105 protein-coding genes and 1 pseudogene (2 of these 106 running past the window's edge) are annotated in these 112867 nt (G+C 74.6%); 51 read left to right on the forward strand and 55 right to left on the reverse strand.

Features of this window, described 5'->3' with window-relative positions; genetic code table 11:
• From ACVCAH_RS07945 to ACVCAH_RS07970, 6 genes are all read right to left on the reverse strand, one after another.
• Positions 1-763, reverse strand: partial view of a LacI family DNA-binding transcriptional regulator gene (locus tag ACVCAH_RS07945; protein ID WP_447135394.1) — the 5' portion only. The gene continues 284 nt to the left of window position 1, outside the view; 763 of the gene's 1047 nt are visible here — the first part of the coding sequence; its start codon is at positions 761-763; its stop codon lies off the left edge, out of view.
• Between the two features lie 82 nt (positions 764-845).
• Positions 846-2279 carry a GH1 family beta-glucosidase gene (locus tag ACVCAH_RS07950; RefSeq protein WP_447135395.1) on the reverse strand — a complete coding sequence of 478 codons (1434 nt, stop codon included), beginning with the start codon at positions 2277-2279 and terminating at the stop codon, positions 846-848.
• Positions 2276-3184 carry a carbohydrate ABC transporter permease gene (locus ACVCAH_RS07955; RefSeq protein ID WP_447135396.1) on the reverse strand — a complete coding sequence of 303 codons (909 nt, stop codon included), beginning with the start codon at positions 3182-3184 and terminating at the stop codon, positions 2276-2278. Before ACVCAH_RS07955 ends, ACVCAH_RS07950 begins: the two co-directional genes overlap by 4 nt.
• Complete coding sequence (locus ACVCAH_RS07960; RefSeq protein WP_447135397.1) at positions 3181-4164, reverse strand: carbohydrate ABC transporter permease; 984 nt, start codon at positions 4162-4164, stop codon at positions 3181-3183. Before ACVCAH_RS07960 ends, ACVCAH_RS07955 begins: the two co-directional genes overlap by 4 nt.
• 114 nt (positions 4165-4278) lie before the next feature.
• Entirely contained in the window at positions 4279-5589 is a 1311-nt protein-coding gene (locus ACVCAH_RS07965) for an extracellular solute-binding protein (protein WP_447135398.1), read from the reverse strand.
• A 285-nt stretch (positions 5590-5874) separates the two neighbouring features.
• On the reverse strand, positions 5875-6420 hold the full coding sequence (locus tag ACVCAH_RS07970) for a plasmid pRiA4b ORF-3 family protein (protein WP_447135399.1): 546 nt from the start codon (positions 6418-6420) through the stop codon (positions 5875-5877).
• Between the two features lie 150 nt (positions 6421-6570).
• On the opposite strand from ACVCAH_RS07970, the gene ACVCAH_RS07975 reads away from it, so the two are divergent.
• The 10 genes from ACVCAH_RS07975 to ACVCAH_RS08020 all read left to right on the forward strand — a co-directional run bounded on the left by ACVCAH_RS07975 (position 6571) and on the right by ACVCAH_RS08020 (position 18753).
• Positions 6571-7317 carry a pyrimidine reductase family protein gene (locus tag ACVCAH_RS07975; RefSeq protein WP_447135400.1) on the forward strand — a complete coding sequence of 249 codons (747 nt, stop codon included), beginning with the start codon at positions 6571-6573 and terminating at the stop codon, positions 7315-7317.
• Positions 7318-7814: 497 nt separating this feature from the next.
• On the forward strand, positions 7815-9566 hold the full coding sequence (locus ACVCAH_RS07980) for an ATP-binding protein (protein WP_447135401.1): 1752 nt from the start codon (positions 7815-7817) through the stop codon (positions 9564-9566).
• Between the two features lie 12 nt (positions 9567-9578).
• Positions 9579-10727, forward strand: coding sequence for an exonuclease SbcCD subunit D (locus tag ACVCAH_RS07985; RefSeq protein WP_447135402.1), 1149 nt, complete (start codon positions 9579-9581; stop codon positions 10725-10727).
• Positions 10727-13201 carry an AAA family ATPase gene (locus tag ACVCAH_RS07990; RefSeq protein ID WP_447135403.1) on the forward strand — a complete coding sequence of 825 codons (2475 nt, stop codon included), beginning with the start codon at positions 10727-10729 and terminating at the stop codon, positions 13199-13201. Before ACVCAH_RS07985 ends, ACVCAH_RS07990 begins: the two co-directional genes overlap by 1 nt.
• A gap of 64 nt (positions 13202-13265) precedes the next feature.
• Entirely contained in the window at positions 13266-14231 is a 966-nt protein-coding gene (locus tag ACVCAH_RS07995; protein WP_447135404.1) for a hypothetical protein, read from the forward strand.
• A gap of 66 nt (positions 14232-14297) precedes the next feature.
• Positions 14298-15155 carry a spermidine synthase gene (locus tag ACVCAH_RS08000; protein ID WP_447135405.1) on the forward strand — a complete coding sequence of 286 codons (858 nt, stop codon included), beginning with the start codon at positions 14298-14300 and terminating at the stop codon, positions 15153-15155.
• 83 nt (positions 15156-15238) lie between these two features.
• Positions 15239-15931, forward strand: coding sequence for a sigma-70 family RNA polymerase sigma factor (locus ACVCAH_RS08005; protein ID WP_447135406.1), 693 nt, complete (start codon positions 15239-15241; stop codon positions 15929-15931).
• Positions 15928-16713 carry an anti-sigma factor family protein gene (locus tag ACVCAH_RS08010; protein WP_447135407.1) on the forward strand — a complete coding sequence of 262 codons (786 nt, stop codon included), beginning with the start codon at positions 15928-15930 and terminating at the stop codon, positions 16711-16713. Before ACVCAH_RS08005 ends, ACVCAH_RS08010 begins: the two co-directional genes overlap by 4 nt.
• Before the next feature lie 209 nt (positions 16714-16922).
• Positions 16923-17573 (forward strand): COG4315 family predicted lipoprotein, encoded by a 651-nt coding sequence (locus ACVCAH_RS08015; protein ID WP_447135408.1) that lies wholly within the window; start codon positions 16923-16925, stop codon positions 17571-17573.
• Between the two features lie 262 nt (positions 17574-17835).
• Positions 17836-18753 carry a DNA-3-methyladenine glycosylase family protein gene (locus tag ACVCAH_RS08020; protein ID WP_447135409.1) on the forward strand — a complete coding sequence of 306 codons (918 nt, stop codon included), beginning with the start codon at positions 17836-17838 and terminating at the stop codon, positions 18751-18753.
• A gap of 54 nt (positions 18754-18807) precedes the next feature.
• Here ACVCAH_RS08020 and ACVCAH_RS08025 read toward each other — a convergent pair whose 3' ends face one another.
• The 3 genes from ACVCAH_RS08025 to ACVCAH_RS08035 form a co-directional block, all read right to left on the reverse strand.
• Positions 18808-19311 carry a DUF1990 family protein gene (locus ACVCAH_RS08025; protein WP_447135410.1) on the reverse strand — a complete coding sequence of 168 codons (504 nt, stop codon included), beginning with the start codon at positions 19309-19311 and terminating at the stop codon, positions 18808-18810.
• 65 nt (positions 19312-19376) lie between these two features.
• Positions 19377-19799 carry an SRPBCC family protein gene (locus ACVCAH_RS08030; protein ID WP_447135411.1) on the reverse strand — a complete coding sequence of 141 codons (423 nt, stop codon included), beginning with the start codon at positions 19797-19799 and terminating at the stop codon, positions 19377-19379.
• Between the two features lie 132 nt (positions 19800-19931).
• Positions 19932-20144, reverse strand: a complete 213-nt coding sequence (locus ACVCAH_RS08035; RefSeq protein ID WP_447135412.1) for a hypothetical protein — start codon at positions 20142-20144, stop codon at positions 19932-19934.
• A 136-nt stretch (positions 20145-20280) separates the two neighbouring features.
• On the opposite strand from ACVCAH_RS08035, the gene ACVCAH_RS08040 reads away from it, so the two are divergent.
• Positions 20281-21393 carry an ATP-dependent DNA ligase gene (locus tag ACVCAH_RS08040; RefSeq protein ID WP_447135413.1) on the forward strand — a complete coding sequence of 371 codons (1113 nt, stop codon included), beginning with the start codon at positions 20281-20283 and terminating at the stop codon, positions 21391-21393.
• A 54-nt stretch (positions 21394-21447) separates the two neighbouring features.
• Positions 21448-23010 carry an alpha/beta hydrolase gene (locus ACVCAH_RS08045; protein ID WP_447135605.1) on the forward strand — a complete coding sequence of 521 codons (1563 nt, stop codon included), beginning with the start codon at positions 21448-21450 and terminating at the stop codon, positions 23008-23010.
• On the opposite strand, the gene ACVCAH_RS08050 is transcribed toward ACVCAH_RS08045, so the two are convergent.
• Complete coding sequence (locus ACVCAH_RS08050) at positions 22937-23449, reverse strand: ion channel (protein WP_447135414.1); 513 nt, start codon at positions 23447-23449, stop codon at positions 22937-22939. The genes ACVCAH_RS08045 and ACVCAH_RS08050 overlap by 74 nt on opposite strands.
• Positions 23450-23523: 74 nt before the next feature.
• Between ACVCAH_RS08050 and ACVCAH_RS08055 the strand changes: the two genes are divergently transcribed.
• Together ACVCAH_RS08055 and ACVCAH_RS08060 are read left to right on the forward strand one after the other, a co-directional pair.
• On the forward strand, positions 23524-23976 hold the full coding sequence (locus ACVCAH_RS08055; protein WP_447135415.1) for an N-acetyltransferase family protein: 453 nt from the start codon (positions 23524-23526) through the stop codon (positions 23974-23976).
• Positions 23977-24115: 139 nt separating this feature from the next.
• The gene (locus tag ACVCAH_RS08060; protein WP_447135416.1) at positions 24116-24652 is read left to right on the forward strand and encodes a hypothetical protein; all 537 of its coding nucleotides are present in this window, start codon (positions 24116-24118) and stop codon (positions 24650-24652) included.
• A 74-nt stretch (positions 24653-24726) separates the two neighbouring features.
• On the opposite strand, the gene ACVCAH_RS08065 is transcribed toward ACVCAH_RS08060, so the two are convergent.
• The 4 genes from ACVCAH_RS08065 to ACVCAH_RS08080 form a co-directional block, all read right to left on the reverse strand.
• Positions 24727-25461 carry an ABC transporter ATP-binding protein gene (locus ACVCAH_RS08065; protein ID WP_447135417.1) on the reverse strand — a complete coding sequence of 245 codons (735 nt, stop codon included), beginning with the start codon at positions 25459-25461 and terminating at the stop codon, positions 24727-24729.
• A gap of 76 nt (positions 25462-25537) precedes the next feature.
• Positions 25538-26533, reverse strand: a complete 996-nt coding sequence (locus tag ACVCAH_RS08070; RefSeq protein WP_447135418.1) for an ABC transporter ATP-binding protein — start codon at positions 26531-26533, stop codon at positions 25538-25540.
• 1 nt (position 26534) lies between these two features.
• Positions 26535-29306, reverse strand: a complete 2772-nt coding sequence (locus tag ACVCAH_RS08075; protein ID WP_447135419.1) for an FtsX-like permease family protein — start codon at positions 29304-29306, stop codon at positions 26535-26537.
• Positions 29307-29349: 43 nt separating this feature from the next.
• Positions 29350-32559: an FtsX-like permease family protein gene (locus ACVCAH_RS08080; protein WP_447135420.1), complete on the reverse strand. Its 3210-nt coding sequence runs from the start codon at positions 32557-32559 to the stop codon at positions 29350-29352.
• Between the two features lie 342 nt (positions 32560-32901).
• Between ACVCAH_RS08080 and ACVCAH_RS08085 the strand changes: the two genes are divergently transcribed.
• Positions 32902-33195 (forward strand): hypothetical protein, encoded by a 294-nt coding sequence (locus tag ACVCAH_RS08085; RefSeq protein WP_447135421.1) that lies wholly within the window; start codon positions 32902-32904, stop codon positions 33193-33195.
• Positions 33196-33201: 6 nt separating this feature from the next.
• On the opposite strand, the gene ACVCAH_RS08090 is transcribed toward ACVCAH_RS08085, so the two are convergent.
• Both ACVCAH_RS08090 and ligD read right to left on the reverse strand, forming a co-directional pair.
• A complete protein-coding gene (locus ACVCAH_RS08090; RefSeq protein WP_447135422.1) occupies positions 33202-33714 on the reverse strand; it encodes a helix-turn-helix transcriptional regulator in 513 nt (170 codons plus the stop codon).
• A 185-nt stretch (positions 33715-33899) separates the two neighbouring features.
• Positions 33900-34925, reverse strand: coding sequence for a non-homologous end-joining DNA ligase (gene ligD / locus ACVCAH_RS08095; protein WP_447135423.1), 1026 nt, complete (start codon positions 34923-34925; stop codon positions 33900-33902).
• 47 nt (positions 34926-34972) lie between these two features.
• On the opposite strand from ligD, the gene msrB reads away from it, so the two are divergent.
• Entirely contained in the window at positions 34973-35377 is a 405-nt protein-coding gene (msrB, locus tag ACVCAH_RS08100; protein ID WP_447135424.1) for a peptide-methionine (R)-S-oxide reductase MsrB, read from the forward strand.
• A 35-nt stretch (positions 35378-35412) separates the two neighbouring features.
• Positions 35413-35787, forward strand: coding sequence for a hypothetical protein (locus ACVCAH_RS08105; RefSeq protein WP_447135425.1), 375 nt, complete (start codon positions 35413-35415; stop codon positions 35785-35787).
• A gap of 288 nt (positions 35788-36075) precedes the next feature.
• On the opposite strand, the gene ACVCAH_RS08110 is transcribed toward ACVCAH_RS08105, so the two are convergent.
• The 3 genes from ACVCAH_RS08110 to ACVCAH_RS08120 all read right to left on the reverse strand — a co-directional run bounded on the left by ACVCAH_RS08110 (position 36076) and on the right by ACVCAH_RS08120 (position 37883).
• Positions 36076-36690: a DUF305 domain-containing protein gene (locus ACVCAH_RS08110; RefSeq protein WP_447135426.1), complete on the reverse strand. Its 615-nt coding sequence runs from the start codon at positions 36688-36690 to the stop codon at positions 36076-36078.
• Between the two features lie 17 nt (positions 36691-36707).
• Positions 36708-37457: a lytic polysaccharide monooxygenase gene (locus tag ACVCAH_RS08115; protein WP_447135427.1), complete on the reverse strand. Its 750-nt coding sequence runs from the start codon at positions 37455-37457 to the stop codon at positions 36708-36710.
• Between the two features lie 150 nt (positions 37458-37607).
• The gene (locus ACVCAH_RS08120) at positions 37608-37883 is read right to left on the reverse strand and encodes an isoamylase early set domain-containing protein (protein WP_447135606.1); all 276 of its coding nucleotides are present in this window, start codon (positions 37881-37883) and stop codon (positions 37608-37610) included.
• 153 nt (positions 37884-38036) lie between these two features.
• Between ACVCAH_RS08120 and ACVCAH_RS08125 the strand changes: the two genes are divergently transcribed.
• The 3 genes from ACVCAH_RS08125 to ACVCAH_RS08135 all read left to right on the forward strand — a co-directional run bounded on the left by ACVCAH_RS08125 (position 38037) and on the right by ACVCAH_RS08135 (position 40221).
• Positions 38037-38297, forward strand: coding sequence for a Prokaryotic metallothionein (locus ACVCAH_RS08125; protein ID WP_447135428.1), 261 nt, complete (start codon positions 38037-38039; stop codon positions 38295-38297).
• A gap of 264 nt (positions 38298-38561) precedes the next feature.
• Positions 38562-39017 carry a GNAT family N-acetyltransferase gene (locus tag ACVCAH_RS08130; RefSeq protein ID WP_447135429.1) on the forward strand — a complete coding sequence of 152 codons (456 nt, stop codon included), beginning with the start codon at positions 38562-38564 and terminating at the stop codon, positions 39015-39017.
• A gap of 112 nt (positions 39018-39129) precedes the next feature.
• Positions 39130-40221: a lytic polysaccharide monooxygenase auxiliary activity family 9 protein gene (locus ACVCAH_RS08135; protein ID WP_447135430.1), complete on the forward strand. Its 1092-nt coding sequence runs from the start codon at positions 39130-39132 to the stop codon at positions 40219-40221.
• Between the two features lie 130 nt (positions 40222-40351).
• On the opposite strand, the gene ACVCAH_RS08140 is transcribed toward ACVCAH_RS08135, so the two are convergent.
• The 4 genes from ACVCAH_RS08140 to hemE form a co-directional block, all read right to left on the reverse strand.
• Entirely contained in the window at positions 40352-41068 is a 717-nt protein-coding gene (locus tag ACVCAH_RS08140) for an HAD family hydrolase (protein ID WP_447135431.1), read from the reverse strand.
• 96 nt (positions 41069-41164) lie between these two features.
• Positions 41165-41866: a hydrogen peroxide-dependent heme synthase gene (gene hemQ / locus ACVCAH_RS08145; protein WP_447135432.1), complete on the reverse strand. Its 702-nt coding sequence runs from the start codon at positions 41864-41866 to the stop codon at positions 41165-41167.
• Positions 41863-43272 carry a protoporphyrinogen oxidase gene (gene hemG, locus ACVCAH_RS08150; protein WP_447135433.1) on the reverse strand — a complete coding sequence of 470 codons (1410 nt, stop codon included), beginning with the start codon at positions 43270-43272 and terminating at the stop codon, positions 41863-41865. Before hemG ends, hemQ begins: the two co-directional genes overlap by 4 nt.
• Before the next feature lie 5 nt (positions 43273-43277).
• Positions 43278-44375 carry a uroporphyrinogen decarboxylase gene (gene hemE, locus ACVCAH_RS08155; protein ID WP_447135434.1) on the reverse strand — a complete coding sequence of 366 codons (1098 nt, stop codon included), beginning with the start codon at positions 44373-44375 and terminating at the stop codon, positions 43278-43280.
• Positions 44376-44519: 144 nt separating this feature from the next.
• Here hemE and ACVCAH_RS08160 point away from each other — a divergent pair, with 144 nt between their 5' ends.
• Positions 44520-45092: a DUF3000 domain-containing protein gene (locus ACVCAH_RS08160; RefSeq protein WP_447135435.1), complete on the forward strand. Its 573-nt coding sequence runs from the start codon at positions 44520-44522 to the stop codon at positions 45090-45092.
• Positions 45093-45184: 92 nt separating this feature from the next.
• Here the strand turns inward: ACVCAH_RS08160 and ACVCAH_RS08165 are convergent, their stop codons facing one another.
• Positions 45185-46000 carry a hypothetical protein gene (locus tag ACVCAH_RS08165; RefSeq protein WP_447135436.1) on the reverse strand — a complete coding sequence of 272 codons (816 nt, stop codon included), beginning with the start codon at positions 45998-46000 and terminating at the stop codon, positions 45185-45187.
• Between the two features lie 83 nt (positions 46001-46083).
• Positions 46084-47406, reverse strand: coding sequence for a trypsin-like peptidase domain-containing protein (locus ACVCAH_RS08170; RefSeq protein WP_447135607.1), 1323 nt, complete (start codon positions 47404-47406; stop codon positions 46084-46086).
• A gap of 209 nt (positions 47407-47615) precedes the next feature.
• On the opposite strand from ACVCAH_RS08170, the gene ACVCAH_RS08175 reads away from it, so the two are divergent.
• From ACVCAH_RS08175 to ACVCAH_RS08190, 4 genes are all read left to right on the forward strand, one after another.
• Positions 47616-48944: a ribonuclease D gene (locus ACVCAH_RS08175; RefSeq protein WP_447135437.1), complete on the forward strand. Its 1329-nt coding sequence runs from the start codon at positions 47616-47618 to the stop codon at positions 48942-48944.
• 272 nt (positions 48945-49216) lie between these two features.
• Positions 49217-50437, forward strand: coding sequence for a thiolase family protein (locus tag ACVCAH_RS08180; RefSeq protein ID WP_447135438.1), 1221 nt, complete (start codon positions 49217-49219; stop codon positions 50435-50437).
• The gene (locus ACVCAH_RS08185) at positions 50434-52503 is read left to right on the forward strand and encodes a 3-hydroxyacyl-CoA dehydrogenase NAD-binding domain-containing protein (protein WP_447135439.1); all 2070 of its coding nucleotides are present in this window, start codon (positions 50434-50436) and stop codon (positions 52501-52503) included. The genes ACVCAH_RS08180 and ACVCAH_RS08185 overlap by 4 nt, the downstream gene beginning before the upstream one ends.
• A 161-nt stretch (positions 52504-52664) precedes the next feature.
• On the forward strand, positions 52665-53489 hold the full coding sequence (locus ACVCAH_RS08190; RefSeq protein WP_447135440.1) for a hypothetical protein: 825 nt from the start codon (positions 52665-52667) through the stop codon (positions 53487-53489).
• A gap of 61 nt (positions 53490-53550) precedes the next feature.
• On the opposite strand, the gene ACVCAH_RS08195 is transcribed toward ACVCAH_RS08190, so the two are convergent.
• The 4 genes from ACVCAH_RS08195 to ACVCAH_RS08210 all read right to left on the reverse strand — a co-directional run bounded on the left by ACVCAH_RS08195 (position 53551) and on the right by ACVCAH_RS08210 (position 56479).
• Positions 53551-53979 (reverse strand): VOC family protein, encoded by a 429-nt coding sequence (locus ACVCAH_RS08195; protein ID WP_447135441.1) that lies wholly within the window; start codon positions 53977-53979, stop codon positions 53551-53553.
• The gene (locus tag ACVCAH_RS08200; RefSeq protein ID WP_447135442.1) at positions 53976-54383 is read right to left on the reverse strand and encodes a VOC family protein; all 408 of its coding nucleotides are present in this window, start codon (positions 54381-54383) and stop codon (positions 53976-53978) included. The genes ACVCAH_RS08195 and ACVCAH_RS08200 overlap by 4 nt, the downstream gene beginning before the upstream one ends.
• A 154-nt stretch (positions 54384-54537) precedes the next feature.
• Positions 54538-55734 carry a sensor histidine kinase gene (locus ACVCAH_RS08205; RefSeq protein WP_447135443.1) on the reverse strand — a complete coding sequence of 399 codons (1197 nt, stop codon included), beginning with the start codon at positions 55732-55734 and terminating at the stop codon, positions 54538-54540.
• 76 nt (positions 55735-55810) lie between these two features.
• Positions 55811-56479 (reverse strand): response regulator transcription factor, encoded by a 669-nt coding sequence (locus ACVCAH_RS08210; RefSeq protein ID WP_447135444.1) that lies wholly within the window; start codon positions 56477-56479, stop codon positions 55811-55813.
• Between the two features lie 813 nt (positions 56480-57292).
• On the opposite strand from ACVCAH_RS08210, the gene ACVCAH_RS08215 reads away from it, so the two are divergent.
• Entirely contained in the window at positions 57293-57886 is a 594-nt protein-coding gene (locus ACVCAH_RS08215) for a peptidase C39 family protein (RefSeq protein ID WP_447135445.1), read from the forward strand.
• A 1-nt stretch (position 57887) separates the two neighbouring features.
• On the opposite strand, the gene ACVCAH_RS08220 is transcribed toward ACVCAH_RS08215, so the two are convergent.
• Together ACVCAH_RS08220 and ACVCAH_RS08225 are read right to left on the reverse strand one after the other, a co-directional pair.
• Positions 57888-59183 (reverse strand): outer membrane protein assembly factor BamB family protein, encoded by a 1296-nt coding sequence (locus ACVCAH_RS08220; RefSeq protein ID WP_447135446.1) that lies wholly within the window; start codon positions 59181-59183, stop codon positions 57888-57890.
• Entirely contained in the window at positions 59180-60487 is a 1308-nt protein-coding gene (locus ACVCAH_RS08225) for an outer membrane protein assembly factor BamB family protein (RefSeq protein WP_447135447.1), read from the reverse strand. The genes ACVCAH_RS08220 and ACVCAH_RS08225 overlap by 4 nt, the downstream gene beginning before the upstream one ends.
• Before the next feature lie 104 nt (positions 60488-60591).
• Here ACVCAH_RS08225 and ACVCAH_RS08230 point away from each other — a divergent pair, with 104 nt between their 5' ends.
• Positions 60592-62430: a hypothetical protein gene (locus ACVCAH_RS08230; RefSeq protein WP_447135608.1), complete on the forward strand. Its 1839-nt coding sequence runs from the start codon at positions 60592-60594 to the stop codon at positions 62428-62430.
• 22 nt (positions 62431-62452) lie between these two features.
• Here ACVCAH_RS08230 and ACVCAH_RS08235 read toward each other — a convergent pair whose 3' ends face one another.
• Entirely contained in the window at positions 62453-63418 is a 966-nt protein-coding gene (locus tag ACVCAH_RS08235) for an SDR family NAD(P)-dependent oxidoreductase (protein WP_447135448.1), read from the reverse strand.
• 83 nt (positions 63419-63501) lie between these two features.
• Between ACVCAH_RS08235 and ACVCAH_RS08240 the strand changes: the two genes are divergently transcribed.
• Positions 63502-64416: an AraC family transcriptional regulator gene (locus ACVCAH_RS08240; protein ID WP_447135449.1), complete on the forward strand. Its 915-nt coding sequence runs from the start codon at positions 63502-63504 to the stop codon at positions 64414-64416.
• 80 nt (positions 64417-64496) lie between these two features.
• On the opposite strand, the gene ACVCAH_RS08245 is transcribed toward ACVCAH_RS08240, so the two are convergent.
• Positions 64497-66299, reverse strand: a complete 1803-nt coding sequence (locus ACVCAH_RS08245; protein WP_447135450.1) for a hypothetical protein — start codon at positions 66297-66299, stop codon at positions 64497-64499.
• Complete coding sequence (locus ACVCAH_RS08250) at positions 66299-68371, reverse strand: hypothetical protein (RefSeq protein WP_447135451.1); 2073 nt, start codon at positions 68369-68371, stop codon at positions 66299-66301. The genes ACVCAH_RS08245 and ACVCAH_RS08250 overlap by 1 nt, the downstream gene beginning before the upstream one ends.
• 181 nt (positions 68372-68552) lie before the next feature.
• Here ACVCAH_RS08250 and ACVCAH_RS08255 point away from each other — a divergent pair, with 181 nt between their 5' ends.
• Complete coding sequence (locus tag ACVCAH_RS08255) at positions 68553-69749, forward strand: hypothetical protein (protein ID WP_447135452.1); 1197 nt, start codon at positions 68553-68555, stop codon at positions 69747-69749.
• A gap of 127 nt (positions 69750-69876) precedes the next feature.
• On the opposite strand, the gene dxs is transcribed toward ACVCAH_RS08255, so the two are convergent.
• The 4 genes from dxs to ACVCAH_RS08275 form a co-directional block, all read right to left on the reverse strand.
• Positions 69877-71832: a 1-deoxy-D-xylulose-5-phosphate synthase gene (gene dxs, locus ACVCAH_RS08260; protein ID WP_447135453.1), complete on the reverse strand. Its 1956-nt coding sequence runs from the start codon at positions 71830-71832 to the stop codon at positions 69877-69879.
• Between the two features lie 11 nt (positions 71833-71843).
• Entirely contained in the window at positions 71844-72218 is a 375-nt protein-coding gene (locus ACVCAH_RS08265; RefSeq protein WP_447135454.1) for an anhydro-N-acetylmuramic acid kinase, read from the reverse strand.
• A 97-nt stretch (positions 72219-72315) separates the two neighbouring features.
• A complete protein-coding gene (locus ACVCAH_RS08270; protein WP_447135455.1) occupies positions 72316-73551 on the reverse strand; it encodes a class I SAM-dependent RNA methyltransferase in 1236 nt (411 codons plus the stop codon).
• Complete coding sequence (locus ACVCAH_RS08275; RefSeq protein ID WP_447135456.1) at positions 73544-75622, reverse strand: APC family permease; 2079 nt, start codon at positions 75620-75622, stop codon at positions 73544-73546. Before ACVCAH_RS08275 ends, ACVCAH_RS08270 begins: the two co-directional genes overlap by 8 nt.
• A gap of 163 nt (positions 75623-75785) precedes the next feature.
• Between ACVCAH_RS08275 and ACVCAH_RS08280 the strand changes: the two genes are divergently transcribed.
• Positions 75786-76451 (forward strand): potassium channel family protein, encoded by a 666-nt coding sequence (locus ACVCAH_RS08280; protein WP_447135457.1) that lies wholly within the window; start codon positions 75786-75788, stop codon positions 76449-76451.
• 2 nt (positions 76452-76453) lie between these two features.
• Positions 76454-77143, forward strand: coding sequence for a potassium channel family protein (locus tag ACVCAH_RS08285; RefSeq protein ID WP_447135458.1), 690 nt, complete (start codon positions 76454-76456; stop codon positions 77141-77143).
• 14 nt (positions 77144-77157) lie between these two features.
• On the opposite strand, the gene ACVCAH_RS08290 is transcribed toward ACVCAH_RS08285, so the two are convergent.
• The 4 genes from ACVCAH_RS08290 to dut form a co-directional block, all read right to left on the reverse strand.
• Positions 77158-77838 (reverse strand): DUF3159 domain-containing protein, encoded by a 681-nt coding sequence (locus ACVCAH_RS08290; RefSeq protein WP_447135459.1) that lies wholly within the window; start codon positions 77836-77838, stop codon positions 77158-77160.
• Positions 77835-78215, reverse strand: coding sequence for an OB-fold nucleic acid binding domain-containing protein (locus tag ACVCAH_RS08295; RefSeq protein ID WP_447135460.1), 381 nt, complete (start codon positions 78213-78215; stop codon positions 77835-77837). Before ACVCAH_RS08295 ends, ACVCAH_RS08290 begins: the two co-directional genes overlap by 4 nt.
• A gap of 125 nt (positions 78216-78340) precedes the next feature.
• Complete coding sequence (locus ACVCAH_RS08300; RefSeq protein WP_447135461.1) at positions 78341-79045, reverse strand: DUF3710 domain-containing protein; 705 nt, start codon at positions 79043-79045, stop codon at positions 78341-78343.
• A gap of 25 nt (positions 79046-79070) precedes the next feature.
• Complete coding sequence (dut, locus tag ACVCAH_RS08305) at positions 79071-79583, reverse strand: dUTP diphosphatase (RefSeq protein ID WP_447135462.1); 513 nt, start codon at positions 79581-79583, stop codon at positions 79071-79073.
• Positions 79584-79674: 91 nt separating this feature from the next.
• On the opposite strand from dut, the gene ACVCAH_RS08310 reads away from it, so the two are divergent.
• Positions 79675-80169 (forward strand): DUF3093 domain-containing protein, encoded by a 495-nt coding sequence (locus tag ACVCAH_RS08310; RefSeq protein ID WP_447135609.1) that lies wholly within the window; start codon positions 79675-79677, stop codon positions 80167-80169.
• 31 nt (positions 80170-80200) lie between these two features.
• Here ACVCAH_RS08310 and ACVCAH_RS08315 read toward each other — a convergent pair whose 3' ends face one another.
• Together ACVCAH_RS08315 and ACVCAH_RS08320 are read right to left on the reverse strand one after the other, a co-directional pair.
• Positions 80201-81010 (reverse strand): hypothetical protein, encoded by an 810-nt coding sequence (locus ACVCAH_RS08315; RefSeq protein WP_447135463.1) that lies wholly within the window; start codon positions 81008-81010, stop codon positions 80201-80203.
• A gap of 138 nt (positions 81011-81148) precedes the next feature.
• Entirely contained in the window at positions 81149-81445 is a 297-nt protein-coding gene (locus ACVCAH_RS08320) for a DUF4193 domain-containing protein (RefSeq protein ID WP_007075406.1), read from the reverse strand.
• A 436-nt stretch (positions 81446-81881) separates the two neighbouring features.
• Here ACVCAH_RS08320 and ACVCAH_RS08325 point away from each other — a divergent pair, with 436 nt between their 5' ends.
• Positions 81882-82397: a LytR C-terminal domain-containing protein gene (locus ACVCAH_RS08325; protein WP_447135610.1), complete on the forward strand. Its 516-nt coding sequence runs from the start codon at positions 81882-81884 to the stop codon at positions 82395-82397.
• A 63-nt stretch (positions 82398-82460) separates the two neighbouring features.
• On the opposite strand, the gene ACVCAH_RS08330 is transcribed toward ACVCAH_RS08325, so the two are convergent.
• Positions 82461-83282, reverse strand: coding sequence for an inositol monophosphatase family protein (locus ACVCAH_RS08330; protein ID WP_447135464.1), 822 nt, complete (start codon positions 83280-83282; stop codon positions 82461-82463).
• Between the two features lie 288 nt (positions 83283-83570).
• Between ACVCAH_RS08330 and ACVCAH_RS08335 the strand changes: the two genes are divergently transcribed.
• The gene (locus ACVCAH_RS08335) at positions 83571-85178 is read left to right on the forward strand and encodes an RNA polymerase sigma factor (protein ID WP_447135465.1); all 1608 of its coding nucleotides are present in this window, start codon (positions 83571-83573) and stop codon (positions 85176-85178) included.
• A 245-nt stretch (positions 85179-85423) separates the two neighbouring features.
• Positions 85424-85657: a DUF7455 domain-containing protein gene (locus tag ACVCAH_RS08340; protein WP_091672175.1), complete on the forward strand. Its 234-nt coding sequence runs from the start codon at positions 85424-85426 to the stop codon at positions 85655-85657.
• Positions 85658-85946: 289 nt separating this feature from the next.
• Here ACVCAH_RS08340 and ACVCAH_RS08345 read toward each other — a convergent pair whose 3' ends face one another.
• The 3 genes from ACVCAH_RS08345 to ACVCAH_RS08355 form a co-directional block, all read right to left on the reverse strand.
• Positions 85947-87680 (reverse strand): DEAD/DEAH box helicase, encoded by a 1734-nt coding sequence (locus ACVCAH_RS08345; RefSeq protein WP_447135466.1) that lies wholly within the window; start codon positions 87678-87680, stop codon positions 85947-85949.
• Positions 87681-87893: 213 nt separating this feature from the next.
• Positions 87894-88538, reverse strand: coding sequence for a trimeric intracellular cation channel family protein (locus ACVCAH_RS08350; protein WP_447135467.1), 645 nt, complete (start codon positions 88536-88538; stop codon positions 87894-87896).
• Positions 88539-88578: 40 nt separating this feature from the next.
• A complete protein-coding gene (locus ACVCAH_RS08355) occupies positions 88579-88797 on the reverse strand; it encodes a DUF3039 domain-containing protein (RefSeq protein ID WP_447135468.1) in 219 nt (72 codons plus the stop codon).
• 88 nt (positions 88798-88885) lie between these two features.
• Between ACVCAH_RS08355 and ACVCAH_RS08360 the strand changes: the two genes are divergently transcribed.
• A complete protein-coding gene (locus ACVCAH_RS08360) occupies positions 88886-89815 on the forward strand; it encodes a pseudouridine-5'-phosphate glycosidase (protein WP_447135469.1) in 930 nt (309 codons plus the stop codon).
• Positions 89812-90708, forward strand: coding sequence for a carbohydrate kinase family protein (locus ACVCAH_RS08365; protein ID WP_447135470.1), 897 nt, complete (start codon positions 89812-89814; stop codon positions 90706-90708). The genes ACVCAH_RS08360 and ACVCAH_RS08365 overlap by 4 nt, the downstream gene beginning before the upstream one ends.
• An 87-nt stretch (positions 90709-90795) precedes the next feature.
• On the opposite strand, the gene ACVCAH_RS08370 is transcribed toward ACVCAH_RS08365, so the two are convergent.
• Positions 90796-91152: a DUF3099 domain-containing protein gene (locus tag ACVCAH_RS08370; protein WP_447135471.1), complete on the reverse strand. Its 357-nt coding sequence runs from the start codon at positions 91150-91152 to the stop codon at positions 90796-90798.
• Positions 91153-91258: 106 nt separating this feature from the next.
• Between ACVCAH_RS08370 and ACVCAH_RS08375 the strand changes: the two genes are divergently transcribed.
• The gene (locus tag ACVCAH_RS08375; RefSeq protein WP_172899378.1) at positions 91259-91570 is read left to right on the forward strand and encodes a hypothetical protein; all 312 of its coding nucleotides are present in this window, start codon (positions 91259-91261) and stop codon (positions 91568-91570) included.
• Entirely contained in the window at positions 91560-91871 is a 312-nt protein-coding gene (locus tag ACVCAH_RS08380) for a hypothetical protein (protein WP_447135611.1), read from the forward strand. Before ACVCAH_RS08375 ends, ACVCAH_RS08380 begins: the two co-directional genes overlap by 11 nt.
• 10 nt (positions 91872-91881) lie before the next feature.
• Here ACVCAH_RS08380 and ACVCAH_RS08385 read toward each other — a convergent pair whose 3' ends face one another.
• Entirely contained in the window at positions 91882-93123 is a 1242-nt protein-coding gene (locus ACVCAH_RS08385) for a low temperature requirement protein A (RefSeq protein ID WP_447135472.1), read from the reverse strand.
• Between the two features lie 52 nt (positions 93124-93175).
• Entirely contained in the window at positions 93176-93766 is a 591-nt protein-coding gene (locus ACVCAH_RS08390; RefSeq protein ID WP_447135473.1) for an HhH-GPD-type base excision DNA repair protein, read from the reverse strand.
• Between the two features lie 149 nt (positions 93767-93915).
• Here ACVCAH_RS08390 and ACVCAH_RS08395 point away from each other — a divergent pair, with 149 nt between their 5' ends.
• The 7 genes and pseudogenes from ACVCAH_RS08395 to ACVCAH_RS08425 all read left to right on the forward strand — a co-directional run bounded on the left by ACVCAH_RS08395 (position 93916) and on the right by ACVCAH_RS08425 (position 104589).
• On the forward strand, positions 93916-94974 hold the full coding sequence (locus ACVCAH_RS08395) for an iron ABC transporter substrate-binding protein (protein ID WP_447135474.1): 1059 nt from the start codon (positions 93916-93918) through the stop codon (positions 94972-94974).
• A gap of 65 nt (positions 94975-95039) precedes the next feature.
• Complete coding sequence (locus tag ACVCAH_RS08400) at positions 95040-96572, forward strand: ABC transporter permease (protein ID WP_447135475.1); 1533 nt, start codon at positions 95040-95042, stop codon at positions 96570-96572.
• A pseudogene (locus ACVCAH_RS08405) lies at positions 96572-97621 on the forward strand (ABC transporter ATP-binding protein); the annotation flags it as partial. The gene ACVCAH_RS08400 and the pseudogene ACVCAH_RS08405, both read left to right, overlap by 1 nt.
• A gap of 173 nt (positions 97622-97794) precedes the next feature.
• Entirely contained in the window at positions 97795-99279 is a 1485-nt protein-coding gene (locus ACVCAH_RS08410) for a DUF7782 domain-containing protein (protein WP_447135476.1), read from the forward strand.
• Positions 99279-99701 (forward strand): D-aminoacyl-tRNA deacylase, encoded by a 423-nt coding sequence (dtd, locus tag ACVCAH_RS08415; protein WP_447135477.1) that lies wholly within the window; start codon positions 99279-99281, stop codon positions 99699-99701. The genes ACVCAH_RS08410 and dtd overlap by 1 nt, the downstream gene beginning before the upstream one ends.
• A gap of 84 nt (positions 99702-99785) precedes the next feature.
• A complete protein-coding gene (locus tag ACVCAH_RS08420) occupies positions 99786-103481 on the forward strand; it encodes a S8 family serine peptidase (RefSeq protein WP_447135478.1) in 3696 nt (1231 codons plus the stop codon).
• Between the two features lie 310 nt (positions 103482-103791).
• Positions 103792-104589 carry a transcriptional regulator TrmB gene (locus tag ACVCAH_RS08425; protein ID WP_447135479.1) on the forward strand — a complete coding sequence of 266 codons (798 nt, stop codon included), beginning with the start codon at positions 103792-103794 and terminating at the stop codon, positions 104587-104589.
• 36 nt (positions 104590-104625) lie between these two features.
• Here ACVCAH_RS08425 and ACVCAH_RS08430 read toward each other — a convergent pair whose 3' ends face one another.
• Positions 104626-105414 (reverse strand): sporulation protein, encoded by a 789-nt coding sequence (locus tag ACVCAH_RS08430; protein WP_447135480.1) that lies wholly within the window; start codon positions 105412-105414, stop codon positions 104626-104628.
• A gap of 245 nt (positions 105415-105659) precedes the next feature.
• Between ACVCAH_RS08430 and sigB the strand changes: the two genes are divergently transcribed.
• From sigB to ACVCAH_RS08450, 4 genes are all read left to right on the forward strand, one after another.
• Positions 105660-106676, forward strand: coding sequence for an RNA polymerase sigma factor SigB (sigB, locus tag ACVCAH_RS08435; RefSeq protein ID WP_447135481.1), 1017 nt, complete (start codon positions 105660-105662; stop codon positions 106674-106676).
• 125 nt (positions 106677-106801) lie between these two features.
• On the forward strand, positions 106802-107170 hold the full coding sequence (locus ACVCAH_RS08440) for an ArsR/SmtB family transcription factor (RefSeq protein WP_447135482.1): 369 nt from the start codon (positions 106802-106804) through the stop codon (positions 107168-107170).
• Positions 107167-107673: an SRPBCC family protein gene (locus ACVCAH_RS08445; protein ID WP_447135483.1), complete on the forward strand. Its 507-nt coding sequence runs from the start codon at positions 107167-107169 to the stop codon at positions 107671-107673. Before ACVCAH_RS08440 ends, ACVCAH_RS08445 begins: the two co-directional genes overlap by 4 nt.
• Positions 107670-108077, forward strand: coding sequence for a VOC family protein (locus ACVCAH_RS08450; RefSeq protein WP_447135484.1), 408 nt, complete (start codon positions 107670-107672; stop codon positions 108075-108077). Before ACVCAH_RS08445 ends, ACVCAH_RS08450 begins: the two co-directional genes overlap by 4 nt.
• A 3-nt stretch (positions 108078-108080) precedes the next feature.
• On the opposite strand, the gene ACVCAH_RS08455 is transcribed toward ACVCAH_RS08450, so the two are convergent.
• The 3 genes from ACVCAH_RS08455 to ACVCAH_RS08465 are packed head-to-tail and all read right to left on the reverse strand — an operon-like array spanning position 108081 to position 112743.
• Complete coding sequence (locus ACVCAH_RS08455; protein WP_447135612.1) at positions 108081-110636, reverse strand: bifunctional acetate--CoA ligase family protein/GNAT family N-acetyltransferase; 2556 nt, start codon at positions 110634-110636, stop codon at positions 108081-108083.
• 19 nt (positions 110637-110655) lie between these two features.
• Positions 110656-111837 carry an acetoin utilization protein AcuC gene (locus ACVCAH_RS08460; RefSeq protein ID WP_447135485.1) on the reverse strand — a complete coding sequence of 394 codons (1182 nt, stop codon included), beginning with the start codon at positions 111835-111837 and terminating at the stop codon, positions 110656-110658.
• A gap of 48 nt (positions 111838-111885) precedes the next feature.
• Entirely contained in the window at positions 111886-112743 is an 858-nt protein-coding gene (locus ACVCAH_RS08465) for a sulfurtransferase (protein ID WP_447135486.1), read from the reverse strand.
• A 101-nt stretch (positions 112744-112844) separates the two neighbouring features.
• Between ACVCAH_RS08465 and ACVCAH_RS08470 the strand changes: the two genes are divergently transcribed.
• A protein-coding gene (locus ACVCAH_RS08470; RefSeq protein WP_447135487.1) for a metal-dependent transcriptional regulator crosses the window boundary here: on the forward strand, positions 112845-112867 show its 5' end (the start). 667 nt of this gene lie beyond the right edge of the window; 23 of the gene's 690 nt are visible here — the first part of the coding sequence; the start codon lies at positions 112845-112847; its stop codon lies beyond the right edge, outside the window.

Genomic DNA, 112867 nt, shown 5'->3' on the forward strand with positions numbered 1-112867 from the left:
GGCAGACCTCCAGCAGCCGCCGCATGGCGGCCGCCCCGCTCTCCTCGCTGAAGTCCCCGTACGCCACCAGGTCCGGGTTGACCCCGCCCCCGGCGGCCTTGACCGCCTCCTTGTAGCCGGTCAACCGGGCCAGGCCGGCGCCCATGTCCTGCGGGCCGGCGATGGTGGCGATCCGCCGCCGCCCCCGGCCGGCGAGGTACTCCACGGCCCGGCGGGCGCCGCCGACGTTGTCCACGTCGACGTACCAGGCCGGCTGGGCGCCCGGTTGCAGCATCCGGGCCGGGCGGCCGCCGAGCACGGTGGGCAGGCCGCGCTCCTCGAGCAGGGTGGGCAGCGGGTCGGCGTCGTGCAGCGACAGCAGCAGCACCCCGTCGACGTGCTGGTTGGTCAGGTGGTGCTCGACCCGCTCCCGCTCCACCGGGGACTGCGCCATGGCCAGCCAGAGCTGCATCGGCGTCTCCAGCAGGCCGGAGCTGATGCCGCGCACGATGGCGGCGAAGAACGGCTCGGTGAACACCCGGTCGCCGGATTCGGAGACGACCAGCGCGACCGAGTCGGTGCGCTGGGTGACCAGGGCGCGGGCGGCTCGGTTCGGCACGTACCCCAGCTCGGCGATGGCCTGCTGCACCGCGGCCCGGGCCTCCGGGCTGACCTGGGGCGAGCCGTTGACCACGCGGGACACCGTCCCGCGGCCGACGCCGGCGCGGGCCGCGACCGCGTCGAGGGTCGGGCGCCCGAGCGACCGGGTGCGCTGCGTTGTCATCGTCTGCTCCTCCGACGTCGGGCGGACCCGGCACACCTGCGCGAGGTGGCGCCGGGACCGCCCGGTACTGGCTGGTCCCCGCCTATTGTGCGGCCAGACCGTTGCGTCGGATCACCTCGGCGTACCACCTGGCGCTGGACTTGGGGATGCGGGTCTGGCTGTCGTAGTCGACGTAGATCATGCCGAACCGCTTGGTGTAACCCCAGGCCCATTCGAAATTATCCATCAGCGACCAGGCGAAGTAGCCGTGCAGGGGCACCCCGGCGCCGATCGCCTCGTGGGCGGCGCGCAGGTGGGCGTCGAAGTAGGCGAGCCGGTCGGCGTCGTCGACCTCCCCGTCGGCCACCGTGTCGACGAAGGCCGACCCGTTCTCGGTGACGTAGAGCGGCAGGTCGGTGTACTCCTCGTGCACCCGGCGCAGCGTCTCCACCAGGCCCGGCGCGTCGATCTCCCAGTCCATGTCGGTCACCGGCACGCCGCGGGTGACGAACCGGACGTCCTCGCTGCCCGGCCAGCACGACGGCGACCGCCAGTACTTCTCCGGCGCGACCCCGTCGACCGGGGCGGCCACCAGGTGCCGGCTGTAGTAGTTGACCCCGACCAGGTCCAGCGGCGTGGAGATCACCGCCAGGTCGCCGTCGCGGACGTGCCCGAAGTCGGTGACCGTGGCCAGGTCGGCCTGCACGTCGGCCGGGTACGACCCGCGCAGGATCGGGTCGAGGAAGAACCGGTTGGCCAGCCCGTCGATCCGCCGAGCGGCGTCGGCGTCGGCGGGCGAGTCGCCGGCCGGCGTGACCGGGTAGAGGTTGACCGTCACCCCGACCTCGGCGTCGGGACGGGCCGCGCGCAGCGCCTGCACGGCGAGGCCGTGGCCGAGCATCAGGTGGTGCCCGGCCCGGACGGCGTCCGCCCCGTTCGAGCGGCCCGGCGCGTGCACGCCGGAGCCGTAGCCGAGGAACGCCGAGCACCACGGCTCGTTGAGCGTGGTCCAGTAGCGCACCCGGTCACCGAGGGCGTCGGCGACCAGCCGGGTGTAGTCGGCGAACCGGCCCGCGGTGTCCCGGGCCGGCCAGCCGCCGGCGTCCTCCAGCGGCTGCGGCAGGTCCCAGTGGTAGAGGGTGAGCCACGGCTCGATGCCGTGCGCCAGCAGCCGGTCGACCAGCCGCCGATAGAAGTCCAGCCCCTCGGCGTTGGCCGGACCGGAACCGCCGGGCTGCACCCGGGACCAGGAGACCGAGAACCGGTACGACCTGAGCCCCAGCTCGGCCATCAGCGCGATGTCGGCGTCGAGCCGGTGGTAGTGGTCGCAGGCCACGTCGCCGGTGTGCCCGGCGACCACCCGCCCCGGCGTGTGGCTGAAGGTGTCCCAGATCGACGGGGTCCGGCCGCCCTCGGCCGCCGCGCCCTCGATCTGGTACGCCGCGGTGGCGGCGCCCCAGAGGAAGCCGGGCGGGAAGGTCAGCGGCGGGCGCTCGTCGAGTACGCCGAGGGCGGGTGGGGTGGCGGGGTTGCTCACGACTTGACGGCGCCTTCCATGATGCCGCCGATGATCTGGCGGCCGAAGATGATGAACACGATCAGCAACGGCAGGGTCGCCAGCGCGGTGCCGGCGAACAGGGCGGTGTAGTCCGTCTGGTACAGGCCGGACGAGAGGATCTTGAGGGAGTACTGCACCGTCGGGGTGTCCGGGGTGAGCACGATGAACGGCCAGAGGAACTCGTTCCAGGTCTGCATGAAGGTCAGCAGTCCGAGCACCGCCGCGGCCGGACGCAGCGCGGGCAGCACGACGTTCCAGTAGATCCGCCAGGTCGAGCAGCCGTCGAGGCGGGCCGCCTCGATCAGCTCGTCGCTGACCGCGGACATGGCGTACTGGCGCATCATGAACACCCCGAAGCCCTGCACCAGGAACGGCACGATGACCGCCTGCAGGGTGCCGGTCCACTCCAGCTCGACCATCATCAGGTAGAGCGGGATGATGCCGAGCTGGGTCGGCACCATCATGGTCAGGATGATCACCAACAGCAGTCCGTTGCGGCCCCGGAACTTCAGCTTGGCGAAGGCGAAGCCGGCCAGGCTGGAGAAGAAGATCACCGAGACGGTGACGATGCTCGAGACCACGGCCGAGTTGACCAGCCCGTAGAGGAACGCGGCGTCCTCGTTGGCGAGCATCCGCTCGATGTTGTCGAAGAGCAGCCCGCCCGGGGTGGGCGGCATCTCGTAGACCGCGCTGTTGTCCCGGGACGCGACGATGAACGACCAGACGATGGGGAAGATCGACAACACCGAGCCGATGATCAACGCGAGATAGGTCAGCGGGCTGGCCTGCCAGAGCTGGGCACCGGGGGCACGGCGGCGCCGGCGGGGCGGCCGGGCGCCCGGCGGCGGAGCCACCGAGCGGGGCAGGGCCTGGGTGGTGGTCATCGCTGCTCCCCCTTCACCGACCGGCGGACCAGCGCGAAGTTGATCAGTGCGAAGACAATGATCATCATGAACAGCATCCAGGACATGGCGGCGCCGTAGCCGTACTCGGCGTTGCCGGTGAAGGTCCGCTCGTAGATGTACATCGCCAGGGTCTGGAACTCGTGCTCCGCGCCACCGCGGATCATCCCGTAGCCGTACATCAGCGGCTCGGTGAAGATCTGCAACCCGCCGATGGTGGAGATGATGGCCGTGAAGATGATGGTCGGCCGGATCAGCGGCACGGTGATCTGCCAGAACTGCCGCCACGCCGAGGCACCGTCCAGTGACGCCGACTCGTACAGGTCCTTGGGAATGGCCTGCATGGCGCCGAGGTATATCAGGGCGTTGTAGCCGGTCCACCGCCAGTCGACCATCGCGGCGATCGCGGACCAGGAGGCGAAGCGGTTGTCCCGCCAGGCGACCGGATCGATGCCGACGGTGCCGAGCAACCAGTTCACCAGCCCGTACCGGTCGGCGAAGATCAGCGCGAAGATGATGCCGACCGCCGCCACCGAGGTGATGTTCGGGATGACGATGCCCATGCGCAGCAGCGTCCGGGCGCGCAACTGCCGGTTCAGCATGTTGGCGAGCAGGAGCGCGACGATGAGCTGCGGCACCGTGCTGAGCACGAAGATGCCGACCGTGTTGTACGCGGCGTTCCAGAACTGGCTGTCCGCCAGCAGCTCGCGGTAGTTCTCCAGCCCCGCGTACTCCTTGGTGCCGCTGAGCAGCTCGTAGTCGAAGAGCGAGACGTAGACGGTGTAGAGGACGGGGAAGAGGCCGAAGATCCCGAAGAGGACGAAGAACGGCGCGACGTAGAGGTACGGCGAGTACTTGATGTCCCAGCGGCCGAGCCGGTACGAGGTTCGACGTGGTGCGGTTGGCGGGCGGACTGGCGTGGCAGCGTGCCGTGGCGGTGCCGCGCCGACAGTAGAGCTCATGGCAGGTCCTTCCGGGGTGGGCGGCGGTGACCTGGCGGCGGCGCCCACCCCCGTGTCGGGGTGGGCGCCGCCGCCGGCCCACGGGCACCGTGGGCTCGGCAGGTCAGCGGCGACTCAGCTGGTCGCCTTCTTGGCCTCGTCCATCGCCTTCTTCCAGGCGGCGTCCGAACTGAGCTGGCCGCGCTCAGCCGCCTGCATCTGCGGCTCGACGATGGTCTCCCAGATCTGCTGGTGCTTGGCGCCGAGGAAGACCGGCTTCATGTTCTTGACGCTCTCACCGAAGATCTGGCCGGTGGGCGCGCCGCTGAAGTAGTCGCTCGTCTTGTCCTTGAATGCCGGATCCTCGAGGCCGGCGATGTCGGACGGCATGGCGCCCGCCTCCTTGAACGCCGCCAGGTGCCCCTCCTTGCTGGTCAGGTACTTGGCCAGCAGGTACGCCTCCTTCGGGTGCTTGGTCTGGGCCGGGACGGCGAGGTAGGAGCCGCCCCAGTTGCCGCCGCCACCGGGGATCTTGGCGATGTCCCACTTGCCGGAGTTGGCCGGCCCGGACCGCTGGGCGATGACTCCCTCGGTCATCCAGGCCGGGCAGGGGAGGGTGGCGAAGGCGGAGTTCTTGAAGGCCGCGTCCCAGTCGGCGCTCCACCGCTGTGCCTTGGCGGTGAGGCCATCGGCGGCCATCTGCAGGCCCATGTCCCAGGTCTGCTTGACCACCGGGTTGGTGTCACCGATGAACTTGTTGTCCTTGTCGAAGAAGAAGGTCTCGGAGTTCTGCATGACGTGCGGCTGCATCAGGCTGGTGGCGCTGTCCAGCCAGGCCGCCTTGACCTTGCCGCTGGCCTTGAACTCCTTGCCCAGCGCGATGTAGTCCTGCCAGGTGCTGATCCGCTGGGAGACCTCGTCGCGGTCGGTGGGCAGGCCCGCCTGCTGGAACAGGTCCTTGCGGTAGCACATGGCCAGGCCGCCGACGTCGGTGCCGAGACCGATCAGCTTCTTGCCGTCGGCAGTCATCGCGTTGTTCCACTTCCACTCCGGGAAGTTGGACTTCAGCTCGCTGGCACCCAGGTCGAGCAGGTTGGCGAACTTGTCGTGGTTCTGCACGTACTGCAGGAGCACGCCCTCTTCCAGGCCGACCACGTCGCCGGCGCCGCTGCCCGCCGCCAGCCACTGCACCAGCTTCGGCTGGAAGTCGCGCAGCTCGCCCATCTTCTGGTGCTCGACCTTGATGTTCGGGTTGGCCGCCTCGAAGTCCTTGATGGCCTGGTCGTAGCCGAAGTTCTGGAAGGTCTGCAGGACCAGCTTGACCTGTCCGCCCTCGCCACTTGCCTCGTCGTCGTTCTTCTTGCTGCACGCCGTGCTGCCGAGGGCCACGCCCACGGCGAGCGCGGCGACCGCGACAGTGCGGAATCCTCGCCCGATGACGCTCATCCCTGACCCCTCTCAGGTGGTGGTTCGTGTGGTGGTTGCGGATGCCTGACGCTGCTTCGTCGGTGCCGGCTTCCGGAGGTGTTCCAGGCTCGTGTGAGGTCCACCCGCCGCCGAGCCGGGCGGCGGGCGAGTACGCACCCGTCGGGAGCGCTCCCATGAGATTGCTGGGGCGTTTCAGGGGTGTCAATAGGCCACTGGGAGCGTTCCCAGATCGTTACCGCGCCACCGTCGTACGCCGTCGCCGCGCGCGGCGGACAGCGGCCGGCGACCGGCGGGTGCCGTCGTTCAGCAGAAGCGGCGCAGCAGGGTGTCGGCCCGGCCGGGATCGAAGGCGGCCGGGTCGAAGCCGTCGGCCACCCACTCGCGCATCGACCGGTGCTCGGGATGGCGCGGCTCGGCCAGCGCGGCCAGCAGGGTGTGGTAGCCGACCGGCCCGCCGATGTCCTCCGGCGGGCAGGCCCGCGCGCCGTCCAGGCAGGACGGATAGCGCACGTCCGGGTCGGCGGTGACCGCGTCCTCCACCACCAGGTCGTGCTCCCACCAGTCCCCGAAGTCGTACGTGTAGTGGAACCGGCTACCCTTGCCCACCACCGCGTCGAGGCGGACGTCCAGCTCGTCGGTGAGCGCCAGCTCGCCGTCCGGGTCGGGCTCGCCGTACTGGATGCCGTCGATCTCGAAGGAGTGCAGGTGGCAGTCGCGCCAGCCCATGCCGTGCTGCACCACCCGGTGCAGCCGGTCGAGCGTGTAGCCACCGGGGACGAGCACCCGGCGCCAGACCGTCGGCCGGACCCCGGCCAGGGAAATCTTCAGCTGGAAGATCTGACGCGGCATGCTGTCCCATCCTCCTCGGCTTAGGCTTGCCAGCATGATCTGCCGAGCGTGCCGGGCGAGGCGGCACGACGACTGTCCGGGCCGGAACTGGTGCGACTGCCAGCACCGTACCCCCCGACCCACCCCTCCGGTCACCGGTCCGGCCAGCGAATGAGCGTCGGAGTCCCGATTTCCCGGCTCTGGCCCGGCGCGCACCCGCAGCCCCTCGACGACGACGCGCTCATCGCGCTCTACGCCCGCGGTGACCGCCCGCGCCTGCGGGTCAACTTCGTGGCCAGCGTCGACGGCGCGGTCAGCGTCGACGGCTACTCCGCCGGGCTCTCCGGCCAGCCGGACAAGCGGGTCTTCGGGCTGCTGCGGATGCTCTGCGACGCGCTCGTGGTGGCCGCCGGCACGCTGCGGCACGAGGGCTACCGGGCGGTCCGGCTCAGCCCGGAGCGGCGGGCCTGGCGTCGCGCGCACGGGCTGGCCGAGTACCCGACGCTGGTGGTGGTCTCCGGCGCGCTGGACCTCGACCCGGCGCAGGCCGCGTTCGCCGACGCGCCGGTCCGCCCGGTGGTGCTCACTCACGCCGGCGCCACCGCGCCGCCCGGGCTGACCGAGGTCGCCGACGTGGTGCCCTGCGGCACGGACCGGGTCGACCTCGCCGCCGGCCTCGCCGAGCTGCACCACCGCGGGTTCGACCAACTCCTCTGCGAGGGCGGACCGCGGCTGTTCGGCGCGCTCACCGCGGCCGACCTGGTGGACGAGGTGTGCCTCACGGTCGCCCCGCTGCTCGCCGGCCCCGGCCCCGGCCGGATCACCGCCGGCGACCCGAGCCCGGTGCGGCAACTGCCGCTGCGGCATGTGCTCGCCGCCGACGACGGGGTACTGCTGCTGCGGTACGCCCGGGACTGACCGGCACTCCGCGGGCGTATGCCCGCGGGCACGGGCTGCCCGGCCGGTCGCCGTCGGGCGGGAACGACCGGCGCGGGAACGGTGCGGCCGGCGCGGGACGCCGGCGTGGGCGCGGGCACGGCCGCCGCGGTCCGTGCCCGCACCCCGGGCCGGCCGGTGGCTCCGACCGTCCGGCGCCGCCGTCAGGGGAGAAGCGGCGACGCCACGGGCTCGCGGGCGGATCGAGGCGAGCCCGCCGGCCCGAGGGCCTCGCCGCAGCCCCTGAACAGTGGCGGTGCTCGATGCCACCCGCTGCCCTGATGGCGTCGGCGAGCTTCCCGGCGTCACATCGACCCCGGGCGGCGGCGGGCACGCTGCGTGCCGGAGCGGTCGCGCTGCGGCCGGCCGCCGCACCGACCGGCGTGGCGTCCGCCGCGTCGCGTGGCGACCTGTCGTACTCCTCGGGCAGGATGCAGGGCGTGCCTCCCCACCCCGATGACCAGCCGACCGGAGTTGCGATGACCGACGACGGCTTCGACGGCCCCGGCGAGGTGGTCGGCCGGGTGCTGGGCACCGCCGACGCCACTCCCCTGCAGTTCTGGACGGCGGTCTCTCCCGGCAGCTATCTCCAGCTCGACGACGTGGTGGTGACCCGGCGAGAGCTGCCCGACCGCGAGCCCGTGACCATCGCCGGGGTGGTGACCCAGGTGCGCGCCCGGCACGAGGGCGCCCAGTTCGACTCCGACGTCTTCGCCATCGCCGACGGCACCCTGCCCGCGCAGGTGCAGGAGGCGGCCGAGATCACCACCACCCGGGTCGACCCCGAGCTCTACGTGCCGCCGTCGCCGGGGGCGGTGGTGCACCGCGCCGAGGGTGACGCGCGGGCGCGGGCGCTGCACTTCGACCGGATGGAACGGCGCATCCCGATGGGCATGGGCCGCGACGGGGTGCCGGTCTACCTCAACGCCGACTTCCTCGACGGCAGCCGCGGCGCGCACGTCTCCATCTCCGGCATCTCCGGGGTGGCCACCAAGACCAGCTTCGCCACCTTCCTGCTCTACTCGGTGTTCCGCTCCGGGGTGCTCGGCGGCGACGCGGTCAACGCCAAGGCGCTCATCTTCAACGTCAAGGGTGAGGACCTGCTCTTCCTCGACCACCCCAACACCCGCCTCGACGACGCCACCCGCGCCGGCTACGCCCGGCTCGGGTTGAGCGCCGGCGCCTTCCCCGACGTGCGGGTCTACGCCCCGCCCCGGGTCGGCGACTCCTCCGGCACCCCCGACGTGAGCAGCCGGCTCACCGGCGTGGACAGCTTCTACTGGACGCTGAGCGAGTTCTGCGCCGACCGGCTGCTGCCGTATGTCTTCGCCGACGCCGACGACGAACGCCAGCAGTACACGATGGTGGTGCACTCGGTCGCCGCCCACCTGGCCCGGCACGCCCAGCCCGCCGACGGCGGGGTGAGCCTCGACGGCGTCCGGCTGGGCAGCTACGCCGACCTGGTCGACCACATCGTCGAGCAGCTCAACGACGACGAGACCCGCACCGACTGGGCCGGCAGCGCGGTCGGGCTGGGCACGGTCAACGCGTTCGCCCGGCGGCTGATCGGCAGCAAGAAGGACCTGTCCCGGCTGATCCGGGGCGACCTGGCCACCCGCCGCCCGCACAGCATCAACACCGCCGAGAGCGCCCAGGTCACCGTGGTCGACCTGCACAACCTGCCGGACCGCGCGCAGCGGTTCGTGGTCGGCGTGACGCTCAAGAGCGAGTTCGAGCGCAAGGAGAAGGCCGGCACCGCCAAGCCGCTGCTCTTCGTGGTGCTCGACGAGCTCAACAAGTACGCCCCCCGGGAGGGCTCCTCGCCGATCAAGGAGGTGCTGCTCGACATCGCCGAGCGGGGCCGCTCGCTCGGGGTGATCCTGATCGGCGCCCAGCAGACGGCGAGCGAGGTGGAGCGGCGGATCGTCACCAACTCGGCGATCCGGGTGGTCGGCCGGCTCGACCCGGCCGAGGCGTCCCGCCCCGAGTACGGTTTCCTGCCCCCCGCCCAGCGGCAGCGCGCGCTGCTGGCCAAGCCGGGCACGATGTTCGTCAACCAGCCCGACATCCCGGTGCCGCTCTGCCTGGAGTTCCCCTTCCCCGCCTGGGCGACCCGGGTCTCCGAGGCCGGCCGGGCCCCGTCCGAGACGCTCCGCTCGATCACCCAGTCCGCCGACCCGTTCGCGGTGGTGGGCTCGGGCGGCGGCACCGACGACGACATCCCGTTCTAGAGGGGCGGCACGGTGAAGATCCTGCACACCTCGGACTGGCACGTCGGCAAGGTCCTCAAGGGGCAGTCCCGGGCCGACGAGCACAAGGCGGTGCTGGCCGGGGTGATCGAGATCGCCCGGGCCGAGCGCCCCGACCTGGTCATCGTCGCCGGCGACCTCTACGACACCGCCGCCCCGACGCCCGAGGCCACCCGCCTGGTCACCCGGGCGCTGACCGCGCTGCGCCGCACCGGCGCCGACGTGGTCGCCATCGGCGGCAACCACGACAACGGCCAGGCCCTCGACGCGCTGCGGCCGTGGGCCGAGGCCGCCGGCATCACCCTGCGCGGCGGCGTGCGGGACAATCCCGACGAGCACGTCATCGACGGCACCACGGCGAGCGGGGAGCGGTGGCGGCTGGCCGCGCTGCCGTTCCTGTCCCAGCGCTACGCGATCCGCGCGGTGGAGATGTACGAGCTGACCGCGGCCGAGGCCACCCAGACGTACGCCGACCATCTCGGCCGGGTGCTGGGCCGGCTCACCGAGAGCTTCACCGAGCCCGACCGGGTGCACCTGGTCACCGCGCACCTGACCGTGGTGGGCGCGAGCACCGGCGGCGGCGAGCGGGACGCGCACACCGTGCTCGGCTACGCGGTGCCGGCGACGGTCTTCCCGGGCACCGCGCACTACGTGGCGCTCGGCCACCTGCACCGCTCCCAGCGGGTGCAGGGGCCGTGCCCGATCCGCTACAGCGGCAGCCCGCTCGCGGTGGACTTCGGCGAGCAGGAGAACGTGCCCGCGGTGACGCTGGTCGAGGTGACCGCGACCACGGCCGCGCAGATCCGCGAGGTGCCGGTCGCCGCGGCGACCCCGCTGCGGACGGTCCGCGGCACGCTGGCCCAGCTCGCCGAGATCGACGCACCGGAGGGCTGGCTGCGGGTGTACGTCCGGGAGCAGCCGCGCGCCGGGCTGCGCGAGGAGGTCCAGGAGCTGCTCCCCCGGGCGCTGGAGATCCGGATCGACCCGGAGCTGGTGCCGGCGCCGGGCAGCGGCACCCGGGTGGCCCAGCGGGCCGGCCGCTCCCCGCGCGAGCTCTTCGCCGACTACCTGAGCAGCCGCGGGCACGTCGACGACGGGGTGCGGGAACTCTTCGACGAGCTCCTCGAGGAGGTGGATCACTGATGCGCCCGATGCGGCTGGACATGGCCGGCTTCACGGTCTTCCGCGACGAGACCACCGTCGACTTCACCGACGCCGACTTCTTCGCGCTGGTCGGCCCGACCGGCTCGGGCAAGTCGACGGTGCTGGACGCGATCTGCTTCGCCCTCTACGGCACGGTGCCCCGCTGGGGCGGCACCCGCGGTCTGGCCAACGCCCTCGCGCCGTCGGCCACCGAGGCCCGGGTCCGGCTGGTCTTCGAGTCCGGCGGCGCCCGCTACGTGGCCACCCGGGTGGTCCGCCGCGACGGCCGGGGCAACGTCAAGACGGCCAACGCCGGGTTGCAACTGATGCCGACCGGCTTCGACGTGACCAAGCTGGACACCGGGCTCAGCCCGGAGGATCTCGGTGAGGTGGTCGCCGGCACCCCGGCCGAGATGGACGTGGCGGTGCTGGAGGCGGTCGGGCTGCCGTACGAGCAGTTCACCAGCTGCGTGGTGCTGCCGCAGGGGCAGTTCGCCGACTTCCTGCACGCCAAGCCGGCCACCCGCCAGCAGATCCTGGTCAACCTGCTCGGCCTCGGCGTCTACGAGGAGGTGCAGAAGCGGGCGACCGCGCGGGCCGCGCAGGCCGAGGCGCGGTTGGAGACGGTCGACCAGCTGCTCGCCGGGCTGACCGACGTGGACGACGCCGCGCTGGCGGCGGCGACCACGCAGGTCGACCGGCTGCGCGAGCTGGCCGGGGCGGTGGCTGCCGCCGTACCGGAGCTGGACGCGGCCCGGTCCACGGCCCGGGAGGCGCAGGCGGCGCTGGCCGCCCTCGACGCCGAGCTGGCCGTGCTCGGCGCGGTGCGGGCGCCGGACGGGGTGGCCGAGGTGGCCCGGGCGGTGAGCGCCGCGCGCGCCGGGGCCGACGCGGCCACCAGCGCGGTGGCGCTGGCCGAGGAGCGCGAGGAGAAGCTGCGCGGCGAGCTGGCCGCCGCCGGTGACGAGAGCGCGCTGCGGCTGCAGCTGCGGGCGTACGCCGACCGGGAGAAGCTGGCCGGCGAGGCGGACGCGGTGCGGACGGCGATGGTGGCGGCCGGCGCCGAGCACGACGCGGCGGTCCGGGCGCTGGCCGAGGCGCGGGCGACGGCCGAGCGCGCCGAGGAGGAGTTGGCGGCGGCGTTCCGGGCGCACGAGGAGGCGAAGGCCACCGACCAGGCGGTGGCGCTGCGGGCGCACCTGGTCGAGGGCGCGCCCTGCCCGGTCTGCGAGCAGGTGGTGTCCACGGTGCCGGCGATGCCCGCCGGTTCGGCGGTGGCCCGCGCGGTCGAGGCCGGCAAGGCCGCCCGGGCGGCGAGCGAGGCGGCCGGGCGGCTGGTGCAGGAGCGCGACACGGCCGCGCGCGACCTGGAGCGGGTGCTGGTGCAGGCCCGGGCCCGGCAGGACCAGCTGGACGCCCGGCTGGCCGAGCTGGACGGGCAACTCGCCGGGGCCGCCACGGCCGAGGCGCTACGCGAGGGGCTGGCCGAGCACGCCCGGCTCCGGCGGGCTCTGGACGAGGCCGCCACGGCGGTGCGGGCCGGCCGGGACGCCGCACGGCGGGCCCGGGCCGCGGTGGACGCCGCCGAGGAGCGGTTGCGGGCGGCGTGGCGCGGCTTCGACGGCACCCGGGACACGCTGGCCCGGTTCGGCCCGCCGGCGGCCGACCGCGAGGATGTCGCGGCGGCCTGGGCCGCGCTGGCCGGCTGGGCCGCCGGGGAGGCGGACCGGCGGCGCAGCGAGCGGGCCGGCCGGGCGGCGGCGGTCGCCGAGGCCGAGACGCTGGCCGGCACGGTGGCGGAGCGGATCGCCGGCCTCTTCACCGCGGCCGGGCTGCCGGCCCCCGACGACCCGGTACGCGCCGCGGCGGTGGCCGTGGAGCGGGCCGAGGCCGACCGGCGCCAGCTGCTGCACCGGCGCGAGCAGGCGGCGGGGCTGCGCGAGCAGCGCGCCGGGCACGAGCGCGAGGCGCAGGTGGCCCGGGCCCTGGCCGGGCACCTGCGGGCGAACAACTTCGAGCGGTGGCTGCTGGCCGAGGCGCTGGACCTGCTGGTCGACGGCGCCTCCGGGATCCTGCGCGACCTCTCCGGCGGCCAGTACGACCTGGTGCACGACAAGGGCGAGTTCTTCGTCGTCGACCACCACGACGCCGGGCTGCGCCGGGGCGTGCGCACCCTCTCCGGCGGCGAGACGTTCCAGGCCTCGCTGGCGCTCGCGCTGGCGCTCTCCGAGCAGCTGGCCGGGATGTCCACCACCGCGGCGAGCCTGGAGTCGATCGTGCTGGACGAGGGCTTCGGCACGCTCGACGCGGCCACCCTGGACACGGTGGCCGCCACCCTGGAGAGCCTGGCCGCCCGGGGTGACCGGATGGTCGGCGTGGTCACCCACGTGCCGGCGCTGGCCGAGCGCATCCCGGTCCGGTTCGAGGTACGCAAGGACGCCCGCTCGGCGCGCGTCGAACGGACCGGCCGGTGACCGGCCGCGCGTTCGGCTACCGGGGGCCGGCGCAGCGCGGCGGCGCGCCGCAGGGGCGGGCCCGGTGAGCGCCCGGTTCTTCGTCGACGCGTGGGATCCCGCGTACGGCGCGTCGTTCGAGGCGTCGGCGGGCGGACCGGCCGCGCCGAGCAGCGCCCAGGTCGACCCGGACGCCGAACTGCCCGCGGTGGACTGGCGGGCCATCGACGTCCGCCCCGGCGTGCGCGCGCCGGACGTGGTGCTGCTGGTCGACGGGGTACGCCGGATCGACGCCAGCGTCTGGACGGCGGAGTCCGACGGCGGCTCCTTCCCCGGCCTGGCCGCCTCGTACGCGGCCGGCGTGGTCCGCTGCGACCTGCAACGGGGCGCGGCCCAGCTGGCCGGCGCCCGGGTCGGCCGGGGCCTGTTCACCGCGAGCCCCTCGGCGGAGGACGTGGTGGCCGGGCAGGTCCGCTACCCGGTGCACCGGGTCAGCGGCACGGGCGAGCTGGCCAAGCTGCCTGCGGCCGTGCAGGGCCCGCTGACCGCGCTGGAGGTGGAGGTCTCCGGTGCCGCGCGGGTCGACGGCGACCTGCTCGTGGTGGACGGCCCGCTGCGCAACCGGCGGCAGCTGCCGCGCACCCTCGGCTACATCAAGACCCAGCACAGCCAGTACCTCGACGCCCGGCTCACCGCGGTGGTCACCGGGCTGGCGGCCGGCCAGCGCTCCCCGGTCTTCCGGCTCGGCACCGCCTGGGGCGGCTGGTCGTGGTACCTGCGGTTGCCGGTGGCCGCCGGGGCGCCCTGGGCGGGCATCGTCCGGATGGAGTGCTCGGCCGACCTGACCATCGACGAGGCGGTCGAGCTGGCCGACCTGTCGCTGGTCACCCTGCCCCGGTTCGCCTCCACGCCGTACAAGGACCCGCGGGCCCCGCAGAACCTCATCCCGATCGCCGGGCTGGAACGCCGGCTGCGGGCGCTGCTCGGCGACGCCCGGCTGCTGCACCGGGCGCTGACCGCCGCCGCCCGCCCCACCGCTCCTCGCCGCTGACCCCGCGCCCCCGCCGGGGGCGGGGTTCGGGGCGGCCGGCGGCGGCGCGCCGGGATACTGGGCGGCATGGGGCGGAAGCGGGCCGGGGACCGGGTGGTCGAGCAGGTGGACACCGGGCTCGCCGAACTGGTGCCGGACCCGGACCGGGCGGGCTCCTGGACCCTGCTGCTGGACGGCGCGCCGCAGTCGCACGTCGACCTGGCCGACCCCACCCACCTGGAGTTCGAGTACGTCCGCCGGCTGGCCGCGGCGATCGACCTGGTCGCGCCGCCCGGCGTCCCGCTGCGGGTGCTGCACCTGGGCGGCGGCGCGCTGACCCTGCCCCGGTACGTCAGCGCCACCCGCCCGGGCTCCCCCCAACGGGTGGCCGAGGTGGACGGCGCGCTGGTGGACCTGGTCCGCCGGGTGCTGCCCTGGCGCGCCGATCCGCGGCTGCGGGTGCGGGTGGCCGACGCCCGGGCGGTGCTCGCCACCACCCGGGACGCCAGCTACGAGGTGGTGGTCGCCGACGTCTTCGCCGGCGCGCGGACGCCGGCCCACCTGACCTCGGTCGAGTACGCCGCGGAGGTGGCCCGGGTACTCGCCCCGGAAGGCTGGTACCTGGCCAACGTCGCCGACGGCCCGCCGCTGCGGTACGCCCGCGGTCAACTGGCCACGGTCCGCTCGGCGCTGCCCCGGGCCTGCCTGGTCGGCGACGCGGCCGTGCTGCGCGGGCGGCGCTACGGCAACCTGGTGCTGGTGGCCGGCCGCACCGAACCGCCGGTGCCGGAGCTGACCCGGCGGGCCGCCGGGGACTGGTTTCCCGGCCGGGTGCTGGCCGGCCCGGAACTGGACCGCTTCGTCGGCGGCGCCCCGGTGGTGCGGGACGCCGGCGCCACCGCCTCGACGCCGCCACCGCCCGGGATTTTTTCCGTCCGCCGTTGATCCGTTCGCTCCGGCGCTGCGTACCACCGGGCGGCCATGCCCGTGGGGGGAGGGCCGATGTCATCGGACACCCGGAGGTCTGCATGCATGCGGTGGCGGTCGGCTGGCACGGCGACTCGGTGCGGGCGGACTGGATGTCGGCGCGGTCCCAGTCGCGTCAGACCCGGTCCGCACGCGGGGTCGACGCCCGCCCGGCGCCTCGCCAGAATGGTCCGGTGACGCCGCGACCGGCGCCGGGACGCCACCAGGCGGGGTCGTCCGAGGCCGCTCACTCCGACCAGTTGATCCGGCTGCTCTACGCCGAGCACGCCGGGCCGCTGCTGATGTTCGTCATGCGGCTGACCGGCGGGGACCGGCAGCGGGCCGAGGACATCGTGCAGGAGACCCTGCTGCGCGCCTGGCGCAACGCGCACCGGCTGGGGGCGCAGGGGCAGGGCTCGCTGCGGCCCTGGCTGGTCACCGTGGCCCGCCGGATCGCCATCGACGAGCACCGCAGCGAGCAGGCCCGGCCGGCCGAGACGTACGACCGGGACCTGACCGCGTTCGCCGAGGCGGACAGCACCGACCGGGTGCTGCGCACGATGACGGTGGCGGACGCGCTGCGTACGCTGAGCCAGTCGCACCGGGAGATCCTGGTGGCCACGTACTTCCGCGGCCGGACGGTGCCCGAGGCGGCGGAGGAGCTGGGGCTTCCGCTGGGCACCGCCAAGTCGCGGGTCTACTACGCGCTGCGCGCGCTGCGCACGGCTCTGCAGGAACGGGGGGTGACGGAATGAGCCGGGCGGACCACATGGACGTCGCGGCGTACGCGCTGGGCGTCCTGGACGAGCAGGACACCGAACGGTTCGAGGAGCACCTCGCCACCTGCTGGGCGTGCGCCGCGGAGCTGGAGACGATGGTGCCGGTGGTCGGCCTGCTCTCCGGCATCGACGGCGAGACGATGACCGCGCTGGAGCAGACGCAGACCGACCCCGCCCTGCTGGACCGCACCCTGGTCGCGGTCCGCGCCGACCGGCGGCGCACCCGGTTCCGGCAACTGCTCGCCACCGCCGCCGCCGTGGTGGTGCTGGGCGGCCTCACCGGGATCGGCTTCGCCACCGTCGTCGAGCGGGACGACGCTCCACCGGACGTGATCGCCGGGCCGAGCACCAGCGCCCCGCTCACCCCGCCGGCCGGGACGCGCTCCGCCGGCCCGGACGACCCGGGCCTCGGCGGCAACGAGGAGGAGGGCGACCGGCACGACGTGGTGGATGCCAGCACCGGCGTGAAGGCGACGTTCTTCGTGGTGTCGAAGGAGTTCGGCACCCGGGTCAACTTCAGCCTCTCCCGGTTGCCCGGGCCGCGGGTCTGCCGGCTGGTGGTGGTGCGGAAGAACGCCACCACCGAGGTGATCTCCACCTGGTCGGTGCCGGGCGGCGGGTACGGCACGAACACCAACACCCAAGTGCTGACCCTGTCGGCGGCCACGTCCACGCCGATCGACGACATCAAGCAGTTCCAGGTGCAGTCCGTGGACGCGAACGGGGTGGCGAGCCCGCTGGTGACCGTACCGGCCTGACTCGTCGACACCGATCGGCGCCGGCCAGCGACAATGGCCGGTGCCGATCGGTCATTCCGTCTTCGCAATGACCGTCGTCCATGTCGGCACACGTATGCGAGACGCCGCCGGTTCAACGATTCCTTGTGAAATTGGCCACGGATCCGATTTCAACCTTGACAGCCCTCGTGCCGTATTACCCGGTGAACTGCCAAGCATGAGGAGGGCACGTGGCACAGATGAAGCGGACCGTCATCGTCGCGAGCGCGATGGTCGCACTTACGGCCTGCGCTCCCGCGGGTTACGACGGGGCGAACTCGAGCGCGGCCGAGCCGGTCGCCGTCGCCGCGGCCGAGCCCACCGCGACGGCTGAACCGGAGGCGTCGGCATCCGCGGAGGCCCCGGTGGCCGACGCGCCGCCCCCCGCCGACGTCGAACTCACCGACCGGCTCATCGGCAAGAAGGTCGCCCGGATGGGCAGCGTGGTCACCGACCAGGACGGCTGGATCCTGTACCGCTTCGACAAGGACACCAACGACCCGGCGGCGTCCAACTGCGTCGACAAGTGCGCCGAGGTCTGGCCGCCGGCGCTCACCGACGGCAACCCGCAGCTCAACGGCGTCTCCGACGACAAGGTCGGCACCGTCACCCGGCAGGACGGCACCCGGCAGATCACCCTGGACGGCTGGCCGCTCTACCGCTACATCGGCGACAAGAAGCCCGGCCAGTGGAAGGGCCAGGGCGTCGGCGGCACCTGGTTCGTGGTGGCGCCGAACGGCAAGAAGAACCTCACCTGCCTGCCGACCGGCACCCCCAAGCCGGTGGCCCCGCCCTCGGACGACCAGGGCGCGGAGAGCGGCGACTCCGGCTACTCGTACTGACCGACCCGGGCCCGGTGGCCGGTCGCCGCCGGGGAGGGCGCGGCCGGTCACCGTCGTGGTCGGATCGGCGGCACCGGCCCGCCGGCCCCGGTACCCCGGAGCGGACGAGGGTCGGTGGCGCGCCGACGCCAGCAGGCGCCGACCACCGAGGTCCCCCAACCCGCACCCACGGCCGTGACCCGGCCGGTCCGCCCCGGGAGACACCGCCGGCGCCTCGCGCGTCGGCGGTGTCGTGTGTCACCCGGGCCGTCCGTGACAGCATGTGCCGGTGACCGAACCCACCGCGCGCCGGGAGCTGCGCCCACCGGCCGACTACCGGCTGGCCGCGTCGGTGCGGGCGCTGACCTTCAGCCCGTACGATCCCTGCGCCCGGATCGCGGGCGGCGCCTTCTGGTGGGCCACCCGCACCCCGGCCGGACCGGCCACCCTGGCCCTGCGCCCGGCCGCCGGCGAACTGGTCGCCGAGGGGTACGGCCCGGGCGCCGACTGGGTGGTGGACCGCGCGGACGCGGTGGCCGGGCTGCGCGACGAGCTCACCGGCTTCGCCGCGCTCGCCGGGAACCACCCCGTGGTGGCCCGACTGGCGGCGCAGCACCGGGGGCTGCGGATGCCGGCCACCGGCCTGGTCTTCCCCCGGCTGCTGCGGGCGGTCTTCGAGCAGAAGGTGACCGGCAAGGAGGCCTACCGGGCGTACGCGGCGACGGTGCGGCACTTCGCCGAGACCGCGCCGGGGCCGGTCCAGCTGCTGCTGCCGCCGGAACCGGCCGCCGTGGCGGCCACGCCGTACTGGGTGTTCCACCCGTTCGGGGTGGAGCAGCGCCGGGCCGAGACGCTGCGCCGGGCGGCGGCCGCCGCCGACCGGCTGCAGCGGTGCGCGGACGCCGCCGAGGCCACCCGCCGGCTGACCGCGATCGCCGGCATCGGCCCGTGGACCGCCGCCGAGGTGGTCCGGGTGGCGTACGGCGACCCGGACGCGGTCAGCGTCGGGGACTACCACATCCCGAACACGGTGGCCTGGGCGCTCGCGGGCGAGCCGCGCGCCGACGACGCCCGGATGCTGGCCCTGCTGGAGCCGTTCCGCGGCCACCGGGGCCGGGTCTGCGTGCTGCTGGAGGCCGCCGGCGTCCAGGCGCCGAAGTTCGGCCCCCGCGCCCCGATCCGCTCCTTCGCCCGGTTCTGACCCCGGCCCGGCCGTCGGCGGGCGGGCGCAGCGGGACCGGGCGGCCGGGCGCCGTCAGCCGCGGGCGCAGAGCCGGCGCAGGGTGCGGCCCAGCCACCAGGCGTACCCGTGCTGGAAGAGTCGGCCGGCCGGACCGGCCGCGCGCATGACCCACCGGCCCGGGCGGCTGAACGCCACCACCTCGAACCAGACCCGGCCGGCCGGGTCGCGGCTGACCACGAACGCCTCCTCGCCCCGCGCCGGGTGCCCGGGCAGCGTGCCGTACCCGAAACCGGCCCGGTGCCCGTCGTCGACCGCCCAGACCACCTGGCACGGCGCGGCCAGCCGCAGCGGGCCGACGCCCAGGCGGGAGACGACCCGCACCCCGGGCTCGGCCCGGGCGGCGGCGGTGTCCATCCGGATCCCGGCGGCCCGGTGCAGTCGCCAGCCGAGCACGGCCGCGCCGGCGGTGGCGAAGCAGCCGTCCGGCAGGCGGACCCGGTGCCGCACGTGCCGCCAGCCGGGCGGCAGGTCGCCGTCGCGGGTGGCGCCGACATGCGGGTAGGTCAGTGCCGGCACGGCGCACCTCCAGGCTCGACGGATCACGCCCAGCGTACGGGCGGGACGGGCCCGGCCCGGCGGGGTCAGTCGCGCTCGCAGCGACGCCGCAGCCCGTCGGCCTCCAGCCGCAGGTAGCGCCGGGTCAGGTCGCCGTAGAGCCAGCCGACCGGCCAGGCCAGCGGCCCGGACTGCTGGACGGTCAGCTCCAGCCCGGTCCGGCCGCCGGGCAGCGGCACCAGCCGGTGCTCGGCCCGGCTGCGCACGCCGGGTGCGGTGGAGACCCAGGTGAACGAGAGGCCCTCGGTCAGCTCGGTGACCCGCCACACCGCCGGACGCAGCTTCGGCTGCTCCAGCCGGACGGTCGCGCCCACCGCGAGGGGCCCCGGCTCCAACCGCCGGGCCCGACGCACCGAGGCCGTCCACTCCGGCCACCGCTCGACGTCCACGAGCACCGCCCAGACCAGCCCGGCCTCGGCGGCCACCTCCGTACCGGCCGTGAACCGCATCCGCGCCTCCCCGTCGTCGCGGGCGCGGCGACCGTGCCGCGCCACCCTCCGTCGACGGTGCCCGGAGATCGTGACCGTGTCATCCGCCGGCCGGGCCGTCGCGGCCCGACCGCCCGGCCAGCACCGGCGGGCTCAGGCGGCCTCGCGCAGGTCGGCCAGGTCGAGCGGGGTACGCCGGCGCAGCAGCTCCGCCAGCTCGGCCACCGAGCCGACCTCGCCCAGCACGTTCTTGCCGCCGCCGAACTGCTCGGGATAGCGGTGCACCAGCCGGTAGCGGTACCGGCCCCGGATCAACTCGACGGTGACCCGCCACCGCCCACAACACCCGCAAACCCACTCGGACACCCCGCGAAGTTAGCTCTGAGCTGCGGTTATCTGATTCGGCCGGCGGGGCGGAAGCGGGACGGCGGCGGACACGCGGCCCACGGACCGGCGGTGATCCGCCTCACTGTTGTCGGTGCCGTCTGGTTGACTGGTCGCCGTGGAGCTGCCGATCAATCCGCCGGTCGAGCCGATGCTGGCCAAGAGCGTCCCGAAGATCCCCACCGCACCCGGCACGACCTACGAGCCGAAGTGGGACGGCTTCCGGTGCATCATCTTCCGCGACGGCGACGAGGTCGAGCTGGCCAGCCGGGGCGGCAAGATGATGACCCGCTACTTCCCGGAGGTGGTCGAGCAGGCCCGGCGGCAGCTGCCCGAGCGGTGCGCGGTCGACGGCGAGCTGATCGTGATCCGTCGCGACGGCCCGGGCGGCCAGGCCCGGCTCGACTTCGAGCTGCTGGCCCAGCGCATCCACCCGGCCGCGTCCCGGGTGAAGCTGCTGGCCGAGACCACGCCGGCCGACTTCGTCGCGTTCGACCTGCTGGCGATCGACGACGAGACGCTGCTCGACCAGCCCTACCCGCAGCGCCGGGCCCGGCTGGAGGCGGCGCTGGCCGGGGTGCGCCCGCCGGTGCACGTCACCCAGATCACCACCGACCCGGAGACCGCGCACCGCTGGTTCGACGTCTTCGAGGGCGCCGGGCTGGACGGGCTGATCGTCAAGCCGGCCGACCTGCCGTACGAGCCGGGCAAGCGGCTGATGTTCAAGGTCAAGCACTCCCGTACGGCCGACGTGGTGGTGGCCGGCTTCCGCTGGCACAAGTCCGGTCCGGTGGTCGGCTCGCTGCTGCTCGGCCTCTACGACGAGGCCGGCGTGCTGCACCACGTCGGGGTGTGCGCGTCGTTCACCATGGCCCGCCGGGCCGAGCTGCTGGACGAGCTGGCGCCCTACCGGGACGCCGGCGCCGAGCACCCCTGGGTGCACGGCGACCACGAGCGGGGTCAGCGCATCCCGGGCGGGGTGAGCCGGTGGACCGGCACCAAGAACCTGGAGTGGGAGCCGCTGCGCCCCGAGCTGGTGGTCGAGGTGGGCTACGACGCGATGGAGGGCGACCGGTTCCGGCACACCGCCCAGTTCGCCCGCTGGCGGCCCGACCGCGACCCCCGCTCCTGCGGCTACGACCAGCTCGACCGCCCGGTCCGGTTCGACGTGGACCAGGTGCTCCGTGGTGATCCGACGGCGACCGTCGGGTCCGCCCCGGGGTCGGCGTAGCCTGGCCGTCGACCCGACCACGGAGGCCCGCTCGTGACCCGCACTTCCGACCGGATCCGCCGGCTCCGGCTCACCCTGGCCGGGCTGGCCGGCGCCGCGCTGATCGCCGCCGGCTGCACCCTCCCGGCGCTCGCGCCGCGGACGGAGACCGACGGCGAGGCCGCCGCGCCGGGCGCCGCACCGACCTGGCGGGCCTGCCCGGAGGTGGCCGAGGACCTGGTCGGCCGGGGCGCACCCGACATGCGCTACGAGTGCGCCCGGATCCAGGTGCCGCGCAACTGGGGCACCGGCGCCGGGGCCACCGCCGGGCCGGGCGCGGGCGAGACCTTCGAGATCGCGCTGCTGCGGGCCCGTTCCAGCAAGCAGCGCGACCGGATCGGCTCGCTGGTGATCAACCCCGGCGGGCCGGGCGGTTCCGGCGTGGACACCGCCGTCTACCTCTCCTTCGGCCCGGCGTTCGGCGGGCTGCCGGCCTCGGTGACCGACCGGTTCGACATCGTCGGCTTCGACCCGCGCGGGGTGTCCCGGTCCAGCCCGGTGAAGTGCATCTCCGACGCCGACCTGGACGCCAGCTTCGGCTACGACCCGGATCCGGAGAGCCAGCCGGCGTTCGACGGCTTCGTCGCGCTCAGCCAGCGGATCGGGCGCGGCTGCGGCGAACGCTACGGCGACCAGCTTCCGCTCTACGGCACCGAGCAGGCCGCGCGGGACATGGACGCGGTGCGCGCCGCCGTCGGCGACGACAAGCTCACCTACCTCGGCTACTCCTACGGCACCCTGCTCGGCGCCACGTACGCGCAGCTCTACCCGCAGCGGGTGCGCGCCCTCGTGCTGGACGGCGCGGTCGACCCGAAGATGGGCCTGATCGCCGGCTCGGAGAGCCAGGCCAAGGGCTTCGAGCGGGCCTTCGACAACTTCGCCCGGTGGTGCGCCGCCAACGCCGGCCGCTGCCCGATCGCCCCGGACGCCCGGGCCGCGGTCACCTCCGCGATCGACAAGGCCCGGGTCTCCCCGGTACGCGGCGACGACGGCCGGGAGGCCACCCCGGGCTGGGTCTTCTACGCGGTCATCTCCTCGCTCTACACCGAGGCCGGGTGGCAGGAACTGGCCCGGGCCGTCGAGCGGCTGGAGGGCGGCGACCCGGAGCAGGTGTTCCGCCTCGCCGACGCGTACGCCGGCCGGGAGGAGGACGGGCACTACTCGAACCTCTTCGACGCCAACCTGGCGGTGAACTGCGCCGACGAGGAGGAGAAGCCGAGCCGGGAGCGGATCCGCCAGTTGCAGTCGCAGTGGCGGGAGAAGTATCCGCTGTTCGGTCCGGCGCTCGCCGTCGGGATGCTCTCCTGCACCGAGTGGCCGGGGGGCCGCGACCCGTACCCGACGGGCCGGGCCGACGGCGCGCCGCCGGTCGTGGTGGTGGGCACCACCGGCGACCCGGCGACGCCGTACGAGCAGACCGGCGCGCTCGCCGCGATGCTCGGCGTGGGCCGGGTGCTGACCTGGGAGGGCGAGGGGCACACCGCCTATCCGCAGACCTCCTGCATCACCGACGCCGTCGACGCCTATCTGATCGACCTGACCGTTCCCAGGGCGGGGCTGCGCTGCCCGGCCCGCTGACCGGCCGCTCCGGCGGCAGGTCCGGCAGGTCGATACCGTGCCGGGTGGCGATCTCCTCCAGCAGCGCCCGCATCCGGCGGACGTCCGCCTTGAGCTGCTCCTGCTCGTCGTGCTCGAAGGCGTCGTCGTCGACGATGAGCCGGCTGGCGAAGTGCGCGGTGATCAGCGGGATGACCAGCAGGACCATGGTGGAGATGAGCAGCGCGGCGAGGGTGCGGCCGGCCCAGGTGGTGGGCGAGATGTCGCCGTACCCGACGGTGGAGGCGGTCACCACCGCCCACCAGACGGCGTCCGCGGCGGTGCGCTTCTCCACCTGGCCGTAGATCACGCCGGCCACCACGATCATCAGGAGGTACGAGGTGATCAGCGTCCGGGGTGAGTTGGCGAACCAGACCAGTCCCCGATAGATCCACCGGAACGGCAGCAGCAGGACGTCCATGCCGCATCATGCTGCCCGGTGCCGGCAACCAGCGCCCGCACATCGGCCCGCGTCGCTGTGCCAGGCTGGCCGGCATGAGCGACGTGATCTTCCGTGAAGCGGTCCGGGCCGATCTGCCCGCGATCGTCGCCCTGCTCGCCGACGACGTGCTCGGCGAGGCGCGCGACCACGCCGCGGTGGACGCGGCCTACGAGAAGGCGTTCGCCGACATCACCGCCGACCCCCGCAACCAGCTGATCGTGGCCGACGCCGGCGGGGAACTGCTCGGCTGCATGCAGCTCACCTACATTCCGGGGCTGGGCCGGCACGGCGCCGAGCGGCAGCTGATCGAGTCGGTGCGGGTCCGCTCGGACCGGCGCGGGCAGGGGCTCGGCCGGACGATGATGACCTGGGCCATCGACCAGGCGAAGCAGCGGGGCTGCGCGCTGGTGCAGCTCACCACGGACAAGACCCGCCACGACGCGCACCGCTTCTACCTGGGCCTCGGCTTCGTCGCCAGCCACGAGGGCATGAAGCTCCCGCTCTGATCCCGCGCCCATCAAGATCCACGCGACTTCAAGGAGAGGGGCGCTCCCCCGCGTCGGGGAGACGGTTCCCCCGCCGGCGGGGCGTGCCGCCGTCCTCGGCCGGTGAGGCTGGAGCCGCCGCCGAGGAACGGAGTCCGTCATGAGCACCGCAACCGCCGTCGCCCCCGCCCCGTCGGGTCGTCCCCGGGACGGGCGACCCGCACCGCGGTGGGCGGTGCGGACCGCCCACCTGATCCCGCTGCTCACCCTCCCGTCGGGGCTGTGGCGCATCGCGCTGGTGGCCGGCGTCCCGCTCGGCACGGTCGGCCTCGACGAGCCGATCCGGGGGTGGCTGGCCGTCTACATCGTGTCGCTGAGCCTGGTCTCCGAGGCGCTTGCGCTGCTCGCGATCGGCCTGGTCCGGCCGTGGGGCGAGGTCCTCCCCCGCTGGCTGCCGCTGGTCGGCGGCCGGCGGGTGCCGCCGCCGTTCGCCGAGACCGCGGCCACCGCGGGCGGCGTCGCGCTCATCCTGATCTGGGGGTACGCCGCGGCCGGCCTGCTCTTGGGCGGCAACGACCTGGGCTTCACCCCGGGCGGGTTCGCGCTGCTGGTGGCCTGCTACGCGCCGCTGCTGCTCTGGGGGCCGCTGCTGCTCGCGCTCACCGCGGCCTACCACCGGCGCCGCTGCCGGAACTGAGCGCGGCGCCCGGAACCGGTCACCCTGCCCGGCCGGCGGGTTCGCACCGTGGACCGGTGCGAACCCGCCGCGGCTCAGTCGTCGACCAGGTGGCCGTCGCGCAGGGTCAGGACGCGGTCGGCCAGGTCGATCAGCGCGGGGTCGTGCGTGGCGACCAGGGCGGTCATCCCCCGGGCGTGCACCACCGCACGCAGCAGGTCCATGATCGACCGGCCGGTCTCCGAGTCGAGCTGGCCGGTGGGCTCGTCGGCGATCAGCAGATCCGGCTCGTTGGCCAGGGCACGGGCCACCGCCACCCGCTGCTGCTGCCCGCCGGAGAGCTCGTACGGCCGCTGCGCCGCGTGCCCGCCGAGTCCGACCAGCTCTAGCAGCACCGCCACCCGCTCCTCCCGCTCCGCCGCCGGCATCCGGGCCAGCCGCAGCGGCACCCCGACGTTCTCCGCGGCGGAGAGGATCGGCACCAGCCCGAAGGTCTGGAAGACGAAGCCGACGGTGCCCCGCCGCAGCTCCAGCAGCTCCCGCTCACCGGCGCTGGTCACCTCGTGCCCGGCCACCACCACCCGGCCGGCGCTCGGCCGGTCCAGCCCGCCGACCAGGTTCAGCAGGGTGGTCTTGCCCGCGCCGGAACGCCCCCGGACGGCCACCAGCTCGCCGCGTCCGGCCCGGAACGAGACGTCCCGGACTGCGTGCACGGCGTGCTCGCCGCGGCCGAAGGTCCGACTCAGCCCCTCCACCCGGACCACCTCGTCGGTCACCACGGCGCTCCCGCCAGCCGTCCGACCCTCCACCACGAACTCCCGCTCGCTCATGCCGGCACTCCGCTCCGCTGCGTGCCGCCATGAGACACCATCGCGCTGAGCCTGATGATTCGCTCGCTCCGCTCGCTCATGCCCCCGCCTCCCGCTCGTCCCGGGCGCGGTCGCCCGGGCGTACCTCCACGTGGTCCGGCTCCAGGTTGAGGCGGACCCGGTCGCGCAGCGACAGCGCGTCGACGAAGGGCGCCGGCAGCTGCATCCGGCCGGACCGGTCGAGCACCGCGTACTCCTCGGCGACCAGTTCCGTGTTGCCGTCGGCGCCGACCCGCGCGGTCCGGCGTACCTCCGAGGCGGTCCGGCCGTCGCGGATCGCGACGGTCCGGCGGACCTGCTCGGCGACGGCGTGGTCGTGGGTGACCACCACGATGGTCACGCCCAGCTCGGCGTTGATGGTCCGCAGCGCGGCGAAGACCTCGGCGCCGGTCGCCTCGTCCAGCTCGCCGGTGGGCTCGTCGGCGAAGAGCACCTCGGGGTCGTTGGCCACCGCCACCGCCACCGCGCAGCGCTGCTGCTCGCCACCGCTGAGCTGGCCAGGCCGGCGGTCGGCGCAGTAGCCGACACCCACCATGTCGAGCAGCTCCCGGGCCCGCTGTCGCCGCGCGCGGCGGCCACCCCGCCGCCCCGCCAGCTGCATCGGCAGCTCGACGTTCTCCAGCGCGGTCAGGTACGGCAGCAGGTTGCGGCCGGTCTGCTGCCAGACGAACCCGACCATCTCCCGGCGGTAGCTCAGGCGGCGGCGGGCGGACAGGTTAAGCAGGTCGTAGTCCGCCACCCGGGCGATGCCGGCGGTCGGCGTGTCCAGCCCGGAGAGGATGTTCAGCAGGGTGGACTTGCCGGAGCCGGACGCGCCCACGATGGCCACCAGCTCGCCCCGGTCGATCACCAGGTCGAGCCCCTGCAGGGCGACCACCTCCACCCCCTCGGTCTTGAAGATGCGGACCAGCCCGTCGCAGACGATGTGCCCGCGCAACCGGTCCCGGCCGCCGGCCCGCTCGGCCGCCCGCTCCGCGGCCCGCGACTGCAGGGCGGCCAGGTCCGGCACGACGGGCGTCTGGGTAGCGGTCATCTCAGCTCTCCTCTCCGAGCCGGAGCACCTCACCGAGGCGCAGCCGGCGGTTGTTCAGGGCCTCGACGGCGACCGCGAAGCCGAGGGCGACAGCCCCGAGCGCGACGACGCCGGCGACCAGGCCGGGCTCGAACGCGACCCGGACGGGGGCGCCGCTGGTGAAGGCCGAAAGGCCGAGCACCGGGGTGAGCAGCAGCGGCAGCAACGCTCCGACGAGCGCACCGGTGAGCACCGACACGCCCACCAGCGGGGCCAACTCGACCAGCAGCAGGCCCCGCCACTGCCGGCGGGACAGGCCGAGGGTCCGCAGCCGGGACAGCACCTGCCCGCGGGCCCGGGCGCCGGCCAGCACGCAGAACGCGATGGCGAGCAGGCCCAGCACCGTGCCGCCGACCGCCCCGGCCACGAACCCGAAGACGAGCACCCCGTTCGCCCCGCCGTCGCCCAACTGGCGACGGGTGTCCGCCCAGGTGGACACCTCGACGCCGCGCGGCCACTCGCGGCCGGTGACCGCGCCGCCGGTCTGGTAGCGGGTCTGCCCCTCGTCGCCGGCCCGGCGCAGCGCCTCGGCGTCCAGACCGTCACCGGCCACCAGAAAACCGGTCGGCACCGGGTCGTAGGCGCGCCGGGGCAGCGCCTGCCACGGCAGGACGACGAACCGGCTGTTGCCCGGCCGGAGCAGCGGGAAGCTCTCCGCCCGGTCGGCGACCCGGAACTCGTACCGCTGGCCCTGCACGGTGACGAAGGCGGAGCCCGCCAGCCCGGCCTCGGCCAGGTCGGCGGCGACCGCCGGGGAGACCACGGCGGGCAGCGGGCCCTGCTGTCCGGCCGGGCCGAGCAGCGCCGCGGGCACCGTGACGTCGACGCCGGCCGACCCGGTGACCCGGGCCAGCCCCGGCCCGTCGACCAGCAGCACGCTCACCGCGGCCATCCGGGCCTCGGTGCCGGCCGCGTCGGACGCCGGCCGCTGTGCCGGTTCGTCGAGCACCGGTGCGGCCGCCCGCACCCCGGGCAGCCGTTCCAGTTCGGCGCCGGTGTCCGGGGCGAGCCGGTCGCCGCGGATCAGCGCGTCCCCCGGCACGGTCCGGCTGGCGGCCCGGTCCCGGCTGGCCTCGATGCCGCCGGCCACCACCGCGCAGAACGCCGCGGTGGCGATGGCCAGCACCACCACGATCAGCGGGGTGGCCGCCACCGACCGGCCGGCCCGGGCGGTGCCCAGGAACGCGACGCTGCCCCGGGTGCGGGCCGCGAGCCGGCTGACCAGGCGCAGCGGCCACGGGTAGAGGCGCACCGCCAGCACGGAAGCGGCGACGGCGAGCAGCACCGGAACCGAGACGAGCAGCGGATCGACCTCGCCGAGGGTCAGGCCACGGCGGCGCAGCAGCACCACCGCGAGGACGGCGAGCACCAGCAGGCCGACCTCCAGCGTCATCCGACGCGCGGAGGGCCGCAGCCGGATCAGGTCGCGCCGCCCGGCGACACCCGTCGGCGCGGCCAGCGTCGCCGCCGGCAGCGCCAGCGTGAACAGGACGGCCGCCACGACGGCGATCAGCGCGGTGTCTCCGGACGCCCCGGGCGCCAGGTTGCCGAGCAGCCAGCCGAGCGCGGCGGCGGGCGGCACCACCAGGAGTGACTCGGCGAGGCTGCGGCGGGCGCCGGCGCCGGCCGCGCCGCCCCGGGCGCGGATCAGGGTGAACTCGGCCCGTCGGCGGCGGACGGTCAACCCGGTGGCCAGCAGGACCAGCCCGGCCAGGGTCGCCATGACGCCGGCCGCGATCACCGCGAGGACGGTCCGGGCGGCGTCCATCCCGAACATGAACTCCCGCAGCGGGATGTCCAGGCCCTGGACGAAGGTCTGGCTCTGCGCCTGCCGGCTCATCTGTTGAATGCTGTCGAGGAGCCCGTCCAGCGCGCGAGCGTCGATTCCGTCGATGCCCAGCCGGTAGCGCCAACTGAACCGCAGGCCCCAGCCCTCCTCCGAGAGGCGGTCCAGCGTGGCGCCGTCGACGACGCCGAGGGCGACGAACGGCATGCCGTCTCCCGGCGGCTCGATCACTTGCAGGATCTGCGGCAGGCCGTACCAGATGCCGTCCGCGCGCTCGCGCGGCTCGAACAGGCCCACGACGGAGATCGGAACGGGATCGGGGGGATTCTCCGCCGCCTCGATCGTGTAGGGCCTGCCGCCCGCACCCTGGGGTGTGGTGGTGAGGGTGAGCGTGCTGCCGACCCGCAGGTTCAGCTTGCGGGCGACCTCCGCGGCCAGCGCCACCTGCACCGGCTGGCCCGCCGGCGCCGCCTGCGGCCAGCGACCCTCGGTCAGCGTGGCCGACTCCGCGATCCCCGGCATGCTCCGCAGACCGAGGTCCACCAGGAGGTTCTTCGCCGCCAGGTCCCGGCCGCGGACCCGTCCCGGATCGGTCTCCGCGGTGAACCACCGCTGCTCGACCCTTTGCCGCACGTCCGGCGGCATACCGGCTTGCAGCCTCTCCAGACCAGCCTGGTACGTGGCCATCAGCGACGTGCCGTTGCCCGCGCTGTAGACCGGCGGCGGGCAGGCGCTGGCGTACGGGGAGCACGGCTCGGTCGAGTACGTCAGGTCCCGCCGCTCGGCCGGTTGGCCGGCTAGGAACGTCCGCGCGCCATGGTCCGCGTACCAGTTCACCACCCGCGGCACCCCGCTGATCAGCATCGTGGCGACCAGCGTCAGCGTCGCGAGCAGCAGGAACTGCCCGCCGTACGCCCGGATCCGGCGGATGACCGCGCCGATCCTCATTTCGCCGCCTCCCCGCTGCTGGTCGTCGCTCCGCTGCACCCGGTCACCGGTCTCCCCCGATCCGCAACTGCGCCGCCGCCACCCGCTGCCGGATGCCGAGGGCGATGAACACGCTGAAGGCCAGCGCCGCCAGCAGGAGGCCGACCGCGGTCGCCCCGATCGGCGCCCAGGGCAGCGCGAACGCCGCCTCGGGCACCGGCCGGCCGGCGGCCGGCGTGAGGATGACCAGCGGAGCCATGGACGCACCGACCGCCGCGCCGAGCAGCAGGCCGACGCCGACGCCGATCCCGGCCAGGAAGGTCTGCTCGGCCAGCAGCGCCCGGGCCAGCAGCCGCGGGCTGGCACCGAGGGTGTGCAGCACGGCGAACTCGGTCAGCCGGTGTCGCGCGGTGGCCCAGACGTCCACCACCAGCCCGACCAGCGCGAGCAGCACGGAGCCCAGCGCGGCGGCGAGCAGCCCGGTCCGGGCCCCCTGCCAGTACGGGTCCCGCGCGGCCTCCCCGGCGACGTCGCGCCGGTCGAGGACGGTGGCGCCGGCCAGTTCGGTGGCGGCCCGGGCCGCCGCGTCGTGCCCACCGGCGTCGGTGCTCACCCACCATTCCGGCACCGGCCGCACCACGCCCTGCGCCCGGACCAGCCAGTCCATCGCGGCGGGCAGGTCCAGCAGCACCCCGGCCCCGGCGGCGGACGGCAGCGCGTCCACCTCGCCGACCAGGGTGACCGGCACGGAGACGCCGGAGAGCGAGAGGGTGTAGGTGTCCCCTTCGCGCAGACTCAGCGCGTCCCGGACGGCGGGGGTCATCAGCGCCGGCACCGGCGGGTTGTCGCCGGCCGGCACGACCACGAACCGGGACGGCGGCTGGAACGCGAACCGGCCACCCGCGAGGAAGTCGACCGCGTGGTCAGCGGTGAGCCCACTCGGGGTCACCGGCACGGTGATGCGGTCCTTCGGCAGGCCGCTGGTCGCCACCCACGTGCCGCCGAGCTCCGCCGGGCGCGCCGTGCCGTCGGCCCCGACCAGCTTCAGGTCGCCGACCGCCAGCCGGTACGACCGGCCCGCCGCGTCGCCGCCGTCGACCTCGAAGCCGGCCAGCCGCAGCCCGGCGCCGCCGGTCTCGGGCAGCTTGACGGTGAACGGGACGGCCCGGCCGTCGCTGTCGGCGGTGGCCACCGGCAGCCGGAAGGCCAACCCGTCAGGCTGGGTCAGCAGGACCGACACGGCGATCTGGTGCGGGCGTAGCGCGTCCTGGACGGGGGTGCGGACGGTGCCGGTGAGCGAGCGGGTGCCGGCGGGCAGCTCGACCCCGGCCGGGGCGGCGCGCCTGCTGACCAGCCGGTCGTACAGCGCCGGCAGCGGAACGTCGGCGAGCCGCTCGTCGAACCGCACCACGTCGGCCGCGGCGGCGGCGTCCACGGCCACCACGGTCACCGGCAGGTCATCCCGGCCGAGGCGCACCTCGTCCCGCCAGGCCGGCAGCGTCCGGTCGACGCCGGCCAGGGCGGCGAACTCTCCGGCGCGCTGCCCCACGCGCTCAGCCGGTACCCCGCCGGCTCGTTCGACAACTCTCAGGTCGGCGCCGACCGTGTGGTCGGCCTGGTCGAGGTGGGACCGTTCGCCGGTGGCGACCAGCGACCAGGCGAGGGTGCTGCCGCCGACGGCGAGGGCGAGCAGCAGCACCGGTCCGGCGTGCGGGCGCCGGCCGGCCTGCCACATGCCGAGCATGGTCGCCGTCCACAGCTTGCGGTCGATAAACCGCTCGGCGAACCGGGTGGCCGGCGGGAGCAGCCGCAACGCCACCACCGCGCCGGCCAGCACGCCGAGCGTCGGCGCGGCGACCAGCAGCGGGTCGATCCCGAGCCGGCCGGCGGCCCCGGCCAGCGGCGAGGAGTACTGGCGCAGCTGCACCCAGGCCAGCACGGCGAGCGCGACCAGCACCAGGTCGAGGCTGGCCCGTTGCACGGCGGCGGCGCGGGTGGGCCGGGACAGGGCCGCCATGTCGGCCACGTACGTCCCGGAGCCGCGCAGCGTCGGCGCGACCATGGCGACCAGGCACCCGGCGGCCGTGGCGGACGCCGCCGCCCAGACCAGCGTGCCGCCACCAACGGTGGCGCTCAGCTCGACCGGTCCGCCGGCCCCCACCAGCCGCAGCGCCTCGCCGGCCAGCAGCGGCCCGAGCGCGGCGGCGGGGAGGACGACCAGGGTCGCCTCGCGGGCGGCGAGGCCGGCCAGCTGCCGGCGGGCCGCGCCGCGGGCGCGCAGCAGCGCGGTCTGGCCCCGCCGGTCCTCGTGCAGCAGCGCGGCGACCAGCACCAGCGCGTACCCGCCGAGGACGATGATCAGCAGCAGCGGGGTGGCCAGCGACGAACGCCCCACCAGGTCGGCCCGGGTGATCCGGTCGATCAGCCGCTCCATGGAGGTGACGGTGCGGGCAGAGGATCCCAGACCGGCCGCCTCCGGCACCTCGGCCACCGCCTCGGCCATCGCCCGGCGCACCTCGGCCAGGCCGCTGGCGCCGGCCGCGACGAGGTCCGGCTCGACCACCCAGGAGGCGGAGACCGAACCCGGGAACATCGCCTCGAAGTCGGCCCGGTCCAGCACGAACGGCCCGTACGAGGTGCCCGAGTCGGCGACGCTGCCGGCCCCGACTCCGGGGGCCAGCTGCCAGTACGGGTCGGTCGCGTCGCGCGGTCGCCAGGTGCCGGCGAGCACCACCTCGCTGGACCGCTCGCTGGCGCGGTCGCGCAGCGGCACCCGGGCGCCCGGGGTTAGCCCCAGGGCAGCGGCGACCTTCTCGGGGAGCGTCACCTGCGCCGGCACCGCGCCCGCGGCCGGCCAGGCGCCGCTGATGAGGTCCGCGTGCGCGGGCAGGTCGTCCAGGGTGGCGAGGTTGGCGAAGATCGGATCGTCGTCCGTCCGCACCACCGGCCCCAGGTCGCCGGTGAGTTCCCGGCCGGTGCCGTAACGGGCGCCGGTGACCGCGACCGGGGCGCCGCCGAGTCCGTGGGCGAAGCCGTCGCGGATCGCCCGGTCCCGGGTGGCGAACTCGGCCATGTCCTTGCCGGCGGAACCGGTCACCAGCAGGCTGCGTTCCTCGACGGGCGCGCTGGCGAGCAGTGCGCGCTGCCCGGCCTCGACCGCCCGACGGCTGTAGTCGGAGAGCCCGGTGACCAACGCGACCGCGACCAGTGCCGCCACCACGGCGGCGGCCAGCAAGCCCCGTGCCGCCCGGGCCCGCCTCCACACCAGCTTCATCCGACGCCCTCCCCTGGCCCCCGTCGGGCCGATGAACAGCTAAAGCGGTGACGGGTAGGGAAAGGTTCGCGCCCGTTACTTGATCGTTACCCGGCGGCCCGGCCGGGCGCCGGCGACAGCGGCGTGCGTGAGCCACACGAGGTGCGGCATCTCGGGCTGCCGCCGGCCCCGGACGCCCCGACCTGCCGCAACCCGGGTCGACCAACCGGCGGCACCCCCACGGTGTCGCCGATCCGGCGGTATCGGCCCTGGGTGGATACCGCCGGACCGGCGATGCGGAGTTGATCGAGTCACCGCCGCCGGTGCGCCGGGCGCTGGCACCGGAGTGCTTCGATCGGCGGCATGGAAACTCCGCTCACCATCCTGCTGCTGGCCGTCGTCGCGCTGCTCATCGCGCAGCTGGCGCGCACGCCCCAGCAGTCGGGCACCGCCTACCGGCTCAGCGAGATCGAGCGTCGGCTGAAGCTCGTCATGGACCACCTGGGGGTGGACGACCGGACGCCGGCGCCGGCGGAGGTCCGCGAGCACCTCGCGCGGGGCGACAAGATCAAGGCGATCGCCGCGTACCGGAAGGCGACCGGCGCCGACCTGCGCTCGGCCAAGGCGGCCGTCGAGAGCCTCACCGGCCCCCGCTGACGGCACTCAGTCCGTCGTCAGCTCAGGCCGGTGCTGCCGGATCCACTTCTCGACGTCAGACTTCCGCCACACCTTGCCCATCGCCAACACCGCGATCGGCTCGGGGAAGTTCCGCTGATTGGCGATCACGCTCGCCCGCTGGCGCGACACGTTCCCGAGCATCTCCCGGATCTCTGCGACGCCCACAAGCTCCACAGGGTTGACGGTAGGCAGCGGCACAGACGTTGCGCTCTGACAACTACGGAGACTGTTGATATAGACAACAGCTCCGGGCAGTCTGGAGGGGTGATCGAGCCGAAGGTTTCCGCTGCTGGCAGGCAACCTCTGGGCAGCCTGCACCGGGTGCACCAACACCTGCCCATGCGTCCGCTCTGGCGTTGCCGCGTATGCGCCGCCACGTGGCCGTGCCCGGCTGACCGCATGCTGCTGCGGCACGAGTTCCAGGCGGACCGGGTGGCGCTCTCCATCTACATGGCCAGCCAATTGTTCGACGCGACGGCTGACCTGATCGAAACTCAACCCCAACTCCTGCCGGGACCCGGCAGAACTGTTCGAGCGGTTCCTCGCGTGGACCGTCCGGCGGCCGACGAAGGGACCAGGTCAAATTCCTTGATCGGATGACGGTGAGCAGGTTGTGAAGCAGTGATCCGGCCTGCTCGTGATCAGACGATCATGAGCGGGGCGCGGACGCGGTAGCGCGGGGGTCAGCGGGGGCGGTCGCGGTCCTTGGAGGGCTGCACCCGCTTGGGTTCACCCGGCATCTTGGGGTGGTCGGGCGGGTAGGGCATGTCCCCCTGGCCGGCGGCGGCGTCCCGCTCCGCCCACTCCAGCAGCGGCGTGATGTCCCACGCCGTGTCGTTGATGCCGGCGTGCGGGTCGCCGCGCTCGGCGAGCCGGGCCGGCACGGTACGCAGGTCGAAGTCGTCCGGGTCGACGTCGGGCAGTTCGTCCCAGCCGACCGGGGTGGAGACGGTGGCGCGAGCGTTGGCCCGCAGCGAGTAGGCGCAGGCGATGGTGCGGTCCCGCGCCATCTGGTTGAAGTCGACGAAGACCCGGGTGCCGCGCTCCTCCTTCCACCACGCGGTGGTGACCAGTTCCGGCCGGCGGCGCTCCAGCTCACGGGCCAGCGCGATGGTGGCCCGGCGCACCTCGACGAACGTCCAGCGCGGCTGGATCCGCAGGTAGACGTGCACGCCCCGGCCGCCGGAGGTCTTCGGCCAGCCGGTGGCGCCCAGCTCGTCGAGGATGGCGCGCAGCTCGCCGGCGGCCATGGCCGCGTCGGCGAAGTCGGTGCCGGGCTGGGGGTCGAGGTCGACCCGCAGCTCGTCGGGATGGTCGACGTCGGCCGCGCGGACCGGCCACGGGTGGAACACGACCGTGCCCATCTGTGCGGCCCAGGCCACGTGCGCCAGGTCGGCCGGGCAGAGTTCGGCTGCCTTCCGGCCGCTGGGGAAGCTGATCTCGGCGGTGGCCACCCACGGCGGCACGCCCCGGGTGGGCACCCGCTTCTGGAAGAACATCTCCCCCTCGATGCCCTCGGGGAAGCGCTGCAACGTGGTCGGGCGGTCGCGCAGGGCACGCATGATCCCCTCGCCGACGCCGAGGTAGTAGTGGAAGACGTCCGCCTTGGTGAAGCCCCGCTGCGGGAAGATGACCCGGTCGGGGCTGCTCAGCCGTACGGTGTGCCCGGCCACCTCGATCTCTTCGGCCGCAGCCTTCGTGCCACCCATTGCGCGACCATATGCCACCGGTCCGACGTTCGACGTACCGTTGGTGGGTGAGTCTCGACGACACCGAACTGCCCCGCACCGAGGAAGAGTGGCGGGTCCGGCTCAGCCCCGAGGAGTTCCGGGTGCTGCGCGAGGCCGGCACCGAGCCCCCGTGGACCGGCGAGTACGTGGACACCAAGACGTCCGGCGTCTACCACTGCCGGGCCTGCGGGCTGGAGCTCTTCTCCAGTGACACCAAGTTCGACTCGCACTGCGGCTGGCCGAGCTTCGACGACGCCATCCCCGGCCGGGTCAAGGAGATCGAGGACCGCAGCCTCGGCATGAGCCGGACCGAGATCCGCTGTGCCCGCTGCGACAGCCACCTCGGGCACGTCTTCCACGGCGAGGGTTTCACCCCGAAGGACACCCGGCACTGCGTCAACTCGCTCTCCATCCGGCTGGAGCCGCGCTGACCGAGGGCTGGCACCGGTCGACTACCTGTTGACGGGTGACCCTCCTCGACGTACGCCGGCTGGCGGCGATCGACCTGCACGGCTCGGCCGGGTCCCCGGTCCGGCGCCGGGTGATCCTGGCCGAGTTCGTCCTCGGCACGATCGGCTGCCTGGCGCTGGGCGGACGGCTCCTCGTGGGCGCCGGTGGTCCGCTCGACGTCGTGCTCGGCGGGTATCTCGCGGTGCTCGGCCTGAACTACCTTCCGCTCGCCCTGCACGCCGTGGCGCTGCGCCGGCCCGGCGCGCTGGCCCGCGAGCTGGCCGGGGTCGACATCCACGGTGAGCTGCGTCGCTACACCCTGCGCCAGCTCTGGGTGCTGGTGCCGCTGCTGCCGGTCGCGCTCGCCCTCCGGCAGGCGCGCCGGCGCTGACCACGCACGACGCCCGCGGTCGGCGGCGCGGCGCCGGTGACCCGCGCCGCCCGGAGCCACGCCGCCGGGGGCGGGCGACGGTGACACGCCGGGACCGGGCGGACCACCCCTCCCCCCGCGACAGCCGGCACCCCGCCGCTTCCTCGCAGCCGGGCGGGCCACTCCACCGCTCCTCCCGCGACAGCCGGACACCCCGCACTCCCCCGCAGCCGGGCGGGCCACCCCACCGCTCCCCCGCCACGGCCGGGTACCCCGCCGCTTCCCGCGGCCGGTCGGTTGCGCCGCGGCTCACCGGCCGGCGGCCGGCCGCCCCGCCATCAGCTGGACCTGGGCGGTGCGTGACTGTTCGACGCGCCGGGCGAGGTCAGCCACCTCCGGGTTGACCGCGGTCGCCAGATGCGCCCGGGCCAGGTCGGCGGCGGCCTGCTGGTGCGCGATGAGCACCTCGCGCAGCACCCGGTCGACGTCGACCCCGGTGGCCGACCGCAGTCGGTCGAGGTCGGCGGCGTCGGCGTGCCCGGCGTGGTCGTGCCGACCGGCGGTCGCGGCCGGATCGGCGGTGCGCAGCCAGGTGCGCATGGTCACCAACTCGTCGGCCTCGGTCGTTTCGATCGCGGCGACCAGGGTGCGCAGCTCGCCGTCGGTCACCCGGTCCCGAGCCAGCCGTGCGATCTCCAGGGTCCGCTCGGTGTGGGCCACCATCATGGTCAGGAACACCACGTCGAGGCCGCGGATGGCGGCGCTCGCCGTGCCGACGGGCGCGGGGGCGCCCGCCGGCGGCGGTGCGGGATCGGCAGCGCAGCCGGCCGCCAGCAGCAGGGTGAGCAGCGCGGCGACGGCGGGCCGGCGCCGCCGGCCGGTGGCCCGGACGCGACGCAGGACGGGTGCGGCGCGTGCCGGCACGGGCCGCACCCGTACGGTCAGACCTGACTCCACAGCGCCGGCACGTTCGGCGGCTCCCACCCGGCGATCGCGGTGTGCGCCTGGCGGCAGCGGTAGCTCAGCCCGTTGTAGGTGACCTGGTCACCGACCTGGTAGGCGCGACCGGCGGTCCAGGTGCCGCCCGGGGCGGGCGGGCTGGTCGGAGCGGTCGGCGTCGGGGTGGGCGACGTGGTGCGGGTCGGGCTCGGCGTCGGGCTGGGCGTCGGTCCGCCGCCCCCGCCGCCGATCTGCAGGTCGACGCAGGAGTAGAACGCGTTGGCGGTGTCGGCGATGTTCCAGATGGCGAGGACCTTCTGCCGGCCCGAGTAGCCGCCCAGGTTGACGGTGTGCGACACGGTTGAGCCGGGCTGCTGCCCACCGCCGTTGAAGACGGCGACCCGGGTGCCGCCGATGTAGTACTCCCAGTTGCTGGTGGCGTGCCGGGCGGTGTTGACCCAGGTGAAGGTCACCGAGCTGCCGACCGAGGTGGCCGGCCAGCCCCGGCTGTCGTCGTTGAGGACGGCGAAGTGGGCGATGTTGGCGTGGCAGTTGCGCAGCCCCTTCGGGCCCTCGACGCTCTGCGGCTCGTACTTGATCTGGCCGCAGTCCGGGACCCGGTTCTGCGCGCAGAGCGCCTGGCGGCTGGGCGGCGACGAGACGTAGCCGTGCGCCTGCGCGGGGGCGGCGACGGCGAGCGAGGACACGACGGCGCCCGCCGCCACGAGCGGGACGGTGATTCTTCGACGCATGGTGGCATCTCCCTCGGCTCGGGCCTGCGGTGATGCCATCAACGTAAATTAAACCTTGTTAACAGTAAAGACTCCTATCGATAAAATCATCGATGTAGCTCAACTTCTCACGTGTCGTGGCGACGTGGTTCCGTCCCGTGAGTGGCGAGGTCAGAGCCGCAGCAGGCCACCCCGCTCGTCGACCTCGTCGGCGGAGTCGTCGTCCAGCCAGATCCCGCCGGTGGCGAGGTAGCGGAAGCGGTACTCCCCCGGGCCGAGCTTCACCGTCACCGTCCGGGTGCCGTCCCGGCGGGCCACCAGCTCGTGCCGGCCGGGCTCCCAGCCGTTGAAACAGCCGACGACGCTCACCGTGCCGGGCGGGGCGTCCCGGGGGAGGCAGAAGGTGACCCGGGTCTGGTTGCCGAAGAGCCTGTTGCGCTTGATCACGTGTTCCTCCGGGGTCGGGCGGTCCAGCAGGTACAACGCCCGACACGCCGGGGGCGACACGCCGCCAGGTGAGGCCGGGTTGCCCGTTTCGCCCGCCTGGGCCGGACGCGTGCCGCAGGCTGGGGGAAACGTTCCGTTTCGGAGGGATCTGTCGTGGCAACCTGCGAGGTCTGCGGTAACGACTACTGGATGACGTTCGAGGTGCGGACCGTCAGCGGCGACGTGCACACCTTCGACTCGTTCGAGTGCGCGGCGCACAAGCTGGCACCGATCTGCGAGCACTGCCAGATCAAGATCATCGGCCATGGCGTCGAGGTCTCCGGCCGCTTCTTCTGCTGCGCGCACTGCGCCCGCGCGGTCGAAGGCGCCCAGGGCGCCGAGGTCCGCGACGCCGTCGGCGCCCGCCCCGCCTGACCGGCACCCGGCACCCGGCACCCGGCACCCGGCACCCGGCACCCGGCACCCGGCACCCGGCACCCGGCACCCGGCACCCGGCACCCGGCACCCGGCACCCGGCACCCATGATTGTCTGCTGACCAGCAGGGCGACACGCCGGGACGGGCCCTGCGCACGATCAGACGATCGAGGACCAGCCCCGCCGGGGAGCCGGCGGGGGCCCCGCCGGCTCCCCGGCGGGTGGGCGGGAGGAGCTGGCGCAGCGCGACCTAGGATCGCGGGATGCCGTCGCTGAGCACCGAGGTCCGGGTCGCCCGGTTCGCCGACCTGGACGCCCGCACCTTCCACGACCTGCTGAGGCTGCGCATCGACGTGTTCGTGGTCGAGCAGCGGTGCCCGTACCCGGAACTCGACGGTCGGGACGTCGAGCCCGGCACCCGGCACCTCTGGCTGGACCACGACGGCGCGCCGCTGGCGTACCTGCGGATCCTGGCCGACCCGGGCGGCGTGGCCCGGATCGGCCGGGTGGTGGTGGCTCCGGCGGCCCGGGGCGGCGGCCACGCCGGCCGGCTGATGGCCGCGGCGCTCGCCGAGGTCGGCGACCGGCCCTGCGTGCTGGAGGCGCAGACCTACCTGGTCGACTTCTACGCCCGGCACGGCTTCACGGTCAGCGGTCCGGAGTACGTCGAGGACGGCATCCCGCACACCCCGATGCGGCGCGGACCCATTGACGGCTGACGATTGACGTGGCAGCCTGCCGGGCAGAGCCACGGGAGCCACGCGAGCGCCGGGAGGGGCAACTCCCGGCCGTCCGGGCATCGTCGTCCGACCTCTGCCCTGGGGGCTCCCCTTGTCCACTCAGCTTCGAAAAACACCCGTCCTGTGGCTGCTCGCCGTCGCGGCGGCCGCCGTCCTGCTGCTGACCACGGCGCTGGCCAATCCGGTCTCCGCGCACGGTTCCGTGGTCGACCCCGCGTCCCGCAACTACGGCTGCTGGCAGCGCTGGGCAGCGACTTCCAGAATCCCCGGATGGCCACCGAGGATCCGATGTGCTGGCAGGCCTGGCAGGGCCAACCCGAACGCCATGTGGAACTGGAACGGCCTGTTCCGTGAGGGCGTCGCCGGCAACCACCAGGCCGCCATCCCGAACGGCCAGCTCTGCAGCGCCGGCCACACCGAGGGCGGGCGGTACAACGCGCTCGACGCGGTCGGCGCCTGGAAGACCGCCCCGGTGGCGAACAGCTTCCGGGTCCGCCTGTACGACCAGGCCAGCCACGGCGCCGACTACATCCGGGTGTACGTGACCCGGCAGGGCTTCAACGCGCTGACCGAGCCGCTCGGCTGGGACGACCTGGAACTGGCCGGCCAGATCGGCAACACCCCGGCGTCGCAGTGGAAGCCGGAGACGAACGGCGTGTCCATCGAGATCCCGGCGAACGCGCCGGGTCGCACCGGCCGGCACATCGTGTACACGATCTGGCAGGCCAGCCACCTGGACCAGTCGTACTACCTGTGCAGTGACGTGGACTTCTCCGGCGGCGGACCCACCACCCCGCCCCCGACCACGCCGCCGCCGACCACCCCGCCGCCCACCACGCCCCCGCCGACCACCCCGCCGCCGACGACTCCCCCGCCGGCGGGCGCGTGCACGGCGACGTACCGGGTCACCGGGCAATGGGCCGGCGGCTTCCAGGCCGAGGTGCAGGTGACCAACGGCGGGTCACCGATCAGTGGCTGGTCGGTGAGCTGGACCTACGCGGACGGCCAACGGGTCAGCTCGGCGTGGAACGCCACGGTCAGCAGCAACGGAACGCTGGTGACCGCGCGCAACGTCGGCCACAACGGCAGCCTCGGCGCCGGCGCGAGCACCACGTTCGGCTTCCTCGGCACGTGGAACGGCAGCAACACCGCGCCGCTGCCGAGCTGCACGACGAGCAGGTGATCTCCGGCCGGGGCCGCGGCCCACTCCCTCCGGACGCGGCCCCGGCCGGCCCTCGCGGATCGACCGACGCACCCTCCGACCCGGACCCACGCCGGTCGGCCAGGGCAGCCGGCCGGGACATCCGGGCCGGTCAGCCGGGCCGGCCGGCCAACCGGTCCGGCAGGTCGAACAGGGAGGTGAGCCGGCGTCCGGCGGGCACCGGATGCCGGCCCGCCGGGTCGATCAGGAACGACCGGATGCCCGCCGCCTCCGGCCCGGCGAAGTCGGCAACGAAGGTGTCGCCGACGAAGACGGTGGCCGCCGCCGGTACGCCGACCGCGTCGAGCGCCGCCGCGTAGATCGCCGGGTGGGGCTTGCGCCAGCCCACCTCGACGGAGGTGACCACCGCGTCGACCAGGTGCGCGACACCGATGGCGGCCAGGTGGTCGGGGACCAGCTCCGCCCGGTGGGTGTTGGTGACCACGGCGAGCCGGTACCGGCCGGCGAGCCGGGCGAGCAGCTCGGCCATCCCGGCCGGGCAGCGCACCCCGCTGTTCCACTCGGCCAGGTAGGTGCCCACGAACGTCTCGACGTCGGCCGGGTCAGGCACGCCGCCGAGGACCCGGCGCAGGAACTCGGTGCCGAGTTCGGTCATCGAGAACTCCCGGTCGTCGACGTCGCTACGCCGGTCGAACTCGGCGGAGACGGCCGACCACGCGGCCAGGAACTCGCGGTAGCCCAGCGGGGAACCCCAGTCGGCCAGCAGCGCGTGGCTGCGGTCGAACCCCTGGTCGGTGCGGCTCGGCGAGTAGTCGACGACGGTGCCGAAGAAGTCGAGCAGCAGGTGGGTGCAGCCGGAGAACGCCATCGCCGAATCCTGCCAAGGTCAACGCCGGATCCGCGCCCCGGGGTGCCGCGCGACCGCGGCGGCCGGCAACCGCGCAGGCGGTGCCGGCCCCGGGCGTCAGACCAGGCAGTTGACGATGTCGGCGATGGATCGGCGGCGACCGGTGAAGAACGGGATCTCCTCCCGGACGTGCCGGCGGGCGCCCGAGGCGCGCAGGTCACGCATCAGGTCAACGATCCGGTGCAGCTCGTCGGCCTCGAAGGCGAGCATCCACTCGTAGTCACCGAGGGCGAACGAGGCGACCGTGTTGGCCCGCACGTCCGGGTAGCCGCGGGCCAACCGGCCGTGCTCGGCGAGCAGCTCACGCCGCTCCGCGTCGGGCAGCAGGTACCACTCGTACGAGCGCACGAACGGGTAGACGCACACGTAGCGGCGGGCCTCCTCGCCGCCCAGGAACGCCGGGATGTGGCTCTTGTTGAACTCGGCCGGCCGGTGCAGCGCCATCTGCGACCAGACCGGGGTCAGCGCCCGGCCCAGGGCGGTACGGCGGAATCGCAGGTAGGCGTCCTGGAGCGCGTCGCTGGACTCCGCGTGCCACCAGATCAACAGGTCCGCGTCGGCGCGCAGCCCGGCGACGTCGTACGTGCCCCGGATCACCACGTCCTTGCCGGCCAGCTCCTCGAAGAGCGCCTCGACCTCGCCGGTGACGTTGTCCCGCAGCGACGGCAGCGGGCTGCTGGCCCGGAACACCGACCACATGGTGTAGCGGACGGTCGCGTTCAGCTCGCGCAGCCGGGCCGCGTTGGTCTGCTCGGTCATCTCGCCGATCCTTCCAGTGCTGTGATGATCTCGTCGGCCGCCGTCGCGCCGGAGTGGACGCAGGCCGGGATGCCGACCCCGTCGTACGCGGCGCCGGCCAGGGCCAGGGTGGGGTGGTCCGCCCGCAGCGCGGCCCGGGCGGCGGCGACCCGGGCGGCGTGGCCGGGGGTGTACTGCGGCAGCGCACCGCCCCACCGCTGCACGTGCCCGGCCACCGGGGTGGGCAGCGGGACGCCGAGCACCGCCGACAGCTCCCGGTGCACGGTCGCCACCAGGTCCTCGTCCGGGCGCTGCAGCTGCGCCTCCTCGCCGTACCGGCCGACCGAGGCGCGGACCAGCGCCAGCCCGTCCGGCCGGCGCAGGTGCCCCCACTTGGTGGTGAAGAACGTCGACGCCTTGATCAGCAAGCCCTCGGTGCTCGGCACCAGGAAGCCGGACAGCTCCGGCAGCTCCGGCGCGGGCAACGCCAGGGTGACCAGCGCGACGCTGGCGTAGTCCAGCCGGCCGACGGTGCCGGCCAGCTCCAGCGCGGGCCCGGCGAGCAGCCGGGCGGCCGGGCGCGCCGGCACGGCGAGCACCACCGCGTCGACCTCGACGTGCTCCGGGTCCCGCGTCGGGCCGACGGTCAGCCGCCAGCCGGCCGGTGTCGGGTGCAGTTCGCGGACGGCCGCGTTCCGGCGGACCGTCGCGCCGCTGGCCCGCGCCGCCGCCTCGACCAGGGTGCCGAGCCCGCCGGCCAGGGTGCCGAAGACCGGGGCACCCGGGGCGCGCGGCGCGGCGGCCTGCGCAGCCCGCACGGCGCCGACCAGGGTGTGCTCCACCCGGGCCGTCCGGGCCAACGCGGGCATCGTGGTGACCAGCGACAGGTCGTCGGCGCGACCGGCGTACACCCCGCCGAGCATCGGGTCGACCAGCCGGTCGACCACCTCGTCGCCGAACCGGGACCGGACCAGGGCACCGACGCTGACGTCCTCGTCGGGGCCGAGCAGCGGGTGGCCCTCGTCGCGGTCGGCCGCCGCGTCCGGCCGGGCCACCGTCGCCACCCGGTCCAGATCCCCCGGTACGCCCACCAGCGTGCCGCCGGGGACCGGACGCAGTTCCCCGGCCACGGCGAGCGCGGCCTGCCCGACGGTCGGGTGGACGATCCGGTCGGCCAGCCCGAGCCGGCGGACCAGGGCGACCGCGGCCGACTGGCCGCCGGCCGGGTCGCGCATGAGGAAGGACTCGGCGCCGAACTCCACCGGCTGACCGGCCAGCTCCCCGGTACGCAGCTTCCCGCCGAGCGCGCCGGACTGCTCGTACACGGTGATCCGGGTGCCTTCCGGGGCGCGATCGTGCACCTGGAGGGCGGCGGCCAGCCCGGCGATCCCGCCGCCCACCACCGCCACCCGCCACGGCCGCGCCACGGCGGTCAGCTCCGGTCGGCCGGGCGCGCGGACAGCTCGTGCACCAGCGCGACCACCCGGGTCAGCACCTCGGGGTCGGTCTCCGGCAGCACGCCGTGGCCGAGGTTGAACACGTGCCCGGGGGCGGCCCGGCCCTGCTCCAGCACCCGCCGCACCTCCGCCTCGACCACCGGCCACGGGGAGAGCAGCACCGCCGGGTCGAGGTTGCCCTGCACGGCCCGGTCGGGTCCGATCCGCTCGGTCGCCACGTCCAGCGGCGTACGCCAGTCGACGCCGACGACGTCGGCGCCGGCCTCACCCATGGCGGTGAGCAGTTCGGCAGTGCCCACCCCGAAGTGGATCCGCGGCACGCCCGCGTCGGCCAGCCCGGAGAGCACGGCCGTCGAGTGCGGCAGCACGTAGCGGCGGTAGTCGGCCTCGGACAGCGCCCCCGCCCACGAGTCGAAGAGCTGCACCGCGGAGACCCCGGCGTCGACCTGGACCCGCAGGAAGGCGAGCGTCACCTCGGCCAGCCGGGCGCAGAGCGCGTGCCACAGCTCCGGGTCGCCGTACATCAGCGCCTTGGTCTTCGCGTGGGTACGCGACGGGCCGCCCTCGACCAGGTAGCTGGCCAGGGTGAACGGCGCCCCGGCGAAGCCGATCAGCGGGGTGTCGCCGAGTTCGGCGACGAGCAGCCGGACCGCCTCGTCCACGTAGGACACGTCGGCCCGGGTGATCGGGCGGATCCGCTCGACGTCGTCGGCGCCGCGCACCGGCTCGGCCACCACCGGCCCGGTGCCCGCCACGATGTCCAGGTCGACCCCGGCCGCGGCGACCGGCACCACGATGTCGCTGAACAGGATGGCCGCGTCCACCCCGTGCCGGCGCACCGGCTGGAGGGTGATCTCGGTCACCAGTTCGGGGCGGCGGCAGGATTCCAGCATGCCCACGTTGGCCCGGATCTCGCGGTACTCCGGCAGCGACCGGCCGGCCTGTCGCATGAACCAGACCGGGGTGTGCGGGCCGGGCCGGCGCCGGCAGGCCCGGACGAAGGGCGAGTCGGCCGGTCCCCCGGGGCGGGGTGCCTCGTCTCGGGCGGCGGTGCCCGTGGTGTCGGTGGTCATCGCGGCCATCGTGCCACGGGGCGCGGTGGGCACAGCGGGCAGCGCCGCCTTTTGTGACCCGGATCAGCCGCGCGCCGGCCGCCCCCGGACGCCCCTCGGCGTGCCGTTCCGCTGGGCGGCCGGGCGCGGGCATAGGCTGCCGGCATGGCCCCCCCGATCGCGCTCCCGGAGACCTTCGCCCGCGCGGTCGCCGGGTTGCGGTCGGCCGCACCCCGGCCGGAGATCGTGCTCGAGGAGGTGGGCGCGCCGCAGCGGCTCGCCCCGTACGCCTTCGCGCTCTCCGCGGCCGTGCTGCGCGACGGCGACGAGGTGGCCACCGGGCGGCTGATCCTGCTGCACGACCCGGCCGGGCACGAGGCGTGGCAGGGGACCCTGCGGCTGGTCACCTACGTGACCGCCGAGCTGGAGGTCGACCTGGCCGCCGACCCGCTGCTGCCCGGAGTGGGCTGGACCTGGCTGACCGACGCCCTGGACGCCCAGGACGCCCGGCACCGGGCGATCGGCGGCACGGTCACCCAGACCATGTCGACCCGGTTCGGCGAGCTGGCCGGCCCACCCGCGGCCGGCGACATCGAGATCCGCGCCTCCTGGACGCCGGTGGACGACGACCTGGCCCCGCACCTGCTCGCCTGGTGCGCGCTGCTCGCCTCGACCGCCGGCCTCCCCCCGCCCGGCGTCACCGCGCTCCCCGACCGGCGCCCCGCCGGCGCCGCCTGACCCCGTCGGTCATGGCGTCGTGCCGGGCGGGCCGCCGCACGCCACGGCGGACGTGCGGCGGCCCGACCCGATGACCGACCTGTCGGGGTGGGTCAGAGGTAGTCCTCGGCCTCGTTGCAGACCTTGTCCAGGCCCTTGCTGGCCTTGTCGAACGCGCTGCGGTTGCCGGCGGCGGCCGCGTTCAGCGCGGTGGTGAGCTTGTCCAGGCAGGTGGCGATGACCTTCTTCTGCCGGGCCTGCTCGTCGCGGTCGTTGCGGGTGCCGGTGAGGTCCTGCTCGGTGTCGGCCAGCTTGTCCTGCACGCCCTGCAGGTCGGCCTTGAGCTTCTCGATCTCCTTGGCGTTCGCCGCGATGGTGCCGTCCCGCTCGCTGACCTGGCTGGCCATCTGCTTCTCGGTGCGGTCCAGTTCGCCGCTGGTGGTGACGAAGAGGCCGGTCATCACCCCGCCGAGGACGAAGAGCAGGCCGGCCACCACGGCCAGGATCAGCACGCTCCGCCCCTTGCCGGCGGCCGGCGCGACGCCGTACGGCGGCACCGAACCGGGCGGACCGGACATCGGCGGCCCCGACATCGGCGGCCCCGACATCGGCGGCGCCGACATGGGCGGCGCGGACATCGGCTGGCCGTACGCCGGGCCGGCGGTCGGCGGCGCGGAGACCGGGCCGCCGTAGGGCGCGGCAGCGCCCGCCGGGGCGTAGCCGGTCGGGAAGGGCGTGGTGGCGGACTCGGCGGGCGGTGCGGACTGCGGGACACCGGGACCGGCCGGCTGTCCGCCCCCGTACTGCTGCGGCGCAGGCTGAGCGGCGCCGTACACGGTGCCGCCCGCGGGCGGCTGACCGGGCGCGGCCGGCGGCTGCGGCGGGTACGGCGGCGGGTAGCCGCCCGGCCCGGTCGGTGGCTGGGACATCTCTTCTCTTCCTCCAAGGGCGTGGTCCGGGGCAGGGTCGGCCCGCCGGACCGGGTCGGTACAGGTCAGCGGCTGACCGGGGGTCAGCAGATCTTGAAGCCGTCGCAGGCGATCTTGATCGGCACGGCGAGGCCGATCCCCTCGGCGTCGCGGGCCTTGGCGGTGGCGATGCCGACCACCTGCTTGCTGCCGTTGATCACCGGACCGCCGGAGTTGCCGGGATTGATCGGCGCGTCGAACTGGATCGCCGGCGGTTCACCGCCCTCGGCCTTGCGGAGGGCGCTGACCACGCCGGTGGTGACGCTGTCCTCCAGGCCGAGCGGCGCGCCCACCACGACGATCTGCTGGCCGGACTTCACCGGGGCGGACGCGGCCACCAGCCCGGTGAACTTGCCGGTGGCGCGCAGGTGGGCGATGTCGTTGGCCTCGTCGACCTTGACGATGGTGGCGGGGAACCTCTGGTCGGTGCGCTCCAGGAAGACCTCCCGGCCGCCGCTGTCCCAGACCGCCTCGACCACGTGGAAGTTGGTGAACAGGTTCGTACCGCCCCCGGCGGCCGGCTTGCCCACGGCGAACGCGGTGCCGGTGAACTGACCGGCCCGGACCCGGAAGACGCTGGGCAGCACGGCGCTGGCCACGGCCTCCGGGTTGAACGCGGCCCCGGCCTGCTTCTCCAGCGCCCCCGCCCGCTGCTCCAGCCCGTCGAGCCGGGCACCATCGGCGGCCTGGGCGGCGTCCAGCCGGCGGCCGGTGTCGTCGAGCCGGTCGGAGAGCAATTGGATCTGGATCGCCTGCACGATGGTCGCCACGGCCAGCACGGCCACCAGCACCGCACCCGCGACGGTGCGCCAGCGACCGCGGCGGGGCGCGGCCGGCGCCGGCCCGGCTCCCGACCAGGAATCGCCGCCGACGGTCGGGACGCCCGACGATCCGGCCGGCGGGTAGCTCGGCCCGGCGGCCGGCGGGTAGCTCGGCCCGGCCGCCGGCGGGTAGCTCGGCCCGGCCGCCGGCGGGTAGGCCGGTCCGGCGGCGGGCGGGTGGCCCGGGCCGGCGGGTGGATAGGTCGGCGCCGGCGGCTGACCGGGCGCGGCGACCGGCGAGGTCCCGGGGCCCGCGGCCGGCGACGTGCCGGGGCCGGCGGCCGGCGGATAGCCGGGCGCGGCGGCGGGCGGGTAGGTCGGGCCGGCGGCCGGCGGCGCGGCGGGGGTCTGGCCCCACTGTGCCTGCTGCGGCGGGGACCACGCGGCCGGCTGGCCCGACGGGTACGCCGCGGCGGGCGGTCGGGGCGGTTCGACCCGGGGCGGCAGTGGGCCCGGCCGGCCGTAGACCCCGTCCGGCGGTGCGCCGCCCGAGCCGTCGCCCGCCGGAGCCGCGTCGGTGCCCCCCGACCCGTAGCCCGCAGTCATGTTCGCCACGCCCTCCCCATAGACGCCCCCGGTGGCCGCCGCCCCGCCGGGAACGTGCACCCGCGGGCCGGCCGGATGGACCGTACCTGCGCGATCGGGGTTTGTCTTCCCCGATGTCCGGCCCGTCGGGACACCTCCGGGTCACCCGACCGACACGCGCCGGACCCCGGCTGCACCCGCGCAATCCGGCGGCGCACTAGGGTTGTCAGGTGACCGACGAACCACCCCTGCGCCGTCGGGCCGCCGAAAGCCGTACGGGAAACGCACCGCACGACCCGCCGTCGGCCCGGCCGGAGCCGGCGGACGCGGGAGACGACGCGACCGCCGGCGGGCCCGTACCGCTGACCGCCCCGCGCGAGGGCACGCCCGAGCCGGTGGCCACGCCGAGCGAACTTGACGAGGTCGTGGCCCGTCTCGCGGCGGGCACCGGCCCGGTCGCCCTGGACGCCGAGCGCGCCTCGGGCTACCGCTACAGCCAACGCGCCTACCTGGTCCAGCTGCGCCGCACCGGCGCCGGCACGACGCTGATCGACCCGTTGCCGCTGCCCGACCTGACCGCCCTCGACGAGGCCATCGGCGAGGCCGAGTGGGTGCTGCACGCGGCCAGCCAGGACCTGCCCTGCCTGGCCGAGCTCGGGTTGCGTCCGCGCCGGCTCTTCGACACGGAACTGGCCGCCCGGCTGGCCGGATTCGAGCGGGTCGGCCTGGCCGCGCTGACCGAGCAGCTACTCGGATTCAGCCTGGAGAAGCATCATTCGGCAGCCGACTGGTCGACCCGGCCGCTGCCGGAGTCCTGGCTGACCTACGCCGCGCTCGACGTGGAACTGCTGACCGACCTGCGCGACGCGCTCGACGAGGAGCTGACCCGCCAGGGCAAGAGCGAGTGGGCGGCGGAGGAGTTCGCCGCGCTGGTCCGGACGGGCGCCCGGCCGCCGCGGGTGCGGGCCGAGCCCTGGCGGCGCACCTCCGGCATCCACCGGGTACGCGGGGCGCGGGCGCAGGCCCGGGTCCGCTCGATGTGGTACGCCCGGGACCAGATCGCGGCCCGGCGGGACGCCGCCCCGGGCCGGGTGCTGCCGGACTCGGCGATCATCGCCGCCGCCGAACTGGACCCGAAGGACGAGCAGACCCTGCTCACCCTGCCCGGCTTCGGCGGCCGCTCGGTACGCCGGCTGGCCCGCACCTGGCTGGCGGCGCTGGACGACGCCCGCCAACTGCCGGACGACGCGCTGCCGGTGGCGCCGGCGGCCGAGGGGCCACCGCCGCCGCACCGCTGGGCGGAACGGGACCCGGTGGCCGCGGGCCGGCTGGTCCGCTGCCGGGAGGTGGTGACCCGGATCGCCGGCGAGCACAACCTGCCGCCGGAGAACCTGATCGCCCCCGACTCGGTCCGCCGGCTGGCCTGGGTGCCGCCGGAGGAGGTCACCGAGCACACGGTGGCGGACACGCTGCGCGGCTTCAACGCCCGCGAGTGGCAGCTCCGCCTCCTGCTCCCCGCCCTTGCCGAAGCCCTCCGGGACCCAACCCCCACCCCCTGACCTCCGGCCGGGTCCCGGCCCGGGCTGTTGATCATGAAGTTGTCGTCAGCCCGCCCGGCGGGTCGCGGCGACAACTTCGTGATCAACGCGCCGGAGGGGTCGGGACGGCGGGGCGAGCCGCGGGTGTGGGGTGGGCCACACGGGGGGTGGTGTCGGGTTTGGTTACTGACGAGTAGCATCCGAGGAACCACGCCCGTGCCGGCGACCTTCATTCGGTCCGTGCTGCCGCCTGTCGGCGCGGAGGCCGAAGCATGGTCGAAAAGGAGGCTCAAGTGCCCCGTGAAGTTCGGGATGTCGTCTTCGTCGACGGCGTCCGCACCCCGTTCGGCAAGGCGGGTGGCATGTACGCCAACACCCGCGCCGACGACCTGGTGATCCGCTGCATCCGCGAGCTGCTGCGCCGCAACCCGCAGCTGCCGCCGGAGCGGGTCGAGGAGGTCGCGATCGCCGCCACCACCCAGATCGGCGACCAGGGCCTCACCATCGGCCGGACCGCGGCCCTGCTGGCCGGCCTGCCCAAGACCGTCCCCGGCTTCGCGATCGACCGGATGTGCGCCGGCGCGATGACCGCGGTGACCACCGTCGCCGGCGGTATCGCCATGGGCGCCTACGACATCGCCATCGCCGGCGGCGTGGAGCACATGGGCCGCCACCCGATGGGCGAGGGCGTCGACCCGAACCCGCGGATCATCGCCGAGAAGCTGGTCGACCCGTCCGCGCTGGTCATGGGCGCGACCGCGGAGAACCTGCACGACCGGGTCCCGCACATCACCAAGGAGCGCACCGACGCGTTCGCGCTCGCCTCGCAGCAGAAGACCGCGAAGGCGTACGCCAACGGCAAGCTCCAGGACGACCTGGTGCCGGTGGCGATCCGGGACGCCGACGGCGGCTGGGGCCTGGCCACCGTGGACGAGGCGCCGCGGGACACCTCGCTGGAGAAGCTCGCCACCCTGAAGACCCCGTTCCGCCCGCACGGCAAGGTGACCGCGGGCAACGCGGCCGGCCTGAACGACGGCGCCACCGCCAGCCTGCTGGCCGCCGAGGAGACCGCCCGCGAGCTGGGCCTGCCGGTCGCCATGCGACTGGTGTCGTACGGCTTCGTCGGGGTCGAGCCCGAGGTGATGGGCGTCGGCCCGATCCCGTCGACCGAGAAGGCGCTGCGCATCGCCGGCCTGTCCATCGACGACATCGGCCTGTTCGAGCTGAACGAGGCGTTCGCCGTGCAGGTGCTCGCCTTCCTCGACCACTTCGGCATCGCCGACGACGACCCGCGGGTCAACCCGTGGGGCGGCGCGATCGCCATCGGCCACCCGCTGGCCTCCTCGGGCGTGCGGCTGATGACCCAGCTGGCCCGGCAGTTCGCCGAGCACCCCGAGGTCCGCTACGGCCTCACTGCCATGTGCATCGGCATCGGCATGGGCGGCACGGTCATCTGGGAGAACCCCCACTGGACGGAGTCCGGCAAGCCGGCTCAGGGGGAGGGGAACAAGTGAGCGCGCTCGCCGCACCGAACGAGGTGGTCACCAAGGCGCTGCTGCGCCAGGTGAACGTGCCCGGGCTGGACCGCCCGGCCGCCCTGATCACGCTGGACAACGGCTTCGACCACACCAAGCCGAACACCTTCGGCCCGGGCGGCCTGACCAGCCTGGACGAGGCGATCACGGCCGCCCTGGCGGCGAACCCGGCGTTCATCGCGGTCACCGGCAAGCCGTACGTCTTCTGCGTCGGCGCGGACATCACCGGCCTGCCGCAGCTCGCCGACCGCGCGCAGGCGCTGGAGATCGGCCGGCTCGGCCACCGGGTCTTCGCGCGGCTCAAGGACAGCGCGATCCCGACCTTCGCGTTCGTCAACGGCGCGGCGATGGGCGGCGGCCTGGAACTGGCCCTGCACTGCCACTACCGGACCCTCTCCGGCGGCGCCGCGGCGCTGGCCCTGCCCGAGGTCTCGCTCGGCCTGGTGCCCGGCTGGGGCGGCACCCAGCTGCTGCCGAACCTGATCGGCATCCCGGCCGCCACCCAGGTGATCATCCAGAACCCGCTGATGCAGAACAAGATGCTCAAGCCGAAGCAGGCCGCCGAGCTGGGCATCGCCGACGTGCTGCTGGAGCCGGCGGACTTCCTGGAGCGGTCGCTGGAATGGGCCGCCGGCGTGGTGCGCGGTGAGATCACCGTGACCCGGCCCGAGGTCGACCGGGACATGTGGGCCGGGGTTCTCTACTTCGCCCGGCAGACCCTGGACCAGCGGCTGCACGGCGCGGTCCCGGCCGCGTACAAGGCGCTGGACCTGCTGGACACCGCCAAGGACGCGGACTTCGCCGCCGGCACCGCCGCCGAGGACGAGGCCCTCGCGGACCTCATCTTCAGCGAGGAGTTGCGCAGCGGGCTGTACGCGTTCGACCTGGTGCAGCGGCGGGCCAAGCGGCCGGCCGGCGCGCCGGACAAGGGGCTGGCCCGCCCGGTCACCAAGGTGGGCATCGTCGGCGCCGGCCTGATGGCCAGCCAGCTCGCCCTGCTCTTCGCCCGCCGACTCCAGGTGCCGGTCGTGATGACCGACCTGGACCAGGCCCGGGTGGACAAGGGCGTCGGGTACGTGCACACCCAGATCGAGAAGGCCGTCAGCAAGGGCCGGATGGACAAGGGCACCGCCGCCAAGCTGTACGGCCTGGTCAGCGGCGCGGCCGACAAGTCCGTCTTCGCCGACGCCGACTTCGTCATCGAGGCCGTCTTCGAGGACCTCGACGTCAAGAAGCAGGTCTGGGCCGAGCTGGAGAAGATCGTCAAGCCGGAGGCGGTGCTGGCGACGAACACCTCGTCGCTGTCGGTCACCGCGATGGCCGCCGAGCTGGCGCACCCGGAGCGGGTGGTCGGCTTCCACTTCTTCAACCCGGTCGCGATGATGCCGCTGCTGGAGATCGTCCGGGGCGAGCGGACCGACGACGCCACCCTGGCCACCGCGTTCGCGGTGGGCAAGCAGCTGAGGAAGTCCTCGGTGCTGGTCAAGGACGCCCCGGCGTTCGTGGTCAACCGGCTGCTCACCCGCTTCCTCGGCACGGTCTTCGCGGCCGTCGACCAGGGCACCCCACTGGACGTGGCGAACAGCGCGCTGGACCCGCTGGGCCTGCCGATGCGCCCGCTCGCCCTGCTCCAGCTGGTCGGCCCGGCGGTCGCGTACCACGTGGGCGGGACGCTGCACGCCGCGTTCCCGGACCGGTTCGGGGTCAGCGAGAACCTCAAGCGGATCGCCGACTCCGGCCAGCCGATCGTGGTCGACGACGAGGTCAACGCCGAGGTCGCGAAGCTGCTGGTGGTCGGCGACCAGCCGCTCACCGCCGAGCAGGTACGGCAGAACGCGCTGGACGCGCTGGCGCAGGAGATCCGGCTGATGCTCGACGAGGGCGTGGTGGCCGAGGCGCAGGACATCGACCTGTGCATGATCCTCGGTGCCGGCTGGCCGTTCCACCTGGGCGGCGTGACGCCGTACCTGGACCGCACCGGCACCAGCGAGCGGGTCACCGGTCGGCGGTTCCTGCCGCGCGGGGCTGCCAGCCTGCCCGCCTGATCCACCCCACTCCCCCGCGATCGCGGTGGCCGGGCGGGTCCACTCCGGACCCGCTCCCGGCCACCGCGATCGCCATCTGGCCCCCGTCCCGGCCGGGCAGCGGTTTCTTGATCGGCATGACTAGGATCGCCAGGTCATCGACTTTCACCTGGAGCTGACTGATGTCCCAGCCGCCGGCCAATCCCTACCCGGACCACGGCTCGTACCCGCCGCCGCAGCGGCCCGGGGGCTACCCCGCGCCGCAGCAGCCCGGCGGTTACCCGCCCCCACAGCAGCCCGGCGGTTACTCGCCGCAGCAGCAGAGCGGCGGATACCCGCCGCAGCAGCAGAGCGGCGGGTACCCGCCGCACCAGCCCGGTCAGCCGTACGGCGACCCGCACGTCCCCGCCGGTCCGCCGGCGAAGAAGAAGTCCAGCGCCGGCAAGATCGTGCTGATCGTGCTGGCCGTGGTGCTGGTGCTCTGCCTCGGCGGTGCGGCGATCACCTGGTTCGCCGTCAAGGACGAGGTGGGCGACACCGTCGACGCCGCCAAGACCCGGGTGGTCGCCCCGGCCACCCTGGCCGGCCGCCCGCAGATCACCGACCCGGAACTCAAGTCGGTGGCCGACGCGATGGTCACCGAGATGAAGTCGACGGTGCAGAACGAGACCAGCGCCGTCGGCGCCTTCTACGGCGACCCGGCCAAGCAGGACCTGGTCATGATCGCCGCGGCGTCCGGGCTGATGGCCGACCCCAAGAAGGAGCTGCAGGACGCGGTCACCGGCCTCTCCACCGAGCTGGCCGTGACCAACATGGCCGACGTCGACCCGGGTCCGCTCGGCGGCGACGCCCGCTGCGGTGACGGCAAGGCCGACGACGTGAAGCTCGGCGTCTGCGTCTGGGCCGACAAGGGCAGCGTCGGCCTGGTGGTGATCTACTTCTCGTCCGCCGACAAGGCGAAGGCCGAGTTCACCACCATCCGGGGCCAGATCGAGCAGCGCTCCTGACCGCGACGGGCCGGGCCCCCGCCACCTCGGTGGCGGGGGCCCGGCCCGTTTCACGCGGGGGTCAGGCCGACGGGGCCTCGCCCGCCGGGGTGGCGGCGGTCTGCGCCGCCGGCGCGGCGGCCCGCTCGGCGGCGCTGCGCAGCACGCAGAACTCGTTGCCCTCCGGGTCGGCGAGCACCACCCAGCCGGAGCCGTCGGCCCGGCGCTGGTCGGCGACCTGGACGGCGCCGATGCCGAGCAGCCGCTCGACCTCCTCGTCCCGGGTCCGGTCCGTCGGCTCCAGATCGAGGTGCAGGCGGTTCTTCACCGCCTTGTCCTCGGGGACGGCCAGGAAGAGGATCTCCGGCCCACCCGGCGGCAGCAGCATCGCCTCGGGGTCACCGGGGAAGTCGTCGGGCTGGCGGGGGCACTCGAAGACCTGCGCCCAGAAGCCGGCCAGGGCGTAGGTGTCGCGGCAGTCGATGCCGATGTTGTGGATGCGTGCGCTCACTGCTGTTCCTCCAGGTCGGACGTTCCTGCCCGCTCCGCCGCACCGCGCAGGACGCAGAACTCGTTGCCCTCCGGGTCGGCGAGCACCACCCAGCCCGAGCCGTCGGCGCGCCGCCGGTCGTCCAGCAGGACCGCGCCGAGCCCGAGCACCCGGTCGACCTCCTGGTCCCGGGTCCGGCCGGCCGGCTCCAGGCAGACGTGCACCCGGTTCTTGGCCGCCTTCGTCTCGGGGACCTGCTGGAAGAACACGTGCGGGCCTGCGCCGTCCGGTGGCAGCAGCACCGCCTCCGGGTCACCGGGGGCGTCGTCGGCGTGCCGGGCGTAGCCGAGCACGGCCGACCAGAAGCCGGCGAGGGCGTAGGTGTCGTGGCAGTCGAAACTGATGTTGTAGATCCGTGGAAACACGGGTGAAGCCTCCGTGATCGAGGCGCCCCGGGTGCGTGAGCGTCAGCCGGCGAGACGGGGCGCGGACGTCATGACGATGGACATTCGACGCACCCCCCTCCGATCCCAGCCTGACGACGTGATCTTTCCAGCCGCCCGCGCCGGCCGCAACCCCTCAGCGGTCCCCCGCCGGCCCGGCGTGTTCCTCGGCGGTGACCGCCGGGGCCGCGTCCGCCGCCGGCAGCGTCACGGTCACCTCCAGGCCGCCGCCCGGCTGGGCAACGGCCTGCACGGTCCCGCCGTGCGCGTCGCAGACCGCGCGGACGATGGAGAGCCCCAGGCCGGATCCGCGCGCGCCCGTGCGTTCCCGGCCGCCGCGGCGGAACGGCTCGAACAGCCCGGGCACGTCGGCCGGATCCACCTCGAACCCGGTGTTCCCCACCACCAGCCAGGACCGGCATCCGTCGGTGCCGGTCCGCACCCAGAGCCGGCCGTGCAGGTGGTTGTAGCGGACCGCGTTCTCGACCAGGTTGCCGGCCAGCCGGTCCAGCAGCCCGGGATCGCCGACCACCGGCGCCGACTCCAGCGAGGTCTGCACCCGCAGCCCGATCCGCTCCACCTCCCGGCGTACCGCCGACAGGGCGTTGGCGGTGCCGGCGGCGAGGTCGCACTCGGTGCGCCGGCCGAGCCGCCGGCCGGCCTGCGCCTCGCTGCGGGCCAGCACCAGCAGCGCGTCGACCAGCCCGTTGGCCCGCTCGGAGGCGTCCCGGACCACGGTGGCCATCCGGCGGTATTCGGCGATGTCCGCCTCGTCGTCGCTGAGCGTCACGTCGATCTCGGTCCGCATCACCGCGAGGGGGGTCCGCAGCTCGTGCGAGGCGTTCGCGACGAACCGCCGCTGCGCTTCGAACGCGGCCGCGATCCGGTCCAGCATGTCGTCGAACGTCTTGGCCAGCTCGGCCACCTCGTCGTCCGCGCCCGAGTAGCCGATCCGCTGGTCCAGCGTGGCCTCACCGAGCCGCTGGGCGGTGGCGGTGACCTGGTGCAGCGGCCGCAGTGCCCGCCCGGCGACCGCGTACGCCCCGGCCACCCCGACCACGCTGATCGCCAGCAGCGCGACCAGCCCCTTGGCCAGCAGCTCCGCGGAGGCGGAGTCGACCAGCTGCCGCTGCCACTGCGCCGCGTCCAGCGCCCGCCCGTCGGCCAGCACCACGGTGGTGCCGGGCAGCAGCTCGTCGGTCGGCCGCAGCGCGTCGCGGACCAGCAGCCAGGCCAGCAGCACCAGGATCGCGCCCGCCCCGACCAGCAGCACGCCGTTGAGCAGGGTGAGCCGCAGCCGCAGGGTGGGCCGCAGGCGCGGGCGCCGGCTCATGCCGGCACTCCGCTGCGCTCCGTGCCGTCATGAGGCACCGTCGCGCCGAGTTTGATGATTCGCTCGCTGCGCTCGCTCATGCCTCCACCTCGGCCGTGCGATAGCCGGCGCCGACCACCGTCTCGATCAGCGGCGGGTCGCCCAGCTTCTTGCGCAGGGTCATCACGGTGACCCGGACGATGGTGGTGAACGGGTCGGTGTTGGCGTCCCAGACCCGCTCCAGCAGCTCCTCGCTGGAGACCACCGCGCCGCGCGCCTTGAGCAGTTCGCAGAGCACGCCGAACTCCTTGTTGGTGAGGTCGACCGGCACGCCGCCCCGGGTGGCCACCCGGCGGGCCGGGTCGAGCACCAGGTCGGCCAGGGACAGCACCGGCGGCGCGGCCGGGGTGGCTCGCCGGCCGAGCGCCTGCACCCGGGCCACCAGCTCGTCGAAGGCGAACGGCTTGGGCAGGTAGTCGTCGGCGCCGAGCTGCAACCCCTCGACCCGGTCGGCCACCGTGCCGCTGGCGGTCAGCATCAGCACCCGGGTCAGCGCGCCCGAGGCGGCCAGGTCGGCGCAGATCCGGTCGCCGTGGATGCCCGGCAGGTCACGGTCGAGCACCACCACGTCGTAGCGGGTGACGAAGGCCAGTTCGTGGCCGCTGTCGCCGTCGTAGGCGACGTCCACCGCCATGCCGCGCTTGCGCAGCCCGCGCGCGATCGCGTCCGCGAGGTTCCGCTCGTCCTCGACCACCAGCACCCGCATCCCGGCCCTCCTCGCCCTGACCACCCGACAACCTAGTGCCGACCGCCAAACCAGCGTCCCGCGCCGTCCCGGTCGACCGCCATTGCAGGAAACCTTCGTCGTACGCGATGCTTCCGGCGGGAACCTACGGAACGGACGGACCTGTCATGACCGACGCGGGGCGGGACATCGCCTACCGGGGCTTCCGGCTGCCCGGCGACCTGGCCGGCGGGACGGCGGCCGGGGTGCGCGCGGACACCCGGGGCCTGGTGCTGGCCGAACCGGCCGGCCGGCGGGAGCACCCGCTCGCCGACGGCACGGTCGCGGTGCACGAGCACGGAAGCTGGACCTCCCCGCCCGTGCGGGTGGGCTTCGCCGTGCACGAGGTGGTGCCGTCCTGGACCGCGGACACCCCGCCCGGCTGCTGGCTCCGGATCGAGCTGCGCGGCTGGCACGACGACGGACCGGCCACCGGCTGGTACCTGCTCGCCGACTGGGCGGCCGACGACGCGACGCTGCGGCGTACCTCGGTGCCCGGTCAGGGCGACACAGACGCCCGGGTCGACACGGACACGCTCGTGGTGACCGGGGCGACGGTCACCGGCTGGCAGGCCCGGGTGACCCTGCTCCGGCCGGCCGGCACCGAGCCGGGCCCGGTGCTGCGCTCCGTCGGCGCGGTCGCCTCGGGCCGGCCGGCCGGTCGTCGCGGCGGCCCGGCCCCCGGCCGGCGGTCCGGACGCGCCGGGGCAGCCGGACGGCGCCCGCCCGGTCGCGGTGGCCCGGCCGGCGGCCGGCGCGCCCGGCCCACGGCCCGGCTGGGGCACCGTGCTGGACGTGCCCCGGTACTCGCAGCGGCTGCACGCCGGCGAGCACCCGCAGTGGGGTGGCGGCGGCGACTCCTGGTGCAGCCCCACCTGCACCTCGATGGTGCTCGCCTTCTGGGGCGCCGCCCCGGCGCCCGAGCGGTACGCCTGGGTGCGCCCGCCCGGCCCCCGGCCGGTGGTGGTGCACGCCGCCCGGCACTGCTACGACCACGCCTACGCCGGCGCCGGGAACTGGCCGTTCAACACCGCCTACGCCGGCCTGTACGGGATGGACGCCTTCGTCACCCGGCTGCGCTCGCTCACCGAGGCGGAGGCGTTCGTCGCCGCCGGCATCCCGCTGGTCGTCTCCGCCGCCTTCCGGGTCGGCGAGGTGCCCGGGCTGGACTACGACACCCGGGGACACCTGATGGTGCTGGTCGGCTTCACCGCCGACGGCGACCCGGTGCTCAACGACCCGTACGCCCCGGACGACGAGGGGGTGCGCCGCACCGTGGACCGGGACCGGTTCGAGGCCGCCTGGCAGGGCGGCAGCGGCGGCGTGGCGTACGTCGTCCGGCCCCCCGGGGTGCCGCTGCCGCCAGCCCCGGCGCAGGCGAACTGGTGATTCAGCGGGGCAGTTGCCACACCCGCAGCGTGCCTCCCGGTTCCTGGCACACCAGCGCGCCGGCCTGCGAGGCGCACCGCCGCGCCCACCCGGGCAGCACGGCCAGCACCTCGGTCCGCGCCTCGGCCACGTCCAGTTCGGCGAGGAGCGCCCGCCCGTCGGCGAGCCGGCGCAGCCCGTAGCGCGGCCGGCCGGTCGGCCACTCCCAGATCACCTGCCAGCGGCCCAGCTCACCCAGCACCTGGCCGGTGGCCGGGTCGAGCACCGCCAGGGGTCGGTCCTCCCGGTCGTCCGGTCGGCCGGCGTCCGCGAGCAGTCGGTCGCCGACCGCCGCCACGTTCGACCAGCGCAGGTCCGCCCAGCGGGTCCGGCCGGTCTCCGGGTCGACCATCCGCACGCCGCCCTCCGGCCGGTGCAGGCAGATCCCCGCTCCGCACCGGCTGGCCCAGCCGACCTCCGAGCCGGGTGGCAGCACCCAGCGCCGGCGCAGCGAAGCCGCGTCGTAGCCGGCGATCCCGCCCGTCCCGTCGCCCACCAACAGCACGTCCCCGACCAGCTCCAGGTAGCGGTTCGCGACGTGCCCGATCTCCGGCAGGTCGACCCCGGCGAGCCGGGCGCCGGTGCGGGGGTCGTGCAGCTGCACCCGGCCTCCGGGCGTGACCGAGGCGACCAGGTCGACGACCCCGCCGGTGTACCGGTAGACGGCGAAGCCCTCGGCCACCGGCACGGACCAGCCCGGTGCGCCGGTGGCCACGTCAACGGCCCGCACCTCGTGACCCGGTCCCGCCCGGTGCGTCTCCAGCAGCACCCCGCCGTCCACCACGGGCAGGGCCCGACCCGGCCGGTGCCACCGCAGCTCGCCGCTGTTCAGTGCGAGCGCGCTGGTGACCGGGTGGTCACCGTCGGGCGACGAGGTGGTGACCAGGAGCAGGTCGCCGTGCACGGTCAGCCCCATCGGAACGTCGTCGTCCGGCAGTTGCCGGCGCCAGAGCGGTTCCCCACTCGGCAGCCGGTACGCGACGAGTTCCCGGGCACCGCTGTCGGCCGGCATCAGCCCCTGCAGGACCAGTAGCTGGTCACCGAACAGGAGGAAATCCGCGGGACCGGTCGCGGGCACCGTCAGCATCGGCGGGCCGGCCGGCGGGGGCCCGCCGCCGGCGAGGGTGCCCAGCGCGAGCAGCACCGGCAGTGCCACCCGCCACCAGCGGGCCGGCCGGGGGCGGCGGGCGGTCGACCCGGGCTCGGGCTCGGGGCCGCGCGGCCGCTCACCCAGCTCGATCACCACCTCGCCGGTCATCCCGCCAGCCGCCGCACCACGAAGCCGCCACCCTGCCGCCGGCAGACCAGCATCTCCCGGTCGACCTGGCAGTCCCCCGACGCGTCCCGGAGCACGTCGTGCCCCCGGGCCCGGCCCGTGGTGACGTCCAGTTCGGCGACCAGCACCCCGCCGCCGGGCATCGGCCGGGTCCCGACGATCCGGTCGTCGGCCGAGCGCGCCGACACCAGCTGCCAGGCACCGAGGTCGGCGAGCTCCCGGCCGGTCGTCACGTCGACCACCACCACCCGGTCCCCACCGGACCCGGTCGTCGCCAACCCGAGCAGCAGGCCGCCCCGCCCCGGCAACAGACCGGTCCAGGTCGCACTGGTCCACCGGACCTGGCCGGTGGCCGCATCCAACGCCCTGGTTCCACCGCTCCGGCCAGCGGCGCAGAGCAGCTCCCCGCACAGGTAGACGTACGCCACCAGCGGCAGCTCCACCTCCCAGCGCCGCCGCAGCCCGTCCAGCTCGTACCCGGTCAGCCGACCGGACTGCCGATCGATCACCAGCAGCAGGTCCTCCACCAGCTGCGTGTACGTCGTGCCGGGCGGCCCGCCGGAGGGCAGCTCGCCGCGGCGCAGCAGGGTGCCGGTGCCGGCGTCGTACACCTCGACCGCGCCACCGGCCGTGACCACCACGAGCTGCTCGATCAGGCCGTCGCGCCCCCGGTAGTGCGCCCCCTCCGCGGGGACCGACAGCGACCACAGCGCCCGCCCCGAGGCCAGGTCCACCGACCGGACGGTGCCGGGGCCGTCGACTCCGGCGGTCTCCAGCAGCAGCCGCCCGGCGGCGTCCAGCCGGGCCAGGCCGGGCTGACGCCACCGCAGTCGCCCGGTGTCGGGCTCGAACACCAACGTGTCGCCGCCCTGGAAACCGTTGAGCCCGGCGACGGAGAGCAGCACCGCCCCGTGGCTCTCCTGGATTCCCCAGAACTGCCCGGCTCCCGGCACCGGCACCCGCCACAGCGGGGTGGGCCGCTGCGGGGTGGTCGTCGCCCGGTCGGGCAGCGGGTAGGCGACCAGGTCCCGGGTGCCGTCGGTGACGCCCTCGGCCGGTTGGGCCAGGTAGAGCCGGTCGTCGGCGAGGAAGGCGTCGGCGGCGGAGCCGGGCACGTCGGCGGCGACCCGACCGGGCGGTGGCGCGGCGGCGGCCACGGTCACCAGGACCGCCGCCAGCACCAGGACGCTCCGGAGTGGACGACCGGCCGGCCGGGGGCGGCGGGGCCCGGCGATCCGCTCGGGCTCGGGCCGGTCGCGCAGTTCACCGAGGTCGATCAGCGTCACGTCGTCCTCCCCCGGCCACGCCCGCCCGGCAACCGGCCGTGGCCGCACCGGGCCGGCAAATGCGACGCATCCCGCCTGTACGATGGCGCGTCGTGGCTGCGCCGATGGTAGACCCCGCACCGACCCCCGTTGCCGAACCCGTGGTGGCGCAGCCGTCGCGGCGGCTCCGCCGGCGGCCGGCCCGCGCCGACGTGCTGGCCGTCGCCGCATACGTCGCGCTCGGCGTCCTCGTCTGCCTGAACTACTGGGTGGACGTGCAGCACCGGGTGTCGTCGCACCTGCCCACCGACCACAGCTGGTTCGAGTGGCTCTTCTCGCACGGCGCGTACTCGGTGCGGCACCTGGAGAACCCGCTCTTCACCACCCGCCAGAACGCCCCGGACGGGGTGAACATGATGGCGAACACCTCGCTGCTCGGGGTGACGCTGCCGCTGGCGCCGCTGACCATGCTGCTCGGCCCGCAGGTCATGTACGCGCTCTACCTGGGCGCCGCGCTGGCGGCGACCGCCGGCACGTCGTACTGGATGCTCTCCCGGCACCTGGTGCGCTCGCGCGCGGCGGCCTTCGTCGGCGGCGCCTTCCTCGGCTTCGCACCCGGCATCGTGCACCACGCCAACGGCCAGCCGAACTTCGTCTCCAACTTCCTGCTGCCGCTGATCGTGGTGCGGGTGCTGCGGCTGGGCGAGCCGGGCCGCTGGCGGCGCGACGGCGTGCTGCTCGGCCTGCTGGTGGCGTACCAGATCTTCATCAACGAGGAGATGCTGCTGCTCACCGCGCTGGCCTGCCTGGTCGTCGTGGTGGCGTACGCCGTCATGCGACCGCGCGCGGCGTGGCGGCAGGCCGGCGCCTTCGCCGCCGCGCTCGGCGTCGGCGGCGGGTTGGCGCTGCTGCTCACCGCCTACCCGATCTGGTTCCAGTTCAACGGCCCGCAGTCCTACCGGGGGCTGCAGGGCGGGGTGTTCCACAACTGGGGCGAGGACCTCGCCGCGTTCGTCACCTTCGCCCGGGACACCGTCGCCGGTGACGAGGCGGTGGAGCAGACCATCGGGCTGACCGAGCAGAACACCTGGTTCGGCTGGCCGCTGGTGCTGCTGGCGGTGGTGGCGCTGGTGCTGCTGGTCCGCCGCTCGCTCGCCGCCCGGATCCTCGCCGTGCTGGTGGTGGTCTTCGCGGTGGCCTCGATCGGCCCCAAGGTGCGGCTCAACGGGGTGGAGACCGCGACCGACGGGCCCTGGGCCCACGTCCCCGACGACCTGCCGCTGGTCGAGATGATGATGCCGACCCGGTTGGCCCTGGTGGTGGTGGCCGCGGTCGGCGTGCTGCTCGCGCTGGCCTGGGACGCGGCGGCCGGCGCGGGCCGCCCGCCGGTGCCCGCGCAGCGCACCGCCGAGGCGGACGCCCCGCCCCGGCCGCGCCGCCGCTGGATCCGGCCGATCGGGTACGCCGCCATCGCGCTGGCCATGCTGCCGCTCTTCCCCCGCCCGCTGCCGGCGCAGCCGATCGACCCACCGCCGCACTTCATCACCGCCGGCGGCTGGCGCCCGTACGTGCCGGCCGGCCGGACCCTGGTGCCGGTGCCGATCCCGAGCAACGTGCACGGCCTGCCCACGCTGCGCTGGAGCGCGCTGACCCAGCACGCCTTCCCCGTTCCCGGCGGCTACTTCATCGGCCCGAACGAGCTGGGCGAGGGCGTCTTCGGCGCGCCGAACCGGCCCACCAGCACCCTGATCTACTCCACCATGGACAACGGAGCGGTGCCGGCGCTGAGTGAGGAGAACCGCCGCCAGGCGATCGAGGACCTGCGCTTCTGGAAGGCGTCGGTGGTGGTGCTGGGCGCGCACCCGCGCGAGGCGGTGCTGCGCGAGCTGATGACCGCGCTGCTCGGCCCGCCGCAGCGGGTCGACGACGTGTGGCTCTGGGACGTGCGGGCGCTGGTGCCCTGACGCCCGAGCGTGCTCCGGGCGCTCAGCGGGACGTCAGGGTCTGCTCGGCGTAGCCCCAGAGCCGGTCGGCGGCGGCCGGGTCCATGGCGTGGGCGGCCACCCCGCCGGTGGCCTCCGGACCGCCGACCACCACCTCCGCCTCCTGGTTGTCGTCGAAGTAGCGGCCGGTGACGCCCTCGAGCAGCGGCGACGCGGCCAGCAGCACCGAGGTCGCCGCGCCCTGGGCGGGCGTCTTGTAGTAGGGAAGATCGACCCGGTTACCCGCCTCGTCCAGCACCCCGAACGCCCGCAACGTGTCGTCGTCCATGTGGCGCTGCAGGTTGGTGTTGATGTAGCCGGGGTTGAGGGCGTTGGCGGTGATGCCGTCGGCGGCCCAGCGCCGAGCGATACCCGTGGCGAGCAGCACGTCTGCGGTTTTCGACCGACCGTACGCCGACCACGGGTCGTATGGCTGCCGCTCGAACTGCGGGTCGTCGAAGTCGAACGCCTCGCGCAGATGGGCTCCGGAGCTGACGATCACCACCCGGGCGGAGCCGGCGGCGCGCAGGTTGCCGCGCAGGCCGCGGGCGAGCGCGAAGTGACCGAGGTAGTTGGTGGCGAGCTGGAGTTCCCAGCCCTCGGCGGTGAGCTGGCGGGTCGGGATCGCCATGATCCCGGCGTTGGCGATCAGGGAGTGCAGCGGGCCGTCCCAGGCCGCTACGAAGGCGTCGACCGAGGCCAGGTCGGCCAGGTCGAGGGCGGCGGCCCGGACGCTGCCTGGGCCAGGGCCGGCGAACTCGGCCACCACGGCGTCGGCGCTGGCCGGGTTGCGGGTGGCCACCGTGACCTCCGCCCCTGCCCCGGCCAGGGCGCGCACGGTCTCCACGCCGATGCCGGAGGCGCCGCCGGTGACGATCATCCCGCGGCCGGCGAGGTCGACGCCGTCGAGGATCTCGGCCGCGTTGGTGCGGGCGGTGAACGGGGTGGTCAGGCGTGCGGTGGTTGTCATAGGGGCAACGCTAGGATCGTCAGCCCTGGACTGCCTATAGTCTGGAATCCGTCACTCTTTAGCGTGCGTCCAGGAGGTGCCGCGTGGACCCCTTGGAGGACGTGCTGGCGCTGCTCGCCCCGGCGAGTCAGGTGTCATCCGGTTTGTCCGCGGGTGGGCGATGGGCACTACGGTTCCCACCACCGGCCGGGGCCAAGTTCATCGCCGTCCTGCGTGGTCGCTGCTGGCTCCGGGTGGACGGCCTGCCCGCCGTCCGCCTGGCCGAGGGAGACTGCTTCCTGCTGACCCGGCCCCGGGTGTTCACCCTCGCCAGCGATCCGGACCTGCCGGCCGAGCCGGCGCAGCCCGTCTTCGCCGCGGCCGTCGACGGGGTGGCCCGCGCCGGCGACGGCGACGAGGTGCTCCTCATCGGCGGCGCCTTCTCCTTCGCCGACCGGGCCCGCGCCCTGCTGCTGGACAACCTGCCACCGGTCATCCACGTGCCCGCCGGCACACCGGAGGCCGCCGCCGTGCGCTGGGCCGTCGGCGAGATCGACACCGAGCTGCGGCGGAGGCCGGTGGGGGCAACCCTCGTCGCCGAGCACCTCGCCCTGGTCATGCTGATCCGGATCCTGCGCCTGCACCTCGCCCGCGACGGTGGTGGCCGCTCGGGCTGGCTGGCCGGCCTGGCCGATCCGGCGGTCGCCGCCGCGCTGCGGGCGATGCACGACAAGCCGGCCCACCCGTGGACCGTGGCGGAGCTGGCCCGGACCGCCGCCGTCTCGCGGTCCACGCTGGCGGCCCGGTTCAAGGAGGCGGTCGGCAAGGGCCCGCTGGAGTACCTCACCGAATGGCGGATCGAACTCGCCGCCGACCGGATCCGGCGCGGCGGCCAGACCCTGGCCAGCATCGCCCGGTCCGTCGGGTACGGCTCGGAGAGCGCGCTCAGCGTCGCCTTCAAACGCACCACCGGCCGCACGCCGCGCGCCTACCGCAGTCAGGTGGCAGGGCCGGGCTGAATCCCCGCCCGGGCGGGCCCCGTCGACGGCGCCGGCCGCAGGGCGCCAGCCATGGCCAGGCCGATGGGAGCCGCCGCGGGTCAGCCGACCAGCGGTCGGACGTCCCACACCCAGGCCCCGGCGACCTCCCGGCCGGGGCCGAGCAGCTGGTCAACCGTGCGACGCACCGGATCACCGTGGTGCAGTCCACCCTGGACGACCACGGCCGCCCGCCAGTGGCGCAGGTCGTCGACCGCCTGGCGCCGGTCGGCGTCGGTGACCACGGGCACCTCGCCGGTCTCGGCGACCCGGCGCAGCAGCACCGAGGTGGGCCGGTCCGGGGCGCCCCAGCGCGCGGCCGGGTCGTCGGCCGACCGGGGACCGATGAAGTAGCCGCCCGGCGAGTCGAAGGCCAGGCCGGTCCGGGCCGACCAGAACATCGCCGGGCTCACGCCCGCGCCGGTCACCGGCGGCACCGGCACCACGGTCCGGCCCGCCGGCACGTGTTCCCGCCAGCCGCCCTCCGCCACGAACGGCGGCACCGGCCAGGCCGGCACGGTCCGGATCGGTGTCGGGGTCAGCGGGAGCAGCGCGGCGGCCACCGCGCCGGTCCAGAGCAGCCGCACCGGCACCCCACCCGCGGCCGGCCCGGCGTCCGGGGCGGGGGCCGGCGCGAGCGACCGGACCCGGTCCACCGACAGGGCGAGCAGGATGCCCAGCACCGGGACGCAGACCAGCGGGAACCGGGCCGGCACCGCCAGGTCCAGCAGCGGCAGCCCGGCGACCAGCCGGTACGGCCCGGGCAGGCCGGTGTCCGTCCCGTCCACCCGGATCTGCTCGCCGAGCGAGAGCAGAGCGAACAGCACCCCGCAGACGGCCAGCGCCTTCACCAGCGGCCGGCGCCACAGCCAGACGGTGATCACCGCGGCCAGCACCAGCAGTCCGGGGCCGAAGAACGAGTTCTCCTCGGTCGGGTTCGGCGACAGCAGGCCGGGCAGGTAGTCGTCGCCGAGCACGGTCTGCCGGGCGGACGCGGTGAACGAGGCGGCGTCCAACTGGTAGCCGTACGCGTGGAAGGGCATCCCCCGGTAGTGGCCCGGGCCGAAGAACTGGAACCACAGCGGGTACGCCAGCAGCACCACCGCAACCGCCGCGCCGACCCCGAGCCGGCCGAACAGGGCGGGTGCCAGCCGGCGGGCCGCCGCCCGGTCGGCCAGCGCGTACGCGACCGCGAAGGCGCCGGCCGCCAGCGCCACGAAGACCAGCACCTCCTCGCCGAGGAAGACCTGGTAGGTGACGGTCAGACCGAGCAGCACGCCGGAGGGCCAGACCCGGCCGGGCGCCGGGCGGAACACCAGCGCGAGGATCACCGGCACCAGGAACTGCGCCGCCATGTGCAGGTGCGCCCCGGCCTGGGCCACCATGCCGGGGGCGAAGCCGCAGCAGAGCCCGCCGACGGCGGCGGCCACCCGGGAGTCGACCAGCCGGCGGCGCAGCAGTGCGTACCAGACGGTCGCGGTGCCGGCCAGGCAACAGACGACCGCGGTGAGGAAGGCCGCCTGCGAGCCGAGGAGCAGGGTGACCGGGGTCAGCGGCACGCCCAGGCCGAGCACCGAGGTGTTGGCCATCAGGTTCACCCCGTCCGGGGCGTTCAGCGCCGTGCTGTGCAGCGGGTTCTCCAGGTCGACCACCGCCCGGGCCGCGCGGGCCAGCATCCACTCGAAGAGGACCTGGTCGCCCGCCTGGTGGAACAGCCGGTCGCCACGGCCCCACTGCCCGCTGGTGAGCAGCACGGCCAGGCCGAGGTAGCCGGCCACCACCAGCAGGTCCGCTGGGCGGACCGGTAGCCGGCGGCGCCGGGTGGGCGGCGCGTCGGCGGGTGCGGTGGTGGTGCCGACCGCCATCAGGCCGGCTGGTCGGTCAGCGACCGGACGTCCCAGACCCAGACGTCCAGCTCACGACGGCCGGGCCCGACCAGCTGCTCGACGGTACGCCGCAGCGGCTCGGCGTGGTGCTGGCGCACCGGCAGCACCAGGATCGCCGCCCGCCAGTGCCGCAGCTCGTCCAGCGACCGGCGGCGCTGCCGGTCGTCCAGTTTGGGGGTACGACCGGTGGTCGCCACCTCCTCCAGCAACTCTCCGACGCCGCTGGGCCGCCCGCCGAACCGGCCCGGGTCGCCGGTGTTGCCGTTGCGCGGGGCGAGGAAGTAGCCGCCGGGAATCTTGAAGTCCAGGTTGGTCGCGGCCGCCCAGCGCATCCCGTGCGTGTTGCCCATGCTCGGCACCGGGATGGGCACCAGGGTCTGGTCCGGCCCGACGTAGCCGCGCCAGCGGTCCGCGGTGATGAAGTGCGGCACCGGCGGGCGGGAGGTCACCTTCAGCGGCATCGGCGCGATCGGCAGCAGCGCCAGCACCAGCCCGGCGACGGTGAGCGTCCGCACGGTCCGCCGGTCCAGCGGCAGGGACCGGGCCCGTTCGACGGCGAGCGCCAGCAGCACGCCGATCACCACGCTGGTGATCAGGCCGAACCGGGTGGGCACCACCGCGTCGAGCAGCGGCAGCCGGACCAGCCACTCCCACGGCCCGGTGAACAGCTCCCGGTCCCACCAGGACACCCGCTCGCCGAGGGAGAGCACGGCGAAGAACACCGCGGTCGCGGCGAGCGCCCGGACCAGCGGTTCGCGGCGCAGCCAGAGCACGATGCCGACGGCGAGCAGGGCCAGGCTCCAGCCGAAGAACGCGTTCTCCTCGGAGTAGTTCGGGGCCAGGTTGACGTTGGCCCGCTCGTTGCCGCCGATGGTGGGCGAGCCGGGGGCGAAGAAGGCGGCGATGTCGTTGCCGTAGTCGCGCACCGCGTCGCTCAGGCCGTGGTAGGCCATCGGCCCGCCGAACTGGATGTAGAGCGGGTACGCGAGCAGCGCCCCGGCGAGCACCGCGCAGACCGCCAGACCGGTCCCGAGCGGCCGCCACGCCGCCGACCAGAGCGCCGGCCGCTGGACCAGCACGGCGAGCAGGAAGACCCCGCAGGCCAGCGCGGTGAAGAGCAGGATCTCCTCGTTGATGAACGCCTGCGCGGTGACCATCAGGGCCAGCAGCACGCCGTCGCGGACCGGCCGGCGGGACCGGGTGAGCACCAGCACCCGCCACACGATGAACGGCAGCAGGAACTGGGAGATGATGTTCGGGTGCCAGCTGGCGTGCGAGAGCATCGCCGGCGAGAACCCGCAGAACCAGCCGCCGACGACCGCGGCCAGCGGGGTGCGTACGACGTGCCGGGAGAGCATCACGTACCAGGCGGCGGCGGTGCCGGCGAGGCCGAGGGTGACCAGCACCACGAAGGTCACCGCGGGGCCGAAGAGCAGCGTCACCGGCACCATCGGGATGCCCAGCGCCAGGACGGCGGTGTTCGCCATCAGGTTCACGCCGTCGGGATAGTTGAACTGCTCGGTGAAGAACGGGAACTCGCCGTGCAGCACCACCCGCACCGAGTGGGCGAGGAAGAACTGCACCTGGGCCGGGTCGCTGCTGTAGAGCGGGGCGACCCGGCCGGCCGGGTCCAGCCAGATCTGGCTGGTCACCCAGAGCGCGGTGAGCAGGAAGAGCCCGAAGACCGCGAGGTCGGTGCGCCGGCGACGCCACCACCGCGGCCGGGCGGCGGGTTCCGCGGCGGCGGAAGCGGCCGGACCGGTGTCGCGGGTGGCCGGACCGGTGGTGCCCTCGGCGGGCGCGGTGGCCGGCTCGGCGGTGGCGGTGTCGGTGACGGACGCGGCCGGGACCGGTTCGGCACGGGTGGTGGCGGGCGCGGCGGGGTCCGTGGTGGACGGGGGCGCGAGGGCGCCGAACCCGGCGTGGGTGACGCCGGCCGCGCCGTCCCGGGCGGAGTGGCCGTTCGCCGGGCCGTCGCCGGGGCTCGCCGGTTCGGACGCGGCGGCGGCGGATTCCGGCGAGGACTCGGCGCGGGTCTCGGCAGGCGTCACAGTCGGCGGAGTCTACCGGAGCGGGAAAATGTCCCCATAGCCACCGCGAGGTCCCTTGTGGTGGCTCGTGCCGGGACGGGGTCGCGGTGTTCGGAACGGGCGCGAGGTGCCGCGTCCGGGTGACCGGACATCTCGTACTATGGCGCTTTCACGACGGCAGACCGACCGAGGGGGCGTACAGGTGGCTCCAGTCCGCCGGCGCGGCATGACGGCCACCGCACTGCTGACCCTGCTGCTGACCGCCACCGCCTGCGGCCCGGTGGCCGAGCGGCAGCAGCCCCGGGAGCTGCGGGTGGGCTACGACAGCCGGGACGGTTCGCTCGCCGTCTGGCCACCGCGGGGCAACCTGGCCGGGGACGCCGCGGTGACCGCCGCGGTCACCGCGGCGGTCCGCGACTGGCGGTCGCCGGTCGACGACCGGGTGCACCTGCCCACCTCCGGCATCCTCTTCTCGGGCGAGGTCGACGGCGCGCCGCTGGCCCTGGTCGCCGCGGACGTGCCCGGCGAGAGCGCCTCCTGGTTGCTGCAACTCACCCGCGACGGCGACCGGTACGCGGTCACCCGGGCCACCGAGTACACCGACCCCGGCTACCTGGTCTACTCCGACGTGCTCCCGGTGCAGGCCACCGGCGGCCGGCGCTACCTGACCTCCGCCCGGGTGCACCGCCTGCTCGGCCCGAACGGCAAGGCGTTGACCAGCACCGAGGGCCTCACCGAGCCGGTCGACGTGCCGGCCTGCCAGGCGGTGGCGGTGACCGCCACGCTGCGGTCCACCGAGTCGCTGCCCCGGGGCCGGGCCGCCGACCGGCTGCTCGACCTGGGCACCGGCACCACCGACCCGCGCTACCCGCTGGTCCGCGACGAGAGCGGGTCGGGCAGACGCGCGCTGGCCGGCCTGGACACCTGCGCGCTCGCCGGCGAGCAGGGCCCGTTCGGCAGCATCCCCCGCCGGATCGGCGACCGGGACGCACCGCGCTCGGTGCCGTCGTCCTGGCCGATGGCGAAGCTCGCCGTCCGCACCCTCGGCGAGGTGGCGCTCGGCGGTGGCGAGCCGGCCGAACTGCAGCAGCTGAGCTGGGAGACCGCCACCGGCCCGATGACCGCGGTGGTCTACCGCCCGGCCGACGGCGGCCCGCCGGTGGTCTCCCCGGCCGACCAGGCCAGCCCGCTGCAGACGTACGTGCTGCCGGTGCCGGGGCAGCCGCTGGCGGTGCTGAGCTGGCGGGCGACCCGGGACAGCTCGCTGTCGGTGCCGCCGGGCACCCCCCGGCTGGTGGACCGGCCGGGGCTGGCGGTGGTGCCGAAGCCGGTGCGCAAGGAGACGTTCAGCCTGGCCGGGTCGGGCAAGACGCACTACCGCTCGGTCGGCGGTCGCTGACCCGCGCGCGTCCCGACCCGCCGGCCCGCGCGGAGGGCCGACCCGCCGGCCCGCCGTCGCGGGGAAACGTCAGGAACGCCGGCGGCGGGCGTCCCAGTGGTCCGGGGCCGCCCGCCGTCGGTGGTGCTCAGTTCTGCGCGGCCGCGTCGTCGGCGGTGAGCCGGACCGGCTCCACCGGCTCGACGTCCAGCTGGGAGATCCAGCCGGTGACGTCGCGGGCCACGTCCTGCGCGGTCAGCCCGAGGTCGGCCAGGATCTGCGCGCGGGTGCCGTGCGGGTGCCAGTCGGCCGGCACGCCGAGGTCGCGCAGCGGCACCCGGACGCCGGCGTCCCGCATCGCCTGGGCGAGCGCGTCGCCGACGCCACCGACCCGCACGCCGTCCTCGACGGTGACCACGAGGCGGTGCCCGGCGGCCAGCTCGACCAGCTCGGCCGGGATCGGGCGGACCCAGCGCGGGTCGACCACGGTGACCCCGTAGCCCTGCTCGGCGACCCGGGCGGCCACCTCCATGCCCAGCTGACCGAAGGCGCCGACCGCGACCAGCAGCACGTCGGTACGCGCCGCCTCGGCCAGCACGTCGACCGGCCCGACCCGCCGGAGGGCCGGCAGGTCGGCGGCCACCGTGCCGGTCGGGAAGCGCACCACGGTCGGGCCGTCGTCGACGGCCACCGCCTCGCGCAACTCCTCGCGGAGGGTGGCGGCGTCCCGGGGAGCGGCGATCCGCAGCCCGGGCACCACCCCGAAGACCGACATGTCCCAGATGCCGTAGTGGCTGGGGCCGTCCGGGCCGGTGATCCCGGCCCGGTCCAGCACGAAGGTGACCGGCAGCTTGTGCATCGCCACGTCCAGCAGGACCTGGTCGAAGGCCCGGTTGAGGAAGGTCGCGTAGACCGCCACCACCGGGTGCAACCCGCCCAGCGCCAGCCCCGCCGCCGAGGTGGCGGCGTGCTGCTCGGCGATGCCCACGTCGTAGGTGCGCTCCGGGTACTTGCGGGCCAGCGCGGCGATGCCGGTCGGCTCGGCCATCGCGGCGGTGATGCCGACCACGTCGGGGCGCCGGTCGGCGATCGCCACCAGCTCCTCGGCGAAGACGTGGGTCCACTTCACCGACGGGGCGGCGACCAGCTTGCCGGTCTCGATGTCGAAGGCGCCGCCGGGGCCGTGCAGGCAGTCCGCCTCGTCCTCCTCCGCCGGCCGGTAGCCGTAGCCCTTGCGGGTGACCGCGTGCACGATCACCGGGCCACCGAAGTTCTTCGCCGCGCGCAGCGACGACTCGACCGCCGCCACATCGTGCCCGTCCACCGGGCCGACGTACTTGATGCCGAGGTCCTCGAACATCGCCTGCGGGGCGACCGCGTCCTTGATGCCCTTCTTGACCGCGTGCAGCACCTCGTACATCGGCTTGCCGACCAGCGGGGTCGAGCCGAGCGCGTCCTTGACGGTGTCCAGCACCTTCTCGTAGCCGGGGTTGAGCCGCAGCGAGGAGAGGTGGTCGGCGAGGCCGCCGATGGTCGGCGAGTACGACCGGCCGTTGTCGTTGACCACGATCACCAGCGGGTTGCCGGCGGTGGCGATGTTGTTCAGCGCCTCCCAGCACATGCCGCCGGTCAGCGCGCCGTCGCCGACCACCGCCACCACGCTGCGCGACTCGCCGCGCAGCGCGTACGCCTTGGCCAGGCCGTCGGCGTAGGAGAGGGCGGTGGAGGCGTGCGAGTTCTCGATCAGGTCGTGCTCGCTCTCCGCCTGGCTGGGGTAGCCGGAGAGCCCGCCGCGCTGGCGCAGCCGGTCGAAGCCGGCCTGCCGGCCGGTCAGGATCTTGTGTACGTACGCCTGGTGCCCGGTGTCGAACAGGAGCCGGTCGCGCGGGGAGTCGAAGACCCGGTGCATAGCCAGGGTCAGCTCCACCACGCCGAGGTTGGGCCCGACGTGCCCACCGGTGCGGGAGACCTTCGCGATCAGGAAGTCGCGGATCTCGGCGGCGAGGACGTCCAGTTCCTCGGCGGACATCCGCTTGACGTCCTGCGGACCGCGGACGGTGGCCAGCAACCGGCCCTGGGTGGCCGGGTCCTCTTCAACACTCATGACCGGAGAGTCTATCGGCCGTCCGGTACCGCGCAGCCCGGGCCGAGGGCACCCCGGCCGGCCCGGCGGGCTGAGCGCCAGGTCAGGACCGGATCCGCAGTCGGCGCGGCGGGGCCGGCGGGACGGCGGCGCGGGGCCGGCCCGGCCGGGGTCCAGGAGCCCAGCACGGCGCCCCGGGTGGCCCCGGTCACCGAGGGCAGCGCGCCGGGCAGCCCGTGCCAGGAGAGCCAGCCCAGCAGCGCGAACGCGTACGCCTCCTTGGCCTGTGCCGGCACCCCCAGCTCGTCGGTGGTGCGCAGCCGCCACCGGCCGGCGCCGAGCACGGCCAGCCGGCGCCGCAGTGTGGGATTGCGCACCCCGCCGCCGGCCGCGACCACCTCGACCACCCGGCGCCGGTCGCACTCGGCGGCGTGTGCGTGGGTTGAAGCAGAGCAAAGGGGCGAGCCGTGACGCCGGCCGCCGCGCGACACGCCGGCCGCCGGCTCAGTCCGGCGGCAGCAGCAGCCCGACCAGCTCGACGTGCTGGGTCATCGGGAACAGGTCGAAGCCGCGCAGCGTGGCCAGCCGCCAGCCGAGCCCGGCGAAGGTGCGCACGTCGCGGGCGAACGCCGCCGGATCGCAGGCCACGTAGGCCACGGCGCGCGGACCGGCGGCGGCCAGCTCGCGCACCACCCGGCCGCCGGCGCCGGAGCGGGGCGGGTCGAGCACCACCACGTCGACCGGGCCGGTGATCCGGCGCCGGGCCAGCGCGGTCTCCACCCGGGCCGCCACCACCTCGACCTGACGCAGGTCGCGCAGGTTCTCCCGGGCCGCGGCGACCCCCTGCCCGGCCGACTCGACCAGGGTGACCCGCCCGCCGGGGCCGACCCGGTCGGCCAGCGCCGCGGCGAACAGCCCGGCCCCGCCGTAGAGGTCCCAGGCCGACTCCCCCGGCTGCGGCCGCACCGCCGCCAGCATCGCGCCGACCAGGGCGTCCGCCGCAGCCGGGTGCACCTGCCAGAAAGCGGACGCGGGCAGCGTCCAGTCCCGGCCGGCGGCCACCTCGCGCACCGCGGCCGGCCCGCTGACCGGCGTGGCGACGCCCTCGGCGACGGTCGAGACGGTGACGTCGCCACCGGTGGAGGCGACCGTGTCGACCGCGTCGGCCGTCGGCCAGCGGGCCCCGCTGGGGGCGAGCACCGGCAGCTCCTGGATCGCCGGGTGGGCGATCAGGCAGCGGTCGATCGGCACCACCTCGTGCGAGCGGTGCTTGAGCAGGCCGGCCCGACCGGCCGCGTCGACCGCGTAGCGGACCCGGGACCGCCAGCCCAGCGGGCCGCCGGGCAGCGCCTCGACCCGCACGCCCAACCGGTCCAGCTCGTCCGGGGTCAACCCACCGAGGCGGGTGAGCTGCTCGCGCACCACCGCGGCCTTCCACTCCAACTGGGCCGCGGGGGCGACGTGCTGCAGGTCGCAGCCGCCGCAGCGGCCCGGCTTCGCGTACGGGCAGGGTGGCTCGACGCGCTCCGGCGCGGCCGCCAGCACGGTCACCGCGTCGGCCCGGACGAAGCCCTTGTGCACCTCGGTGACCTCGACGACCACCCGCTCGCCGGGCAGCGCGTGCCGGACGAAGACCACCTGGCCGTCCACCCGGGCCACGCAGTGCCCGCCGGGGGCGACCGCCCCCACGGTCAGCTCGACCCGCTCGGCCTCCTCCAGGCCCCGCCCCGGCTCAGTCACGACCGGTCCCGGCGGGGCGGCCGCTCTCGCCCGGCTCCTCGGCGGTCAGCGGCGGCACGGCCGGCGGCAGGGTGCTGCGCGGCACCACCCGGGGGCCGCGGGCCGGGCCGAGGCTGAGCGTGGCGTCCAGCCGCGCCAGGTTCTTGTTGGCGGTCGACTCGAGCTGCCACGGCACGCTGGTCACCATCACGCCCGGCTCGAAGAGCAGCCGGCCCTTGAGCCGCAGCGCGCTCTGGTTGTGCAGCAGGTTCTCCCACCAGCGGCCCACCACGTACTCGGGGATGAAGACGGTGACCACGTCGCGCGGGGACTCCCGGCGGACGTTGGCCACGAAGTCGATGATCGGCCGGGTGATCTCCCGGTACGGCGAGTCGATCACCGTCAGCGGCACCGGCAGCTCCCGCCGCTCCCACTCGTCCTGCAGGTCTCGGGTGTCCTTGTCGTCGACGTTGACGGTCACCGCGGTCAGCGTGTCCGGCCGGGTGGCCCGGGCGTACGCGATGGCCCGCAGCGTCGGCTGGTGCACCTTGCTGACCAGCACGACGGCGTGGTTGCGGGCGGGCAGCACGGCGCGGCCGGCGTCCGGCGGGGTCAGCTCCGCCGCGACCCGGTCGTAGTGCTGCCGGATGCCCAGCATCACCAGGTAGATCACCCCCATCGCGGCGATCGCGATCCAGGCGCCGAGCAGGAACTTGGTGACCAGGACGACGACCAGCACGGCGCCGGTCATGACCATGCCGAAGGTGTTGATCGCCCGGGACCGGACCATCCGCCGGCGCGCCTGCGGGTCCCGCTCGGTCTTGAGGTGCCGGTTCCAGTGCCGGATCATGCCAGCCTGGGAGAGGGTGAACGAGACGAACACCCCGACGATGTAGAGCTGGATGAGCTTGGTCACCTCGGCCTGGAAGCCGACGATCAGCACGATCGCGAAGACGGCCAGGAAGACGATGCCGTTGGAGAGGGCCAGCCGGTCGCCCCGGGTGTGCAGCTGGCGGGGCAGGTAGCGGTCCTGGGCGAGGATCGAGCCGAGCACCGGGAAGCCGTTGAACGCGGTGTTCGCCGCCAGGAAGAGAATCAACGCGGTCGCCCCGGCGACCACGTAGAGCAGCACCGAGCCGGAGCCGAAGACCGTCTCGCCGAGCTGGGTGGTGACGGTCTTCTGCACGTACCCCTCGGGGCCGGAGACGATCTGCAGGGCCGGGTCCTCGACGAACTGCAGCCCGGTGAGCCGGGACAGCCAGATGATGCCGATCAGCATGCTCACCGCGATGGTGCCGAGCATCAGCAGCGTGGTGGCCGCGTTGCGGCTCTTCGGCGCCTTGAACGCGGGCACCCCGTTGGAGATCGCCTCCACGCCGGTGAGCGCCGCGCAGCCCGAGGAGAAGGTGCGCAGCAGCAGGAAGACCAGGGCGAAACCGGTCACGCTGTGCTCGGCCTGGATCACCAGGTCGGCGCTGGGGGCCCGCAGCTCGTCGCCGAGCACGAAGATCCGGATCAGGCCGGTGAGCAGCATCCCGCCGATCACGATCACGAAGCCGTAGGTGGGGATCGCGAAGGCCGTCCCCGACTCGCGCAGGCCGCGCAGGTTCATCGCGGTGAGCAGCACCACCGCGACCACCGCGATGCCGACCTTGTGGGTGGCCACGAAGGGCACCACCGAACCGAGGTTGGCCACCCCGGAGGAGACCGACACCGCGACCGTCAGCACGTAGTCGACGAGCAGCGCGCTGGCCACCGCCACCCCGGCACGCGGCCCGAGGTTGACCGTGGCCACCTCGTAGTCGCCGCCGCCGGAGGGGTAGGCGTGCACGTTCTGCCGGTAGCTGGCCACCACGGTGAGCATGACCACCACGACGGCGAGGGCGATCCACGGCGAGAAGAGAAACGCGGAGGCACCCGCGATGGACAGGGTCAGCAGGATCTCGTCGGGCGCGTACGCGACGCTGGAGAGCGCGTCGGAGGCGAAGACGGGCAGCGCGATGCGCTTCGGCAGGAGGGTGTGCTGGAGCCGGTCGGACCGGAAGGGTCGACCGAGGAGCAGCCGCTTCAGCAGCGAGGTGGGACTGGCCACAACCGCCAAGAGTACGACCCGCCGCGCGGACCCGTTGGGGTGGTCGATCACGCCGGCCGCGCGCGGGCGGAGTACCGTCGGTCCCCGCCCGTGCCGGGAACGTGGCAGGCTCGCAGACGACACGCCCGGTCGGCGGGGCGGGCTGGCAGCTTGGGAGGGCAGCGTGCACGTCGTGATCATGGGATGTGGCCGGGTCGGCTCGACCCTCGCCCACAGCCTGGAGTCCCGGGGGCACTCGGTGGCGGTCATCGACCAGGACGCCGACGCCTTCCGCCGGCTCGGCCCGGACTTCGCCGGCATCACCGTCACCGGGGCCGGTTTCGACGGCGAGGTGCTCCGCCAGGCCGGCATCGAGCGGGCGGACGCCTTCGCGGCGGTCTCCAGCGGCGACAACTCCAACATCATCTCGGCCCGGCTGGCCCGGGAGACGTTCGGGGTGTCCCGGGTCGCCGCCCGGATCTACGACCAGCGCCGGGCGCAGGTCTACGAGCGGCTGGGCATCCCCACCGTGGCCACCGTCCGGTGGACCGCCGACCGGATGCTGCGGCACCTGGTGCCGGAGGGGAACGTGGAGATCTTCCGCGACCCAACCAGCACGGTGTCGATCGTCGAGGTGCCGGTGCACAAGGAGTGGATCGGCCGGCCGGTGCGCGCCCTGGAGAACGCGACCGGGGCCCGGGTGGCGTACCTGACCCGCTTCGGCATCGGCACGCTCCCCACCACGTCCAGCGCCGTCCAGGAGGGTGACCAGGTCTTCATGCTGGTCACCGACGACATCGCGGCCACGGTCACGTCGGTGGCGGCGGCGCCGCCGGAAGGAGTGCACTGAGCATGCGGATCGCCATCGCCGGCGCCGGCAACGTGGGGCGCTCGATCGCCCAGGAGCTGATCGACAACGGCCACCAGGTGATGCTCATCGAGCGCCAGCCCAAGATGCTCCGGCCCGACCGGGTGCCCGCCGCCGAGTGGGTGCTGGCCGACGCGTGCGAGCTGACCAGCCTGGAGGAGGCCAACGTCGCCGGCTGCGACGTGGTCGTCGCGGCCACTGGCGACGACAAGGTCAACCTGGTGGTGTCGCTGCTGGCCAAGACCGAGTTCGCGGTGCCCCGGGTGGTCGCCCGGGTGAACCGGGCCGAGAACGAGTGGCTCTTCACCGAGCAGTGGGGCGTGGACGTCGCGGTGAGCAAGCCCCGGGTGATGGCCGCCCTGGTGGAGGAGGCGGTGACGGTCGGCGACCTGGTCCGGCTGATGACCTTCCGGCAGGGCGAGGCGAACCTGGTGGAGATCACCCTGCCGCCGACCGCCCCGTACGTCGGCCAGCCGCTGCACGCGGTGCCGCTGCCGCGCGACTCCGCGCTGGTGGCGATCCTGCGCGGCAAGCGGGTGCTGGTGCCCAGCCCGGACGACCCGCTGGAGGCCGGCGACGAGCTGATCTTCGTCTGCACCGCCGAGGTGGAGGACGCCGTCCGCGCCGTGATGCTCGGGCCGGACAGCGTGGAGCGGACCCGCGAGCGGCGCTGACCCGCCCCGGTGGCTCAGCCGCCGCTCAGCGGGGCCGGGCGGGTCTCCCGGGTCACCCGGCGGACCGTCCAGACGGTGATCAACAGCAGCAGCGCGTACGGCGGGTAGCCCAGCGCCAGCCGGGCCACGCCGAGCGCGGTGTCCTGCTGGGCGAGGTAGAGCCCGGCCTGCACGCCGACCTTGGCCAGCCAGACCACGCCCCAGAGCACCGTCAGCCCGGTGAACGTCTTCACCAGGCGCGGGTCGTCGCGCCACTCGGAGCGCCCCTTGGCCACCAGCACCGACCAGATCCACCCCACCAGGGGCTGCCGGATCGCCGCCGAGAGCAGCAGCGCCACCCCGTAGCCGATGCCGTAGAGGATGCCGGGGAGGTAGAAGTCCCGCTCGTCGCCGGTGCGCCAGGCGATCGCCGCGCCGACGGCGATGCCGAAGAGCCCGTTGACCGCGTGCCGGACGGGCCGGCGCTGGGTCAGCCGCAGCCCGGCGATCCCCAGTGCCACGGCCACCGAGGCGATCACCGCGGGGCGCAGCTCGCCGACGATGTTGGCGACCACGAAGACGAACACCGGAATGCTCGACTCCACCAGCCCACGCCAGCCGCCGAGCTGGTCGGCCATCTGTTCGGCGATGGTGGGCAGCCGCTCCTCCTCCGGCCCGGTCTCCGGCTGCGCCGCCCGGTCCTGTCCGGTGGTCACTTCGGCGACTCCAGCTCGTAGTACGGGTTGTAGATGACCTTGCGGTCGTCCCGGACGGCCACCCGCCCGCGCGCGGTGAGGTGCCGCCCGGGCTCGATACCGGCGATGTGCCGCTGCCCCAGCCAGACCAGGGTCACCACGTCACTGCCGTCGTAGAGGTCCGCCTCAAGGGTGGGCAGGTTGGTGCGGGGGGTGTAGACCACGGTGCGCAGCCGCCCCGAGACCGACACCACCTGACCCCGGCAGCACTGCCGGGCCGGCACGCCGCCGTGCTCGGCGCTCTCCTTCTGCAGCTCGAGCGCCTCGATCTCGGCCTCGCTGGCCGTGAGCCGGCGCAGCATCCGCCGCAGCGATCCCCGGTCCTCGTCGGTCGTCATGACCTCCGCGTCACCCTTCCCACGCCGGCCGGCCCGCGCCGGCACTGCCCGAGCCCGGCGTCACCGGGACCGTTCCGCCAGCGTACGCCGAGCGGGCCGGCCCCGGCGGGCCGGTGGACCCGCGGTCAGGCCTCGCGGGGGCCGGGGGCGGGACGGCCGCCGGCCGCCGCACCGGCCGCGTCGGCCGCCTCGGCGGCGGGACCGGCCTGGTCGGCGACCTCGCGGGGCAGCCGCAGCGGCAGCGGCTCGCGCACCGGCTTCGCCTCGTGACCCCGGTCGACCACCAGCCCGTCGAGGCACTGGGCCAGCGGACCGGCGGCGGCCGGGTCGGTGGCCGCACTGCCCTGGTAGACGCCGCGGACCATCCAGCGCGGCCCGTCGATGCCGACGAACCGCAGGTCGGTCAGGCCGTCCGGGGTGCGCACCCGGGCGCGCAGCTCGGTGCCGTACTCCCCCTCGACCTCCTGGGCGGCGGCGCCGTCGTTGAACAGCGACTGGCGGATCTCCTCGCGCACCTCGTCCCAGATGCCCTCGGAGCGGGGGGCGGCGAAGACGCCGAGCTGGAGCGCGTTCTCGCCGTGCACGAGCACCACCTGCTGGATCACGCCCTGCGGGTCGGCCTGCACCCGCACCTCCACCTCGGGCACCGCCGGGATCTGCAGGCTGCCCAGGTCGAGCCGCTGCACGCCGGCAGGCGCCTCGCTGACGTCGTACGGGCCGCGTGCCGGGGTTGCCGGGGTTTGCTCCTCGTCGTAGCTGTCGAGGACCTCGGTGGTCCGCTCGTCGCGGCCGCGCCGCCCGGCGTCGGCCCGCTTACGGGAGAAGATCACTGCGCCAACCCTCCGCTGTTCGCACTCACCCTGCCACCTCTTCCGTCCGTCCGCCCGCCCGGTCCGCGCGCGGCGGGGGCGGCACCAGCCCGGCATGCCCGCCGGTGGAGCCGTGCCCGCCGGTGCCGCGCCGGGACGCGGGCAGCTCGACCACCGGCTGGAAGACCGCCTGTTCCACCCGCTGGATGACGAGCTGGGCGATCCGGTCGCCACGGGAGATCTTCGCCGGCACGTCCCGATCATGGTTGATCAGGTTGACCAGGATCTCACCCCGGTAGCCGGCGTCGACCGTACCGGGCGCGTTGAGCACGGTCACGCCGAGCCTGGCCGCCAGCCCCGACCGGGGGTGGACCAGGCCCACGTACCCCTCGGGCAGGGCGATGGCCACGCCGGTCGGGACCAGTGCCCGACCGCCGGGTGGCAGTTCGACGTCGGCGGCGGCCACCAGGTCGGCCCCGGCGTCACCGGGATGGGCGTACGCCGGCAGCGGCAGCTCGGGGTCGAGCTGCCGTACGGGCACGGGTACGACGTCGGTCACGGTTCCCCTCTTCCGTCCGGTTTCACTGGGGTGACCCTGCCATCCTGCCGGGTACCCGGGCCGTTGTGCGCCGTACCCTCGGACTGTGAGCCTGTCGCCATCCTCGCCGTCGCCGACATCGCCCGTCGCGGCGCCCACGGAGCACTCCGAACGGCTCGACCTGCCCTGGTGGCTCTGGCTGGCCGGGCTGGCCGCGGCCGCCCTGCTCGCCACCGAGATCTGGATGGGCTACTCCGGGGTCCGCGCGTGGCTGCCGTTCGCGGTGCTGCTGCCGGCGACCGTGCTCGGCCTGGCCTGGCTCGGCCGGGTCCGGGTGGCGGTACGCGACGGTGAGCTGCGGGTGGACGACGCCCGGCTGCCGGTGCGGTTCGTGGCCGACGCGATCCCGCTGGACGCCGCCGGACGGCGCGAGGTGCTCGGGGTCGGCGCGGATCCGCTGGCGTTCGTGGTGCAGCGGCCGTGGATCGGCGGCGCGGTGCAGGTGGTGCTGGACGACCCGGCCGACCCGACGCCCTTCTGGGTGGTGAGCACCCGGCGCCCGGTCGAGCTGGCCGAGGCGATCCTGGCCGCCCGCGACGCCGGCTGAGCCGGCTGCTCGCCCGGGGTGCGGCCCGCGCTCAGGGCCGGGTGGGCCCGCCGGACAGCTCGGGCGGGGTCCCCGGCAGCGCACGGCGCTTGCGGTGCAGGTCGGCCCGGACCTGGTCGGCCAGCCCCCGGGTGGCCCGCCGGTTGAGGTAGCTGGCGACCGCCGCCCCGGTGAGGAACGGCCCGAGCGTGGTGAGGTTGCGCCCGAAGCGCCGCAGCAGGGTGTCCCGCAGTTCCCGGCGGGCCGCGGTGCCGAGCACCGCGCCCACCCCGGCGCCGGGGAGCAGCGGGTTGATCCCGCGCTGGCTGGCCCAGGAGTGCACCAGGGCGACCGAGCGCGGGGTGCCGCGGACGGGCAGCGGGACACCGTAGACCTCGTGCAGCTCGCCGACCAGCTTCAACTCGATCGCCACCACGGCGACCGTCTCGGCGGCCAGCAGCACCGGCGCGGAGAGCAGAGTGGGCGTGATCGCCCACTCCACCGCGGCGACGCCGCCGCCGGCAGCGCCCACCCCGGCCGTCGCCCGGGCGGCGTTGCGGACCAGCCGGTCGGCCAGGGCGTCGTCGTCCAGCCCGGGGAAGTGCCGGCGCAGCGTGGCCAGGTCGCGGACCGGCACGTGCGGCGCGATCTCGGCGACCGTGTCGACCATCCAGCGGACGGCGGCCCGGGGTTTGAACAGGTCGCCGAGCCCGCGGGCCCGGGCCTGCCCGACGAGCCGGGTCAGCAGTTGCCGGCGCCGGGCCGGCTCGATGTCGTCGGCGGTGAGCGCGGCGACGGTCGCCCCCAGCTCGTCCGCGCCCCGCTCGCCCACGCCCGGCTCGCCCACGCCGCGCTCGCTCATCGAACCGACCTCCCGGTGGATCGTCAGCCGCCGTGCCGGCTACCCGTCACGAGTCAAGCAGCTCCCCCGGCGCGCCGCACGGTGACTCGGACAGCGGCGGCCCCACGAGGGAGCCGCCGCCGGTGGAGCCTGCCGCGATCAGACGCACTCGCGGCAGATCAGCTCGCCGTTACGCTCGACCGCCAGCTGGCTGCGGTGGTGCACCAGGAAGCAGCGGGCGCAGCGGAACTCGTCCTGCTGCATCGGCAGAACCTTGACCGTGAGCTCCTCGTCGGCCAGGTCGGCGCCGGGCAGCTCGAAGCTCTCGGCCACCTCGGCCTCGTCGACGTCCACGGCGCCCGACTGTGAGTCGACGCGCCGTGCCTTGAGCTCTTCCAGGCTGTCCTCGCCGAGGTCGACCTCGTCGCGACGCGGGGCGTCGTAGTCGGTGGCCATCGGTTTCACTCTCCCATGTCGATGTTGTCGCTTCCGGTTGTAACGCCGGACGACGCTGTTTCGGTTCCGCTGGCCGGCCACCACTTGTGTCGGTCACCCGACCCGGCGACCGCACGGGCCGGAGCCGCCAGAGGAACTCCCCCCAGCGAGCGCGGAACCTTACCCCCCCTTTGGGCGAGGCATGTATACCGCCCTCGTGGCTGAGATGTACGCCCCCGCACGCGAAGTTGTTCCCAATGTGACTCAGGCGACACGAAGATAGGGGTAGTAGTACCGCGTTCCCGGATGGCGCGCCGGCATGTCCGGCTGTTTCCACGCGACGGCCGGACAACCGTTAACCTCAGCGGCGTACTCGACGGCCGGCGGGGCCGGCCCGACCGCCGGCGGCCGCCGCCACCCACCACTGTCCGGGAGCGCCCTGATGAGCTTTGCGCGAGTGCGAGCACTCGTTGTCGTCGGCCTGCTGGCGGTGCTCGCCCTGGTCTTCGTGGTCGTCGCGCTGGTGCGCGACACCCAGGGCACCGCCGGCACCGCCGAGGGATGCCCGGAGGGCTGGCCGTTGGCCGACGTGGCCCTGCGCGAGCCCAAGGACGTCAAGATCAACGTGCTGAACGGCACCGACCAGCCCGGCCTCGCCGGCAACGTCGCGGACGACTTCCGCAACCGCAAGTTCCAGGTCAAGAAGGAAGCCAACGCGCCCAAGCAGATCGACGACGTGGCGGTGCTGCGCTACGGCCCGAAGGGCGTCGGCTCGGCCCACCTGCTGCGAGCGTACTTCCTCAACAACGCCGGGTACGAGTACGACGCGAAGCGCGCCGACGACGTCGTCGACGTGGTGCTGGGCAACTCCTTCCAGCAGTTGGCCACCACCACCGAGGTCAACCAGTCGCTGGGCGACCTGGGCTCGCCGGTCGCGCCGCACGGCTCCTGCCCGGCGCCGGTCGAGAAGTGACACCGCCCGGGGCGGCGGTCCCCCCGCCCCGCCCGGCCGCCGGTCACGCTGTCGTACGGCCGGTCAGGGGCCGCCGGAGGCGTCCAGGTCGGCCAGGCGGGCGTGCAGCGGCTCGAACAGCGCCGGCGGCGCGGCGATGACCATGTCCGGGCCGGCCGGCAGCCCGCCCAGCCCGCCGACCCGCAGGCCGGCCTCGGTGGCCACCAGGGCGCCGGCGGCCTGGTCCCAGGCGGCCAGCCCCTTCTCGTAGTACGCGTCCACCCGCCCCTCGGCGGCCAGGCAGAGGTCGAGGGCGGCGGCGCCCAGCCGGCGGATGTCCCGGACGTGCGGGATCAACTCGGCGATCACCCGGGCCTGGTGCGCCCGGCGCTTCGGGTCGTAGCCGAACCCGGTGGCCACCAGTGCCTGGCCGAGGTCGGTCTCGGTCGAGCAGCGCAGCCGCTCGCCGTCGCGCCAGGCCCCGCCGCCGGCGGTGGCGGTCCACTCCTCGCCGGTGCTGACGTTGCGCACCACGCCGGCGAGCACCTCGCCGTCCACCTCGGCGGCGAGCGAGACGGCGCAGTGCGGCAGCCCGTAGAGGTAGTTGACCGTGCCGTCGATCGGGTCGAGGATCCACCGGACGCCGCCCGGGCCGACCGGCCCGCCGGCACCCGCGCCGTACTCCTCGCCGAGCACCGCGTCGGCCGGGCGCAGCCGGTGCAGCGCGTCCACGACCTGCCGCTCCACCGCCCGGTCCGCGGCGGTCACCACGTCGGTGGCGGTGCTCTTGGTGGCCGCCACCGACACGCCCTCTGCCCGCATCCGGTACGCCGTCGCGGCCGCGTCCCGGGCCACCCCGACCGCGATCTCCAGCAGTTCCCGCGGCGCCGGCGCCGTCCGGTCCATCGTCCGTCCCCTTCCCGCACGACCGGGGTGTTCCGGATCCTGCGCGGGTATCATCCTTACAAAGTCCACATCTGCGTCGAATCGGCGGTCCCCACCGCGGGTACGCCGTGCGGCGCAGGATGTTCGCCGCAGACGGCGTTACAATTCACCCCTGCCCACGCGCCACGGACCGCCAGCGACCGGCCGGCCCGGGACACGGGGGTTCCTCAACCACATCGTCCGGCACGGTGCACCGCTCTGCGCCAGACGACCCGGCCGTGCTCGCTCTTCGCCTCCGGAAGGTCATTCGTGACAGAACCCCGCCAGACCGGCGCCGACGTTCGCTCGCTCACCGACACCCTGATCGCCCACGCGCAGAGCGCCGGCGGCCAGCTCACGTCGGCCCAGCTCGCGCGCACCGTCGAGTCCGCCGAGGTGACTCCGGCCCAGGCCAAGAAGATCCTGCGGGCGCTCTCCGAGGCGGGAGTGACCGTGGTGGTGGACGGCTCGGCCAGCACCCGCCGCCGGGTGGCCGCCGCCCGCTCGGCCACGCCGGCGTCCCGGGCCACCACCGCCAAGACCACCAAGAAGGCCGCCGCGCCCGCCCCGAAGCAGGCGCCCGCCGCCGACGAGGCCCCCGCGCCCGCCCCGCGCAAGGCGACCGCGCGCAAGGCCGCGGGCACCACCGCCGAGGTGGCCGCCAAGGCCGCCGCGCCGGCGAAGGCGACCAAGTCCACCCGGGCCACCAAGGCCACGGTCGCCGCGGCGGCCGGCGCCAAGCCGGCCAAGGCCGCCGGCAAGGCCAAGGGCGAGGGCGGTGACATCGACCCGGAGGAGCTCGCCGCCGAGATCGAGGACGTGGTGGTCGAGGAGCCGGCCGAGCTGACCCAGGCCGCCGAGGCCGACGCGGCCAACTCCGCCAGCGACAACGACTTCGAGTGGGACGACGAGGAGTCCGAGGCGCTCAAGCAGGCCCGCCGGGACGCCGAGCTGACCGCCTCCGCGGACTCCGTCCGGGCGTACCTCAAGCAGATCGGCAAGGTCCCGCTGCTCAACGCGGAGCAGGAGGTGGAGCTGGCCAAGCGGATCGAGGCCGGGCTCTACGCCGCCGAGCGGCTGCGCGCGGCCGAGGAGGGCGAGGAGAAGCTCACCCGCGACATGCAGCGGGACCTGCTCTGGATCTCCCGCGACGGTGAGCGCGCCAAGAACCACCTGCTCGAGGCCAACCTCCGCCTGGTCGTCTCGCTGGCGAAGCGCTACACCGGCCGCGGCATGGCCTTCCTCGACCTGATCCAGGAGGGCAACCTCGGCCTGATCCGCGCGGTCGAGAAGTTCGACTACACCAAGGGCTACAAGTTCTCCACCTACGCCACCTGGTGGATCCGCCAGGCCATCACCCGCGCCATGGCCGACCAGGCCCGCACCATCCGCATCCCGGTGCACATGGTCGAGGTGATCAACAAGCTCGGCCGGATCCAGCGCGAGCTGCTCCAGGACCTGGGCCGCGAGCCCACCCCGGAGGAGCTGGCCAAGGAGATGGACATCACACCGGAGAAGGTGCTGGAGATCCAGCAGTACGCCCGGGAGCCCATCTCGCTCGACCAGACCATCGGTGACGAGGGCGACAGCCAGCTCGGCGACTTCATCGAGGACTCGGAGGCCGTGGTCGCGGTCGACGCCGTCTCGTTCTCGCTGCTGCAGGACCAGCTCCAGCAGGTGCTGCAGACGTTGTCCGAGCGTGAGGCGGGTGTGGTACGCCTGCGCTTCGGCCTCACCGACGGCCAGCCCCGCACCCTGGACGAGATCGGCCAGGTCTACGGTGTGACCCGGGAGCGGATCCGGCAGATCGAGTCCAAGACGATGTCGAAGCTGCGCCACCCGTCGCGTTCCCAGGTGCTCCGCGACTACCTCGACTGATCCGCGATCGTCAACCCGGCGTGTCGTTTTGGCCACTTGGCGTGCAACGTCGGATGGTGATCGTTCGGTTGCACGATTGTGATCGTTGACGTGGCACCCTGGGTGCACGGCACACTGTCCCTGCCATGTGTGACCTCGGTCCCCCGCGGGCACACAGGGAAGGCAAGGCCCCGCAAGGGTGTTGCACGATAGGTGAGCAACGACCGAAGAGATTGTTCATCGGTGACGACCAGAGGAGGAAGGCGATGACCCCGACCCTCACGCCGCCGCCCGAGACGGTGAGCCCCCCGGCCGCCGATGAACGGTGCGACCGCTGCAATGCTGCCGGCAAGCTCCGGATCACTCTGGCGGGTGGGAGCGAGCTGGTGTTCTGTGGGCACCACGCGAACAAGTACGCGGAGGATCTCGTGAAGATCACCGTTCGGTTCGCGACGGACCCGGAGTTCAGCTGGCGTGGCGCCGATCTGATGGCGAACTGAGTCCGCAACCCGACATAGCCGGCCGGAGGCACCCAGTGGGTGCCTCCGGCCGGCTTTTCGCTGTCCGCACCCGGCCGGCACGACCCGCCGGGCCGTGACCGCCGGATCGCACCCGCCCACCCGCGTGACCAACGGGCCCGCACCGCCCACACGGCACCCCCACCCAACCGGTGGATCCAAGATCGTCTGATGCCGGGCCAGGTGTGGTCGGTTTCTGCCCTGCTCGGCACCCGGGGTGAGCCGCAGGAGCGCAGGACCCCAGGCTCGGCCCCGGCAGGGACCGGGGCCGTCAGAGAGTCTGCACGGTGGCGATGCGTTCCTCGAGCTGTTCGATGGTGGCCTGGGCGCTGGGCGGGCCGCCGCAGAGCCGGCGCAGCTCGGCGTGGATCTTGCCGTGCGGCTGGCCGGTACGGTGGTGCCGGGCGGCCACCAGGGCGTTCAGCTGCCGGCGCAGCGCCACCCGGCGCTGCGCCGCACTCATCGGCACCGGTGGCGCGGCAGACGCCTCAGCGGCCGGCTGAGCGCTCCGTTCGGCCGCCCGGCGGCGCTGGGCCGCGAGTTGCTCGGCCTGCCGCTTGGTGAGCAGCAGGGCCACCTGGTCGGCGGTGAGCAGCCCGGGCAGGCCCAGATACTCCTCCTCCTCCGGGGTGCCGGCCTGGGCCGCCGTGCCGAACGAGGCGCCGTCGAAGATCACCTGGTCCAGCTCGGCGGTGGCGGAGAGCGCCGCGAACCGCTTCTCCAGCTCACCGCTGGCCTGCTCGTCGCGCTGGGCGCGCTCCAGCAGGTCGTCGTCGAAGCCCTCGCGGTCCTTGGGCTTGCCGAGCACGTGGTCCCGCTCGGCCTCCATCTCGCTGGCCAGCCCGAGCAGGTGCGGCACGCTCGGCAGGAAGACCGAGGCGGTCTCGCCGGGCCGGCGGGCCCGGACGAACCGGCCGATCGCCTGGGCGAAGTAGAGCGGAGTGCTGGCACTGGTGGCATAGACCCCGACCGCCAGCCGGGGGATGTCCACCCCCTCGGACACCATCCGCACCGCCACCATCCAGCGCTGCTCGGACGCCGCGAAGCTGGCGATCCGCGCGGAGGCCCCGACGTCGTCGGAAAGCACCACGGCCGCCTTCTCGCCGGTCACCTGCTCGATCAGCTTGGCGTACGCGCGGGCGGTCTGCTGGTCGCTGGCGATGACCAGGCCGGCGGCGTCGCTCATCCCGCCGTCGCGCAGCACGGTCAACCGGGCGTCGGCGGCGCGCAGCACCTGCGGCATCCAGTCCCCCGCCGGGTCCAGCGCGGTACGCCAGGCCTGCGCGATCAGATCCTGGGTCATCGGCTCGCCGAGCCGGGCGGCCAGTTCCTCACCGGCGTTGGTGCGCCACCGCGTCTCCCCCGAGTACGCCAGGAAGAGCACCGGCCGGACCACGCCGTCGCGCAGCGCGTCCGCGTAGCCGTAGACCGAGTCGGCGCGCGAGCGGAGCAGGCCATCGTCGCCCCGCTCGTAGCTGACGAACGGGATCGGGTTGTCGTCGGAGCGGAACGGGGTGCCGGTGAGCATCAACCGGCGGACCGCCGGCTCGAAGGCCGCCTTCACCCCGTCGCCCCAGGACCGGGAGTCGCCGGCGTGGTGGATCTCGTCGAGGATGACCAGGGTGCGCCGGGTCATGGTGCGCCGCCGGTGCACCTGCGGCGCCATGCCGACCTGCGCGTAGGTGACCACGGCGCCGTGGAAGTCGGCCGAGGAGTGCAGGTCGGCGTTGCGGAACGCGGCGTCGAGCTGGATGCCGACCCGGGCCGCCGAGGCGGCCCACTGGGTCTTCAGGTGCTCGGTGGGGGCGACCACGGTGACCGCCTCGACGGTGCCGTCGGCGAGCAGCTCGGCGGCGATCCGCAGGGCGAAGGTGGTCTTACCGGCGCCGGGCGTGGCGACCGCGGTGAAGTCCGGTGTCCGGCGACGCAGGTACTCCACCAACGCCTTGCGCTGCCAGGCGCGTAGTGCCGGAAACGTCTCGATCGCCGGCAACCGGGAAGCCACCCGAGCGCTCCTCTCCGACCGCGCGTAGGCGGACCCCGGCCGAGGGCCAACGGGTTCCGCCGCCCATGAAAACGCCTCCGCGCAGGACCTGCCGCGAAGGCCGACTCAGCATAACCAGCGGCGGCCACCGGGCGCAGCGGACGCCACGCTGGTCACCCCGGTCACACCAGGACCGCCGCCACCACCCGCGCCACCGGCCCCCGCCGGGTGACGTCAGAGACCCGGGCCGCCGGTACGCGGCGGCCGCAGCGTCGCCACCGGGGCCGACCAGCGCCGCCGCAGCGCCACCAGGCGGATCCCGAACACCAGTAACGCCGCCGCGGTCAGCGGGACCGGGCCGGTGTGATTCAGGCCGGACAGTACCGCCACCACGACCGACCCGACGAACGCGGCGACCGCGTAGATCTCCCGCCGCAGCACCACCGGGATCTCGGCGGTGAGCAGGTCCCGGCCGAGGCCACCGCCGATCGCGGTGAGCATGCCGATCACGCAGGCGCCGACCGCGGGCACCTGGGCGTCGAGGGCTTTCAGCGTGCCGGTGACCGTGAACAGACCGAGGCCGGCGGCGTCCAGCACCAGCACGGTGGTACGCAGCCGGGCGAGTTGGGGATGCAGCCAGAACACGGCGGCGGCGGTGACCGCCGCGGTCACCGCGTAGCGCCAGTCGGCGAAGGCCAGCGGCGGAACCTCGTCGATGACCAGGTCGCGGAAGATGCCGCCGCCGAGCGCGGCGACGAAGCCGACGAAGACCACGCCGAAGAGGTCGAGCCGCTTGGCCACCGCCGCAGAGGCCCCGGAGGCGGCGAAGACGGCCACCCCGGTCAGATCGGCGAAGAGCAGCGCGGTGGAGGTGGTCACCGCCGCAGGTTACGTGGGCGGCCGGGCGGGCCGCCCCGGATCAGTCGCCCCAGGAGTCGAAGATCTCCTTGCACTTCGGGCAGACCGGCGAACCCGGCTTGGCCGCCTTGGTCACCGGAAAGGTCTCCCCGCAGAGCGCCACGACGAAAGTGCCCATGACAGCGCTTTCGGCGATCTTGTCCTTCCGGACGTAGTGGAACATCTCGGGACCGGTGTCGGCGTCCTTCAGCTCCGGACGCTCGAGAACCTCTGTGCTCACTTTTCCACCTCCAACCGTCAAGTCTGGCAGGTCACCGCGGCCCGGTCCACTTCAGGCCGGCCCGGCCGGAGCCCGTACCGTGACCGCCGTGACCAACTTCCACATCCGTTACGGCACCGAGGTGGCCGACGCGCTGCGCGACGGCCGTCCCGTCGTCGCCCTGGAGAGCACCATCGTCTCGCACGGGCTGCCCCGCCCGGAGAACCTGCGGGTGGCCCGGCAGATCGAGCAGGCGGTCCGGGACGCCGGGGCGGTGCCGGCCACCATCGGCATGGTCGGCGGTCGCCTCGTGGTGGGCCTCGACGACGCCGAGCTGACCCGGCTCGCCACCGCCGACGGCGTGACCAAGCTCTCCGTCCGCGATCTGGCGGTGGCCGCCGCCACCGGCGCGGACGGCGCCACCACCGTGGCCGCGACCAGCGCGGTGGCCGCCGCGGCCGGCATCGGGGTGTTCGCCACCGGCGGCCTCGGCGGGGTGCACCGGGAGGCGGCCCAGACCTTCGACGAGTCGGCCGACCTGGTCACCCTGGCCCGGACCCCGATCGCGGTGGTCTGCGCCGGGGTCAAGTCGATCCTCGACGTGGGCGCCACCCTGGAGCGGCTGGAGACCCTCGGGGTCGGCGTGGTCGGCTACCGCACCCGGCGGTTCCCCGGCTTCTTCGTCACCGACGGCGGCTTCGACCTGGACTGGTCGGTGGAGAGCCCGGAGCGGGTGGCGGACGTGCTCGCCGCCCGCGAGCAGCACGGGGTGCACCGCGGCGGCCTGATCGTGGCCAACCCGCTGCCCACCGACGAGCAGCTCGACCCCGACCTGCACGACCGCACCCTCGCCGAGGGGCTGGCCCGGCTGGAGCGCGACGGGGTGACCGGCAAGGCGGTGACCCCGTACCTGCTGGCGCACTTCCACTCCGCCACGGACGGGGCGAGCCTGGCGGTGAACGTCCGGATCATCCTGCGCAACGCCGACCTCGCCGCCCGGATCGCGGTCGCCGCGGCCGCCCGCCGCGCCGCCGCATGACCACAGGCCGCGTCCTCGTCGTCGGTGACCTGATCACCGACGTGGTGGCGGTGCTGGCCGGACCGCCGGCCACCGGTTCCGACACCCCGGCGGCGATCCGGTTCAGCGGCGGCGGGCAGGCCGCGAACACCGCGGCCTGGCTCGCCGCCCAGGGCGTGCCGGTGACGCTGGTCGGCGCGGTCGGCGACGACAGCCAGGGGCGCGACCGGGTGGCCGAGCTGGCCCGCGCCGGGGTCGACTGCGCGGTGACCCGGCACCCGGACCAGGCCACCGGCACGGTGATCGTGCTCGCCACCGACGACGAGCGGACGATGATCACCGAGCGGGGGGCGAACCTGCGGCTGACCCCGGAGCACGTCGAGGCGGCGCTGGCCGCCGCGCCGGACGCGAGGCACCTGCACCTGTCCGGGTACCCGCTGCTGGACCCGGCGTCCCGCCCGGCCGGGCTGCGCGCGCTGGCCGCCGCGCGCGAGCGCGGGCTCACCACCAGCGTCGACGCGGCCTCCGCGGCCCCGCTGCGGCGGGTCGGCGCGGCGGCCTTCCTGGCCTGGGTACGCGACGTCGACCTGTTGCTGGTCAACGCGGACGAGGCGACCGTGCTGGCCGGCGGGCTCGACCCGGCGGCCCAGGGGCGGGCGCTGACGGCCTCGGCCCGCCGGGTGGTGGTGAAGCGGGGCGCCGCCGGCGCGGTCTGGGTGGACCGGGCCGGGGCGGTGGCGGTGGCACCGGCCCGCCGGGTGGCGGTGGTGGACGTCACCGGCGCCGGGGACGCGTTCGCGGCCGGGTTGCTCTCCGCCTGGCTGGCCGGGGCGACGCCGGCGGCGGCGTTGGCCCGGGCCGGCGACCTCGGTGCGTCGGCGGTCTCCCAGGTCGGCGCCCGACCCGCGGGCTGAGCGGCCGGCCGGAACCTGACGTCGCCGCCGGGACCGGGCGGCCGGGAGACCGCGGCTGGGCGGCCGGGGATGTCCCGGCCGGTCCGGTCAGGGCTCGGCGTCGATGACCTTGTGCGGCCGCTCCTCGGCGGTGAGGCTCATCGGCGGCGTCTCGTCCCGGTGCCGCTCCTGGAACCGGCTCATCAGCCGGTGCTCGTCCTTGGGCGGCCGGTCGTTGGCCAGCAGCACGGCCAGCCACGGGATGAGCACCATGCCCAGGCCGACCATCGGCAGCCAGAGCCAGAGCAGCGGAGCCTGCGCGCCGACCAGGACCGCACCGACGATCACGCAGGCCACCCGGATGCCCATCATCAGCACGTACCGCTTCTGCCGGCTGGTGAGCTGGTCGTCCTGACTGCGCGAGGCGTCGGTGATCAGGATCGGCTGGTACGCCTGACGCTTCACCGCGGACCTCCTCGAGGGGATTACGCCCCATCCTGTCACTCCGAGCCCGTGATCAGCGAGAATCGTGGCAAGGAACATCGTGTTACGTCCGTGGTACGCTCGCCGCGTGGGCAGCAGGTTCAGCTTCACCGACGAGGCGTTGGCCAACCTGAGGGTCTACGACGTCACGCCGGGGGAAGTCTGGGAGGCGCTGCACAGCAGCCGGCGGGTCATCCGCCACCTGGGCGACGACGTGATGGTCGTCTACGCCGCCGCCCGCCGGGGGCGTCGACTGGCCGTACTGCTCGCCGAGGCCGACGGCACCGACAACGACTGGGACATCCTCTCCGCCCGGGAGCTGAGCGACGTCGAGGCCAAGCGCTACGACGAGGCCGTGCGGAGGTCCCACCGACGAGGAGGCGGTGACGATGCACCGTAACGACGCGACCAAGCAGTTCCACAGCGGCGGTGACCGGCTCGCGGAGCTGATCGACGAGAGCCCGCCGGTGGAGCTGCCCACCCCCGACACCGACACGCCGATGGTGAGCCGCTCGGTCCGGCTGCCGCTGGAGACGTACGAGCGGGTGCGGGCTGCCGCCGACGCCCGGGGCATCGGGGTCACCACGCTGATGCGGCAGTGGATCGAGGCCGGGCTGGCCGACCTCGACGACTCGACCACCGTCTCGCTCGCCGACGTGCGCCGGGCGCTGGCCGCGCTGGCCCACCCGACGGCCGCCTGAGCCGGGCCCGTCACGGGGCCGCGGGGAAGTCCGCTCCCCCGGGCTCGCCGCGCAGCAGCGGCGAGGCGGGCTTCTCGGCCGGCCGGCCCCGACTGCGCAGCGCGTCGGCGACCGCGACCCCGGCCAGCACGGCGGCGACCGCCGCCAGCGCCACCATCGGCGAGCCCAGGGCGAGCGCCGGCGCCAGCAGGAGCAGCGCCGCCAGGCCGCCCGAACGCGACCAGGACACCCGGCCGAAGATCTCGTACTCGAAGCGGGCCCGGGCGGCCAGGAAGATCGCCGGGCCGCCGACGACGAAGACCAGCCAGACCGGGTCGATCCGGTCGTAAGGGTGCGCGATCACCAGTTCGTAGCCGACGCCGGTGCTCAGCGCGCCGACGACGATGGCCAGGTGGGTGGCGGCGACGGAGGAGCCGAGCCGGCCGGCCGGCCGGGCCACCCGCAGCGCCTCGCCGAGCAGGTGACCCGCCCGGTGGAAGTAGATCCGCCAGAGCAGTGCCGTGGTGAGGAACGCCGTGGTGAAGGCGCCGGCCCGGTCGGCGGTGAAGACGGCACCGCTGTAGGTCACGCCGATGACCAGGACGGTCTCCCCCAGCGAGATGAGGAAGATCTGCTGGTACCGGTCGGCCAGGTGCTCGCCGGCGATCGGCCAGCCGGAGGCGCGCGCCGGGCCCATCCGGGGCAGCGGCCAGCCGAGCAGGAGCCCGGTGCCGTCGACGGCCAGCGCGAGCCCCCACAGCGGCAGCCGCAGGTGCTCCGGCCCGACCGCCCCGGCCAGCCACGGCACGGCGCCGACCGCCGCCCAGGCGGCGAGCCGCAGCGCGACCGTGCGGCGCGGATGGCGGCGCAACGCCACGGCGAAGACCAGCGGCCGGCCGATCATCGCCGCCAGGTACCCGAGCACGAACGGCAGGGCCCGCTCCTCGAACGCCCCTGGCAGCGCGACCGCCATCACCATGGCGGCGAACATCGACCCCACCACGACGAACTGGATCACCGCGCGCTCGGGCTCGTACCGGCTGGTGACCCAGGCAGTGATCGACCAGAGCAGCCAGAGGGCGAGGAAGAGCACGCCGGTGCGCGCGATCTCGACCACCATCTCGCCGACGGAAGCCCCCGCGGCGTCGATCAGGCGCACCGAGACCCGGGTCAGCGCGAAGACGAAGACCAGGTCGAAGAAGAGTTCGAGGAAGCTGGCCCGGGTCGCGCTGATCTCGGGACGCAGCAGCGGCCCGCCGCGTCCGTCCGTCATCGGTTGCCCGTCGCCACCTGCCTACAACGACCGTGGTTACGGCGCGGTTGCGTCAGCCCTGCGCGGACTTCGCCTTCGCGGCCGCCTTCATCTGCTGCTTGTACTCGCGCACCTGCCGCAGCGAGTCGGCGTCGGTCACGTCGGCGACCGAGCGGTGGGCGCCCTCGTCGCCGTAACCGCCCGCGGCCTCCCGCCAGCCCTCCGGCGTGACCCCGAACCGCTTGCCGAGCAGGGCGACGAAGATCTGCGCCTTCTGCCTGCCGAAGCCGGGCAGGTCGGCGACGCGCCGCAGCAGCTCCCGTCCGTCGGCGACGTCGGCCCAGAGCCGGGCGGCGTCGCCGTCGTACCGGTCGACGAGCACCCGGCACACCTCCTGCACCCGGGCGGCCATCGCCTTCGGGAACCGGTGCAGCGCCGGCGGCTGGGCGAAGAGGGCGACCAGGGCCTCCGGGTCGTACCCGGCCAGTTCCGCGGCGTCCGGCTCGTGCCCGAGCCGCTGGGCCAGCACGTACGGCGAGGAGAACGCCTTCTCCATCGGCACCTGCTGGTCGAGGACCATGCCGAGGAGCAGGGCCAGCGGGCTGCGCGCCAGCAGCCGGTTGGCCTCGGGATCGATGGGCAGCGCGAGCGTCATGGCAGTCATGCTTCCTCATCGGGCCGCACCGGGTGAGCCCGGCCGCCCGACACGCCAGGTAGGCCGGGTCGATCCGATCGGCGTACGGTTTCCCAGTGAGGTTAGCCTCTGCTAACTTCTCCCCGTCGGCCGCCGATGGCCGGGAAGAAGGGGTTCTCGTGTCCGTCACTGTCCGCCGGTCCGCCGCGACGCTCGTCGCGGCCGGTCTGCTCGGGTTCGGCCTGGTCGCCTGCGGGTCCGGCGACGAGGGTTCCGCCGACCCCGGCAAGCCGAACGACAAGAAGATCACCGTCTACAGCGGGCGCAACGAGCAACTGGTCAAGCCGCTGCTGGAGAAGTTCAGCCAGCGGACCGGGATCACCGTGCAGACCCGGTACGCCACCACCGCCCAGCTCGCCGCGCAGCTGACCGAGGAGGGCGGCAGGTCCCCGGCCGACGCGTTCTTCGCCCAGGACGCCGGCGCGCTCGGCGCGGTCGCCAAGAAGGACATGTTCAGCACCCTGCCGGAGACGGCCACCGCCAAGGTGCCCGAGAAGTACCGGGCCCGCAGCGGCCAGTGGGTCGGGGTCAGCGCCCGCGCCCGGGTGCTGGCGTACAACGCCGACCTGGTGCCCGCCGCCGAGCTGCCGAAGTCCGTCTTCGAGCTGACCGACCCGAAGTGGAAGGGCAAGGTCGGCCTCGCTCCGACCAACGCCTCCTTCCAGGCGTTCGTCACCGCGATCCGGGTGCAGCACGGCGAGCAGAGGGCCAAGGACTTCCTGGCCGGGCTGAAGGCCAACGAGCCGCAGATCCGGGACAACAACGTCAAGATCGTCGAGGACGTGAACAGCGGCGCGATCCCGGTCGGCCTGGTGAACCACTACTACCTCGGCGAGGTCGCCAAGGAGCAGGGCACCACCCCGGACGCGCTCAAGGCCAAGCTGCACTTCTTCCCCGGCGGCGACACCGGCGCGCTGGTCAACGTGGCCGGGGTCGGGGTGCTCAAGCGCGCCGCGCAGGACCCGGACACCCAGGCGTTCGTCGACTACCTGCTCGGCCCGGAGGCGCAGGCGTACTTCGCCGAGCAGACCTTCGAGTACCCGGTGGTGACCGGCGTCGCCGCGCCGGCGGGCGTGCCGCCGCTGGCCGACCTGGACACCCCGGACATCGACCTGAACGACCTCGACACTCTCGAGGCCACCATCACCCTGATCAAGGATTCGGGGCTGGTGCCCTGACCAGCCCGTCCGCCACCGTCGGGCCGGCCCTTCCGCGGCCGGCCCGCTCCGGCGTACGTGCCCGGGTGCGGCGGCTGGCGCCGCGCCCGGCACTGCTCGCGGCTTCGACCGCCGCGGTGGCCGTGGGCCTGCTCCCGCTGGCCTACCTCGCGGTGCGCACCGTCGAGGCCGGGCTCGACCGGGTCGCGGCCGAGCTGTGGACCGACCGGGTCGGCCTGCTCGCCCTGCGCAGCCTCGGGCTGGCCGCGGTGGTCACCGCCGCCAGCGTGCTGCTCGGCGTCGGCACCGCCTGGCTGGTCACCCGGACGGACCTGCCGGCCCGCCGGGCCTTCGCGGTGCTGGCCGCGCTGCCGCTGGCCGTTCCCACCTACATCGCCGCCTTCGCCTGGGTCTCCTCCGCGCCCCGGTTGGCCGGGTTCTGGCCGGCCGCGCTGGTGCTCACCCTCTGCTGCTACCCGTACGTCTTCCTTCCTGTCGCGGCCGCGCTGCGCGGCGCGGACCCGGCGCAGGAGGAGGTCTCCCGTTCGCTCGGGCGCGGCGGCTGGCGGACCTTCACCGAGGTCACGCTGCGCCAGATCCGGCCGGCCACCGCGGCCGGCGGGCTGCTGGTCGCCCTCTACGTGCTCTCCGACTTCGGGGCCGTGTCGATCCTGCGCACCGACACCTTCACCCGGGCCATCTTCGTCGCCTTCGACCTGGGCTTCGACCGCACCGGCGCGCTGGTGCTCTCCAGCGTGCTGGTGGCGTTGACCGTGCTGCTGCTGGTCGGCGAGACGGCCACCCGCCGCCGCGGCGCCCGGTACGCCCGGCTCGGCGGCGCCCGCCGGCCGGCCCGCCGGCTGCGGCTCGGCGCGGCCCGCTGGCCGGCCCTGGCGGCGCTGGTCGGGGTCGCCGCGCTCGCCCTCGGCGTGCCCGCGGTGAGCCTGGCCCGGCGGCTGGCCGACGGGGTGTCCCGGCCCGGTGCGCTGGCCGAGGTGCTCACCGCGGCCGGCAACTCACTGTGGATCTCGCTGGCCGGCGCCGCGCTGACCATGCTGCTGGCGCTGCCGCTGGGGCTGCTCACCGCGCGCGCCCCGGGCCCGCTGGCCACCGCGCTGGACCGGCTGGCCTATCTGGCCCACGCGCTGCCGGGGGTGGTGATCGGGCTGTCGCTGATCTTCTTCGGGATCAACGTGGCGTACCCGCTCTACCAGACCCGCTGGCTGCTGGCGCTGGCCTACGCCACGCTCTTCCTGCCCCTGGCCGTCGGCGCGGTGGCCGGGGCGGCCGCCCAGTCGCCGCCCGGGCTGGAGGAGGTGGCCCGCTCGCTGGGCCGCGGCCCGCTGGCCGTGCTGCGCACGGTCACCCTGCCCCTGACCCTGCCCGGCATCGGCGCGGGCGCGGCGCTGGTCTTCCTCACCGGCATGAAGGAACTGCCGGCCACCCTGCTGCTGCGCCCGACCGGGACGGACACGCTCGCCACCGAGCTGTGGACCAGCACGGCGGTCGGCGCGTACGCGGCGGCGGCACCGTACGCCGCCCTGCTGGTGGCCATCTCGGCGCTGCCCACCTGGCTGCTGGTCGCCCGCAGCGGCCTGCTCGACAAGGAGGACCGATGATGAGCGAGGTCGAGCTGACCGGCGTGGTCAAGCGGTACGGCCCGGTCACCGCGCTGGCCGGGGTCGACCTCACCGTGCCGGCCGGGCTGCTGACCGCGGTGCTCGGCCCGTCCGGCTGTGGCAAGACCACCCTGCTGCGCTGCCTGGCCGGCTTCGAACGGCTCGACGCCGGGGAGATCCGGATCGACGGCGCCCCGGTCGCCGGCCGCGGCCGGCACCTGCCCGCGCACCGCCGCCGGATCGCCGTGGTGCCGCAGGAGGGTGCGCTCTTCCCGCACCTGAGCGTGGCCGCCAACGTCGGCTACGGCCTGGACCGGGCGGCCCGCCGCGGCGACCGGGTCGACGAGGTGCTCGCCCTGGTCGGGCTGGCCGGGTACGGCGACCGGATGCCGCACCAGCTCTCCGGCGGGCAGCAGCAGCGGGTGGCGGTGGCCCGGGCGCTGGCGCCCCGACCCTCGGTGGTGCTGCTGGACGAGCCGTTCAGCGCGCTCGACGCGGGGTTGCGCGCCGGGCTCCGGCACGACGTACGCGAGGCGCTGCGCGCCGACGGGGCGACCGGGGTGCTGGTCACCCACGACCAGGGCGAGGCGCTGTCGGTCGCCGACCGGGTGGTGGTGCTGCGCGCTGGGCGGGTGGTCCAGGCCGGCCCGCCGACCACCGTCTACCGGGAGCCGGCCGACGAGTGGGTGGCCGGCTTCGTCGGCGACGCGGTGCTGCTCCCGGCGGTGGCCGAGGCCGGCGCGGCCCGTACCGCGCTGGGCACCGTTCCGGTCGCCGGCGCGGTGCCGGGCGGCCCGGTCACCGTGCTGGTCCGCCCGGAGCAGATCCGCCTGGGGGCGGCGCCGGGAGCGGTCACCGCGACGGTGCTGCGGCACGACTTCCACGGGCACGACGCGCTGGTCGGGTTGCGGCTGGCCGACGGCACCCGGATCACCGCCCGGATCCTCGACGACGCCGCGCCGGTGCCGGTCGGCGCCGACGTGGCGGTGAGCGTGCACGGGCCGGTGCGAGCCTGGCCGGCCCGCGACGCCGGCGTCACTCCGACCGCCGACGCCGACCTGCCGCCGACCGGTGGCCCGGCGGTACGGGTGGAGCCATCCTCCGGGCCGGTCGGCGTCGGTTGACCGCGACGAGCAGCCGGTTCGGCGAGCCGGCGCCCGGTTGGTCACCGGATGTCGCGGGTGGCCCCGCCCGTCGCGGCGGCAGGGGGCAGGATGGCGGCGTGGACGAACACGACATGCTGCTCTCCCCCGCCGGGGTGACGGCGCTGCGGACCGCGCTCACCCGGGCCGGGTTCACCAGCAACGGCATCGCCGCCCGGCTGGGCCCGCAGGCCACCGGCGGGGTGGCCCGCAACGACTTCCGGGCCGCCCTGCGGGCCACCGAGGACCGCGACCAGCTCGGCACCCTGATCCGGGTCTTCATCTGCGAACAGACCGAGCCGGAGGCGGCGGTGGCCGCCGCGCTGGCGCCACTGTCGATCGAGGAGGCGCTCGCCGGCGGCCTGGTCGAACGGCACGGCGAGGGCCTGCGGATGGGCCTGGACCTGGAGCCCTACGGCGACGACTGGTGGGTGCTGGCCGACGTGCCGGCCAGCGCCCGGCCCGGTCGGCCGTTGCACGCCGAGCACGTGCTCGGCATCGGCGGGGCGACCCAAACCCTGATCGGCGCCACCGTCCGGCGGCCGGTGGAGACCGCGCTCGACCTGGGCACCGGCTCCGGGGTGCAGGCGCTGCACCTGTCCACCCACGCCCGCCGGGTGACCGCCACCGACGTCTCCGAGCGGGCCCTGCGCTTCGCCGCCACCACCGCCGCGCTCAACGGGCAGGACTGGGAACTGCTCCGCGGCGACCTGGTCGCCCCGGTCGCCGGGCGCCGGTTCGACCTGGTGGTGAGCAACCCGCCGTTCGTGGTCGGGCCGGGCACCACCACGCACGTCTACCGGGACTCCGGCCGGGTCGGCGACGCCATCGGCGCCGAACTGGCCGCCGCCGCTCCGCACCTGCTCACCGAGGGCGGCACCATGCAGTACCTGGCGAACTGGGTGCACGTCGCCGGGGAGGACTGGGCCGAGCGGGTCACCGGCTGGTTCGCCGGCACCGGTCTGGACGCCTGGGTGGTCCAGCGCGAGGTGGCCGACCCGATGGCGTACGTCAGCCTCTGGCTGACCGACGTCGCCGAGGCCGCCGACCCGCAGCGGATGGCCGACTGGCTGGACTGGTTCGACGCGCACAAGGTGGAGGCGATCGGCTTCGGCATCGTGTCGCTGCGCCGGGGCGGGCACGACGACCCGGTGATCCGGGTCGAGGACCTGCGCCAGCGGGTGGAGGCGCCGATGGGCGACCGGATCGCCGACTGGTTCGACCGACAGGACTGGCTGCGCGCTCGCGGCACCGACGGGCTGCTCACCGCGCGCTACCGGGCGGCTGAGGGTCTCCAGCTGCGGCAGGAGGCGACCATGGGCGACGAGGGCTGGGCGGTGGACCGGCAGGTGCTCGCCATGCCGCACGGGCTGCGCTGGACCGAGGAGATCGACCCTCTGGTGCTGGCCCTGGTCGGCGGGGCCGACGGACGGTTGCCGCTGCGCGACCAGCTCGCCCTGCTCGCCGCCGCGCACGACGTCGCCGTCGACGAGCTGGCCGAGGCGGCCGGGCCGATCGTGGCGCACCTGGTCGAGCGGGGCTTCGTCGAGCCGGTGGCCGACTGATGCGGGCGGTGGTGCAGACCGTCGGCCGGGCCGGCGTCACCGTCGACGGCGAACTGGTCGGCGAGATCTCCGACGGGCTGCTGGTGCTGCTCGGGGTGACCCACACCGACACCATGGAGACCGCGCGCACGATGGCCCGCAAGGTGCACGAGCTGCGCATTCTGGACGACGAGCGGTCGGCGGCCGACACCGGCGCGCCGATCCTGGTGGTCAGCCAGTTCACCCTCTACGGCGACGCCCGCAAGGGCCGCCGTCCGAGTTGGACCGCGGCGGCCCCGGCCGAGGTGGCGGAGCCGCTGGTGACCGCGGTCGTCGAGGCGCTGCGCACCCGAGGCGCCAAGGTCGAGACCGGCCGGTTCCGCGCACACATGCTGGTGGAGAGCGTCAACGTCGGTCCGCGCACCATCCTGCTCGACCTCTGACCATCGGTGGCGGAGTCGCGCCGTGGCGTGACTCCGCCGCCGCCAGCTGTTCACCGGGCCGCGTGACGGCGGTAGAACCGTCGCATGCCATCCCCCACACAGCCCTTCGCCCCCGGCCGGACGAGACGGCGGCTGATCGCCGCCGCGGCCGCGGTCGGACTGGTCGCGGCCGGCGCCGCCGTGCTCCAGGCGCCCGCCACCGCGGCCGGCCCGACCCCGGCCACCCCGACCGCGGCCAGGGACACCCACACCCTCACGCTGATCACCGGTGACGTGGTCACGGTGACCACCTTCGCCGACGGCAAGGCCACCGCCGACGTCGACCGGCCCGACCACGCCACCGGCGGCGTCCGCGTCCAGGAGAGCGGCGGCGACCTGTACGTGCTGCCCGACGAGGCGCTGCCGCTGCTGGGCAGCGACCGGCTCGACCGGCGGTTGTTCAACGTCACCGACCTCATCGAGATGGGCTACGACGACGCCCGGACCGCGGAACTGCCTCTGATCGCGACCTACCCCCCGGCGAAGGCGCGGGCGGGCCGCCCGGCCGCACCGCGGGGCGCGAAGGTCGTCCGCGACCTGCCCAGCATCACCGGCGCCGCGCTGGCCGCCGACAAGAAGCAGGCCCGCGCCTTCTGGTCCACCGTGGCGCCCGCGCCGGCCCGGTCCGGGGCGACGCTCGGCGGCGGGGTCGCGAAGCTCTGGCTCGACGGGCGGGTGAAGGCCACCCTGGCCGAGAGCGTCCCGCAGGTCGGCGCCCCCGAGGCGTGGGCCGCCGGGTACGACGGCACCGGGGCGACGGTCGCGGTGCTGGACACCGGCATCGACGCCGGCCACCCCGACCTGGCCGACCAGGTCGACGAGACGGTCAGCTTCGTGCCCGGCGAGGACGTCTCGGACGTGCACGGGCACGGCACCCACGTCGCCTCGACCATCGCCGGCACCGGGGCGGCCTCCGGCGGCGACCGCAAGGGCGTCGCGCCGGGCGCCGACCTGATCGTCGGCAAGGTGCTCGACGACGAGGGGTACGGCCAGGACTCCTGGATCATCGCCGGCATGCAGTGGGCCGCCGAGTCCGGGGCGGACGTGGTCAACATGAGCCTGGGCGACGCGTCGCTGACCGACGGCACCGACCCGATGACGGCCGCGGTGAACACCCTCACCGCCCAGCACGGCACGCTCTTCGTGGTCGCGTCGGGCAACGCCGGACCGCAGACCATCGGCGCGCCCGGCGTCGCCGCGAGCGCGCTGACCGTCGGCGCGGTGGACAAGCAGGACGAGCTGGCCTGGTTCTCCAGCACCGGCCCGCTGGCGGGCACCGGCGCGCTGAAGCCGGACATCACCGCGCCCGGCGTCGGCATCTCCGCGGCCCGCTCGCAGCACGCCACCGGCGAGGGCGCCTACCAGAGCATGGACGGCACCTCGATGGCCGCCCCGCACGTGGCGGGAGCGGCGGCGCTCCTCGCCCAGCGCCACCCGGACTGGTCCGGCCCGCAGCTCAAGGAGGCGCTGATGAGCAGCGCCAAGGGCCTGGCCGAGGGCTACCACCCGTACCAGGTGGGCACCGGGCGGCTGGACGTGGCGGCGGCGGTGCGCGGCACCGTACGGGCCACCGGCTCGGCGTTCTTCGGCACCTTCGACTGGCCGCACGAGGCGACCGACGCCCCGGTGACCCGGCAGGTGACCTTCACCAACTCCGGCGCCACCGCGGTGACCCTCGACCTCGCTCTCACCGGCGCCGGCCCGTTCTCGCTCGGCGCCTCCTCGGTGACCGTGCCGGCCGGCGGCAGCGCCGACGTCGCGGTGATCGGTGAACCGCGGACGGACGCCCACGGCCAGCTCACCGGTTACCTGGTCGGCACCGACGCCGCCACCGGCACGCCGGTCACCCGTACCGCGCTCGCCCTGCTCAAGGAGGACGAGCGGTACGACTTGACCATCACGCTGACCGGCCGGGACGGCAAGCCCGCCAGCTCGATGGTGGTGGTGAAGCGGGCCGGCGACTTCTACCCGTGGCAGTACCCGGTCGACGGCGAGCGGACGCTGCGGCTGCCGCCGGGCACGTACACCGTGGAGGCGGCGCTGGACGTCCCGGGTGAGGGGCCGGATCGCCTCGGCTTCGCCCTGCTGGTCGACCCGGAGACGGTGCTCGACCGGGCCGCCGAGGTGGTGCTCGACGCCAGCCGCGCCCGGCTGCTCGACACCACCACGCCGCAGCGCACCGAGGACCGGCAGCGCAAGCTCGACTTCGAGATGCGGTACGCCGACGGTGACAGCTTCCGCCAGGCCTACCAACTGCCGGTGCGCTACGACGACCTCTACGTCATGCCGACCGAGCCGGCCGCTAAGGGGTCGTTCACCATGGCGGCCCGGTGGCGCAAGGGCGAGCCGATGCTGAGCCTGAGCATCGCCGGCCTGCCGCCGGTCGACGCCACCGTGCAGCCGGGCAGCACGCTCACCGCGGGCAGCGAGACGCTGCGCCCGGTCCACGCCGGCACCGGCACGCCGGCCGAGTACGCGGACGTCGACGCGAAGGGCAGGGTCGCGGTGGTGACCCGCAGCGACGCGATCGGCGCGGCGGACCGCGCCGCGGCCGCGGCGGCCGCCGGGGCGAAGCTGCTGCTGGTCGTCAACGACGGCCCCGGCATCCTCAACGAGTACGTCGGCGAGTCCCCGATCCCGGTCGCCACCGTGCACCAGGAGGCCGGGAAGCGACTGATCGAGGCGGTCCGGGCCGGGACGCCGAAGCTCACCGTCGCCCGGGTGCCGTACGCCACCTACGTCTACGACCTGACCCGGGTCTGGCCGGGACAGGTGCCGGACCAGCCGCTCACCTACCACCCGGGCCGCGACGACCTGGCCCGGATCGACGCCCGCTACCACGCCGTGAAGGACACCGCGGGCGCCGGCTACCGGTACGACATGCCCTTCAGCCCCGCGTTCGGCTTCCGGGAGAGCGAGTGGCACCCGGGCACCCGCACCGAGTGGGTCACCCCGGACATGGTCTGGCACGAGGTGCACGACCAGGGCTCCTGGACGGACACCGCGTACCTGAACACGTACGCCAAGGGCACGACGACCCGGCTGGACTGGTTCGCACCGGCCGTCCGGCCGGCCTTCAACCGGGCGTTCGCGGTCCGCAACAGCCGGTACCGGGACTTCATGACCCTCAACGTGCAGGCCTGGAGCCCGTCGGACGACATCCTGGAGCACGGCGGCAACCTGGACTGGGGGTCGGTGCCGACCACCGTCAAGCTGTACCAGGGCGACATCCTGCTGCACGAGAACCGCCACTACTCCGATCTGCAGTGGAAGGCGGTGCCCGCCGGCACCCTGCCCTACCGCCTGGTGCTGGACGCCTCGCGGCCGGCAGAGGAGTGGCGACTGTCCACCCGCACGCACACCGAGTGGGACTTCGTCTCCAGCTCGAACGAGGCGGACACCTTCGTCCCGTTCGCGCTGCTCCAGCTCGACTACGCGCTGGAGACGGACCTGCGGGGCGACGTCAAGGCGGGCACCAGCCAGCAGATCAGCGTCAAGGCGGGACCGCAGCCGGGCGGCACCGGCACCGGCACGGTCACCTCGGTCGAGCTGGAGGTCTCGTACGACGACGGCGGCAGCTGGCAGCGGGTGACCCTGAGCCGGGGCGCCGACGACCGGTGGACCGGCTCGCTCAAGCTGCCGAAGCAGCCGGGCGGCTTCGTCTCGGTGCGCGCCGCCGCGAAGACGGACGCCGGCTTCGGCATCCGGCAGGAGCTCATCCGGGCGTACGGCCTGCGGTGAGGGGGCCGGCGGGGTCCTGGGACCGGCACCGTCCCGGGGCCCCGCCGGGCACCACCCCCTGTTCAAGATCCATCAAGATGGCCCATACTCGCCGTGCCGTCAGCGGCGGAGGGAGGCGGCCAGCGATGCTCGGCGCGTTGGGTCTGGGCCCGGACGACGAGGCGGTCTACGGGCTGCTGGTCCGCCGGGACAGGCCGGTAGGGCCGAACTCGCCGATGCCCTGCGGCTGCCGGTCGAGGCGGTCGACGCGGCGCTGTCCCACCTGGCCGCGTCCGGGCTGGTCAAGTGCGGGCCGGACGACGGGTTCTCGGTGGCGCCGCCCGCGGTCGCGCTCGGGGCGCTGATCAGCGAGCAGCGCAGCGCCCTGCGCAGCGCCGAACTGGCACTGGTCACGCTCGCCGAGGAGCACCGTGGCGCGATCGCCGGCCGGGCCATCGACGAACTGATCGAGGTGATCACCGGCGTGGAGGCCGTCCGCCACCGGTTCGCCCAGGTGCAGCACGCCGCCCGGACCGAGGTCCGCAGCTTCGTCACCACACCCTTCATCGCCGTGCCGCCGGGCGCCAACGCGGTGGAGTCGGTGGCGGTGAACCAGGGCGTCCGGTTCCGGGTGGTGATCGACCGCCCGACGCTCGCCGAGCCGGGGGTGGTCGCCGAGACCCTGGAGTCGCTGCGTGACGGCGTCCAGGTGCGGGTGGTCGACTCGTTGCCGATCAAGCTGATCCTGGCCGACACGGAGCTCGCCCTGGTGCCGCTGACCGCCACCCCCGGGGGCGAGCCCGGTGCGGTGCTGCTGCACCGCACCGGGCTGCTGGCGGCGATGGACGCGCTGTTCGAGATCGTCTGGCGGGACGCCCACCCGCTCGACCTGACCGCCGCCGGTGGCGTGACCGAGCGCCCCGACGGCGACGGCGGCACCGAGCCGAGCGAGCTGGACCGCCGGATCCTGGCGCTGCTGCTGTCCGGGCTCACCGACCAGGTCGTCGCCGCCCAGCTCGACCTGTCGTTGCGGACCCTGCAACGGCGGCTGCGCCATCTGATGGACCTCGCCGGCGTGGAGACCCGGATGCAGCTCGGCTGGCACGCCGCGCGGCACGGGTGGACCTGACCGGCCGGCTCCGAGCGGGCGAGCCGGCCGGCGCGGTCAGAAGAAGAGACCCCGGCGCTGCATCGACTGGCGCAGCCAGCCGTCCAGCTGGGCAACCCAGTCGGTGCGGTCCATCGTGGCGTAGTCGACGGTGAACCGGCCGAACGCGTCCCGCCCCTCGGTGAGCAGCCCACCGCGCTTGTCCAGCTCCAGCACCACCTGCATCTGCCGCGGGTCGGCGACAAAGGTCACCTCCAGCTGGTTGATCGCGCGGGCGTACTGCGGCGGCGGGTAGAACTCGATCTCCTGGTAGAACGGCAGGGTCTGCCGTACGCCGTAGATGTGGCCCCGCTCCACGTCGGCGCGGCTGAACCGGAAGCCGAGCCGCAGCAGCGCCTCCAGCAGCCGCTCCTGGGCCGGCAGCGGGTGCACCGCCACCGCGTCCAGGTCGCCCTTGTCGACCGCCCGGGCCACCTCCAGCTCGGTACGCAGCCCCATCGTCATCCCGTGCAGGTGCTGCCCGTACAGCTCGGTGACCGGGGTCTCCCAGGGCACGTCGAAGCGGAACGGGATGTCGTGGCGTTGCCCCGGCTCCAGCCGGAACGTGCCGGTCACCCGCTGGCGGTGGAACTCCTGGGTGGTGTTGTACTCGTTGTCGCCGCTCTCCACCTCGACCCGGGTGACCAGGCCCAGCGCCACGTAGCTGACGTCGACCTGGTGGTCGCCGCCGGCCACGTGGACGGTGCCCTCCAACTGGCCGCCGGGGCGGCAGTTGGGGTTCGCCAGCACGGTTTCCACCGACGGGCCACCCACGCCCATCGCCTGCATGAGCCGCTTGAAGACCACGACGCCCTCCGTTGCCTGTCCGCGCCGGCCGGCGCGATCGGCCCCGCTGGCCGACCGCTGGCACGGTAACCGGGCCCGGCAACCGCCACCGGCCGACACACCCCCGGCAGCCGACGTTTCCGGCGAGATTGGTGTCGGTTCCCCGATCGCCTCACTCCCGTTTCACGCCCCGCCCGCCAAGCTGTGTGTCACACCGGCACCACTGGGCCGGACGAGCGGCACAGACGTGGACACGGGGAGAAGAGATGGCCCTGCAGATGACGGAGCACCGGATGCGCCCGGCCGGCACCATCGAGGCCGAGCACGGCACCGACACCCTGACCGACCTGGACGCCACCGACGAGCGCGGCGTCTCCACGGACCTGGTCCGGGCATACCTGAACGGAATCGGCCGCACCAAGCTGCTCACCGCCGCGCAGGAGGTCGACCTGGCCAAGCGGATCGAGGCCGGACTCTTCGCCGAGGAGAAGCTGGCCACCTGCACCCCGGTCTCCGCGGCGCTGCGGGCCGATCTGGAACTGGTCGCCGCCGAGGGCCGCGCCGCCAAGGACCACCTGCTCGAGGCGAACCTGCGCCTGGTGGTCAGCATCGCCAAGCGGTACACCGGCCGTGGCATGGCCTTCCTCGACCTGATCCAGGAGGGCAACCTCGGCCTGATCCGCGCGGTCGAGAAGTTCGACTACGCCAAGGGCTACAAGTTCTCCACCTACGCCACCTGGTGGATCCGCCAGGCCATCACCCGCGCCATGGCCGACCAGGCCCGCACCATCCGCATCCCGGTGCACATGGTCGAGCAGGTCAACCGGATGGTCCGGGCCCGCCGCGAGCTGTCGGTGACGCTGGGCCGCGAGCCGACCGTCGCCGAGGTCGCCCGGGCGCTGGACATCCCGGAGTTCCAGGTCATCGAGCTGATCTCGTACGACCGGGAGCCGGTCAGCCTGGACCAGGCGGTCGGCGAGGACGGCGAGAGCGCGCTCGGCGACTTCGTCGCCGCCGTCGACCCGGGCGCCGAGCCGGGTGACGCGGCCGCGCAGGGCGAGTTGCGCAACGAGGTGAGCATCGTGCTGGCCACCCTCTCCCAGCGGGAGCAGGCGGTGATCCGGCTCCGGTTCGGCCTCGACGACGGCCGCCAGCGCACCCTCGACGAGGTGGGGCGGGAGTTCGGCCTGTCCCGGGAGCGGATCCGGCAGATCGAGAAGGTGACCCTGCTGAAGCTGCGCGCTCCGGAGCGGGCGCAGCGCCTGGAGGCGTACGCCTGCTGACCGTGGGTGCGTGTCGCGGCCCCGGCGGTTCGCCGGGGCCGCGGCGTGTCCACAGCCGAGGGTCTTGACCTGGCCACCGATCCACGCTAAAACCAAATGGTTATGAAACCAGGAGGTTATTTACGGTGGCCGAACTGCTGGACGCGACCTTCGCCGCGCTCGCCGACCCGACCCGGCGGGCCATCCTCGCCCGCCTTGCGGCCGGCGAGGCGACGGTGACCGAGCTGGCGGCGCCCTTCGCGATGAGCCAGCCGGCCATCTCCAAACACCTGAAGGTGCTGGAACGCGCCGGACTGGTCAGCCGGGGCCGGGACGCCCAGCGGCGACCCTGCCGGCTGGAGGCCGGACCGCTGCGGGAGGCCACCGCCTGGCTGGCGAACTACCGCGACTACTGGGCGGAGAGCTACCAGCGCCTCGACGCCCTGCTCGACGACCTCCAAGCCGCCGGCCGGACGCCCCCGCAGCGGGACGGCACCCGGGGCGGCGGGCGGTGACCGGCCTCGGCGACCCGCTGGTGGTGGCCACCCCGGGCGACCGCGAGATCGTGCTGAGCCGGCTGTTCGACGCGCCCGCGCACCTGGTCTTCGCCGCCTTCACCCGCCCGGAGCTGCTCGTCCGTTGGTACGGCGCACGCGGCTGGCGGCTGGTCGAATGCGAGGTGGACCTGCGGGTGGGCGGGCGCTGGCGCTACGTCTCGGCGGGCCCGGACGGCGAGCGGATGGGCCAGGGCGGGGTGTACCGCGCGGTCGAGCCGCCACACCGGCTGGTCTGCACCGAGCTCTTCGACGACCAGTCCTACCCGGGCGAGACGCTGGTCACCCACGAGTTCACCGAACTCGTCGGGCGGACGACGGTCACCACCATGCTGCGGTACGCCACCCCCGAGGGGCGCGACGCCGTGCTGCGTTACCCGATGACCCGCGGTGTCGGCGAGAGCTTCGCGCGGCTCGCCGAACTGCTGCACGAGACGACGACGAGGCAAGGAGAGACCCTGTGAACTGGACCCTGGAAGTGGTGATCGTACCGGTCTCCGACGTCGAGCGGGCCAAGGCGTTCTACGCCGACCAGCTCGGTTTCACGGTCGACCACGACACCGTGATCAGCGACGACGCGCGGATCGTGCAGTTGACCCCGCCCGGCTCCGGCTGCTCCATCGTGATCGGCAAGGGCGTGGTGCCGCAGATGCCGCCGGGCTCGTTGAAGGGCCTCCAGCTGGTGGTGCCGGACCTACGGAAGGCCCGGGCCCAGCTGGTCGAGCGGGGCGTCGAGGTCAGCGAGATCCAGGTGGTGGGCGAGAACCCCCGGCCGGTGCCGGACCCGCTGGACAACGTCGGCTTCGTCTTCTTCACCGACCCGGACGGCAACGCCTGGGGCGTCCAGCAGATCTCCAGCCGCGGCTGACGGCTACAGCCGGCGTGGGCCGGTGTCCGGGCGGTCGGCGGCGGAGCCGGTGCGCACGGTGGCGTGCAGCACCGAGAGGCCGTCCGGCCGGACGAGCACCGGATTCAGCGTCGCCGACCGCACTCGGGGCTGCTCGTCGGCGAGCCGGCCGACCCGCAGCAGCAGGTCGGCCAGCGCCGCCCGGTCCACCGGGGCGGCGCCCCGGTGGCCGCGCAGCAGCGGCGCCGCGCGGGGCTCGTCGACCAGCTCGGCGGCGTCCAGGTCGGTCAGCGGCACGGCCCGCCAGGCCCGGTCGCCGAGCAGCTCGGTCGCCACGCCGCCGAGCCCGAAGCCGACCACCGGCCCGAACGCCGGGTCCTCCACCAGCTCCACCACGCAGGCCACGCCGGGCGGGACCATCGGTTGGACCAGCACGTCCGCGCCGAAGACCGCCGACATCTCGGCGTACGCGCGGCGCAGCGCGGCCGGGTCGGGCAGGTCGAGCCGGACGGCGCCGAGGTCGAGCCGGTGCCGCAGGCCGGAAGCGGCCGCCTTGAGCGCCACCGGGTAGCCGAGCCGGGCCGCGGCGGCCACCGCCTCGTCGGCCGAGCGCGCCGGCACCGACTCGACCACGTCGATGCCGTACGCGGCGAGCAGCCCCGCCGGGTCGGTGGCCTCCGGGCGCAGCGCCGCCTGCGCCGCCTCCCGGTCGACGGCGGGCAGCTCCGGCAGCGCCCCGGGCGGGCGGCGCAGCCAGTCGGCGTACGCGGCGACCCGGCCGAGGGCGCGGACGGCCTCCTCCACGCTCGGGTACGCCGGCACCCCGGCCGGCGCCCGGCCGACCAGGAACGTCGCCACGGTCGGCTTGCCGGCGGCGAGGGCGCTCGGCAGCGCGGCGGTGAAGTCCGCCTCGGCGTCGGGGAGCTGGCCGGGCAGCGGCGGCGCGAAGACCACCACGAGGGCGTCGACCCGGTCGTCGGCGGCGGTGTCGGCGAGCGCGGCGGCGAACTCGGCCGCCCCGGCGCGCGGGCCGACGTCGCGGGGGTAGCCGGCGGCGACGGTCAGCCCCTGGGCGGCGCAGGCGGTGGCGGCCAGCCCGGTCAGCGCCGAGGAGTTGCCGACCACCCCGACCCGCCGGCCGGCCGGCAGCGGCTGGTGGGCCAGCAGCACCCCGACGTCGAGCAGTTCGGCCACGGTGTCCACCCGGATCACGCCGGACTGGGCGAACAGCGCGCTCACCGCGACCTCGTCGGGGCCGGCGGTGTCGCCGACGCCGGGCGGGCGGGCCGGCGAGGCGAGCGCCACCACCGGCTTGTCCCGGCCGATCCGGCGGGCCAACCGGGCGAACTTGCGCGGATTGCCGAACGTCTCCAGGTACAGCATGATCACGTCGGTGCCCGGGTCGTCCTGCCAGTACTGGAGCAGGTCGTTGCCGGAGACGTCGGCCCGGTTGCCGGCCGAGACGAAGCTGGACAGGCCCAGCCCACGCCGGTCCGCCTCGGCGAGCAGGGCCACCCCGAACGCGCCGGACTGGCTGAAGATGCCCACCCGGCCGGGCACCGGCAGCCGCGGCGCGAGGGTGGCGTTGAGGCGTACCGCCGGGTCGGTGTTGGCGACGCCCAGGCAGTTCGGGCCGACCACCCGCATGCCGGCGGCGTGGGCCGCGCGGACCAGGGCCCGCTGCGCGGCCGCGCCCTCTCCACCGGCCTCGGCGAACCCGGCGGAAATCACCACCAGGCCGTGCACCCCGGCGGCGGCCGCGTCGGCGACCACCGCCTCCGCCGCCTCGGGCGGCACCGCCACCACGGCCAGGTCGACCGGCAGGCCGGCGTCGGCCGCCGACGGGTACGCGGGCAGCCCGGCGACCGTCGCCGCGCTCGGGTGCACCGGCACCACCGACCCGGTGAAGCCGAAGTCGCGCAGGTGCCCGAGCACCGCCGCGCCGACGCCCTGCCCGGTGGCGCTGGCGCCGTAGACCGCGACGCCGCGCGGGGCGAGCAGCCGGGCGATGGAGCGGGCCTCGGTGCGGTGCTCCCGGCCGCGCTGCACCTCCAGCGTTGCCTCGGTGGGCGCGATGGGGAAGCTCAGGTGCACCACGCCGTCGGCGAACTCGCGCTGCACCTGGTAGCCGAAGTCGGAGAAGACCCGCAGCATGGCGCCGTTGGCCGGCAGCACCTCGGCGACGAAGCTGACGATGCCGATCCGGCGGGCCGCGTCGGCCAGGTGCTCCAGCAGCACCGAGCCGATCCCCCGGCCCTGGTAGGCGTCCTCGACCACGAAGGCGACCTCGGCCTCGGGCGCCGCCGGGCCGAGCCGCTCGTAGCGGCCCACGGCGACCATCCGCTCGCCGGCCAGCACCACGAACGCCTCCCGGTCGCGGTGGTCGACGTTGACGAAGCGTTGCAGGTCGCGCTCGGGGATTCGCGGGTACGGCGAGAAGTAGCGCAAATAGCGGGTGCGCTCGGAGAACCGCGAGTGCATCGCCACGATGTCCGGGGCGTCCGCCGGGCGGATCTGTCGCAGCTGGACGGTGGTGCCGTCGCTGAGCAGCACGTCCACCGGTTGGGGCGCGGTCGCCACCGGCCCGGCGGCGGCCGGTTCAGTCACGGGGGTCGTGCGGGTCGAGCCCGCACAGCGGGAAGACCGTCTTGCGGGTCGCCGCGATGGCCCGGTCCACCGCGGTCGGCTCGCCGGTCGGCTGCCACGGCTCGTACGCGGGGTCGACGTCGTCGGTCATCCGCAGCGGCACCTGCCGACCGGGACGGCGCGCGGTGGCCAGTTCCCGCCAGGCCGGCGGGGTCAGCGTGGCCGGCTCGACCGGCGCGCCGGTGGCGATCGCCAGCAGGTGGGTCCACGCCCGGGGCACCACCTCGACCAGCGCGTACCCACCGCCGCCGGTGGCCACCCAGCGGCCCTCGCAGAGCTCGTCGGCGAGCGCCCGCAGGGCCAGGTAGGTGGCCCGCTGCCCGTCCACGGACAGGTGCAGGTCGGCCAGCGGGTCGAGCCGGTGCCCGTCCGCGCCGCACTGGGTGACCAGCAGCTGCGGCCGGAACGCGCGCAGCACCGAGGGCACGATCGCGTGGAACGCCCGTTGCCAGCCGGCGTCGTCGACGCCCGGCGGCAGGGGCACGTTGACCGCGGTCCCCACCGCCTCCGGGCCGCCGGTCTCGTCGGGGAATCCGGTGCCGGGGAAGAGCGCGAGCGGGGTCTCGTGCAGGCTGACCGTGAGCACCCGCGGGTCGTCCCAGAAGATCTGCTGCACCCCGTCGCCGTGGTGCACGTCCACGTCCACGTACGCGATCCGCTCGGCGCCCAGGTCGAGCAGGCGGGCGATGGCCACCGCGGGGTCGTTGTAGACGCAGAAGCCGGCGGCCCGGGCCGGCATCGCGTGGTGCAGCCCACCGGCCACGTTGACCGCGCGGCGGGCCTCGCCCCGCCAGACCGCCTCGGCGGCGGCCACGCTCGCGCCGGCGACCAGCGCGCTGGACTCGTGTATCCCCGGGAAGACCGGATTGTCCGAGGTGCCCAGCCCGAACCCCGCGAAGAGCGGGTCGCTCGGCGCCGCCCGCACCGCCTCCACGTAGCGCGGGTCGTGCACCCGGGTCAGCAGCGCGTCGTCGGCCGGTTCCGGCTTGACCAGCCGCACCCCGGGGCGTTGCAGGACGCCCAGCTCACGGGCGAGCGCGATGGTCAGCTCGACCCGGACCGGGTCCAGCGGGTGGTCACCCATGTCGTAGGCGAGCAGCGACTCGTCCCACACCACCACTGTCTCGTCGGACATGGCCTCATCGTCGCACGAGGACCGGCGCGCCCCCGTCGCACGCGCTGCTCACGCGCCGGGTGTCGCCCCGGTGGCCACCGGACGGGCCGGGTCGGCCATCCAGTTGCTCCACGAGCCGACGTAGAGCGCCGCGTCCGGCCGGCCGGCCAGGTGCAGGGCGAGCACCGCCTGCGCCGCGGTCACCCCGGAGCCGCAGTACGCCCCGACCGGGCGGTCCGCGCCGACGCCCGCGGCGGCGAACCGCTCGCGCAGCGCGTCGGCGGCCGGGAACCGCCCGTCCGGGCCGACGTACTCCGGGGCGGGCAGGTTCGCCGCGCCCGGCACGTGCCCGGCCACCGGGTCGATCGGCTCCGTCTCGCCCCGGTAGCGGGGCGCGGCCCGCACGTCCAGCAGCACGCCGTCACCGGCGGCGAGCCGGGCCGCCGCGCCCGCGTCGAGCACCGGCAGCTCGCCCGGCCGGACGGTGACGTCGCCGGGGGGCGGGGCGGGCGCCTCGGTCGAGACGGGCTGCCCCGCCGCCGCCCAGGCCGGGAAGCCGCCGTGCAGCAGCCGCACCTCGCGGTGGCCGGCCCAGCGCAGCGTCCACCAGGCCCGCGCGGCGGCCATGCCGTCGCCGCTGTCGTACACCACCACGGAATGGCCGGTGCGGACGCCGGCGGCCCGCAGCGCCGCCTGCAACGCGGCCGGGTCGGGCAGCGGGTGCCGGCCGGCGGCGCCGGGCGGCCCGCAGAGGTCGGTGTCCAGATCGACGAAGACCGCGCCGGGCAGGTGCCCGGCCGCGTAGTCGTCCCGGCCGGGCGGGCCGGCGAGCCGCCAGCGGACGTCCAGCAGGGTGGGCGGGTCGGCGCGGTCGAGCTCGGCGGCGAGCCGGTCGGGTTCGACCAGAAGATCGTCGGTACCGGACATGGCGTCCAGTGAACACCATCCGGGCAGCCGTCACACGGTTCGGCGGCGGTCAATCGTCGGAGGTCCGGGGTAGCATCGAGCACCGGAGGGCCGCTGACGATATGAAGTCTCACGACCTGGTCGA

It is taken from the genome of Micromonospora sp. LZ34, from assembly GCF_052981855.1.

Excerpts from the sequence above, each read along its gene's own strand:
- ACVCAH_RS07955 (WP_447135396.1), bottom strand. The coding sequence starts at position 3,184 with ATGACCACCACCCAGGCCCTGCCCCGCTCGGTGGCTCCGCCGCCGGGC.
- ACVCAH_RS07960 (WP_447135397.1), bottom strand. The coding sequence starts at position 4,164 with ATGAGCTCTACTGTCGGCGCGGCACCGCCACGGCACGCTGCCACGCCA.
- ACVCAH_RS07965 (WP_447135398.1), bottom strand. The coding sequence starts at position 5,589 with ATGAGCGTCATCGGGCGAGGATTCCGCACTGTCGCGGTCGCCGCGCTC.
- ACVCAH_RS07970 (WP_447135399.1), bottom strand. The coding sequence starts at position 6,420 with ATGCCGCGTCAGATCTTCCAGCTGAAGATTTCCCTGGCCGGGGTCCGG.
- ACVCAH_RS07975 (WP_447135400.1), top strand. The coding sequence starts at position 6,571 with ATGAGCGTCGGAGTCCCGATTTCCCGGCTCTGGCCCGGCGCGCACCCG.
- ACVCAH_RS07980 (WP_447135401.1), top strand. The coding sequence starts at position 7,815 with ATGACCGACGACGGCTTCGACGGCCCCGGCGAGGTGGTCGGCCGGGTG.
- ACVCAH_RS07990 (WP_447135403.1), top strand. The coding sequence starts at position 10,727 with ATGCGCCCGATGCGGCTGGACATGGCCGGCTTCACGGTCTTCCGCGAC.
- ACVCAH_RS08000 (WP_447135405.1), top strand. The coding sequence starts at position 14,298 with ATGGGGCGGAAGCGGGCCGGGGACCGGGTGGTCGAGCAGGTGGACACC.
- ACVCAH_RS08005 (WP_447135406.1), top strand. The coding sequence starts at position 15,239 with ATGCATGCGGTGGCGGTCGGCTGGCACGGCGACTCGGTGCGGGCGGAC.
- ACVCAH_RS08010 (WP_447135407.1), top strand. The coding sequence starts at position 15,928 with ATGAGCCGGGCGGACCACATGGACGTCGCGGCGTACGCGCTGGGCGTC.
- ACVCAH_RS08030 (WP_447135411.1), bottom strand. The coding sequence starts at position 19,799 with ATGCGGTTCACGGCCGGTACGGAGGTGGCCGCCGAGGCCGGGCTGGTC.
- ACVCAH_RS08050 (WP_447135414.1), bottom strand. The coding sequence starts at position 23,449 with ATGGACGTCCTGCTGCTGCCGTTCCGGTGGATCTATCGGGGACTGGTC.
- ACVCAH_RS08055 (WP_447135415.1), top strand. The coding sequence starts at position 23,524 with ATGAGCGACGTGATCTTCCGTGAAGCGGTCCGGGCCGATCTGCCCGCG.
- ACVCAH_RS08060 (WP_447135416.1), top strand. The coding sequence starts at position 24,116 with ATGAGCACCGCAACCGCCGTCGCCCCCGCCCCGTCGGGTCGTCCCCGG.
- ACVCAH_RS08065 (WP_447135417.1), bottom strand. The coding sequence starts at position 25,461 with ATGAGCGAGCGGGAGTTCGTGGTGGAGGGTCGGACGGCTGGCGGGAGC.
- ACVCAH_RS08070 (WP_447135418.1), bottom strand. The coding sequence starts at position 26,533 with ATGACCGCTACCCAGACGCCCGTCGTGCCGGACCTGGCCGCCCTGCAG.
- ACVCAH_RS08075 (WP_447135419.1), bottom strand. The coding sequence starts at position 29,306 with ATGAGGATCGGCGCGGTCATCCGCCGGATCCGGGCGTACGGCGGGCAG.
- ACVCAH_RS08080 (WP_447135420.1), bottom strand. The coding sequence starts at position 32,559 with ATGAAGCTGGTGTGGAGGCGGGCCCGGGCGGCACGGGGCTTGCTGGCC.
- ACVCAH_RS08085 (WP_447135421.1), top strand. The coding sequence starts at position 32,902 with ATGGAAACTCCGCTCACCATCCTGCTGCTGGCCGTCGTCGCGCTGCTC.
- ligD (WP_447135423.1), bottom strand. The coding sequence starts at position 34,925 with ATGGGTGGCACGAAGGCTGCGGCCGAAGAGATCGAGGTGGCCGGGCAC.
- ACVCAH_RS08115 (WP_447135427.1), bottom strand. The coding sequence starts at position 37,457 with ATGCGTCGAAGAATCACCGTCCCGCTCGTGGCGGCGGGCGCCGTCGTG.
- ACVCAH_RS08130 (WP_447135429.1), top strand. The coding sequence starts at position 38,562 with ATGCCGTCGCTGAGCACCGAGGTCCGGGTCGCCCGGTTCGCCGACCTG.
- ACVCAH_RS08140 (WP_447135431.1), bottom strand. The coding sequence starts at position 41,068 with ATGGCGTTCTCCGGCTGCACCCACCTGCTGCTCGACTTCTTCGGCACC.
- hemQ (WP_447135432.1), bottom strand. The coding sequence starts at position 41,866 with ATGACCGAGCAGACCAACGCGGCCCGGCTGCGCGAGCTGAACGCGACC.
- hemE (WP_447135434.1), bottom strand. The coding sequence starts at position 44,375 with ATGACCACCGACACCACGGGCACCGCCGCCCGAGACGAGGCACCCCGC.
- ACVCAH_RS08160 (WP_447135435.1), top strand. The coding sequence starts at position 44,520 with ATGGCCCCCCCGATCGCGCTCCCGGAGACCTTCGCCCGCGCGGTCGCC.
- ACVCAH_RS08165 (WP_447135436.1), bottom strand. The coding sequence starts at position 46,000 with ATGTCCCAGCCACCGACCGGGCCGGGCGGCTACCCGCCGCCGTACCCG.
- ACVCAH_RS08170 (WP_447135607.1), bottom strand. The coding sequence starts at position 47,406 with ATGACTGCGGGCTACGGGTCGGGGGGCACCGACGCGGCTCCGGCGGGC.
- ACVCAH_RS08190 (WP_447135440.1), top strand. The coding sequence starts at position 52,665 with ATGTCCCAGCCGCCGGCCAATCCCTACCCGGACCACGGCTCGTACCCG.
- ACVCAH_RS08205 (WP_447135443.1), bottom strand. The coding sequence starts at position 55,734 with ATGAGCCGGCGCCCGCGCCTGCGGCCCACCCTGCGGCTGCGGCTCACC.
- ACVCAH_RS08210 (WP_447135444.1), bottom strand. The coding sequence starts at position 56,479 with ATGCGGGTGCTGGTGGTCGAGGACGAGCGGAACCTCGCGGACGCGATC.
- ACVCAH_RS08220 (WP_447135446.1), bottom strand. The coding sequence starts at position 59,183 with ATGACCGGCGAGGTGGTGATCGAGCTGGGTGAGCGGCCGCGCGGCCCC.
- ACVCAH_RS08230 (WP_447135608.1), top strand. The coding sequence starts at position 60,592 with ATGGTAGACCCCGCACCGACCCCCGTTGCCGAACCCGTGGTGGCGCAG.
- ACVCAH_RS08235 (WP_447135448.1), bottom strand. The coding sequence starts at position 63,418 with ATGACAACCACCGCACGCCTGACCACCCCGTTCACCGCCCGCACCAAC.
- ACVCAH_RS08245 (WP_447135450.1), bottom strand. The coding sequence starts at position 66,299 with ATGGCGGTCGGCACCACCACCGCACCCGCCGACGCGCCGCCCACCCGG.
- dxs (WP_447135453.1), bottom strand. The coding sequence starts at position 71,832 with ATGAGTGTTGAAGAGGACCCGGCCACCCAGGGCCGGTTGCTGGCCACC.
- ACVCAH_RS08285 (WP_447135458.1), top strand. The coding sequence starts at position 76,454 with ATGCGGATCGCCATCGCCGGCGCCGGCAACGTGGGGCGCTCGATCGCC.
- ACVCAH_RS08295 (WP_447135460.1), bottom strand. The coding sequence starts at position 78,215 with ATGACGACCGACGAGGACCGGGGATCGCTGCGGCGGATGCTGCGCCGG.
- ACVCAH_RS08315 (WP_447135463.1), bottom strand. The coding sequence starts at position 81,010 with ATGAGCGAGCGCGGCGTGGGCGAGCCGGGCGTGGGCGAGCGGGGCGCG.
- ACVCAH_RS08320 (WP_007075406.1), bottom strand. The coding sequence starts at position 81,445 with ATGGCCACCGACTACGACGCCCCGCGTCGCGACGAGGTCGACCTCGGC.
- ACVCAH_RS08330 (WP_447135464.1), bottom strand. The coding sequence starts at position 83,282 with ATGGACCGGACGGCGCCGGCGCCGCGGGAACTGCTGGAGATCGCGGTC.
- ACVCAH_RS08340 (WP_091672175.1), top strand. The coding sequence starts at position 85,424 with ATGACCCCGACCCTCACGCCGCCGCCCGAGACGGTGAGCCCCCCGGCC.
- ACVCAH_RS08365 (WP_447135470.1), top strand. The coding sequence starts at position 89,812 with ATGACCACAGGCCGCGTCCTCGTCGTCGGTGACCTGATCACCGACGTG.
- ACVCAH_RS08380 (WP_447135611.1), top strand. The coding sequence starts at position 91,560 with ATGCACCGTAACGACGCGACCAAGCAGTTCCACAGCGGCGGTGACCGG.
- ACVCAH_RS08385 (WP_447135472.1), bottom strand. The coding sequence starts at position 93,123 with ATGACGGACGGACGCGGCGGGCCGCTGCTGCGTCCCGAGATCAGCGCG.
- ACVCAH_RS08390 (WP_447135473.1), bottom strand. The coding sequence starts at position 93,766 with ATGACTGCCATGACGCTCGCGCTGCCCATCGATCCCGAGGCCAACCGG.
- dtd (WP_447135477.1), top strand. The coding sequence starts at position 99,279 with ATGCGGGCGGTGGTGCAGACCGTCGGCCGGGCCGGCGTCACCGTCGAC.
- ACVCAH_RS08420 (WP_447135478.1), top strand. The coding sequence starts at position 99,786 with ATGCCATCCCCCACACAGCCCTTCGCCCCCGGCCGGACGAGACGGCGG.
- sigB (WP_447135481.1), top strand. The coding sequence starts at position 105,660 with ATGGCCCTGCAGATGACGGAGCACCGGATGCGCCCGGCCGGCACCATC.
- ACVCAH_RS08460 (WP_447135485.1), bottom strand. The coding sequence starts at position 111,837 with ATGTCCGACGAGACAGTGGTGGTGTGGGACGAGTCGCTGCTCGCCTAC.
- ACVCAH_RS08465 (WP_447135486.1), bottom strand. The coding sequence starts at position 112,743 with ATGTCCGGTACCGACGATCTTCTGGTCGAACCCGACCGGCTCGCCGCC.